At 43.5% G+C, this 115343-nt stretch carries 101 protein-coding genes and 2 pseudogenes (1 of these 103 running past the window's edge); 60 read left to right on the forward strand and 43 right to left on the reverse strand.

Annotation, left to right across the window (positions count from 1 at the left end; genetic code table 11):
- Together DLM75_RS17485 and DLM75_RS17490 are read left to right on the forward strand one after the other, a co-directional pair.
- Nucleotides 1–523: the 3' portion of a hypothetical protein gene (locus DLM75_RS17485; RefSeq protein WP_118969791.1), read on the forward strand. 113 nt of this gene lie to the left of the window's left edge; only the last 523 of its 636 coding nucleotides appear in the window; the start codon falls outside the window, past its left edge; its stop codon occupies nucleotides 521–523.
- A gap of 51 nt (nucleotides 524–574) precedes the next feature.
- A complete protein-coding gene (locus DLM75_RS17490) occupies nucleotides 575–811 on the forward strand; it encodes a CPBP family glutamic-type intramembrane protease (RefSeq protein WP_118969792.1) in 237 nt (78 codons plus the stop codon).
- A gap of 527 nt (nucleotides 812–1338) precedes the next feature.
- Here the strand turns inward: DLM75_RS17490 and DLM75_RS17495 are convergent.
- Nucleotides 1339–2940, reverse strand: a complete 1602-nt coding sequence (locus tag DLM75_RS17495) for a lactonase family protein (RefSeq protein ID WP_118969793.1) — start codon at nucleotides 2938–2940, stop codon at nucleotides 1339–1341.
- 546 nt (nucleotides 2941–3486) lie between these two features.
- On the opposite strand from DLM75_RS17495, the gene DLM75_RS17500 reads away from it, so the two are divergent.
- The 5 genes from DLM75_RS17500 to greA all read left to right on the forward strand — a co-directional run bounded on the left by DLM75_RS17500 (nucleotide 3487) and on the right by greA (nucleotide 10322).
- On the forward strand, nucleotides 3487–4527 hold the full coding sequence (locus tag DLM75_RS17500; RefSeq protein WP_118969921.1) for an LIC10775 family protein: 1041 nt from the start codon (nucleotides 3487–3489) through the stop codon (nucleotides 4525–4527).
- 4 nt (nucleotides 4528–4531) lie between these two features.
- A complete protein-coding gene (locus tag DLM75_RS17505; protein WP_118969794.1) occupies nucleotides 4532–5362 on the forward strand; it encodes a hypothetical protein in 831 nt (276 codons plus the stop codon).
- A 286-nt stretch (nucleotides 5363–5648) separates the two neighbouring features.
- Nucleotides 5649–6368, forward strand: coding sequence for a flagellar filament outer layer protein FlaA2 (gene flaA2 / locus DLM75_RS17510; RefSeq protein WP_100785978.1), 720 nt, complete (start codon nucleotides 5649–5651; stop codon nucleotides 6366–6368).
- Between the two features lie 22 nt (nucleotides 6369–6390).
- Nucleotides 6391–7332 (forward strand): flagellar filament outer layer protein FlaA1, encoded by a 942-nt coding sequence (flaA1, locus tag DLM75_RS17515; protein WP_118969922.1) that lies wholly within the window; start codon nucleotides 6391–6393, stop codon nucleotides 7330–7332.
- A gap of 212 nt (nucleotides 7333–7544) precedes the next feature.
- The gene (gene greA, locus DLM75_RS17520; protein ID WP_118969795.1) at nucleotides 7545–10322 is read left to right on the forward strand and encodes a transcription elongation factor GreA; all 2778 of its coding nucleotides are present in this window, start codon (nucleotides 7545–7547) and stop codon (nucleotides 10320–10322) included.
- 104 nt (nucleotides 10323–10426) lie between these two features.
- On the opposite strand, the gene DLM75_RS17525 is transcribed toward greA, so the two are convergent.
- The gene (locus DLM75_RS17525; protein ID WP_118969923.1) at nucleotides 10427–10678 is read right to left on the reverse strand and encodes a hypothetical protein; all 252 of its coding nucleotides are present in this window, start codon (nucleotides 10676–10678) and stop codon (nucleotides 10427–10429) included.
- 194 nt (nucleotides 10679–10872) lie between these two features.
- Here DLM75_RS17525 and DLM75_RS17530 point away from each other — a divergent pair, with 194 nt between their 5' ends.
- The 17 genes from DLM75_RS17530 (at nucleotide 10873) to DLM75_RS17615 (ending at nucleotide 23378) form a co-directional block, all read left to right on the forward strand.
- Nucleotides 10873–11235 (forward strand): MerR family transcriptional regulator, encoded by a 363-nt coding sequence (locus DLM75_RS17530; RefSeq protein ID WP_118969796.1) that lies wholly within the window; start codon nucleotides 10873–10875, stop codon nucleotides 11233–11235.
- Between the two features lie 463 nt (nucleotides 11236–11698).
- Nucleotides 11699–12223 carry a phage neck terminator protein gene (locus tag DLM75_RS17540; protein WP_118969798.1) on the forward strand — a complete coding sequence of 175 codons (525 nt, stop codon included), beginning with the start codon at nucleotides 11699–11701 and terminating at the stop codon, nucleotides 12221–12223.
- The gene (locus DLM75_RS17545; protein WP_118969799.1) at nucleotides 12220–13599 is read left to right on the forward strand and encodes a DUF3383 family protein; all 1380 of its coding nucleotides are present in this window, start codon (nucleotides 12220–12222) and stop codon (nucleotides 13597–13599) included. Before DLM75_RS17540 ends, DLM75_RS17545 begins: the two co-directional genes overlap by 4 nt.
- 11 nt (nucleotides 13600–13610) lie before the next feature.
- A complete protein-coding gene (locus tag DLM75_RS17550; protein WP_100785985.1) occupies nucleotides 13611–14021 on the forward strand; it encodes a phage structural protein in 411 nt (136 codons plus the stop codon).
- The gene (locus DLM75_RS17555) at nucleotides 14018–14407 is read left to right on the forward strand and encodes an LIC_12613 family protein (protein ID WP_118969800.1); all 390 of its coding nucleotides are present in this window, start codon (nucleotides 14018–14020) and stop codon (nucleotides 14405–14407) included. Before DLM75_RS17550 ends, DLM75_RS17555 begins: the two co-directional genes overlap by 4 nt.
- A 43-nt stretch (nucleotides 14408–14450) precedes the next feature.
- Nucleotides 14451–14669 carry a hypothetical protein gene (locus tag DLM75_RS17560; RefSeq protein WP_118969801.1) on the forward strand — a complete coding sequence of 73 codons (219 nt, stop codon included), beginning with the start codon at nucleotides 14451–14453 and terminating at the stop codon, nucleotides 14667–14669.
- 42 nt (nucleotides 14670–14711) lie between these two features.
- Nucleotides 14712–16523, forward strand: coding sequence for an LIC12611 family phage tail protein (locus DLM75_RS17565; RefSeq protein ID WP_118969802.1), 1812 nt, complete (start codon nucleotides 14712–14714; stop codon nucleotides 16521–16523).
- A complete protein-coding gene (locus tag DLM75_RS17570; RefSeq protein WP_118969803.1) occupies nucleotides 16523–17140 on the forward strand; it encodes a phage baseplate protein in 618 nt (205 codons plus the stop codon). Before DLM75_RS17565 ends, DLM75_RS17570 begins: the two co-directional genes overlap by 1 nt.
- Before the next feature lie 12 nt (nucleotides 17141–17152).
- A complete protein-coding gene (locus tag DLM75_RS17575) occupies nucleotides 17153–17491 on the forward strand; it encodes a phage baseplate plug family protein (RefSeq protein ID WP_118969804.1) in 339 nt (112 codons plus the stop codon).
- A complete protein-coding gene (locus DLM75_RS17580) occupies nucleotides 17488–18306 on the forward strand; it encodes a phage protein (protein ID WP_118969805.1) in 819 nt (272 codons plus the stop codon). Before DLM75_RS17575 ends, DLM75_RS17580 begins: the two co-directional genes overlap by 4 nt.
- Nucleotides 18303–18986 carry a Gp138 family membrane-puncturing spike protein gene (locus tag DLM75_RS17585; protein WP_118969806.1) on the forward strand — a complete coding sequence of 228 codons (684 nt, stop codon included), beginning with the start codon at nucleotides 18303–18305 and terminating at the stop codon, nucleotides 18984–18986. Before DLM75_RS17580 ends, DLM75_RS17585 begins: the two co-directional genes overlap by 4 nt.
- On the forward strand, nucleotides 18983–19324 hold the full coding sequence (locus tag DLM75_RS17590) for a contractile injection system sheath initiator (protein ID WP_118969807.1): 342 nt from the start codon (nucleotides 18983–18985) through the stop codon (nucleotides 19322–19324). The genes DLM75_RS17585 and DLM75_RS17590 overlap by 4 nt, the downstream gene beginning before the upstream one ends.
- Entirely contained in the window at nucleotides 19324–20538 is a 1215-nt protein-coding gene (locus DLM75_RS17595) for a baseplate J/gp47 family protein (RefSeq protein WP_118969808.1), read from the forward strand. Before DLM75_RS17590 ends, DLM75_RS17595 begins: the two co-directional genes overlap by 1 nt.
- Nucleotides 20535–21509, forward strand: coding sequence for a phage tail protein (locus DLM75_RS17600; protein WP_118969809.1), 975 nt, complete (start codon nucleotides 20535–20537; stop codon nucleotides 21507–21509). The genes DLM75_RS17595 and DLM75_RS17600 overlap by 4 nt, the downstream gene beginning before the upstream one ends.
- A complete protein-coding gene (locus DLM75_RS25045) occupies nucleotides 21506–21787 on the forward strand; it encodes an LA_1064 family peroxide-responsive upregulated protein (RefSeq protein WP_118969810.1) in 282 nt (93 codons plus the stop codon). The genes DLM75_RS17600 and DLM75_RS25045 overlap by 4 nt, the downstream gene beginning before the upstream one ends.
- 2 nt (nucleotides 21788–21789) lie before the next feature.
- A complete protein-coding gene (locus DLM75_RS17610) occupies nucleotides 21790–22662 on the forward strand; it encodes a hypothetical protein (RefSeq protein WP_118969811.1) in 873 nt (290 codons plus the stop codon).
- Entirely contained in the window at nucleotides 22659–23378 is a 720-nt protein-coding gene (locus DLM75_RS17615) for a DUF4376 domain-containing protein (RefSeq protein WP_118969812.1), read from the forward strand. The genes DLM75_RS17610 and DLM75_RS17615 overlap by 4 nt, the downstream gene beginning before the upstream one ends.
- 228 nt (nucleotides 23379–23606) lie before the next feature.
- On the opposite strand, the gene DLM75_RS17620 is transcribed toward DLM75_RS17615, so the two are convergent.
- The 13 genes from DLM75_RS17620 to DLM75_RS17680 all read right to left on the reverse strand — a co-directional run bounded on the left by DLM75_RS17620 (nucleotide 23607) and on the right by DLM75_RS17680 (nucleotide 37760).
- Nucleotides 23607–24476: an alpha/beta fold hydrolase gene (locus DLM75_RS17620; RefSeq protein WP_174715095.1), complete on the reverse strand. Its 870-nt coding sequence runs from the start codon at nucleotides 24474–24476 to the stop codon at nucleotides 23607–23609.
- A 27-nt stretch (nucleotides 24477–24503) separates the two neighbouring features.
- Nucleotides 24504–25805: an adenylate/guanylate cyclase domain-containing protein gene (locus DLM75_RS17625; protein WP_118969925.1), complete on the reverse strand. Its 1302-nt coding sequence runs from the start codon at nucleotides 25803–25805 to the stop codon at nucleotides 24504–24506.
- An 85-nt stretch (nucleotides 25806–25890) separates the two neighbouring features.
- Nucleotides 25891–27051: an ATP-grasp domain-containing protein gene (locus DLM75_RS17630; protein WP_241547970.1), complete on the reverse strand. Its 1161-nt coding sequence runs from the start codon at nucleotides 27049–27051 to the stop codon at nucleotides 25891–25893.
- A complete protein-coding gene (locus tag DLM75_RS17635) occupies nucleotides 26957–27496 on the reverse strand; it encodes a DinB family protein (protein WP_118969813.1) in 540 nt (179 codons plus the stop codon). The genes DLM75_RS17630 and DLM75_RS17635 overlap by 95 nt, the downstream gene beginning before the upstream one ends.
- A gap of 128 nt (nucleotides 27497–27624) precedes the next feature.
- Nucleotides 27625–28215 carry an energy transducer TonB gene (locus DLM75_RS17640; RefSeq protein ID WP_118969814.1) on the reverse strand — a complete coding sequence of 197 codons (591 nt, stop codon included), beginning with the start codon at nucleotides 28213–28215 and terminating at the stop codon, nucleotides 27625–27627.
- A 3-nt stretch (nucleotides 28216–28218) separates the two neighbouring features.
- Nucleotides 28219–28635: an ExbD/TolR family protein gene (locus DLM75_RS17645; protein ID WP_118969815.1), complete on the reverse strand. Its 417-nt coding sequence runs from the start codon at nucleotides 28633–28635 to the stop codon at nucleotides 28219–28221.
- A gap of 1 nt (nucleotide 28636) precedes the next feature.
- Nucleotides 28637–29056: an ExbD/TolR family protein gene (locus DLM75_RS17650; protein WP_118969816.1), complete on the reverse strand. Its 420-nt coding sequence runs from the start codon at nucleotides 29054–29056 to the stop codon at nucleotides 28637–28639.
- 26 nt (nucleotides 29057–29082) lie between these two features.
- The gene (locus tag DLM75_RS17655; RefSeq protein ID WP_118969817.1) at nucleotides 29083–29901 is read right to left on the reverse strand and encodes a MotA/TolQ/ExbB proton channel family protein; all 819 of its coding nucleotides are present in this window, start codon (nucleotides 29899–29901) and stop codon (nucleotides 29083–29085) included.
- A gap of 357 nt (nucleotides 29902–30258) precedes the next feature.
- The gene (locus DLM75_RS17660; RefSeq protein WP_118969818.1) at nucleotides 30259–33219 is read right to left on the reverse strand and encodes a TonB-dependent receptor; all 2961 of its coding nucleotides are present in this window, start codon (nucleotides 33217–33219) and stop codon (nucleotides 30259–30261) included.
- Complete coding sequence (locus DLM75_RS17665; RefSeq protein ID WP_118969819.1) at nucleotides 33216–33836, reverse strand: LA3241 family PerA/PerB upregulated protein; 621 nt, start codon at nucleotides 33834–33836, stop codon at nucleotides 33216–33218. Before DLM75_RS17665 ends, DLM75_RS17660 begins: the two co-directional genes overlap by 4 nt.
- Nucleotides 33837–33887: 51 nt before the next feature.
- On the reverse strand, nucleotides 33888–35276 hold the full coding sequence (lipL48, locus tag DLM75_RS17670; protein ID WP_118969820.1) for an oxidative stress response protein LipL48: 1389 nt from the start codon (nucleotides 35274–35276) through the stop codon (nucleotides 33888–33890).
- Nucleotides 35277–35431: 155 nt separating this feature from the next.
- Entirely contained in the window at nucleotides 35432–35746 is a 315-nt protein-coding gene (locus DLM75_RS17675; protein ID WP_118969821.1) for a hypothetical protein, read from the reverse strand.
- 343 nt (nucleotides 35747–36089) lie between these two features.
- The gene (locus DLM75_RS17680; RefSeq protein WP_118969822.1) at nucleotides 36090–37760 is read right to left on the reverse strand and encodes a putative bifunctional diguanylate cyclase/phosphodiesterase; all 1671 of its coding nucleotides are present in this window, start codon (nucleotides 37758–37760) and stop codon (nucleotides 36090–36092) included.
- 450 nt (nucleotides 37761–38210) lie between these two features.
- Here DLM75_RS17680 and DLM75_RS17690 point away from each other — a divergent pair, with 450 nt between their 5' ends.
- Both DLM75_RS17690 and DLM75_RS17695 read left to right on the forward strand, forming a co-directional pair.
- A complete protein-coding gene (locus DLM75_RS17690; RefSeq protein WP_118969824.1) occupies nucleotides 38211–38810 on the forward strand; it encodes a TetR/AcrR family transcriptional regulator in 600 nt (199 codons plus the stop codon).
- Nucleotides 38811–38852: 42 nt separating this feature from the next.
- Nucleotides 38853–39965, forward strand: coding sequence for an alkane 1-monooxygenase (locus tag DLM75_RS17695; RefSeq protein ID WP_118969825.1), 1113 nt, complete (start codon nucleotides 38853–38855; stop codon nucleotides 39963–39965).
- Nucleotides 39966–40030: 65 nt separating this feature from the next.
- On the opposite strand, the gene DLM75_RS17700 is transcribed toward DLM75_RS17695, so the two are convergent.
- The 4 genes from DLM75_RS17700 to DLM75_RS17720 all read right to left on the reverse strand — a co-directional run bounded on the left by DLM75_RS17700 (nucleotide 40031) and on the right by DLM75_RS17720 (nucleotide 45945).
- A complete protein-coding gene (locus DLM75_RS17700) occupies nucleotides 40031–41080 on the reverse strand; it encodes a hypothetical protein (protein WP_147456657.1) in 1050 nt (349 codons plus the stop codon).
- 485 nt (nucleotides 41081–41565) lie between these two features.
- The gene (gene pepN, locus DLM75_RS17710; protein WP_118969828.1) at nucleotides 41566–44091 is read right to left on the reverse strand and encodes an aminopeptidase N; all 2526 of its coding nucleotides are present in this window, start codon (nucleotides 44089–44091) and stop codon (nucleotides 41566–41568) included.
- A 15-nt stretch (nucleotides 44092–44106) separates the two neighbouring features.
- Nucleotides 44107–45363: an MFS transporter gene (locus DLM75_RS17715; protein ID WP_118969829.1), complete on the reverse strand. Its 1257-nt coding sequence runs from the start codon at nucleotides 45361–45363 to the stop codon at nucleotides 44107–44109.
- A 3-nt stretch (nucleotides 45364–45366) separates the two neighbouring features.
- Nucleotides 45367–45945, reverse strand: a complete 579-nt coding sequence (locus DLM75_RS17720) for an NUDIX hydrolase (protein ID WP_118969830.1) — start codon at nucleotides 45943–45945, stop codon at nucleotides 45367–45369.
- Between the two features lie 995 nt (nucleotides 45946–46940).
- On the opposite strand from DLM75_RS17720, the gene DLM75_RS17735 reads away from it, so the two are divergent.
- Genes DLM75_RS17735 through DLM75_RS17750 form a run of 4 tightly spaced genes read left to right on the forward strand, consistent with a single transcriptional unit; the run spans nucleotide 46941 to nucleotide 52225 of the window.
- The gene (locus DLM75_RS17735; RefSeq protein ID WP_118969833.1) at nucleotides 46941–48965 is read left to right on the forward strand and encodes an ATP-dependent helicase; all 2025 of its coding nucleotides are present in this window, start codon (nucleotides 46941–46943) and stop codon (nucleotides 48963–48965) included.
- A gap of 1 nt (nucleotide 48966) precedes the next feature.
- Nucleotides 48967–49614 carry a tetratricopeptide repeat protein gene (locus tag DLM75_RS17740; protein ID WP_118969834.1) on the forward strand — a complete coding sequence of 216 codons (648 nt, stop codon included), beginning with the start codon at nucleotides 48967–48969 and terminating at the stop codon, nucleotides 49612–49614.
- Nucleotides 49615–49670: 56 nt separating this feature from the next.
- On the forward strand, nucleotides 49671–51842 hold the full coding sequence (locus DLM75_RS17745) for an LIC_12586 family protein (RefSeq protein WP_118969927.1): 2172 nt from the start codon (nucleotides 49671–49673) through the stop codon (nucleotides 51840–51842).
- Nucleotides 51812–52225: a hypothetical protein gene (locus DLM75_RS17750; RefSeq protein ID WP_118969835.1), complete on the forward strand. Its 414-nt coding sequence runs from the start codon at nucleotides 51812–51814 to the stop codon at nucleotides 52223–52225. Before DLM75_RS17745 ends, DLM75_RS17750 begins: the two co-directional genes overlap by 31 nt.
- A gap of 201 nt (nucleotides 52226–52426) precedes the next feature.
- Here the strand turns inward: DLM75_RS17750 and DLM75_RS17755 are convergent.
- Nucleotides 52427–52747: pseudogene (locus tag DLM75_RS17755) on the reverse strand (ArsR/SmtB family transcription factor); the annotation flags it as partial.
- 50 nt (nucleotides 52748–52797) lie between these two features.
- Between DLM75_RS17755 and DLM75_RS17760 the strand changes: the two are divergent.
- Nucleotides 52798–53280: an SRPBCC domain-containing protein gene (locus DLM75_RS17760; protein WP_118969836.1), complete on the forward strand. Its 483-nt coding sequence runs from the start codon at nucleotides 52798–52800 to the stop codon at nucleotides 53278–53280.
- Between the two features lie 38 nt (nucleotides 53281–53318).
- Here the strand turns inward: DLM75_RS17760 and lpxB are convergent, their stop codons facing one another.
- The 9 genes from lpxB to DLM75_RS17805 form a co-directional block, all read right to left on the reverse strand.
- Nucleotides 53319–54584, reverse strand: a complete 1266-nt coding sequence (gene lpxB, locus DLM75_RS17765) for a lipid-A-disaccharide synthase (protein ID WP_118969837.1) — start codon at nucleotides 54582–54584, stop codon at nucleotides 53319–53321.
- Entirely contained in the window at nucleotides 54538–55386 is an 849-nt protein-coding gene (locus DLM75_RS17770; RefSeq protein WP_118969838.1) for an LpxI family protein, read from the reverse strand. The genes lpxB and DLM75_RS17770 overlap by 47 nt, the downstream gene beginning before the upstream one ends.
- A gap of 6 nt (nucleotides 55387–55392) precedes the next feature.
- Nucleotides 55393–55635: an FmdB family zinc ribbon protein gene (locus DLM75_RS17775; protein ID WP_118969839.1), complete on the reverse strand. Its 243-nt coding sequence runs from the start codon at nucleotides 55633–55635 to the stop codon at nucleotides 55393–55395.
- Between the two features lie 42 nt (nucleotides 55636–55677).
- Nucleotides 55678–57111: an SH3 domain-containing protein gene (locus DLM75_RS17780; RefSeq protein ID WP_118969840.1), complete on the reverse strand. Its 1434-nt coding sequence runs from the start codon at nucleotides 57109–57111 to the stop codon at nucleotides 55678–55680.
- A gap of 19 nt (nucleotides 57112–57130) precedes the next feature.
- A complete protein-coding gene (locus tag DLM75_RS17785) occupies nucleotides 57131–58708 on the reverse strand; it encodes a TolC family protein (protein WP_118969841.1) in 1578 nt (525 codons plus the stop codon).
- Nucleotides 58709–58753: 45 nt separating this feature from the next.
- Nucleotides 58754–59629, reverse strand: a complete 876-nt coding sequence (sucD, locus tag DLM75_RS17790) for a succinate--CoA ligase subunit alpha (protein WP_069606686.1) — start codon at nucleotides 59627–59629, stop codon at nucleotides 58754–58756.
- 12 nt (nucleotides 59630–59641) lie between these two features.
- On the reverse strand, nucleotides 59642–60814 hold the full coding sequence (gene sucC, locus DLM75_RS17795) for an ADP-forming succinate--CoA ligase subunit beta (protein ID WP_118969842.1): 1173 nt from the start codon (nucleotides 60812–60814) through the stop codon (nucleotides 59642–59644).
- A 628-nt stretch (nucleotides 60815–61442) separates the two neighbouring features.
- The gene (gene ruvA / locus DLM75_RS17800; RefSeq protein ID WP_118969929.1) at nucleotides 61443–62084 is read right to left on the reverse strand and encodes a Holliday junction branch migration protein RuvA; all 642 of its coding nucleotides are present in this window, start codon (nucleotides 62082–62084) and stop codon (nucleotides 61443–61445) included.
- Between the two features lie 478 nt (nucleotides 62085–62562).
- Nucleotides 62563–63609, reverse strand: a complete 1047-nt coding sequence (locus tag DLM75_RS17805) for an MBL fold metallo-hydrolase (protein ID WP_118969843.1) — start codon at nucleotides 63607–63609, stop codon at nucleotides 62563–62565.
- A gap of 325 nt (nucleotides 63610–63934) precedes the next feature.
- Here DLM75_RS17805 and DLM75_RS17810 point away from each other — a divergent pair, with 325 nt between their 5' ends.
- From DLM75_RS17810 to DLM75_RS17835, 6 genes are all read left to right on the forward strand, one after another.
- Nucleotides 63935–64201, forward strand: coding sequence for a hypothetical protein (locus DLM75_RS17810; protein WP_118969844.1), 267 nt, complete (start codon nucleotides 63935–63937; stop codon nucleotides 64199–64201).
- Between the two features lie 560 nt (nucleotides 64202–64761).
- Nucleotides 64762–65694, forward strand: a complete 933-nt coding sequence (locus tag DLM75_RS17815) for a fatty acid desaturase family protein (RefSeq protein WP_118969930.1) — start codon at nucleotides 64762–64764, stop codon at nucleotides 65692–65694.
- Between the two features lie 73 nt (nucleotides 65695–65767).
- Nucleotides 65768–66694: an aspartate carbamoyltransferase gene (gene pyrB, locus DLM75_RS17820; protein ID WP_118969845.1), complete on the forward strand. Its 927-nt coding sequence runs from the start codon at nucleotides 65768–65770 to the stop codon at nucleotides 66692–66694.
- Nucleotides 66695–66699: 5 nt separating this feature from the next.
- Nucleotides 66700–67065 carry a DUF2203 domain-containing protein gene (locus DLM75_RS17825; protein WP_118969931.1) on the forward strand — a complete coding sequence of 122 codons (366 nt, stop codon included), beginning with the start codon at nucleotides 66700–66702 and terminating at the stop codon, nucleotides 67063–67065.
- Complete coding sequence (locus DLM75_RS17830; protein ID WP_118969846.1) at nucleotides 67049–68275, forward strand: LL-diaminopimelate aminotransferase; 1227 nt, start codon at nucleotides 67049–67051, stop codon at nucleotides 68273–68275. The genes DLM75_RS17825 and DLM75_RS17830 overlap by 17 nt, the downstream gene beginning before the upstream one ends.
- A 380-nt stretch (nucleotides 68276–68655) precedes the next feature.
- Entirely contained in the window at nucleotides 68656–68964 is a 309-nt protein-coding gene (locus tag DLM75_RS17835) for a hypothetical protein (RefSeq protein WP_118969847.1), read from the forward strand.
- Nucleotides 68965–69333: 369 nt separating this feature from the next.
- Here DLM75_RS17835 and DLM75_RS17840 read toward each other — a convergent pair whose 3' ends face one another.
- Both DLM75_RS17840 and DLM75_RS17855 read right to left on the reverse strand, forming a co-directional pair.
- Nucleotides 69334–71610, reverse strand: coding sequence for a right-handed parallel beta-helix repeat-containing protein (locus DLM75_RS17840; RefSeq protein ID WP_147456658.1), 2277 nt, complete (start codon nucleotides 71608–71610; stop codon nucleotides 69334–69336).
- A 1350-nt stretch (nucleotides 71611–72960) separates the two neighbouring features.
- On the reverse strand, nucleotides 72961–73767 hold the full coding sequence (locus tag DLM75_RS17855; RefSeq protein ID WP_147456659.1) for a hypothetical protein: 807 nt from the start codon (nucleotides 73765–73767) through the stop codon (nucleotides 72961–72963).
- 1348 nt (nucleotides 73768–75115) lie between these two features.
- Here DLM75_RS17855 and DLM75_RS17865 point away from each other — a divergent pair.
- The 5 genes from DLM75_RS17865 to DLM75_RS17885 all read left to right on the forward strand — a co-directional run bounded on the left by DLM75_RS17865 (nucleotide 75116) and on the right by DLM75_RS17885 (nucleotide 79144).
- Complete coding sequence (locus tag DLM75_RS17865) at nucleotides 75116–76288, forward strand: CBS domain-containing protein (RefSeq protein ID WP_118969853.1); 1173 nt, start codon at nucleotides 75116–75118, stop codon at nucleotides 76286–76288.
- 145 nt (nucleotides 76289–76433) lie between these two features.
- Nucleotides 76434–77885 carry a transcription termination factor Rho gene (gene rho, locus DLM75_RS17870; RefSeq protein WP_118969854.1) on the forward strand — a complete coding sequence of 484 codons (1452 nt, stop codon included), beginning with the start codon at nucleotides 76434–76436 and terminating at the stop codon, nucleotides 77883–77885.
- Between the two features lie 20 nt (nucleotides 77886–77905).
- Nucleotides 77906–78109, forward strand: a complete 204-nt coding sequence (gene rpmE, locus DLM75_RS17875) for a 50S ribosomal protein L31 (RefSeq protein ID WP_100787719.1) — start codon at nucleotides 77906–77908, stop codon at nucleotides 78107–78109.
- 58 nt (nucleotides 78110–78167) lie between these two features.
- Nucleotides 78168–78959 (forward strand): pentapeptide repeat-containing protein, encoded by a 792-nt coding sequence (locus DLM75_RS17880; protein WP_118969855.1) that lies wholly within the window; start codon nucleotides 78168–78170, stop codon nucleotides 78957–78959.
- Nucleotides 78956–79144 carry a hypothetical protein gene (locus DLM75_RS17885; RefSeq protein WP_118969856.1) on the forward strand — a complete coding sequence of 63 codons (189 nt, stop codon included), beginning with the start codon at nucleotides 78956–78958 and terminating at the stop codon, nucleotides 79142–79144. The genes DLM75_RS17880 and DLM75_RS17885 overlap by 4 nt, the downstream gene beginning before the upstream one ends.
- A gap of 141 nt (nucleotides 79145–79285) precedes the next feature.
- Here DLM75_RS17885 and DLM75_RS17890 read toward each other — a convergent pair whose 3' ends face one another.
- The 4 genes from DLM75_RS17890 to ispG form a co-directional block, all read right to left on the reverse strand.
- The gene (locus tag DLM75_RS17890; RefSeq protein ID WP_118969857.1) at nucleotides 79286–80005 is read right to left on the reverse strand and encodes a hypothetical protein; all 720 of its coding nucleotides are present in this window, start codon (nucleotides 80003–80005) and stop codon (nucleotides 79286–79288) included.
- Between the two features lie 217 nt (nucleotides 80006–80222).
- Nucleotides 80223–81500 (reverse strand): FecR family protein, encoded by a 1278-nt coding sequence (locus DLM75_RS17900; RefSeq protein WP_118969859.1) that lies wholly within the window; start codon nucleotides 81498–81500, stop codon nucleotides 80223–80225.
- Nucleotides 81501–81502: 2 nt separating this feature from the next.
- On the reverse strand, nucleotides 81503–83302 hold the full coding sequence (locus DLM75_RS17905) for an adenylate/guanylate cyclase domain-containing protein (protein ID WP_118969860.1): 1800 nt from the start codon (nucleotides 83300–83302) through the stop codon (nucleotides 81503–81505).
- A gap of 494 nt (nucleotides 83303–83796) precedes the next feature.
- On the reverse strand, nucleotides 83797–85788 hold the full coding sequence (ispG, locus tag DLM75_RS17910) for a (E)-4-hydroxy-3-methylbut-2-enyl-diphosphate synthase (RefSeq protein WP_118969861.1): 1992 nt from the start codon (nucleotides 85786–85788) through the stop codon (nucleotides 83797–83799).
- Nucleotides 85789–85972: 184 nt separating this feature from the next.
- Here ispG and DLM75_RS17915 point away from each other — a divergent pair, with 184 nt between their 5' ends.
- The 5 genes from DLM75_RS17915 to DLM75_RS17930 all read left to right on the forward strand — a co-directional run bounded on the left by DLM75_RS17915 (nucleotide 85973) and on the right by DLM75_RS17930 (nucleotide 87935).
- Entirely contained in the window at nucleotides 85973–86281 is a 309-nt protein-coding gene (locus tag DLM75_RS17915; protein WP_167731779.1) for a hypothetical protein, read from the forward strand.
- An 86-nt stretch (nucleotides 86282–86367) separates the two neighbouring features.
- Nucleotides 86368–86577: a hypothetical protein gene (locus DLM75_RS24300; protein WP_158586488.1), complete on the forward strand. Its 210-nt coding sequence runs from the start codon at nucleotides 86368–86370 to the stop codon at nucleotides 86575–86577.
- Nucleotide 86578: 1 nt separating this feature from the next.
- On the forward strand, nucleotides 86579–86932 hold the full coding sequence (locus tag DLM75_RS17920; RefSeq protein WP_118969862.1) for a hypothetical protein: 354 nt from the start codon (nucleotides 86579–86581) through the stop codon (nucleotides 86930–86932).
- A gap of 154 nt (nucleotides 86933–87086) precedes the next feature.
- Nucleotides 87087–87470: a hypothetical protein gene (locus tag DLM75_RS17925; RefSeq protein WP_118969863.1), complete on the forward strand. Its 384-nt coding sequence runs from the start codon at nucleotides 87087–87089 to the stop codon at nucleotides 87468–87470.
- 168 nt (nucleotides 87471–87638) lie between these two features.
- Nucleotides 87639–87935, forward strand: coding sequence for a YciI family protein (locus DLM75_RS17930; RefSeq protein ID WP_147456660.1), 297 nt, complete (start codon nucleotides 87639–87641; stop codon nucleotides 87933–87935).
- 115 nt (nucleotides 87936–88050) lie between these two features.
- On the opposite strand, the gene DLM75_RS17935 is transcribed toward DLM75_RS17930, so the two are convergent.
- Nucleotides 88051–88455, reverse strand: coding sequence for a DUF1761 domain-containing protein (locus DLM75_RS17935; RefSeq protein WP_118969865.1), 405 nt, complete (start codon nucleotides 88453–88455; stop codon nucleotides 88051–88053).
- A gap of 749 nt (nucleotides 88456–89204) precedes the next feature.
- On the opposite strand from DLM75_RS17935, the gene DLM75_RS17945 reads away from it, so the two are divergent.
- The 5 genes from DLM75_RS17945 (at nucleotide 89205) to mdoH (ending at nucleotide 99670) form a co-directional block, all read left to right on the forward strand.
- A complete protein-coding gene (locus DLM75_RS17945; RefSeq protein ID WP_118969867.1) occupies nucleotides 89205–90506 on the forward strand; it encodes a hypothetical protein in 1302 nt (433 codons plus the stop codon).
- 364 nt (nucleotides 90507–90870) lie between these two features.
- Nucleotides 90871–95361 carry a glutamate synthase large subunit gene (gene gltB / locus DLM75_RS17950; RefSeq protein ID WP_118969868.1) on the forward strand — a complete coding sequence of 1497 codons (4491 nt, stop codon included), beginning with the start codon at nucleotides 90871–90873 and terminating at the stop codon, nucleotides 95359–95361.
- Nucleotides 95362–95512: 151 nt separating this feature from the next.
- Nucleotides 95513–97117 (forward strand): OpgD/OpgG family glucan biosynthesis protein, encoded by a 1605-nt coding sequence (locus DLM75_RS17955; RefSeq protein ID WP_118969869.1) that lies wholly within the window; start codon nucleotides 95513–95515, stop codon nucleotides 97115–97117.
- Nucleotides 97101–97532, forward strand: coding sequence for a hypothetical protein (locus DLM75_RS17960; RefSeq protein WP_118969870.1), 432 nt, complete (start codon nucleotides 97101–97103; stop codon nucleotides 97530–97532). Before DLM75_RS17955 ends, DLM75_RS17960 begins: the two co-directional genes overlap by 17 nt.
- Complete coding sequence (gene mdoH / locus DLM75_RS17965) at nucleotides 97529–99670, forward strand: glucans biosynthesis glucosyltransferase MdoH (RefSeq protein WP_118969871.1); 2142 nt, start codon at nucleotides 97529–97531, stop codon at nucleotides 99668–99670. The genes DLM75_RS17960 and mdoH overlap by 4 nt, the downstream gene beginning before the upstream one ends.
- 326 nt (nucleotides 99671–99996) lie before the next feature.
- Here mdoH and DLM75_RS17975 read toward each other — a convergent pair whose 3' ends face one another.
- The 5 genes and pseudogenes from DLM75_RS17975 to DLM75_RS17995 all read right to left on the reverse strand — a co-directional run bounded on the left by DLM75_RS17975 (nucleotide 99997) and on the right by DLM75_RS17995 (nucleotide 105352).
- A complete protein-coding gene (locus DLM75_RS17975; protein ID WP_118969873.1) occupies nucleotides 99997–101124 on the reverse strand; it encodes a glycosyltransferase family protein in 1128 nt (375 codons plus the stop codon).
- Entirely contained in the window at nucleotides 101121–101984 is an 864-nt protein-coding gene (locus DLM75_RS17980; RefSeq protein WP_118969874.1) for a TrmH family RNA methyltransferase, read from the reverse strand. The genes DLM75_RS17975 and DLM75_RS17980 overlap by 4 nt, the downstream gene beginning before the upstream one ends.
- Nucleotides 101951–102796, reverse strand: a pseudogene (locus tag DLM75_RS17985) (class I SAM-dependent methyltransferase); the annotation flags it as partial. The pseudogene DLM75_RS17985 and the gene DLM75_RS17980, both read right to left, overlap by 34 nt.
- Before the next feature lie 10 nt (nucleotides 102797–102806).
- Nucleotides 102807–104021: a class I SAM-dependent rRNA methyltransferase gene (locus tag DLM75_RS17990; protein ID WP_118969933.1), complete on the reverse strand. Its 1215-nt coding sequence runs from the start codon at nucleotides 104019–104021 to the stop codon at nucleotides 102807–102809.
- Nucleotides 104022–104062: 41 nt separating this feature from the next.
- Nucleotides 104063–105352 (reverse strand): citrate synthase, encoded by a 1290-nt coding sequence (locus DLM75_RS17995; RefSeq protein ID WP_118969876.1) that lies wholly within the window; start codon nucleotides 105350–105352, stop codon nucleotides 104063–104065.
- 309 nt (nucleotides 105353–105661) lie between these two features.
- Between DLM75_RS17995 and DLM75_RS18005 the strand changes: the two genes are divergently transcribed.
- A complete protein-coding gene (locus DLM75_RS18005) occupies nucleotides 105662–105838 on the forward strand; it encodes a DUF4160 domain-containing protein (protein ID WP_241547971.1) in 177 nt (58 codons plus the stop codon).
- A gap of 82 nt (nucleotides 105839–105920) precedes the next feature.
- The gene (locus DLM75_RS18010) at nucleotides 105921–106085 is read left to right on the forward strand and encodes a DUF2442 domain-containing protein (RefSeq protein ID WP_241547972.1); all 165 of its coding nucleotides are present in this window, start codon (nucleotides 105921–105923) and stop codon (nucleotides 106083–106085) included.
- Here DLM75_RS18010 and DLM75_RS18015 read toward each other — a convergent pair.
- On the reverse strand, nucleotides 106082–108334 hold the full coding sequence (locus tag DLM75_RS18015; protein ID WP_118969878.1) for a lytic transglycosylase domain-containing protein: 2253 nt from the start codon (nucleotides 108332–108334) through the stop codon (nucleotides 106082–106084). The two genes, DLM75_RS18010 and DLM75_RS18015, sit on opposite strands and share 4 nt — an antisense overlap.
- Nucleotides 108335–108392: 58 nt before the next feature.
- Here DLM75_RS18015 and DLM75_RS18020 point away from each other — a divergent pair, with 58 nt between their 5' ends.
- The 6 genes from DLM75_RS18020 (at nucleotide 108393) to DLM75_RS18050 (ending at nucleotide 113665) form a co-directional block, all read left to right on the forward strand.
- Nucleotides 108393–109697: a hypothetical protein gene (locus tag DLM75_RS18020; protein WP_118969879.1), complete on the forward strand. Its 1305-nt coding sequence runs from the start codon at nucleotides 108393–108395 to the stop codon at nucleotides 109695–109697.
- 639 nt (nucleotides 109698–110336) lie between these two features.
- A complete protein-coding gene (locus DLM75_RS18030; RefSeq protein ID WP_118969881.1) occupies nucleotides 110337–111107 on the forward strand; it encodes a hypothetical protein in 771 nt (256 codons plus the stop codon).
- Nucleotides 111108–111229: 122 nt separating this feature from the next.
- Complete coding sequence (locus tag DLM75_RS18035) at nucleotides 111230–111670, forward strand: bactofilin family protein (protein WP_069606727.1); 441 nt, start codon at nucleotides 111230–111232, stop codon at nucleotides 111668–111670.
- 58 nt (nucleotides 111671–111728) lie between these two features.
- A complete protein-coding gene (locus tag DLM75_RS18040) occupies nucleotides 111729–112700 on the forward strand; it encodes a PdxA family dehydrogenase (RefSeq protein WP_118969882.1) in 972 nt (323 codons plus the stop codon).
- Nucleotide 112701: 1 nt separating this feature from the next.
- On the forward strand, nucleotides 112702–113145 hold the full coding sequence (locus DLM75_RS18045) for a hypothetical protein (RefSeq protein WP_118969883.1): 444 nt from the start codon (nucleotides 112702–112704) through the stop codon (nucleotides 113143–113145).
- A 19-nt stretch (nucleotides 113146–113164) separates the two neighbouring features.
- Nucleotides 113165–113665 carry a tetratricopeptide repeat protein gene (locus DLM75_RS18050; RefSeq protein ID WP_118969884.1) on the forward strand — a complete coding sequence of 167 codons (501 nt, stop codon included), beginning with the start codon at nucleotides 113165–113167 and terminating at the stop codon, nucleotides 113663–113665.
- A 1163-nt stretch (nucleotides 113666–114828) separates the two neighbouring features.
- On the opposite strand, the gene DLM75_RS18065 is transcribed toward DLM75_RS18050, so the two are convergent.
- Nucleotides 114829–115131 carry a helix-turn-helix domain-containing protein gene (locus DLM75_RS18065; protein WP_118969934.1) on the reverse strand — a complete coding sequence of 101 codons (303 nt, stop codon included), beginning with the start codon at nucleotides 115129–115131 and terminating at the stop codon, nucleotides 114829–114831.
- Between the last annotated feature and the right edge of the window lie 212 nt (nucleotides 115132–115343).

The raw sequence follows: 115343 nt of genomic DNA on the forward strand, positions 1-115343 counted from the left end.
TCAGATTCGTCCTACGTTCACAAAAATGTGGAAAGGGACCTTTGCGATCTATACGTTTCATTTTTTCTTTTACGGACTTTCTTTGATCGCGGGTTTCGGATCTTATATCATCGCTTACAAGCGGGGAGACCTCTTACGAAAAAAAGAATTTCTTTGGCTCGTCTTTTCCGTTTGGACTACTTTGGTTTTTATCAGCTCGGTCCGTTTCGAAGACCTGGGATTGTTCGCTTTCTTACCCGAAGAAATCCGGTATCTTTCTCTTCTTTGTTTCAACTACGGAATCAATACCGCAATCTATTTGATTCTTCCCTTCGTTTACTATCTTCTCAAAAAACCGGAGGTGTCTCAGGGTTGGAATGCGAAAACGGAGTTGACGCCTTATTGGATTCTTTTGCTTTTGATGAGGCCCGTCGTTTTTTTGCTTCGAGTTCCCCGCTTTTTTAAAAGTATATCCTCGGTATTCCGATACGACCGCGTCTGTATTTCTAGGAATTTCCGCATATTGGACAATCGGTCTTTTTGAAATATTCTACCTAACGAATTTCGTAGCGCTTGAGCTGTTCTTCCGAGATTTATGATTGATCCTTTCGTGAAATATTTGGGAAAGGGTTCGATTCTTCCAATGGCGATCAAATTTTGTTTTTTGCATTTCAATAAGCCATTCGGAGAAGCGCTTGGTTCTTTTTTTGGAGGATGGATTCTAGAAATTTTCTCTTATCGAAGCGGTTCTATTTTGGGCGGAATCATCGTTCATCTGGGAGTGGCGGCTACAATGGAAGTTTTGGCCCATCTCGCAAGAGGGGCTTTCTGATTCGAAAAAAACTTTTTCCAAAGGAAAACTTTTTGCTCAAAATAGCATTTGAATTTTAGAATATTCTAAAATATCGGGAGTTTCCTTTGAATCGAAAATGTGGGAACTCACACTTTTTTGGTGGCAAGAATCGGTTTGCATTCTTACTGAATTCTCTATGAGACTTAATTGATAGGAGCTCACACGAGAATTCGAATTTTAGAATGGTTCTCCATGGATTCCTGAAGCAGTGATTTTCTAAAATGTGGGAACTCACACTTTTTTGGTGGCAAGAATCGGTTTACATTCTTACTGAATTCTCTCTGAGACTTAATTGATAGGAACTCACACGAGAATTCGAATTTTAGAATGGTTCTCCATAGATTCCTGAAGCAGTGATTTTCTAAAATGTGGGAACTCACACTTTTTTGGTGGCAAGAATCGGTTTGCATTCTTACTGAATTCTCTCTGAGACTAAATTTGTAGGAACTCACACTGAGAATGCGAATTTTAGAATATTCCATTATTCTTTAATATTCCAAAAAGAATCAGTAGATTTCGATCGCGTAACCGCCCGTAGCTCCGACCCCGGTGAATGCGGGAGTGTTGAAGCTTATATTTCCGCTGGCGTCGATGATCCTATACATATATACGATGTTTCCTGAAGATTCGGTCGAGTATGCGTATTTACCGCTTGGGTCCACGACGAAGTTTCTGGTGCTGAGACTTGGTGTGAGAGGACCTCCGACCGGGGTGAGAAGACCCGTTATCGGATCCCGCAAGCCGATGCTTACGTTAGTCGATGCGGACGCGTTGTTTGCGACGTAAGCGATTCTTCCCTTCGGATCAAAATGAATGCTCCACGGAGTTGTTCCCGTCGAAAACCCCCCCGCCAAACTCAGTAAACCGGTCGAATCCATACTAAAAATACTCACCGAATTACCGTTGGAATTGACCCAATAGAGAAATTTACCGGACGGATCCATATTGATTCCGACCGGATTGGAGCCTCCCGGTGTGATGGCGATCGGATTTAAAAGTCCGACGGAATCGATCGAATAACCATTGATATTCCCGCTTGCGAACAAAGGAACAAAAGCGTATTTACCCGTCGGGTCGATCGTAATGTCTCTCGGATCACCGATCGTAGAAATTTGTGCAATCGTGTTCGGAGTCAACGTGCCCGTGTTTGGATCGATCCTGTATTGGTAAATTTCGTTCGTAGGAGAGGCCGCAACCGCGAACGCAAAATTTCCGGAAGGATGAATTTTGAAACTTGTGGCGTTTGCCGCACCGATTCCATTGACGCTGGTTAAGTTACCGGTGGCAGGATCGATCGAATAATAATAAATCGAACCTGAGGATTCATTGGCGCAGTAGAGAAATTTTCCCGAAGGATGGATCGCGAGCGAGATCGCACCCGGCGCCGAAGGAATTGTTGCGGGACTGTTGTTGATCAGAACCCCCGTGGCCGGATCGATCGTAAACATCCAGATATCACCCGTCGTCGCATTCGTAACATAGGCCCAGAAGCCATTCGTATAAAAACCGTTCGTCGAAGAGTAGACGTTAGCCATACTTTCACCGGAAGAGTTCAGGATATCCGTAGTCATTCGTATCTTGTAATTGGATCCTCCTTTGAGAATCTTCTTCGGTATGATTTGGAAGGAAGGATTTGTCGATACATCGATGCTCCCTCCTTCACAGGAAACAAAATCATCCGAACTCATCTGAACGGAACCGGAACAAATGCCTCCGTCTGATTGCATCGTAAGACTACTTGTGTCGATCGATTCACTGAAAGAAAACAGAATGTTCGCTCCTCGTAAGACGGAGGAAGAGCCTTCAGGAGGATTTATATTCGTAACCCGCAGGTTCGCACTTACTTTTCTACCGAGCCCGCAGGTCGCTGTCTTGTCGTTCGTTGCGGCTTTGAGAAGAAAGACAAGATGAAAATCTTTATTAAAAGGATCGCATGTGTTTTGAAACGCAAGCGGATTACAATGGATTAGAAAGATAAAAAGAAAAGAACCGAATAGGAAGGAGAGAGCCGATTTTTTTTTCCTACCTTCCGAGTTTGTGCTTGCGATTTTCAATTTCTGAACGACTTCGGGCCTAACCTGATGACCCAAACAAACAAATCTTTTCATAGCTCAGACTTGAAGTTGAAAAGGACGCTGTCAAGAGCATCGAGAGTTTAAGAATGATTTAAAAAATTATAACTTATAAAAAGAGTCCTGAAAGAAAATTAGGAAATCCTAATTTGATTTTGATCGACTGTGCCTTTTGAGATTATTTTGGATTTTCAAAAGAGAAACGGTTTTTTACGGATCCGAAAAATAGAATGGAGAATTTTAGAAGATCGCACCTTTTTTTAAAAGGAAGCGCGAATCCCTGAAGTCCGATCGTATCAAAAAACGAAAGGAAGTTTGCAAAAAACAAGGATTAAGAATCTATTTTTGGAATTCAAAGAAGGCGCGTTTGTGAAACTTTTTGCGCATCCGAATTCTTTTTGATATCGAATTCCGAATAGGAAGAGCCGATCTTCATTCCTTGATAGGATACGCCGGAGAAACGAAATCCGATCTTATACGAAAGAAAAGAGGGATGAATTCGTTCGTTCCCTATAAGAAAGATGAGTGACTAAAAAGGAAAACAATGAATTGTAATCACTCGTGACGACGTTTTCTAAACCGATTCTATTGATTCTCTTTCTTTTGGGGAATCTCTCTTTGATTTCTCAAACAGATCCCTTGCTTCGCGGATCTTGGTTTGAAGATCAGGAAAAAAAGGAGGAAGTCCTTCACAATCGAGTGATGAAACTCTTTCGTCCGAATGCACATTTTGTCTGGAAGACGGACCTTCACGGAAGGAATTATCGATTTTATAAGGACGGCAAGGTGGAGTTTCTCCTCGATCGGGAGTACAAAGAAGTTTTTCCGGACGTTTCGGAACTCGACGTTCATAGAAGCGAAGCCGCTACGTTAGCCGAACACGGAGAACCGTATTCTGCAATTCGTTTATTAAAAGGGATCGGACTTTGTTATCGAATTCAATTCGGCAAACTCGTTCCGGAAGGATCTCAAACCGCGACGGAAGAATTGAGTCGATTGCTGAAACACATGGCTCACAAAAACAAAGAAGTCTCCGATCTCACGGATCCTTACGGCTGTTCCCGAAAGAATATTCTAAAAATGGAAAGTGCTCCGTATCGTTTTTCTTTGGAAACGACCGCGGAATGGAAACACTATTTTCCGGAACCGGAATCGACGGAGAGCGGAGAAGAGGAAGACCATATTTGGAAAGTGCGTCGTTTTTACAAAACCTTACCGAACGATCATAATCTTGGAGAATGGGATCGCGCCTATCAGTCTCAGTCGCAAAAATTTCTCGATTTCAAACCGGATCGGATTTTATTTACGATCGGATTGTCTTATCATCCAGTCGGTGCGGTATATACTTCCAAGAATTATTTCCAACTCTGGGATCTCAAACGAGGAATCAATCCTAGAACGATCAAAGAATCGAACTTTCGAAGAAAGAAAGAGGACGACGGTTACGTGACAAGATTCAACTGGTTTCATCAAGACGGAAGACAAGTTCCTATGGTGGTTTTGGAAAAATATTATCTCCGAGAGAATCGAGGGCTTTTGTTCTCGATATCCGGTCCGGAAAAACAGATGGATCAAGTTCGACAACTCTGGTCGCAATTGAATCAAAAGTTAACTGTAGAATAAGGTTATGATTTTCGCTTTGGTAAAATCCGGAGACCGACCACTTCCGGAACCTCCTTCTCAAAATTCTCCTTGGAAACTTCTTTTTGTGGGTCTTTGTCTCGTCGACGGAATGGCTCTTCTTTTTATTCCTCTTGGAATCTACGGATCCGTTTTAGTCACCGCCGCTCTTCTTCTTTTTCTCTTTCTCCCGCTCCTCTTTCTTGTAATCCGTCTGAGTTCCCGCTTTGGAAATTTATTGTATGTCGCATTATTTTTGAGTCTTCTTTCCGCGGGGGTGTCCTCGCTCTATATCAGCCAAAGTATTGGATTCTTCTTGGGAATTCCGATCGGAAAAAATACGAATTTGATCGCAAAAAACGAATTGGGGAACGATAGAATCCTCGTCTTCAAAGGAGTCAAAATTCTTACAGACTATGTCTCGTCGAGATCGGCGAAGGTAGGGAAGGGATCGACATCGTCTAATCCGGCGAAGACGATCTATTTCCATGTCGCGCCTCTCGTCGCAATGAACTGGAAAGAGGGGGATCCGATCTTTGTCTGGGTGGCGTGCGAAAGACTCGAACTTCCGACTTGTCAGTGGGGAAATTCCGTCTTTTTTTGGGGGGAAAATCTCAAAAATCATTCCTTTTACGGCTACTACAAACTCGCCGTTCAAGAGGCTGGAAAGATCTATAAGTTTCCGATCGAAGGCGAACCCACTATCTTTCGCCCGATTGCGAACCCGGAAAAAAAGCTGGTTCGAGCGGGACTTTACGGACTTTCCGGGCTTTTCTTCTTAAATTATTCTTGGTTTGTCTGTATTTTTCTGGGAAAATTCTTCCGAAAGGATAAATAGCTCGGAAAGAAAAAAATCTTCAATTCTCTAAAAAACTTTTTCGTTTGCTAATTTTGATCCTTTATCTTCCGATATTTATACAGAGACGGGTAGTAGAATCAGATTTTCCCTTTCTTCCGTGATTACCTTTGAAAGAATTCAAAGAATGGAATATAAAGGCGATTCGGATCCTCGTGATGCCTCGGTGCTTCATTTTCCTTTATGGATCGTGAAGCAGTTAAAAGAATCGGACCTAAGTCTCTAAACGATTTTTTATTTTTGTATTTTGTAACCAGGAGAAATTCTCATGAGGAAGAAGATCATCTTACTTGCCGGACTGCTCTGCATTCTTGCTGTACCAGGTGTCTATAGCCAGCAGACCGGAAACAATCAGGCTGGTGGAAACCAGCAAACAGGCGCGGCCCCGGACCCTCTTGAGAAACTCATTCTCGAGAATTTCGAAGAGGCTGAAGACTGGAGAGCGAAATCCACAACTCCTCTAGGAGAAACCAAGGTTCTCAAAATGGTTCAACGCGGTTTGATGAGAGACGTATTCGACGAGAATACGGTCCCTGATAACGGCGGAGATCAGATCGAAAAGAACCACATCCTCGGAATTAAAACCCATTATACCAATAGAGGTTTTGATAGAGTGGAAGTGTATCCTCCACACGAGTATGTCGTGAAAGGAAAAGCTCGTCAGCTTTCGATTTGGGCTCTCGGAAGAAAATTCCGTCACACTCTTTTCGCTAAACTGAGAGACTATAGAGGAAATACTCATAACGTTCGTCTGGGAAGATTGGATTATTTCGGTTGGAGAAAACTAACCGCCACGATTCCGGGTTACGTTCCTCAGAGCACGAGATTCGCTCTTCTTGATAAGAATCTTCACTTCGTTTCTTTGTTCGCGGTAAGCGACGTTCACGAAGTGGGCGGACAATTCTACTTTTATGTGGATGATTTGGAAATTCGCGCCGATAAATCTGATGCGAAGTATCCCGGATCTGAAATTAAAGATAACTGGTAATCTTCGAAGAAAGGAAGCAGGCATGGGAAGGTTCATGAACTCGTTCAAAATTACAACAGCTCTGGTAGCGATTCTGGGAGGAGTAATTCTCCTTGGACTCGTAAACGGACAACATATCGTTAAAAGCAAACGTGGTATTGATACCGCGACCGGGATCGACGTGAGTGGAATGGAACTTCGTTCCATCACCGTGGAGTCTTGGGATAATCCGGCTCCTTCTGCGGCATACGGTTGGGAAGTTTCCACGGATAAGGATACACAACAACCGCAAAACGGACAACAACAGTATCAACCTGCGGCTCAAAACGCGCAGTCTCTGAGAGAAGTGAAATTGCTTTCCGGAAAACCGGGAGACATCAAGAACGTAGATACGGGCACGGCAAAGGTTCTTGGGGTGAAATTCCAATTTACTTTTCCAGGAGAGAACGCGGTTACCGTTCGTCCTCCAAGAGTTCCGGAATACGAAGTGCTTCGTACGAAATCGTATCTGGATGCGAACAACCAGAGAAAAATTTCAAAAATCTACGGTGTGGAATTTCCCGGGGTCAGTAAAGCGATCTCTGTTTGGGTTTGTGGAAGAGGAAACGAATACAACCTCGAAGGTTGGATCGAAGACTGGAAAGGAGACACACATATCCTTCAGTTCGGCTCCCTTGACTTTATCGGATGGAGACCGCTTACGGTTTCTATTCCCCAAGGAGTTCCGCAAGATGTGAATTCTTATCCTCAGGTGAAGACGATCGTTTTCAAACAGTTTAAGATTCGTTCTCGTCCGGACACAAGCGGTGAAACCGTTTATCTTTTCTTTGACGAACTTCGTGTTCTTTCCGACGTCTTTGAAGTTCACTTCGACGGAGCTTCCATCGATTTCGACGACGAAGACTGCAAGAGCAAACACAAACTTGACAAGATGCTCAAGACAAAAGTCGACAAGGAATGCGGCGGCGCTAACGCGGCTAAGTAAGAATTTCATCGACGGGATGTTCTAAAATCCCGTTTTCCTCTCTCGGTAAGGCCTAAAACGAAGGCTTTACCGGGAAATCCCCCTCTCTTTAAATTCTGGTTTACGGATAAGCCAACTCAGCTATAATTGATAAATACAGGGCTGTCAGAGAGGAATTTTACCCCAAACGTCCCAATTTTCATCAAGCCGAGACTCAATCGGTGGAGTATCCTATGTCTAACGAAATATCAGCAACTACGGAATCCAGACCGGCCAGCGATCTGGATAAGCTGACATCTCTTTTCAACGAAGAAATCTATGTTCGCACGGATGCGAATTCAATTCCAGCTTCCAAGTTCAAGATTTTCGACGATCTCATCGAATTTTATAAGTCCGCCGGAAAAATAGACGAAGCAAAACAAAAAATAGAAGAGTATCTTGCCGAACACGAGGACAGTATTTCTGCGCGTTATCTGCTTGGAATTCTTTCCTTAGAAAGGGGAGAGATCAGCGATTCCGGTTTATTAAAAAATCTATTAGAATCCTTTAAAGTTGCGGGTAAATGGGCGATCATCGAGCACATTACCGATCAAATTCTAAAATACGGGGACCAAAGACTCGCTTTGAAATACAAAGCGGAAGCCCTGGAAAAATTAAAGAAGAATAAAGAACTCAAAGTCGTTCTTGAAAAACTTGCGAAACACGATCGTAAGAATCCTGAAATTCTTAAAAAATACGCGCTCTCGATCTTAGACGAAAACAAAGAAAGAGCGATCACTTATCTCAAACAAGCGATCGAAACTTTTGCAAAAACAAAAGATTATCCTCAATTGGAAGAGATCTGGCCGATCATCGTTACCAACAATCATGAAGACATTCAATTCTTTGAAAGAATCGAAAGAATCATGCTCGGTCACAGAGAAAGAACGAGACTTGTTGGATATCTTTATCCGATCGTAGAGCCGTACAAACAACTCGAAGACTGGGACAAGGTCATCTATCTTTTAAAGAAGATTTTAGAACACGAAGCGTCCTCCAATAAAGCGAGAAACGAACTCATCCGAGCCTACAAAGCGAAGTATGCGAATCATTCCCTCTTAGAAGACTTCCTCAAAATGTCCGAGATCGGAAACAACCGCAAGCCGATCAAGGTTTGTATCGCGAATTTCGAAAGAAACATCGTATTCGATACGAACAACTATGTTCTTCATAGAAACTGGGGAGTTGGAAAGATCACTTCGATTTCGCCTAACGGAGATTCCATCTTCGTAGATTTCAAGGATAAGAAGGATCACAAACTTTCCATTCAGATGGCGATCACGAGTTTAAAACCTCTGAAAAAGGATCACATCTGGGTGAAGTTCTACGAAAACAAAGAGGACATTGTCGATCTTTTTAAGAACAATATTCCCGACTTTTTCAAAGAACTCTTAACTTCTTTTGACAACCGCATGTTGACTGCGGACATCAAGTCGGAAGTTTCCGGAAAATTCTTACCTTTAGCGGAATGGTCTAAGTGGTGGAATAAAGCAAAGAACGTAATCAAAAAAGAACCGAACATCGGTTTTGATCCTAAGAAAAAAGACGAACTCGTCTACAGAGAGAAAGCGATTTCTCTTTCCGAAGAACTTTCCGAAAAATTCACTCACCAAGCCGACGTGAATAAGAAACTCGATATTGCTATGGAGGCCTTGGACAACCGCGAGGACGCAGAAGGCGCGATCGAGGCGTTCAATCACTTCTACTTCGAAGAAGAAGAGGCGGCGGATCCGGTTCGTAAGTTGGTAGCTTATTTGTATCTGCAAGCGGCTTCCGAAGAACTCGGGGACGAAGAGATTCCACGTCATTTGACCGAAGCAAAAATCGCGGAACTCATCAAATCGCTTCCGAACGCAACACTCGTTGAAATTTCTACGAAGATCGGAAACGTGGAGATCAAAAAAGGTTACGTAAACCTTCTTCGCAAACACGCGAAAAATTCGGACGAAATTCTTACCGGAATTCTTTTCGAAGTTCCGATCAAAGTGAACAAATACGTTTTCTCCATCTTGGAGGAAGAAGGGAAGTTCGATCTTCTCAATGCGTTTATCAAATCCGCGGCTACAAGAGCGAAAGAAGTTCCGGAAGTTTTTATCTGGATTGCAAAATCCATTCTTACCAAAGTGTGGGAAGGAGAATGGCTCGCGGCTTCGAAACAAGAAGAACGTCTGGATCTGATTCTTAGAGTGTTCCGTATGTTTAAACCGCTCGCGAAGATCGAAGACAAGGGAACCAAACTTAAGAATGCGTGTAAGGAAATCCTACACGGAAACGACGACGAAGTTCTCAAAGAAGCGATTCATGCGGGGGATTCTGAATATATCCGCAAACTTTTCGCTCTTTACAAGGAAGTTCCCTACTTTACCGATCTGGAAAAAGATCGCCTCTACGCGCTGATCATCGAGTTGAAACCCGACGTCGCTTGGGAAGAAGACGAGGATGAAGACGAAGAAGAAGACGATATTCTCAACAGAATTCCGGAAGGTGCGATTCTTGTTACAAGACGAGCGCTCAACCGTAAGAAAGACGAATTCGAACATTTACTCAACGTGGAAATGCCTGAAAACTCCAAAGATATCGGAGAAGCACAGGAACGAGGCGACTTGCGAGAGAACGCGGAATACAAGGCCGCCATGGAAAAACAAGTTCAATTGCAAGCCGCTATCAAAAGACTGGAAGCTGAGATCAAGAGCGCGATCATCTTGGATCTTACCAATGTTAAAACCGATAAGATCAATATCGGCGCTACCGTGAAGTTGAAAAACGAATCCACGGGAGAAATCGTTACTTACTCGATTCTCGGAGCTTGGGATGCGGATACTGAAAAACATATCATCAGTTACCAGTCTCCTTTGGCGAAATCGCTTCTGAATAAGAAGGTCGGTGATTCTGCAGTTCTGAACCTCACCGGAGCGGAAACCAAATTTACCGTTCTTGAGATCGGAAGATCGAACCTCAATCAAGAAGATTGATCGAAGATTCAATTTTTTGAATGTGAAAATCCCGGGTTGCCGTCGCAATTCGGGATTTTTTTTGTCCCCATTCACAAAACAAAATCCGATCGTGTTCGGAACACTTACGCGGATTTGAAATCGTATTGGTTCTTTTCTTTTTCCAACGTTGCATTCAGGATTTCGTTCGGAAGAAGATGTCTTTGGACATAAAGCGATAATTCTTCCGCGTTCAGTTTTTGAATCAACGCATCCGGAATTTTTTCCCAACAACGATCGAATGCGTGAATCGGATTTACTCCTTTTTCTTTGAGATGCCCTACTTGATCGCAGAGAAATCGAATTCTGATTCGATCCCGTTTTGTTGTGTTTGCCATTCTCTTTTTGCTCCTGAAGGAAGATCCGTTTTCTAATTCCAATCTTATAGGATACCCCGGACAAAATAAAACCGAATCGGTTTTTTTTGGTCCCTATTTTGAATCGATGATCGGTTCCTTTCGCATCAATAGGTTCAATTCTTTGAATATACGTTCTCGCTTGACAAAAACGAATTCATTCTTTCGTTAGGCACATGCCTCAGAAAAGAAACGATCAAGATCGAAATTTCGTTCCGGAAAGCGGAACTCGGATTGTGAGTGGATACGCTCAGGATGGGTCCCTTTATAAAACTTCGCTGAATCAAAATAGAAAATCGGAAAGAATTTATAAAGGACTTCCTTCCGATCCGGCGATACCTAAGGATCCAAACGACACGATGACTCCGAAAGAAGTTGCCGCTCTTTTAAAAAGGACCATCCGAAGAGTTGGAGATTATAGAAGGGAAGGTTTACTCGGTAAGTTTTGGAGACTACGAGACGGGAGGGTTTTGTATTCCCGAATCGGCGTAGAAGAATTTTTTCGGAATCATTTCGTGGAATCCGAAGAGGAGCTTTGAGTCTTCCTTTCGATCCGAATTTTGCAAATGCGACGAAGTTCTTTGAATGAAAAGTTTTTTTAGAAACGTTCCCGAGGTTATAAAATAAAAATCTCCTTCGTTTCCCTCTTTCCGTTTTTTTAATAGATACTACCTCGTTTCCCATGACGGAAGTTTCTTTATTTCAAGGATTGGGCACCATCTTTTACAAAGGATCTGATCCGATTGAAACTTTCCGGCCTTTGATTCTTCTCTTCCACCTCCAGTTCCTTTTTTTGTTTTGGACTCCTTTCTATCATCTCCATTCTTCTTATCCGAATTCGACCGCTATTTCGCATGCCGTATCTGGGACCGATAGGAAATTCGGTCGTTTTGTATTCCTTTCAGACGTAGATATTCGGATCCATTCGTTGTAGACTCATCGCTGTGATCGAAGTTCTTTTCTTTCGAAAGGGCTTTGTTTTCAAGGAAATATTCGTATATTATGAAGTTTGAAGATATAGAATCTGTAATCAACAAGATGATCTTGGAGGTTTTGAAACCGGAGCCTCCGATTCCAATGATTCTAGCCGATCAGATCGTTTCTTCTCCCGTGTATCCGTACGGTACCTACAAGGTTCTAGAGTTGACTCAGGATTCTTCCAAAAACGCTTCCAAATGGATTCAAAGAATCGATTCGGAAAGTTTTAAAGAGATCAGTCGTCGCAATCAAAAAACGATTATCAGCATTTCTTTTTTACATGATAGTTCCATCGCTACCTGCTGGGACTTCTGTGAGAGGGCGATGGATTGGTTCGATTCTTTGGAAGGATTGATCGAATGCGAAAAGTTCGGAGTCACTCCGGATGTGGTCTCCGTAAGCGTTCAAGACAAAACCGTTTTGACGGATGCTGGCGTTTACGATTACAAAGCCGGATTTGATCTCTTATTCAAATCGAGGAAATACAGTGAAAAACAAGGCGAATCAACTGCGAGCGCACCAACGGTTGAATTTCAGGAGGAAGCATGAGCGCACAAACAATCTCTAAAATAGAACCGATCAGTATCAATCTATTTCTTAGGAATACACCGGTTTCTCAAATGGGGTTTGGATTACCTTTGATTCTAGGAATCAAGGCTCCTACCTATTCTCTTCAGATCTCGAACAATTCGTCCGGGCTGATTTGGAAATCGACAACTCCGGGAGTCGTGTTTATTCAAGTGAAATACGTCGTTTCCGGTAACAATACCGCGCTCAGCGTAGTTCGAGGCGGCACCGGAACATCGAACGATCCTTATGTGATTGCGGTTAACGTTGCTACGGATGCTTCCGGCAATGCGACTTCCACCGCACATCAGATTAAACTTGCGGCCGAGGCAGTCGCAAATATCGGCGGCGCGAGTAAAATCGTGGAAATTTCGGAAGTTTCAGACTCCGGTTCGGGGATCGTTTCTTCCTTCGTTCAAACGCCGTTAGCCTATGAACGTTATATGGAGATCACTTCAGCCGATGATCTTTTGGACTTGGGTTTTACTTCCGTCGATAAGGAATATCTTCAAGCAGGGAACGCTTTTAGACAAACCCCAAGACCGAAAACGATTGCAGTTTTTCTTTTGACTTCTTGGTCGAATGCGGCTACCGAAATCTCAAATCTACGAGGATCCGGAAAGGATGCGTGGTTTAAGACGATCGCCACGACTCATGATAAGTCCGAAATACACGCATTAGGCGACTATCTCGCATCGATCGAGAAGATGTTTTTTGCATGCACGGACGATATTACCGCGATGACAGGAAGAAATTCCATCTGGGAATTCTATATGCTTCATAAGAATCCGAATTCTTTTCCTGAAGCGGCTTGGGTTGGAAATTCAGCACCTCGAAGAGTCGGTTCCTATAACTACGCCTATCTTCCGTTAGACGGAGTTGAAAATTCCGGTTATACGAATTCTCAAGTAAGCACCGTCTTTGCGGACAACGGTAACCTGATCGTAGATTTCGGCGGAAGACAAGTTCCTTATCCGGGAATTTCGACCGCTCAAGTTTACGCGGACGTAGTAGAGAACCGCGCCTGGTTGAAGGCTCGTTTGAAAGAGAACATCGCGAGTCTTTTTCTCAATTCGGACGTCGTTCCTTATACGATCCAAGGAATTCAGATGATCGAATCCAGAATGCGCGAAGTCTTCGTTCAAGCGGGAGTTCAAGGGATCATCGCGCCTGTCGAAACGGATGCGGATAAGTTAAGATCCGATCTCGGAGATTATCAGTATAAAATCCATTTACCAGAAACGATCGATGAAATTCCGACGAACGATCGAAACAATCGGATCCTACCGAACATCACCTTCTCATGCCGTTTGAGAGGAGCGATCAACGAAGTGGATATCGACGGCGAATTAACCTAAGGAGAAATGGAATGAATGGCATTTGGGATCCAAAGAAATTAAACGTGAACTGCAACGGACGCGACGTCTCCGGTATGAGTCAAGCGGACGGATTTTTCAAAATCGAACCCGTTACGAAAGAATACATCCTTTCTCAAGTGGGTATCAAAGGAGATTGGAATATCTCCGAGGTGTATGACGGAAGAGTAAAACTTACGATTACCCTCTTAGGAGATTCTCCGGAGAACGAATTCTTCTACGCGTTAGGTGAAGGAAGACTTCCTTGTGTGTTCACAGTAAAAGATAAGAGCGACGGAGGGATGCTGGGATTCTCCGCACAAGGGAGAGTTTGGGAAAGGCCGAATATTGAAAGAGGTAAAGAATATAAGGATCGTGCTTGGGTCTTTCTTCTTCCCGATTACAAAGGAGTGTTAACTGCATGATTAGCGAAAGTAATCAGGCCGATCCGAACAAACAGGAAGCCTTACACGGCAAGGTCCTCGTTGTCGAATCCGATTCTTCCTTGAATCCGAGTGAACCGATTTTGGAGAGCGTCGATGACGACGCAAAGGTGGCACAGATTCATTTCATCGACGGAAGAAGATATAAACTTCAACATCCGGGAAATAGAAAGGCTCTTCGATGGAGACAGGAGTCGATCTCATTAACCGAAGGACTCAATCAGGACAAACTTCTGGATAAATTCTTTAAGTTTTGCGTGAAAGGAGTTGGTCATAGCTTCGAGCCTACGTTAGACGCTATTGAGCCAAACCACGTGGAGGTGTGGCTGCATTTAGCGAATCGATTTCTTAAGTGGGAGCTGGAATAAAAGATTCCCCGAGTTCGGCGAGGCGCCGGTTGCGGAAGAATGGATGAAGTGGATCGACGAAGAAGTGGACCGTGAGCTCTTCTTCTGGAAACCCTTCATCCTCGGTGCGGCGCACTTCACGAGTATAGAACTCGAAAGTGCGTCCACCGTACTCTACATGAAGATGATGGAAGTCGTAGATCGAAGGAAGAAAAGAGAAGCCGAAGAAAAAGCGGAAGAGTTAAAATTCTTAGCAAGGCTGATTCAAGGTTCGAGTTTTTGAGAGTTAGAAAGAATAGAGAAGGTTGAGGAAAAGATTAAGCGCATGGCTACAAGAGAACTGAATATCACGATCAAGATCGGCGTAGATCCGGACGATCCATTTTCTGGCATCCGAAAAGAATTGGAAGATTTACGTTCTAAACTGAAAGAATTTTCCGATTCAACCAATCTTATTTCGAAATCTGGAATTCAAGCCTGGGAATCTTTAGGAAATTCCATGGCGGATTCGATCCGAGGAGTTTCCGGTCTTGCGCTTCTTTCCGAAAAACTTGGAAAGACGGAAGATTCCCTTCGGAAGTTGTATGCGAGCACGAAAGGAAATCCCCAACTTGAAAAAGAGTTTTTCAACGTCGCAAAAGCGGCCGGCTTTACGGAAAGAGACGTCGCAAAGTTAAATTTTCAATTGAACGCGACTTCCAAAGTCGCAACCATCGCTTCTGCTTCCCTAAAAGCGCTTTCTTCGATCGCGTCTTTCGCCTTTAAGACTGTGATCGGGCCTTCTTTCGAAGTCGGAATCGCATTAGAAAAGCAGAATGCAATTTTAAAAACGCTTTCGGGAAGCGAATATCCCAAACTTCAATCCTCGATCGAAAATACGGTCCGAAGTTCCAAAGGATTGACCACTCAAAGGGAACTTACGGAAGCCGCAAATCAAGCGGTCAAAGCCGGTCTTTCGGTCGATTTTATCTCCAAGAATCTTTCCGGATTGCAAAAATCTTCCCGAATCGCAGGGAACGATCTCTCTTCCTCCATGCAGGACGCTTACAATGCGATCAACGACGGCAATGGAGACTTTTTACAAAAGAATGGCGCCTTATTTTCTGATTATTCTAAGGAATTCAATCGGATCAATCAATCGGGTATTTCCGACGCAGAGAAACGGATCGCGAGAGAAAGACTTCTTTCTTCCGCATTGAGCGACAACAGTAAATTACAAAATTCTTATGGAGAGCACGCACGAACCTCTTCCGCGATCTTAGAAAGATTTAGCGGAATCATAGAAGGTCTGAAGGAAAAGATCGGTTCTCTGATCTTGGAGGCATTGAAACCTGTCCTGACGTTGTTCATAGATTTGTTCGAATACTTTACGGAAGGGGAAGAGGCGGCGGAAAGACTGGAAGTCGCAGGGATCATTTTAGGAAGTATTCTCACAGGAATCGTCGCAGGTTTGATAGCAGTAGGAGTGCAATCTCTGATCACTTCCGGAATCACTTTCTCTTCCTTAATTCCTGCTTTGGGCGGAATGGCCGTGGCAGGTTGGGCCGCGATTGCTCCATTCCTTCCGTTTATTGCGATCGGTCTCGCCGTCGCTATCGTTGTGGCCGGCCTCGCCTTGATTATTAGAGATCTCTTCAAATGGATGAAAGGTGGTAAATCCGTTATTGGAGATTTTCTAGGACCTTTCGATCTTGTTAAGAGCAAGTTTGATTCGTTAATTGAAACGGTGATATCCTTTAAAGATAGAATTATCCAATTCTTTACTGATCTCGGACCAAAGATTCGAAAAATCATTTCCGATCTGGTCCCGGCCGGTGTTCTCAAATTTTTAGGAATCGCACCGGACGTTAAGGAACCGCCGACAGAAGTTCAAGACGCGATTATCACCAAACATGGAAAGGTGATTCATTTTCACCCTGATGATAATTTGGTCGCAGTGAAAGATCTCGGTATCTTGGGCGGATCTAAGGCAGGTAACGGGAAGGGAATCTCCGTCAATATCGCTAACGTAACGTTAGGCTCCGGATCTACTCAAAAAGACGCTCAGATGTTCGGCGCGTATTTGGAAAAAGAACTCGAAAAGATCGCATTGAAGATCGGTCTTCAATCCGGACTTTCACCGGAAGGAGTTGCGTAATGGGAACGATAACAAGAAGAGATACAATCGCTCTCACAGATGGAGAAACCGAAGTCGAGATGAACGTTTCCTTTGACATTCAATATTCTTATCCAGCCGAAGTCACCGGGCATCCGATCGAGAGGGAAAAAGGGAAAACATCGATTACGGATTTCGTCATTCCCGGACAAAGAGCCGTTACGTTAAGCGCTCTTTTATCCTCTTCTACATCCGCCCTAACTCTTTCAAAAATGTCTGTCGATGAAAAGTTGGAAACTTTGATTCGTTGGCAGACCAGCGGAACCTTTTTGACTCTGTTGGGTTATAGAACCGGTGGAATTATCAATCGGATTCTATCCTTGCTTCCTTCCTTCTTTCGTTTTGTGGAACCGGACGATCCGGATCAAAGATATCTAGGAAGATCCACGGATGAGATTCCGAACCTACTGCTCGGTGACGTTACTTTTTCGGAATCGAAAGAGAATGGAGACGATGTCCCGGTGAGTCTTTCAATCGTTCCTATTTTTGTTGCGGAGGCGAAAACGAGAGAAGTAAAGGCAGTTCGGTCGGGTGGAAAAAAATCCAATCAGGAAGTAAACAGATCGGGTAGTCCGAATCCTGCGAAACTAAAGAGCTAAGGACATTAGAATATGCCAATATTTAAATATATTCCCGTGGATCCGGAATCGATTCCGATTCGAAATACATATCAAATCGGTTCGAAGGATTATGAATTCGAATTTGCATACAATCAGATCGGAGATTTAATCACGGTTATAATCAGAAATCAAGACGACCTCGTTCTGTTTTCTTCCTGTTTGATCTATGGAATTCCTCTGAATCATGTCGTAGTCGATGATTTCCCGGTTTCGATTTCACTCAAACCCTTTGACATTGATGATCTATACCGCGAAGAATTCATTCAGATTCCGGTCAATCGCCAGACTTTCGGATCGACGGTTCAGATTTATTTAGAAGGTGAAGAATGACTCCGAATCCAAAACTTTTCGGCAGAGTTGTATCTCTGGAAATTCTACCAAAAAGTGGAAACGCCAAGAAATTCACATATCCTCCTTTTGATATGGAATTTGAATCCGAGTTGAATTCGTTAAATTCAACGACGGTAACGATCTATAACGTAAACGAAGAAACGATGGCTTTGATCGGTGCAAAGACGCAAGGTTCAAGCTTTCAATATCCGAGTGTTTTTTTAAATGCAGGCTATAAAGATGAGAACGGCTTGGTCGCGTCTGGAAACGTCATTCTTCCTAAGTTTAAGCAAGATGGCACAAACAAAATCTTGGAATTTCAGATCAATGCGAACGCAGGAACATGGTCCCGCACATATATAATGAAAACGTATAGTAAACTTCCTGCAACGAGCGTAATTCTTGATATTTTGGAGAGAGGAAATATGAAACCAGGAAAGATCGCCCTCGGGGAAGATAGGGTTATCAACTTTAGCGCAAATGATTCGTTAGGTGAATGTATCAATCAGTTCTGTTCTTTAACGAAATCACAATATTGGATTCAAGACGGTTTGTTGCATATAGATTCCAAGCAACCGAAACAAAAACAAAGTTTAATTTTTTTGGACAGCACTTCCGGACTTATCGGAATCCCCGAGCAAGAGGAAAGGAAATGGAAGGTAACGAGTTTATTTCGACATAAATTCAAAAAGAACATGATAATCTCGATTCACGGAGGAAAGTTAAAGGGAGAATGCAGAATTATCGGCGGAAAGCACAAATTCTCCACCTTCCAATCCGAAAACTATTCTGAGTTGGAGGTAACACCTTTATGAATTTGGACGAAGTGATTCTTGCGTCGATGAAAAAGTCGCTATCCAAAATACAAGTGGGTTTGCCAGGGATTGTAGATTCTTTCAATTCAAATGAAATGACGGCTAACGTTAAGATTCCGTTCAAACAAAAAGACGGCTCGGGTGAGGAAAAAAATTTCCCGATGTTATCGAATATTCGAGTCGGTGCTCTTTGGTCGGGCGATTTTTACATGAAACCGGATTATAAACGAGGAGACACCGTTTGGATCTCATTCTCCACGCACGATATATCCGATGCGGTGAGGGGAGTCAGCTCCTTGGTCTCGGATTCCTTATTCGATCTTCAAAGTGCTTGTGTAGTATGCGGTTATAAAAGCGATTCGGATTTGCCCGCTGTTACGGCCAATCTACCTGGCCTCGTGATAGGGAACAAGGAAGGGAAGTCTTTCATTCAATTCGATGATGATACGATTAAGATTCAAGGAGGTTTGATCGATCTTTCGGAAGCGGCCGTTTTGGGGGACACACTTGCGCAGTTGATAAAAATGATCCTGGATGTTTTTATAAACAATGCCGCTTCCTTTACTACCAATTCCGTTCCGAGTTCTCCTTCCGGATTGGCGCCCACGGTGTTGGCTCAGTTGAATTTAAGAAAAGCTGAAGTGGATCAAATTCTTTCAAATAAGGTAAAAATAGGATGAAAGGTTTTAAAATCGAAAACGGAGATATTGCAAGAAAGGACGGACGCACGGTCGTATTGGAAGATCTGGAATACTATGCTCAAAGAATCAAACACGCGATTCGATTATCGCTCGGAGAGTGCGTTTATGAACCGCTTACTGGAATGGATTGGTTTACGATCTTTTCCACAAAGATATCTAGAGAAAGGGTTACCTTCGAAATCAAAAAAGTAATTTTAAAGGATCCAGAGACGATCTCGCTCGACCGAATAGAGGTGAAAGCCGACGATTTGAATCGGAGGATCTATATTCAATATTCTGCAAATACAAAGTTTGGTATTGTTTTGGGGGAAATATAATGTTAGGCGTTACGGAGCAAGGTTTTATTCGAAAAACAAGAGACCAGATTCTCTCAGAACTGGAAGAAAAATATAAAACGAATCTCGGTCAGGAAATAGACTTATCGATTTTAAGCGAGGACGGGATTCGGATGAGAATTCTCGCGGACGAACTCGATCTGATTCATCAATTGGCCGAGTCCGTTTTCTATTCCAACTTCGCACATACGGCAAGGGGAGTTTCCTTGGATCGAGTGTTAAACCCATTGGGCGCGGAACGCCAGCCGGCAAAAAGATCGATTGTCGCTTTAAAATTTTCAGGCGTAAATGGATCCGTCGTCGAAGTCGGAACGATTTGTCAAACCGGAAGCGGATATCAGTTTATTACCATAGAATCCGGAACGATCAGCGGTGGTTTCGTAGTTTTAAATGCGCAAGCTCTTAGATTGGAATACGGTCTGAACGGAAATGTTCCGGCTAACACGATTACTACGATTAATACCGGGATCGCAGGAGTCGATTCGGTTACAAATCTTGAACCTGCAAGAGGTGGTCGATCCATCGAGACGGATGTTGAATATTTGAATCGTTTTATGGAGGAAGGGGTCAACGGAGGATCATCCGCTACGAACGTTCAGGGAGTTCTGAATCAGATCGAGGCGGTATTAAGCGCGGTCGTTTATGAGAATCGTACGGATTTTACGGATCTCGACGGAAGGCCCCCTCATTCAATGGAAGCAGTAATCGAAGGTGGTAGTTCCGAAGAGATTGGCGAGGTGTTTTTACGAAACTGGCCCGGCGGTATCGAGTCATTCGGTTCTACGAGTACTTCCGTGATCGATAGTAAAGGTGTCGCGAGAACCTACTTCTTCAATCGCCCGACCGAAGTAGATATTTTCGTCAAGATTGATGTTGTTCGCGATCTAAGCCTTTGGGTTTCCGGAAGCGAATCCATCGTGAAGACGAATTGTATCAAGGTGATCGGCGGTGTGGATACGATAAACACGGTTTCGACCACTTACAAAGGGGACGGAACCGGCGCGGACGTATTTGCATGGAAGCTGATCGCGGCGCAAAGCGGACTGAGCGAATATGCCTCCACGAAGGTTCTTGGGATCAAGTCGATGTCCGCGAAAGTCGGTTTCTCCACCCCTGGAACGTTAGATGAACTTTCATTGAATAGCCGTCAGAGAGCAAAATTAGTAACCTCTAATATCCAGGTGAATTTTATATGACAACCCTTGATGACGTTCTGCAACGATATCCGTCTTCCCTGTTTACTCGGGATCCGGAATCTCAGATCGGCAAACGATGGACAGCGGATCTGGAATTGTTAAACGAAGCTCGCGTTGTTTTGGAATCGTTACGCGGTCTTACCGACTTTCGAGTTCAACAAGGAGCCGTTCTTGATCTCATCGGAAAAAATTTAAAACAACCCCGAGACGGGATGGATGATTTCAGATATCGAGTTTTTCTTTCGATCGCAAGACAAAAAAGAAAATCGAAAGGCGATATTCACTCCATGAATGAAATCGGGTCCCAGATTTTATCTGGAACCGGAACCTTATATGAAATTCAAGAACTCTGTTACGGAGGTGTTCCCGAATTTCTCGACGGTGCTTTGACTTTAAATGGGGAATTCCCACTCTCCGGCAACACGAAAAGACCGGCAACGATCCGAGTGGTCTTTTCCGGGTCCGTTGATTCGGTTGTGGTGGCTCCGGAGTTTAATCAAGCGATTTCGCAAATTCGGGCCGGAGGAGTCAATGCGATCATCAGTTATCGTTTTGAAACTTCTACGCTCTCCGGTCTTCTTTACGGTGCTTCTCTTCGAAGTAACGTACTGGATGGGAGTTGGACTTTATCCAATTCTACTTTATTATCGGATTCTAATGTACGAATATTTCCGTATGAAATAGCGTTTGGGATCGGCGGTTTGAACGCCGGTATTCCGAGAGTTCCACAGCCGAGCGATACTGGATTGCAGAACGAGGTTTTAAGAAAGCTCGTGGAAATACGGACGAATCCGGATGGAACCAGAAATTTTCAAGTAACCATCAAACAAGTGGAAGCCATTGGAGCATCCATCAATGAGTTGGCTCTCTTTGATGAAAACGGGGATTTGCTTTTCCTAAAGACCTTTCCTTCCAAACCGAAGGATAACTTGATCGTGTATGACTTTGTGATCAAAGAGGAATTCCTATGATCTATAATTTGGTTCGAGAAACGGGACTGGAAATCGCGGATCGGGGAAAGACACGGATCGAAATGATGCAGACCGCTTCCTTTAAATTTTGGGAGAGGCCCTTTTCTTTCTGTGAAAAGAAAAAGTTCGTGCAGAGAGGATCGGGACTGATTGCGGAATCTACTCGAGCTAGCGATTTAACACCGCAGAAAGATCGGATGAAACGGTTTTTAGGAATCGAACAACCTTTAAGGCTACATGAAAAATATATTCTATTTGAGCAAGATGTAAAGGAGTAAAGATGGCAGTATTTAATGCAACAAAAACGAGGACATGGTCCAAGAGCACGCCTGCGGATGGTGACTTATTCGACGACGAATTCGATCGCCAATACTCGAACGATCAGTATCTAAAAGATCGGATCGATCAGACCGATTTGAATCTTTTCGGGGCGCAGATTCCATTGGGCGGAATCATAGAGGACAATTTGGATCAGGCTTCATCGAGTCTATTCAAGGAAACGAATGCTCAGGCGATTTCCAGAACGACCTATTCGGCGCTCTGGAATTTAGTCCGAAGAAACGTGAGCGGAATCGTTCCTGCCAGCGATCGGATCAGTGTGACATCCCATGGTTTGATCGAGGGACAACTCGTCAAATTCGCTTTCACGGGCGGGGGAATTACCGCACTAACCAAATACTATGTAAGAAACCCGACCACAAACGATTTTCAAGTTTCAACGACTCCGACGGGGAGTATCCTCGATCTCACTTCTTCCCAGACGGGAGAGATGATTGTTAACGTTGAATATGGTTTTGGAGACGGTGCGACGACATACAACGTTCCGGATCGAAGAGGAATTTTTGCGAGGGGCGCGGGAGTTCACGGAACGCGGGCAAAGGCCATTGGCGGAAACTATGACGGGGGCGCGGTTGGTTTTGAAGGACAAGATCAAGGTCAAGGGCACATTCACTCTGCGTCTGTGATTCCAAATGGTGCCGCCGGTTTTGGGAATGGCGGCGCAAGTGGCTATGCTGGCGGAAGCCTCGGGCAGGTCGGGATTAGCGTCACAGTTGGTACTCCGACGGCTGACGGAACCAACGGTAGTCCGCGCACCGGAAACGAAACAACACCAGCCTATGTCGCAGTCAAATACAAAGTGAGGGTAGCATGAACTATATTATAGAAAAAGAAAGTAACAAAGTTCTATGGATCAACTCGGATCCTCAACAATTAAAAGGAAAAACCGTTTGGCAAGAATTTGATGAGACTCTTCATGAAGTAGTCTATGTGCTCCATTATAATCCTCAAGTCCAAGAGACCTTTCTTGCGCCGGTCGTCGACGGTATGGCTGTAGATTTTCAGCCGAAGTCGGTCTATGATAAAAAGACGGCTCGGGAAAGGATTCTCCAAGACTGGAATGACAAGATGGATTCTGTATTGGAAACGGAAGAGAAACCGATTTTGGACGAAGAGGGGAATGTCCTTCCTCATCAGTTTCATACGAATGCCGGTTGGAGATTGAATCTGGATCAAAAGAAAAAGGATTGTATCCAGCGAATCAATCAGATCTGTTCGGAAAAAATTTCGGGAGGCTTTTCTTCTTCGGCGCTCGGGTCAGTGCATCATTATGCGTTTGATCGAGACGATCAATTGAATCTCAATAGTTCGGTTTTAACGGAAGAAAGCCTTCCGATTCAATGTAAGGATGGCGCAAATCAAGAATCGTTTCAAATTCATACTCCAGATCAAGTTCGAAAGGTTTTGAAGGATGGTTGCCTCCATAAAGCAAGAATGCTCGAAAGAGCGAATCAATGGAAAGCGAAGATCGCGGAAATAGGATCGATTGAAGAACTTCAGGAGATGGATTTCGCTTCGGATTGGATCTAAATTTGGCTGTAGTTAGGGTGTGTATGGAGGAGTTCGCACCCTAACTCGTACGTAAATGTATTAGAATATTCTAAATATAGAATTGCTTCAATTTATTGCAATCGATCTTCGTTGTATGCAGGGTGCAAGGAAGTCGTAGAGGAAAACGTAAATTCGAATCAGAAAACTTCGAATTTACTTCGATCGGTTGTTAGAGTGGATTCTAAAATATACGCGATTTTTTTTGAATCAATCGAGAAATTCGAGCAGTAATTTTTGAATCAGTTCCTTCTGGGTCCAAGGGATAAAGTGATTCTCTTTCTCTAAAGGAATGGTTTTGAGAATCGTTTTTGAAAGTTGAGTTTGAAAATACTCCAAGTTTTGATAAGGAACAAGAGAATCCTCTTTTCCGTGGATCAGAATCGTTTTGCAGTGAATTTCTTTCCAATGAGGGATCAGGTCGAAGAGCTGTTTTTTTAAAGGAAGCATCTCCGAATTGCTCTGATTGATCTCTCTGGGAAGAATCCGTTTTATCCAATTCCAATCCGCGACACGATTGTACCACCGAACTTCCTCTGCGTCTCCGCTCAAAGCCGCCGCCAAAAGGAGGAGGCCGGCGATATTTAGATCGGGAAAGGAGGCGATTCTTGCGGCAATTGGTCCTCCGTAGGAGTGTCCTACTAGAATGATTTTTCCATTCTTTTCATTTCCAATGGTTCTTTGAAACTGAGAGATTGCCCGTCCCAGGATATATGCCTGCCTTTCAATGTCGGGCACGCTTTGATCTGGACTCGATTTTCCAAAACCGGGCCTGTCCACGGAAAGGATACAAAAAGAGGAGGTAAGAATCTTGTCTCCTAAATAGGAAGCATAATTCTGCCAGCCCCCGGGAGAACCGTGAATGAATATTATAATATTGTGATTCTTTAATTCACACTCGCTCGCAACTCCGTAGACTGTTACTCCATCCTCTAAAAAATGGAATTCCCGGATGCGGGCGCCTTCTTCTTTCAAACGTTGTAAACTCTCTTCCGGCTTTTTTTTGAGATCATCCGGTAATCTACAAGAGAATAGGAAATTGAAACATACGGAAAAAAGAAGAATCGTGCGAAAAGGAATCATTGCCATTTTATTTTTCGGAAATTTCTAAGAAACCGGAAATTCTCCTCTTTGTATTTGTCCGTAGAACCGTAAGAATGTTTGGTTGGGTTGAAAAGGATTTGCAATGTCGAAAAGTCCTTCCCGGATTCCTTTCACGAGATACATATCGATTTCACCTTTGTTCTTCGCTTTTATTTTTCCTCTATGTTCGCAGATAAAAAAATCTTTTATTTGTTCGTAGGTTTCGCTGGAAATATTCACCTCACCCGGAATTCCGGAACTTTCCATTCTGTTTGCCGTATTCACCGTGTCTCCCCAGATGTCGTAAGCAAACTTATCCGTTCCCACAACTCCCGCGACAACTGAGCCGGTGTGAATTCCAAGTCTGAGTTCCCAAAATGACAGATTCTTGCTTTCCCTTTCTTGTTTTTTTTGAAGCATAAATCTCTGAAATTCCAAACCGCAAAGGACGGCGTCTATCGCATGAGTTTTGTTTTTTAGAGGAAGACCTCCCGCGGCCATATAGGCGTCTCCGATCGTCTTTATTTTTTCCAGAGTATGAATCTTTACGATAGAATCGAACTGACGGAAAAAAAGATCCAATTCGCTTAACAATTCTTCGGGAGACATTGTTTCTGCGATCTGAGTAAAACCTGCCATATCTGTAAAGAGTACAGTAACGCTTTCATAACGAACCGGTGCGACGGAATCATTTCTTTTTAATTCTTCTGCAACGGCTTCCGGAAGAATATTTAGAAGTAAGGAGTCCGATTTCTTTCGCTCTATATTCAAGTTTCGTGTTAGAATGAAGATCAAAAGTCCCGTAAGGATTTGGACGAATAAATAGTTCCCTCCGGCGTCCAAATACCGTTCGGTTTCGTTCTGATAGGTCTTGATCCATTCTCTATTGTAGAATTCGGTCGCATAAAGAAAAGCGGTCGCCGCCGCGTAAACCAAATAAACGATCCATACATTATGATTTCTTAAAAGAATCGTCGCGATCACGAGTGCTGGGATAAAATAATAGTGATTTCCGCCGATCGATCCTCCGTTAAAAAACCACATGGAAGAAAGATAGACTAAGATCGTAAGATTGAACGGCCAGAATAGCGCGTAGTAGACGCTCTTGATTCGTGATACCAGATACATTCCCATCAGCAAGATTCCGGAAACGAAGTTTAGGAGAAAAATCACCATGAAGTTTTCCAAATAGAACGAGGAAAACGCTCCGAAAATATTGAGGGCGCCGTTTACAAACGCGACCGTATTGAACAGCCTATGTTCCAAAGAATTTTTCTTCGGATCCCCAAACATAAAATAAACGAACTTAAGGACTTGATCGGTCATGGTCGATAGCATAAATTCATCGCGGATGGAAATAAATCATTTATTTCCTTCGAGTTTGCAAAAACGTTCTCCTTTATTACAAGAATCAATCGGAACGATCATTGACTTTTCGATTTCCCGCGTAGAATCGAAAAAGTGCTTTGACGATTTTGTACAGGCTCGTTTTCGGAACTCCCAATTTTTTATTTTCGGATCCGATTTGGAAAAGAAGTTTCCATTGGTGGAAAAGAATCGAATACATTTGAACGATGGAAAATTCAGGATCGTAGAGATTTGTCGATTCGGAGGTGACTCCGTTCAATTCTACGATTCCGAATTCTTTTCCTAATTTCAATTCTTCATCCGATCGGTATCGAATATCGTATCTACCGAAGTAAAAGCCGGCAAAGGTCTGGGAAATTTGATCGATTTTTTCAATGAGGGCATCCGTGATTAGATCGCTTCCGTCCGAAAATAGAGTGCCTTGACAATGATTTCCAGCTTCCGCGAGCCTCATTCTTTCTCCTTTGGAAAGAATCCGGTTCCATTGTTTTTCATGTCTTTGCTGAAAAACTCCCGTTTGAAATCGAAATCGTGGGTGTTTTGAAATCAATTCTTTCAAGGAGGAATTTCCGTCACCTTCTATGATCGGAAACGTCTTTCTCGTTACGGAAAAGATATGCCCTTTTTTTTCATTCGGGAAACGGTAATAAAATACGCCGGCTTCCTTCGGGCCAGGGTGATATTCTTGGATAACGAGGTCTATATTTGTCTCGAGTAAATATCGTACCGCTTCGTCTTCTCGTTTGATGAGTTTTACGCCGGAGCCGCGTTGCCCTGCGTCCGGTTTTAGTATATAAGGATATTCAAATTTATTTATGAAAATTAAATTCTCCAGATTTTTAAGATCCGTTTCGGAATCGATTCTTATAATTTTATGAAATTTTAATATGTGATCGGATGAGATATTCTTAAGAATATCGTTCTTTGATTCTCCGACAAGTCCTCCTAAATCGATACCTGGATTGGCGGCGCAGATCGTACCAAAGCCCCAGTGGCGAATCGTCAAATATACAATATAAGGCACTAAAGGGATATAAAAGATCCAAGCCGGCCAAAACTCAGGCTTTGCGAATTTTCCGAATGAAACGTTCCAGGAAACGCTCTTCCTTTTAGGTCTGTTTTGATTCAGCTTCTTTATGTTTTGTTTTTTTCTCGAATTGAAGGGTTGAAAGGGCAACTCCAAATTCTTTCGGTAGAGAAACATTTTGTAAAAAACACTCCGCGTATATTTTGATGATCGCCATATGATGAATCGTATGGTCCTGGACGTATAAGAATTCTCGTTTCAGATTGCTGATCGTTTTTCCTTCAAGTCCGGACTCCGGATCCAAAAGAAAAGAAAGGTCGACACTTTTATTTTCTTCAATCGATTCGAGTTCGTTTAATAACTCAAAAATTTTATCCCGAGCCGCGAGCGGGGAGGTTTCGTAGAGAGGATTTCTTTTTCTTCGATCGTATGAAATTTCGGTTGTTTCCAAGCCGATAACCAAATTCTCCAAAACTTCCATACAGTGACGAACATGTTTTCCAATGCTCGAACCCTTGACTTGGGTGATTTCCATCGAATATTCCCTTTCATCGATAACGGAAAGTAGATCTGCCAGTTGATTGAAGGTATGAAAAATGTTTTTGAATTGAATGTGTAACATCGCAAAGTTCTTCGGAGCAAAAGACTCGAAGTTACAAAAGAAAAACGGTTTTTTCGAAATTGCAATGAGATAAAGAAAAAAGAAGAATAGGACAGAGTTGTTTCTCTGTCCCTTTGTGAGTGTCTCTTTTAGTAAAGACTAAATCGGACCGGTATTAGAACCTTAACAGTGATCGCTTTCCCTTCTAAGATGGAAGGAGAATATCTTTTTTTGTAAAATGCATCGATTGCAGACTCTTCCAAGCCGAATCCGAGCGGCTTTCCAACGGAGCGCACTCTCAAAACCTGCCCATTCTCTGCAATGATCACCTCCAAGGTGGTGGTGCCGGTAATTCCTGCCGATCTTGCCTCTGATGAATATTCAGGGGTGATATTAGGTGTTAGATCGACCGGTGCGGTTGCTCCCGATATGATCGCGTCTTGTGCACCCGCAATTCTTGGATCTTCCTTCTTCTTAACCGTATCGGTGACTTCGAATTCTCCATCATCAGCCGCCTCACCGACGTTAGGGTCCTGAATTACCAGATTGTCGACAAATGCAACTTCATCAACCAGTCTATCCAATCTATTGAACTCTATCGAAGGGGTGTACCAGAAAAAAAGAATCAAAATCTGAAGGACGAACGAGGTGGAAAGAAAGAATTCCATCCGATATCGATCGATGAATCTTCTGAGCTTCCCTTTTTTAATTTCGGTTAATATAGCGTTCTCTTGACCCATCGTTCAAAGACCTCCGCCTTGAGTCGTCTTTGTTACGAGCGAAACTTTCAGTGCGCCTGCTTCTTTTAATAATTCGAAGGCATTATCTAAATCCGAATAGGGAAGATCCTTGTCGGCATGAATTAGAACCTTAAGGTCGGGAGTGGTCGTAAGCTTTGCTCTTACGTTGTTGATTGCCTCGTTCATCGGCATTCTAACTTGATTGAAATAGACCGCTTTGTCCTTATCGGCACTCAGATATAAATTCGCAATCTTCTTGTTGAGTTGCTCGCCCCCAGGAACGTCCGGAAGCGCGATGGGCAAATCTGGGTCCGTATCTAAAACCGAAGTAACCATAAAGAAGACTAAGAGTAGAAAAGCAATATCGGCCATCGAGCTAACTGGGATGGAAGGTGGATTCTTTTTCTTTTTTAAGCTCATACTATTTCAGCCTTTTTACGGAGATCTGTTTGAATCCTCGGATCTGAACGGCGGATAACGCGTCGAGCATGTTTCCGTATTTCGTTTCTCCGGTCGTTTTTATTAATGCGACTTTATTCTCAATGTCCGGTATTTCCATCAGATTGAGTTGCTCGCGGAAATCTATGAGATTACGATAATCTTTTGTTCCGATGGATTTATTCTTCATCTTGATCAAATCGCCTGCGATGAGAATTTCATAGATATTGTCCCTAAGCACAAGAGTCGGATTTGAATTCTTTCTAGGAAGCTGAATATTCAGTCCTTCCTTGACAAAGAATACTGCAGTGACCATGAAGAACACAAGAAGTAGGAATGCAATGTCCGACATCGAAGATGCCGAAATTTCTTCCAATACGCGTTTCTTTTTGATGCGGATCATAATGATTCCTTCATTAAGAAAAGCAATTATGCTTTTTTCGAATTTCTTTTTAAGAATTCTTTGTAAATTCTATTGGCCGCTTCTTCGATTTCGGAAGTAAAACCGTCGATTCTGGACGTTAGATATTGATGGAAAGTCATCGCCGGAATTGCAACGATCAAACCGGCGGCAGTCGTGATTAGAGCCTCTTTGATACCGCCCGCAACCACTTTTGCGTTTACTTGATCGGCGTTTGCAATCGCATCGAATGCGTTGATCATCCCGGAAACGGTTCCTAAGAATCCGATCAGTGGTGCGATCGTAGAAACTGCGGCTAAGATAACGAGTCCTCTTTCAAGTACGGTGATTACTTCCGCCGCTTCCCGCTCCACACCTTTTGCGAAAATTTCTGCATCACCCGAAGAAACGTCGATTCCGCCCGCTATAACCTGAGTGATTTTATATTCTTTTCTTTCATCTAAAAATTTCTGTACTGCATCCAATCCTTTTGAATCCATTGCTTCGCCGAGGTCGATATTATAACCTTTCGGAAGAAGTTTGGCCGTTGCTAAAAAATAAAGTCTTTCGAATATAATTCCTAAAGCTATTATAGAGGAAAGGGCTAACGGATACATTGTCCAGCCGCCGAGAAGAAAAAGATCCACGAATCCCCAGCTTTTATCGGCCTTCGCAACGGGTGCGGCAGTCGGAGTCTCTGTGTTAGCTGGCTCAGAGGTTTCCGTTTTGGTTGGCTCTGATACCTTGTCTTGCGCAAATAAAACCGTAGTGGAAAGGGAAATAAGTCCCGATAAAATGAGTGCTGTTGTCACCCATTTGAATTCATTTTTTAGAAAAGAAAATTTCATCGATATCTCCGATTAAAATATTTCTGTAATATACTTTCAAATTGTTACTGAATGATTACAAAGAAGTTACGGATCTGAAACTTCCATGAGACTATGTCCGTTTTTTCTCTTACTGGGAGAGAAAGGGCTCTGATGGAACCGGATTCGTAGATTCTCTGTCACATTCGATTGTCGCTATATTTTCTTCTAAGAAGAAAAATAGAAATTTTGACCAGACCTTTGCCTTTACTCAATTATCCATTTTTATTTGGAAATTTGAGTAAAGGAAAATCGAAGGATTACTTTACAGCTTTGGTAATTAAAAAAGCCCGGATTCTTCTCATATTAGTTTTGAGAAAACGAATCCGGGTTTTTCGGTTAGAGTTTATACGTAGCGGAGAAAGAAATATCCAATCCTGTTCTATATTTTTGGAAAACGTATTCCTGTCCCGTCAGAGGATCTATCTGAGTTATCTTAAACTGACTGTTCATTACGTTTCGAACGGAAGATCTAAAATCCAAACGATCATTGTGCTTGTAAGTATATACAATATCCGAAGTTCCGGTCCCTTTTTGAATCGCGTTCGGAACTCCATCCGACCCAACGAGAGCGATTCTATCGCTGAAATAGTTATAATAGAATCCGATATTGTGCTTTTTACTTTTAGTAGTGAATACGTCGATTCTAAGGTTTGCAACGAAGTCGGACTGCCCTTGTAACGGACGGTTCAGCGTGGTAGGTGCATACGCCGCATACGTTGAGGTGGGGTCCACTTGTCCTGTCGCAATAAAACCGTAGATATTTGCGTCGATTACGTCCACTCTCGATTTGATAAAGAAGACGTTCGTTTCTACTCGTAACCACCATAACAATTCTTTGCGATAATCCAATTCGATCCCTCTGATCGTCGCTTGTTGAGCATTCGCATATTTATAAACCAAACTCGCACTTCCCGCAACCGGTAAGCCAATTAATTCGATCGGGTTGGAAAGATTCTTAAAGAAAGCACCGACGCCGATGTAGTCGGTATTTGTCAGGTAATATTCCCATCGAACGTCGTAGTTGTGTATGTAAGTTCTTTGAAGGCTTGCATTACCGAATATTCTATCCGCCTGAAAATACGCGGAAAATCCAAACGGAGATAACTCTCGCAAATCGGGTCTTGTGAGAGTTTGAGAATATCCGAGACGGAGATTCATATCCTTTGCAATTTCCCACGCCACGTTCGCAGAAGGGAGTTTATCTTTCGTTCTGAGTTCTCCGATTCCTAAGTTGTTAACGTCGCATATATTAGCTCTTACTAATAAAAGTCTCTCTTCCTCCGAATTCGTTTTACACCCGTAACTAGTATTGTTACCGCTCCAGCTGTTTTTGAGATCGTAAGTTTGAGTTTTCTGATAACTGTCTTCGTACCGGACTCCAAAAATGGTTTTTAACTTCGCCATAATCGGAATTTCAGCTTGAACGAAGGCCGCTTTCAAAGCTTGCGTCGCGTCATAGGCGTTGTTTCCGGAAGCTCGTTCAAAAATCTTTCTATTCCCGTTCGCGTAGGTGAGCGGGTTATAGATAATCTCTCCCGGAACCGGATAAATGTAATCTCTATCGCTTCCGCTAAAGTTCCTTTGTGCGAATTCCCTAAACTCGAAATGTTTGAAACGATCGAGATTGCTGACTCCGAATTTTAACTTACTCTGAAGTCCGTCCCACTGACTGAACGGAATTTCATACTTAAGCGATTGGCTTCGAACGGTGTCTGCAGTGGTCGAAAAATATCTTGTTCCGTCCGGGTTGTTTCCCAGCCTTCTAAATCCATTCGCTAAATCACTTCCTCCCTGAGACCAAGCTTGGTTCCTTGCATCCGGTTCGTCCCTTTCAGCAAGAGCGTAATTGAGATTCCATTCTACCTTGTGCGGCCTTGCGCTAAAAGTCCTTAATTCGTGTTCCCCGCCCAGGGTATTATTAAAGATCGTTCTACTCACATAACTCAAATTAGTTGATTTGAAATTAAAGTTGTCGATGTAATTCGTACCTTCCCCTTCTCGAACCGTTTTATCCGATTGTGCCGAATAAAGCGTCTTGATGAAGAATTGTTGTCCGATCTTGGGCTCGTAGGCTAAGTTGAGGTTGTTTCCCCACAGGACTTCCTCGGTATAGAGTTTTAAATTGTTCTGATTGAGAGGACGAAGCATATTATAATCTTTTAAATAAGTAGAAACGGGATTGCTCGCTTGAAACCGGGCATTTGACTCTTCCCGGTAATTATAGCTTCGGTTGTACGTTGTTCCTGCCAAAACTCCGAATCGTCCCCATTTTTCCGAACGGAAGGAATTACCTGCAGACACACTGAAGGATTTGTTGTACGGCGAATCCGTTTCATTCGGAGACCATTGTTGGTTAAAAGATAGAGCGCCGACTTTCATAAGATTGCTTGGAATTCCACCGAACCTGTCTCCTTCAACGAAAGGAACAACCTTTGGTAATCCACTGATGAGATCGGGAAGCTCTTGTTTTTTTGACACCAATCCGAAATCGTTATTCGTATCCCCTTGGTTGAAAGTCTTAAATTTGTGACCTGCTACCTGAGTATTTTTTCCGACACCTAAGGAAACCGAAAGTAAAAGATTGTCCGGATATTCTTTGGTTTCAATCTTAACGATACCGCCGGAAAATTCAGCGGAATCTTCCGCTGACGCGGTTTTGATGACTCGTATATTCTTGATAACACCTGCCGGAAATAAATCCAGAGGAACGATTCTTTTGTCTGGTTCCGGCGATGGAATGAAAGAGTCGTTGAGAATTGTATTGGAATATCTTTCTCCAAGTCCTCGAACGAAAATAAACTTACCACCCACAAGAGTAATTCCGGTGACTCTCCTGAGTACGTCACCGGCGGAAGAGTCTGGACTTTTTTTGATGGATTCTTCGCTTATCCCGTCTGATACGACGCCACTCTTTCTTTGAAGAGCTAATAAAGCAGATTCGGAATTTTCAAGGCCGCGTCCTTTGACTTCGACAGTATCCAATACTTGAGCACCCATCACGATGTTCATCGAGATTTGCGATCCGGTGGTGATTGTAACCTTCTTGAATTGTGTCGCAAAGCCGATCATTTGATATTCAACTGTATGTTCGCCGGGTGGAAGGTTTAATTCGTATTTTCCGTCGAAGTCGCTTCGAGTCGCCGCTTTGATCGATCGAACGATTACCACTGCTCCGAATACCGGATCTCCCGATTCTGAATCGACGACTTTTCCTTTGAGCTTCCCCGTTGCCTGTCCGAAAACCGGACTTGCTACGATTGAGAAGAAGAATAATAAACTGATTGTCTTGTTTTTCATGTTCCGTACGTACAAACTTTAAATTGATTTTTGTGTTCTATAATGAGTTTAATTTCATCGATCTCGATCGTTTTTTGATCCACTTGAACTTTGAATTCCCTTATCACGTATCCGTTGATATTTGCGAGTTTTCTTATATTGTAAGGTTTCGGAAGTGGCAGAATCTTTAGAAGTCCTTTGGATCCCCTTAGGTTTTGTCTAACTTTATCGATCCCGGCTTTTCTTCTGATTAGTAGAAGATACATTGAGTCTTCAATCTTAGAATTTGCGGTAATATTCTTCTGATCGATATTGTTCGGCAGATATATATTTCTAATCTCTTGTGGACTGCATGAGTATTTGAGTTGATCGTCGTCTTTATCAGGAAAATCCCTGATTTCATGGATCGCTTTCGATAGCGCTTCTTCGACTGATTTTGATGAGTTAGAGAATGTGTAAGAATTTTTTATTTCCGATCGAAGGAGGTCTCTGTCTTTTTGAATTTCTAATGCGATTTTAGGATCCATGATTTCCTTATCGAAATCCGGTCGTTGTCCGCTTTTTTTACATTCAAAATTCGAAGAGGATAAAAGAAAAATTAGGATAATATTTAGAGATTTGAATTTGATTTGGGACATTTTTTAGAATCACAAGAGGATTCTCGATTCAGAGAATCCTCTTTTTTTTACTTATCTTGCTCGATAAACTGTCCAACCGGAAGCCCAATTAGAACCGGATATCATCCCACCAAAGGTGGTGTTATCGGTAAAAAATGAGTCAGAAGATTGTGCAGTCAGTGCTGATCCAGCCGCGGCGGCCGCCTCGCCGGAAGGTTGGTAATCAGGTTTTGTTGCAAAAGCACAATTGTCAGTGTCACCTGAACCAAGAGAAACAACAGGAAGAGCGGTCAAGCCCGTAGTTGGAAGCGTGCAGGCCGCTGTGTTTCCGTTCGTCTTTGCCGCTTCAACTAAGATGTTTGCGAAGGTTGGTGCGGTCGCAGGACCACCGCCAGTAGCATTCAATACACAATCGAAGTTACCGGATTGGAATCCGTAAATCAATCCATTGCTGAATTTTCCTTGCAGACCTTCTCTCAATCTTGCGCCAAAGCCATTGGAAACGCTTTTTCCTAAAAGAGTGAAGTTAGAAAGTTTTACGTTAGTCGTGAGTTTCGCTGTTGCAGACGCGGTTCCCGAACTGTGTGTTCCGTCCATTTCAAATCCGTGAGGATCCGTTGAGGCGGTTCCGCCACAAGTAGTCGAATATTTGTGCGAGATAACGAACTGAACTTTTCCTGTAAAGGCTTCATCCAAATCCAAGTCATCATCCATTCCACCGGTCATAAGAAGATATTTTCCTGTCCAAGCTCCACCCCAAGCCTCAACGCCGTCATCCAAGTGTCTGTGGATTTGAACGTGATCCAAGCTGGTTCCATTTCCTACTACATACATGGAAAGACCGTTTAATTCATCGCCTGGTGCAACTTCGTTCCCTGCAAATTCAATGATCGTGTAAGTAAAACTTCCGGAAGTTCCGTTATCATTTGCCCCACTGTTATATTGAAGACCGGTTCCACCTTCGGTATTTTGAGCGGCCGCTCTGGAACCCACGCCGTCACCAACGATTAAGATTCCACCCCAATCACCTGGACCTCTGTTGCCGGAGGTTTTAGAGGAAGTAAAACAAACTGGAGCGGCAACGTCTCCTTTGGTTACGATTTTAGCTCCCTGTTCGATAATTAATGCTGAACCTGCGGTCCCGAATACGACTGCACCTCTTTCGAAAGTGAGTGTGGCACCGGTCTTTACTCGAACGATTCCATTCAAAGAAGTGGAAGAATAAGCCGCAAAATTTTGACTTGAAGTGATGTTTCCGGTAAGGGCCGTGTTTCCACCTTGGATCGAAGCGCCATCGCAAATGGCCGCTCCCGCGTTTTCGCCTGATGCCGCCGCAAGTAATGCGAGTGCAATCAAAGCAGTGTTATCTTTCTTGTCCTCTTTGCAATTAGCAAAAGAAGAAAGCAGTAGAGTAGCGCTAACAAATAATAGCGTAACCCTTTGTGAATAAGTCGATTTCATCCTATGACTCCTTGAGAATAAACCTTAAGAGGTTTGTAAGAAAAATACGCGCAAGGCGTTACACCCGAGTTACAAACTGATATAAATCCCGTAACGTTCATTCGATCATCTTCGGTAGATATTGAAATTTTATTTTTAGAGAGCATTTATATCCATTAAGGAAGAGCAAAGAAAAGGATTAATAAGAAACCTAAGGAACCAAAAGCAAATAAACGATCTCCCTTCGTTTCCTCTTTGGTTTCTTCATCTTTCGCCCAGGTGATGTCCTTTTTCTCGATAGAAACGACATCTTTTTTGAATCCGCGTTTTGTACCGTCCTCGTATTCAACGATAATGCCTTGGTCGTTTTCGGACGTTTTGACATTCTCTATCACTTCGTTCGTTTTAATATTTTTGACCGTATCTGCAAACATTGCCGTAGATGAGAAGAATGAGAAGAATATAAGGATGAAAGATGCTCTTGTAATCATTTTGTAATCATTTTCCTTCTGGAATGAGTACCGCATCTCATTCGTATAGTTTCATACAAGACGAAAATCAGAGGAATTGTTACAATCGTGTTAAAGATTTAGTTGTAAGGACGGTAGATTGAATTCATTTCATTTCGGTTTGGTTGTATGGAATATTAGTAAAAATTAAAGTTGTATCAACATTGAGATGAAATATGCGGACTTGATTATTCAAGAGAATGCGTCAAAAAAGGAGTTTTTCCTTTGTCCCCGTATTTTCTCTAATCAAAATTTCTGAATCTATGAGTATAAATTGAAGAATGTGGTAAGCACTGGTTAAATCGATCGATTTGACAGTTTATTCTTATTCTTTTTTGGATAAAAATTCCAAGTCCGTGATCGAAAGAGGCTTAGAAAATAAAAAGCCTTGGCCCATTTCGCATCCTTGTGCGGTTAGGAGTCGTCTTTGTTCCTCCGATTCGATTCCTTCGGCGACCGTGGTTAAACTTAGGCTTTCGGCGAGGGCAAGAATGGTTCGAACGATCGATTCACTCGAAGAATCGGTTGAAAGTCCTCTCACAAAGGATTGATCTATCTTTAAGGTGTGGATCGGATATTGACTCAAGGAACTTAAGGAAGAATAACCCGTACCAAAGTCGTCTAGGGAAAGTGTAATTCCGGATCGATGAAGAGAATTCAGAACGTCGAGAGTCAGGTTAGGATCTCCGGCGAGGGCGCTTTCGGTGATTTCCAATTCCAATTCTTGAGGATCTGTATTCGTTTCTTCTAATATTCTTAAAATGGTTTCCGTTAAGAATTTTTTTCGAAACTGAATCGGGGAAAGATTTACGGAAACTCGAAAAGCCGGATTGCCTCTTTTTTTCCAATCCTGAAGATCGTCGCAGGCTTTCCGAAGAACCAATTCTCCGAGAGGAATAATCAAGCCAGTTTCTTCAGCCAAGGGAATGAATTGAAGAGGGGAGACAAGTCCAAGATTTGGATGTTTCCAGCGAACGAGTGCTTCCATTCCCACAATCTGACCCGTTTTTAAATTCACTTTCGGTTGATAAACGACCAAAAATTGATCCTTGGAAAGAGCGTCTCTCAATTCTTTTTCGAGCGTGAGCTTCTCTTTGAGCTTGTCGTTCAATTCGGAAGTAAAAAAACCGAAGTCTCTATCTAACGCAAGGCTTCCTTGAAGAGCCGCTTCCGATTTCCAGAGCAATTGTTCCGCAGATATTCCATCGATCGGAAATAAGGAGATTCCCGCTTTCAGGTTTGGATAAATTTCCTCACCGGCGATAGGAATCGGCTGTTTGAAGTTTTCTAAAATTTCCGCGACTTTCGTTTCCGTTTCGCTTTCAACGTTTTTCGAAGCTGGAAAAAGAATTGAAAATTCACTTTCACCGGTTCTACCAAGAAGAATGGAGCCGTTCGAAAGATCGGAAAGACGTTTACTCACAAATCTTAGAAACATATCAGATGCATGATTGCCGAACGTATTCTTAATATCTTTCCACTTGTATATTCCGAAAGAAACGATCGCGAGACTTCCTGAGTTCGCGCTCTTGATTTCAGAATGAATTTTTTCCACGAAAGAATCCTTGTTTGGGAGGCTTGTGACCGGATCGTAATTGGAAAGATAATTGATGACTTCATCCAATTTACGAACCGTAAGGGTTGTGCCCGCCATTAAAGTTCCCGCTTCGTCCGTATAATCGATGGGAAGGTTTGGAAGAATTTTTTCGTTCAAGTATTTTTTAAGACAGAGAGACGTGAGTGTAACCGGAGCCAAAAGTTTATGAAGCGCGTACAGAGTCGCACCCGTTCCGGCGAGCGTCGCGATGAGAGCGAGGAGCAACGTCTGTATGATCATCCTCACGTCGTAACCGGTGTTGATCACGTAATAGGCGAGTAACGTAATCAAAGGCACGTGAGTTCCTAAAAAGGCGACTAATAAGATTTTGGAAGTATATGTTTTCAGCGGTTTGATTTTGGAGAGTGTTTCGTAAAGCCCAAGATTTTGTTCAGTCATTCTGAATTCCGTTTTGCTATTGAAGTTTGACTGCGGATTTTCATTTCATTCTTTTTTATTTGGACTTTTTACAAATTCGATTCTCGCAAATTTTGGCGAATCGCAGACCTCTTTGCGGATAAAAACAGTTTACGGTTCTTTCTTGAAAGGCGGGCTTTTTCCTTTGAATCTTTCCTTCGAAGATTTACAACCAAAGAAAATCGCAACGAGCGAATCTTGTCGATTTGGGCGCACACTTCCTTGTTTCCAAACATTCTGATTTGTAACTTTTTGCGATCGATTCAAGAGTTTTTCGAAAAAAACCTGCTAGAATGTCAGCCAGAGCTATGTTTTGATCCGTAAATTCCGAAAAAAGCAAAGTTCTTTCGTTTTTTTTCTTGTTTTCTTCCATTTTATTTTATATAATAACTGTTGTTCTATAAAAACGTTTGTTCGAAATTAGGAAAAATTGTGCCGAAAATTGTGGATCACGAAGTTTACCGGATTTCCATTCTTACCCGCTGTTTGGGTCTTTTTGCAAAGCGGGGTTATGCGATGGTAACGATGAGAGAGATTTCCAAGGAACTTCGAGTATCCACCGGATCATTGTATCATTATTTCCCGACGAAAGAGGTGTTATTCGAGGAAATGGCCAAGTGGGTGGTTCGGGAAGACGCCAAGCAGTTGGTAGATATCCGGGATCGAAACCGTGAAAAGTCGGTCTCGGAAAAACTCGAACTGCTCTTTGAATTTGTGAGGGAAAGGGAAGGGCATTTTCGCGATTTGATCCTGCTCGCCTGTGATCTTTACAGAAGAGAAGATTCGGAACCCGCGAAAGCGATCTTAAAAGATTGTTCTTCGATTTTTCGTAGCGCAATCGAAAGCCATCTCGATTTAAGAAATCCTGAAATGGAGAATCTATTCTTTAGCGTTCTGATCGGGACGATCTTTCAAAGAATGATGGATCAAGGAACGGTCGATTTTGAAAAAACATTCGAGATCGTTCGGGTCTTCGCTCCGTTTCTGACAGGCGGTTTGTTTATGGAATTTAAAAAGATCGGGAATGAATGAAGATCCATTCGAGCGATCAAAGATGATAGGGAGAGAAGTGATATGACCAATTTGAAACGTTACTCGTTCATTGTATGTTTTTTGGTTCCGGCTTTTGCGGTGCTGGGTTTTTATTTAGGCGGAGCGTATAATTTTCTTACCTTCGCGATCGTATTCGGCGTTCTTCCGATTCTGGATGTTCTGGTCGGAGCGGATCCGTCCAATCCGGTCGAAGAAGAGGTTCCGTCCTTACAAAATGAATTCTATTTTCGATTTCTGACTTATGTTTGGGCATGGGTTCAGATCGCTTTGGTGATTTGGGCGCTCTATGAGATTCAGACCAAAGAACTGACTGGATTGGAGTGGTTCGGATTCGTGCTCGCGATCGGAATCAATGCGGGAGGAATCGGAATCACGGTCGCTCATGAGCTGGGTCATAAGAGTAAGAAGATAGAACAATGGTATTCGAAATTCATTCTCATGACCGTCTGTTATATGCATTTTTTTATCGAGCACAACCGAGGACATCACGTAAACGTTTCGACACACGAGGATCCCGCGTCTTCCAGGAAAGGAGAATCCTTTTATAAATTTTATCCAAGAACCGTCTTCGGTTCTTATTTCTCAGCTTGGAAGTTGGAAGAAAAACGACTTTCCAAACTAGGAAAGTCTTCTTGGTCTCTGGAGAATGAGATGATTTCGTCGACGGTAATTCCACTTTTGTTTATAGGGATCGTGACAGCGGGACTGACTTTTTATACCGGTAGATTTTCCTGGGAAGTGCCGGCATTCTTTTTCGCTCAGAGTTTTATCGCATTCTCCCTTTTAGAGGTAGTGAATTATATAGAACACTACGGACTTCAGAGGAAAGAAATTGCACCTGGAAAGTTTGAGAAAGTTTTACCGATTCATTCGTGGAATCAGAATTTTGCGGTAAGTAACGCGTTTCTTTTTCAACTTCAGAGACACTCCGATCATCACGCGAACGCTGGAAGACGTTATTCGGCATTGAGACATTTCGAAGAAAGTCCGCAACTTCCTTACGGTTACGAAGTGATGGTTCTGGTTGCTTTGATTCCGCCTCTCTGGTATAAGATTATGGACTGGAGATTGGAAGATTGGAAGAAAAAATACTACGGGAATTCAAATTCAGAAACGGTTCGAAGCGCCGTCTAAAAAACATTCAAAAAGTATTCTATGTGAAGCCCGGGAGAGATTCCGGGCTTCACCACGTTCGATTCTTAATCTTTTCTTCTTAGTTCCATTTTTAATCCTAAAGGAACGTTCCGTGCGTCGGCGCCGAAGAGGATTTTCGGTATGCTTAAATCGGTGTTTGCCGGGTTTGTATCGAGTCCGTTACCGAGATCAAAGCTGACATTTATTTCATAATTCTGCCAAGCGTATTTTTTCTTCGATTCATCGCTTTCTCCGTCGAATGTGAACGTATAAGGTCCGTCGTACGGAACCAGAACTAAATTCAAATAGAATCTTCGTTTTGTTCCATGTTCCACGAGAGATAGTATAAAATTCGATTCCTCCGAAGTTAGGACACGGCTCGTGCTACCGATGGAAGGAAACGTATTTTCTTGATTCCATTGAATTTGAACATTTGCCGCGCCGGTGAGGATGTCGCTACGGACAAAGATCACACTCACGATGTTGTATGGAGAAGTGAATCCGCTGAACGTAGGCCATACTCTATGTTTTGGAATTCCTGACCATTCCGGATACTTAGTCAAAGGTTCGACTTCTTTGGTTGAGCCCCCTTCATTGTAGTAGTATTCTCCGTAGAATTCGTTGTTATATACGATTCCGGTATCGAACATCGCGATTTCAAAGGCGTCGATTTCAAAGTCTCTACCCGTTGTCATTCTTTGGCGACGGGAAGCCGGATACCATTCCGGGTTGATTTGTTCGCCTGCTTTGAGCACGATCTTCCTGGATTCTTCGTAGCCGCTCGGAGCAATGGCCCAGTGACTCCAATCGCGTCCGCTTCCAAAATTGCCTTCTTGATTCGTTTCGCCTGGACGATAATCGTAAGCAAAGATTTCCAGTTCTCCAAAATACACTCCTTGAAGACGTGAATTTGAAACTAAAAAATTGGAGGAGGCACCGGGAGCGGAAGTGAGCGAGCTTGCGGATACTTGAAGCAGTTTCGAATCCGTAAGGCGGGTCGATAATACGGGGGCATTGAGTTGATTTAAGAGTAGGAGGGCAAGATTGGTATTTTCATCTTTGCCGTCCTTTTTGCAATTTGAAAAGCTCAGGACGGTGATTGTGATGATCGTCATAAGACGGAAGACATTTCGTCTATTTGATTCTCGGTTTTGGACTCTTTGTGTTCTTTCCAACATTTGATTCTCCGTAGAAAGTTTTTATTTCCTAATTGCTTACGTTTGTTCCGTTAGTGCCTTGCCACGTTTTTTTCGGAATCGAGGGTTATTTTTGAAAAAAGAATCCACTGTTAAAGTGGTAGAATTGAGGGAGGGAGAAGGATTTTTCCGAAAAATTGACTTTTTCGAAATTTTTAAAATCTTCGATGATCGCTATTGCGCGCCCGCATATGCGTACAGAGCCGGGATTTCACTGCGACTTTCCGATTATCTCAAGGAAGTTTTTGTCAAGATGAGGTCTGTCTCGTTCTAAATCTTCGCAGGAACGCCGGCGACATTGAGACGCCGCCTAACAACGCGTTCCAAAAATAGAAAACGTCCCTTCGAAAAAATTCATTCTAAGAATTCTAATTCCTGAATATACTCTCGAAAGAATGCTTCGCTTATTGTTTGGAAAGAATTTTAACGGTTCTCTCCAAATCATCTCTGTGCTGTTTGAGGTCTTTTTTCAAAAGTGCCGGAATTTCTTTTTCCTCTTTTAGGAACCGATTTGTTCTATCTACAAGATCTTGATTCGGCTCCACGTTTGGAAATAAAATGTTTCCAAACGCGCTGGAGAAATGAGAATCTCTTTCCTTGTAAATCTTGATCACATGCTGAAAGTATTTCTCTTCGTAGATTTTTAGGATATCTTCCTGGTGGTCCCAGTAAAATCCCCGCATCCCGTAGCGGAGCATATCCGTTGAAAATTTCGTTTTCGGGTCGTTGAATTCTTTCCAAGCATCTTCTTTCGTGCCTGCATTCGGAAACGCCACCTTGGCTCCGTATGCCTTTTTGGTTCCGAGATCGGAAGTATCCGTCTTCAATTCCTTTTCAATGAGATCTAACGCGTCTTTGATACCGAACGCGGAAAGTCTGGTCAGAATGCTCCATCTTCTTTCTTGGTCGATTTTGATTCCCGGGATCTTTACGTTTCCGTCTAAGAGATCACGCAAATAATTCAACTGATTTTGGTTACGGGACGTCCCTTCCAGAATTCGATACCAGACTATTTTTTCCTCGTCCTTCGTCTCAGGATCTAAAATTCCTTTTTTCGCGAGTTCGTTGAGTTTTGTAGACCATTCTTCTCTGTTCTCTTTTTTTAGATAACTCGCGGCGATAGATGAGGCTTTCGTAAGAATATGACTGCTCCTAACGGAAAGGTCTTCCTCTTTGATTCCCTGCGAAAAGACAATTTCCAAAAAGTCCTTCGGTGAAATTTCCGCGTCACGCGTCATTTGCCACAGGGAACCCCAGAGAATTCTTCTTGAAAATCTATCCTTTAATTTGTTAAGCGAAGTCTTTAGTAAGACGATAGAATCCTTCGGAAGATAGGTTTTGGCATAAGCGTGGTCGTTCGTGTTTAGGACGACGATTTCGGAACTTCCTGAAACGTGTTTGTATGGTAGAATCGTTTCTTTGCCCTTCACTACGATTCTATCCTTCCAGACGGTCTCGAAAGAATCCCCTTTGAGAGAAAATATCGTTACTTCAAGGGCGTGAGTTCTGTATAAGCCGTTTTTTTCGGAAGGAAGTTGCCGAATCAAAAGATGATCCTCTTTCCATTCCGGGAGGAGCGTGTTTACGCCCGTTGTGTCGAGCCATTCTTTGCTCCAACCCCGGATGTCGATTCCGGATGTCTCGGACATTGTGTCTAAAAAATCGTTCTGAACCGTATTGGAATTCGCAAATTTTTGAAAGTATTTCCGCATCGCCTTTCGAAAGGATTCTTCTCCGATGTAATACATCAACTGGCGAAGGACCGAGGCGCCTTTTGAATAGGAGATTCCGTCGAAGTTGCTGATGGCGTCTAACGTATTTTCCGCAGTGCCCGCGATCGGATGAGTCGTGGATAACTGATCTTCTCTGTATGCCCATTCTTCTCTTACGTAAAAATGTTCGAGTGCGTCCGGGAAAAGTTTTCCTTGCGACATCGCGTAATAGGAGAGATAGTCCGCGAAACTTTCGTTTAACCAGAGATCATTCCACCATTTCATCGTTACAAGATTTCCGAACCACATATGAACCATTTCGTGGTAGATCGTATTGGCTCTTCCGAGATATTCGGAATAGATTCTCGGACTTCTGAATATGTAGTGCTCGGAAAAAGTGACCGCGCCGACGTTTTCCATCGCGCCCATATTGAATTCGGGAACGAAGATCTGATCGTATTTTCCGTACGGATAGGGAACTTCGAAATAGGATTCTAAGAATGCGAAGGATTCTTTTGTGATCGCAAAGATGTTCTCTGCGTCCATAAACTTCGAAAGAGATTTTCTACAAAGAATTCTGAGAGGAATGTTTTTGTATTTGTCTTCCCAGACTTCGTACGGCCCGACGATCAAGGCAAACAAGTACGTGGAAAATAAAGCGGTTTTTTGGAATTGAATTTCTATTCTTCCTTCTTTGATTTCTTCCTTGGAAGCAAGAGTGTTATGAATGTATTTCCAATCCTTCGGTCCGCTCAGAGAAAGTTCGTACGTTGCTTTGAGATCGGGTTGATCGAAGCAGGGAAACATTCGATGCGCTTCGAACGGTTCGAAATCCGTGTGAAGATATTCCGAACCGTCCGCAGGATCTTGAAATTGATGAAAGCCGGAGCCGCTATGATTGTATTCGTTCGTATATTTGATCTTAATTTCGTTTTTTCCGGACTTGAGAGAATCGCCGGGAAGATCGAGAGAAGAATCCGTCTTTGTATAGCCGGAGTATTCTTTTCCGTTTAACAAGAACACTTCGATCTTCTTTGTGACAAAATCGATCTTGAGTTTTCCTTTTCCTTTGCCCGTATAGAAGAATAGAATTTTTGTCTCTCCTTGATAGGTGGGAGATCCGGCTTTCAAATCCAAATGAATGGAGTAGCTTACTTGATTAACAAGGTTCGCTCTTTCAAGGGCTTCTGTTTGTGTGAGTATGTTGGGAGCATCCATTCTATTCTTCTTCCTTTACATGATATCTTTGAGTTCCATCTTCCGAAGTCGAGGAGCGATCGCTCCTACAAAACCGACCGTGAGAAGAGTGAGCGCGCCGCCTGCGACGATGGATCTGCGAATTCCCAACCATTCTGCGGTCACGCCGGATTCGAATTCTCCTATCTCGTTAGAGGAACCGATGAAGATATGATTCACGGCAGATACTCTTCCTCTCATATGATCCGGAGTGTGCATCTGCACGATGGTATGGCGGATCACGACGCTTACCATGTCAAAGGCGCCAGCGGCCATGAGACAAAGAAACGCAATTCTCCAATCCGTAGAAAAACCGAAAAGAACGATACAAATTCCGAAACCAAAAACACAGGAAAGAAGAATCCAGCCGGAATTTTTTTTCGGAGGTCTTGCCGCGATGAAGAAGGCGCACAAGACGGCGCCGACTCCTTGTGCGGAGCGGAGCATTCCGAAGATCTCCGGACTTTGACCTAAGATTTTTTCGGTAAACGATGGAAGAAGCGCGACAGCGCCTCCGAAGAGAACGGCAAAAAGATCCAGAGAAATCGCACCGAGAATGATCTGATGACTGGAAACAAATTTCCAACCGGAGCTAAGGCTCTCCCAAATCGTTTCTCCGATTTCAGGTTTTTCGGGGACCGGTTTGCTTTTTACAAGAAGCATCATCAAAAATCCGGAACTCATAAGGAGAAGATCTACCGAATAAGCGATGTAAAGACCGAGGACGATCAACATCCCTCCGGTGAGAGGACCGAGAACAAGAGAGGTCTGCCAAGCAATTCCACTCCAAGTCGCGGCGTTCGGAAAGGTTTCTTTATCCACGAGTTGTGTTTGAAATGCCGCGGTCGCTGGATTGAGAAATCCCCTTGCGATTCCCGAAAGAAAGATCACTCCATAGATCGGATAAACTCCGAAGTCTCGTAAAATCCATTCCATATTAGGAACTACTAATATAAGAAGAAGAAGGGAACAGATGGAAAGAAGTCCCAGAGCGGAAGAAACGATTCTTTTTCTTGGAAAGGAATCGATGATGAGACCGGAAAACAAAGCCATCGTGATCGAAGGAATCGCTTCGGTAAGGCCGATAAATCCAACGTGAAGATTACTTCCGGTGAGGTGATACATCTGCCAGCCGACGACGGTCGTTTGGATGCTGATCGAAAGAGTCACCATAAACTTACCGAGGAGAAAGGAACGGTAGTCGGCGACTTTGAGAGCTTGAAAGGGATCGTGTTTTTTTAGAGTTTGTGTCATCGTTTAGTTCTTAAGTGGATGTTTGATAAAATACATGCCCATTGCGGCGACCATCATCCCGTGATGAAGGATATTTTCAGAAATGAGATTCGGAATATTCTCAAGCGGTGTTTCAAAGATTTCGATTTGTTCGCTATCGTCCAGATCTTGGTCGTAAAGTTTATGAACGTTTTTCGCGACGAAAGTATGACACCAGTTGTTTAAGATCGCCGGATTGCCTGTTACCTTACCGAGGTATTCCCAATCTTCCGAGACGTAACCCGTTTCTTCCACGAGTTCTGCTTGAGCGGATTCCAAGAGCGTCGCCTTTTCCGCGATTCCTCCGGGGATTTCCAAACTGAAACGATGGATTCCGTGTCGATATTGATCGATGAGAAGAATCTTGTTTTCCGGTGTAAGCGCGATTACGTTCACCCAATCGAGAGATTCCAGATGAAAGAAGTCTTTTGAAACCTTCTGATCCGGAGAAGTGGTGTGCCAGGAAACAAGTTTGAAAATCGGAGTCTGTATCAAATCTTTTCGATTTGCTTTGGACCAGAGATGGGAGAAGGGATCATAGGATTCGGGGTGGAAGGGTTTCATTGGTTCCCACTTTTTTGGAATGCTTTGCGAGGTTGGAATTCCGAAATGGTTTCTTGTTCTGAGTTCGAACTTAAGAATAGAATGTTTTTCTGATGGACGGATCTCAACGGAAATTTCAAAAGAGCCCAGTGTCGGTTCACGAGAATGCGGGACATCACCGTGGATTGTCGAAGTTTCGACGATGTTGAGGAGGCGTTCGTTTTCTTTGATATCATTTCAGTTTATTGAGAGGGAAGAATTTGCCGAAATTTTTTGCCAAATCATTCTTAGAAAAGAGTGCACAGAGTCGGCAAAGTTCTCGTTTTCTCGACGCGGAAGAATGCTTACGTTTAATAATTCAAGAGGAAAATGGGAACGAGTCAGGAACGGATTTTTGTAGGAGTTCCTACGAAGAGAGGTGGAAAAATTTTTCATTGTATTATTAGAGATTTCTGATAAAGGAAATTCTCCCGAGTTTTCCCACCACCGCTCCCCTCCACCCAAGGTCAGGGTGGGGCGCGCGATCTTCACGGGAGAGCGTCGTAATTCCGACGGATTTTTCATCGGAAACAAACGGCCTCTTTAGAAGAATCCGATTCTTTCGCCTTTAAGGAAGTAGAACTCAGAAGAGGGCTCCCATGAGAAACACGAAAAGCCGGATTTTTGTAGGAGTTCCTACGAAAGAGGAGAAGAAACTTTTTACTTGCAAGATTACGTTTTTCTGATATAGAAAAATGTCCCGAGTTTTCCCACCTCCGCTCCCCTCCACCCAAATCCGGGTGGGGTCCGCGCGTTTTACGGAGGACGTCGGAATTCCGACAAGGCTTCCGTTGGTCTTGTTTTTCCGGTGAAAACGGTCTCATCTTCCCTCCATTCTTTTCGGAGCCTTCTTTTTCTCCAAGAGAGAAATCCCTCGAAAAGTGAGGGTCGGAACTCCGATTCTTTCGATCGTTTTTGCAATTCTCAGTGTACAGGATTGACAGAATCTTTCCCGCTCTAATTATGTCACATGTCCCATGAAGCTCAATCCTGAACAGGAAAAAGCCGTCCGCCACGTAGACGGCCCGATTCTTATATTTGCCGGTGCCGGATCCGGAAAAACCCGCGTTATCTCCAATCGAATCGCACATTTGATCGAGAACGCGGGAGTTTCCGCCGGAAAGATCGTTGCGCTCTCTTTTACCAATAAGAGCGCAAGAGAAATGGAAGAACGGGTTCGGAAGATGATTCCGAGACAGAAATTAAAAGGAATCGTTCTTTCCACCTTTCATTCCCTCGGCCTCAACATTCTCAAAAAACATATCGGACTGATCGGATACAAACATCCCTTTCTTCTCCTGAATCAAAACGATCAGGAAGGGTTCGTAACTACATTATTGATTGCTAATAAAGTCGAACTCAAAAAAACGAAGGTTTCCGAAATCCTCGGGAAAATTTCCCGAATCAAAAACTCGGGTCCAAGTTACAGGGAATATCTGGATTCTTCGCTTGTGGAATCGGATCAAATCGCGAATCTCATCTTTGATAGTTATCAGACCTCGCTCAAAGAACAAAATTCCTTGGACTTCGACGACCTCATTCTTCTACCAGGAGTTTTATTGAAGGAATTTCCGGAGGTCCGAGAAGAATATCATAAGAAGTTTCAATACTTCATGGTGGATGAGTTCCAGGATACCAACCAAACTCAGTATGTCTTTTTAAGGGCCCTCATGGGGGAGAATCGAAATCTCTGCGTGGTAGGGGACGATGATCAGTCGATTTATGCCTTCCGAGGATCCGATCTCAGTCTGATTCTCAATTTCGAACAGGATTTTCCGGAAAGCAACGTTGTGCGTCTTCTGGAGAATTATCGTTCAACACAGGTCATCATCCGCGGAGCGAATTCGCTTATCAAAAACAATCTTTCGAGAAGATCAAAGGAGCTTTTTTCCTCCATTCCGGGAGGTCGAAAGATCCGTTATATAGAAAGAATGGACGAAAAGGACGAAGCCGCCTATGTCGTCGACTGTATCCGAGAAGAGATCATCAAGGACGCAAGAGTAGGAAGCCAGATCGCGATTCTCTTCCGAACGAATTTTCAGACAAGACCTTTCGAGGAAGAACTCAGAAGCAGATCGATTCCTTATAAGCTCATCGGTGGATATAACTTCTTCGATCGTAAGGAAGTTCGGGATATGATTTCCTATATCCGCCTCATCGCAAACACAAGAGACGACGCATCTCTTCTCCGTGTTTTGAACTATCCGAAACGAGGCATCGGACCCGGAAGTATCTCTCTGATTCACGAAAAAGCGGGACATATGAAAGAATCCTTATATGAGATTCTTTTTCGAGTCTGCGAGTCTCCCGATTTTATTCCCGGATTACAAAAAAAAATCCAGTCTGAAATTTATAATTTCGTAAATCTTATCGAACGAACCAAAAAGAAATTCGCTACGATGCCGAAGATGTATCTCGCCTTTCGTGAATTCATCCAGGAAGTCGGAATCGAAAAAGAAATTCTTCTCGAAGAGAAGGATGAGAAGATCGCGAAAGCCCGAACCTTCAATCTTTCCGAACTCGTAAACATGATGTCCTATTTTGAGGAGAATCATGATTCTCCAGAAAAGCCGACCCTTTTTGATTTTATCAATCGTCTGAATCTTCTTATGGAGGACGAAACTCCCTCCGATGATGACAAGGAGGACAATCGGGTACAACTCCTCACAATTCATCAGTCAAAGGGGCTCGAATTCGATTCGGTTTATGTCCCAGGACTGGAAGAGGGAATTCTTCCTAACTCTCGAGTGCTAACGGAAGAATCTTCCGTAGACGAGGAAAGACGCCTTCTCTACGTGGCTATGACCCGCGCGAGGAAGCATTTATGCTTGACAGGGGCCGCAAATCGGCGCAAGTTTGGGGAGCAAATGGCTACCCAGGCCTCCCGGTTCTTGGCGGAAATCGATCCGGAGACTTTGGACTGGGTTTCCAACGAAGAATCCAGAGAGCAAGAAACGGCAGACTTCTTCGCTGAGCTGGAAAAATTGAAAACAGGATCGTAGAATGGCTTTAGATAAAAAAATACTGACTCTGGTAACAATACTTGTTTTTACCGCCTGTGCAAGCGGTCAGAAATCCGTGGATCCAGGCGTTTCGCAAGAATCGGCCGTCCGCGCGAAAATTCAGGGAATCGATTCCCAACTTTCCACCACGCCTTTGGACGAAAAGAAACGTTCTTCTCTCTTGATGGAAAAGGCAAAACTTCTCCTGCAGATTGAATCTTATAAAGAAGCATCGATCGTTTTAAAAGAGATCCAAAATTCGAAAGAAGGAAAGGGTCTGGAACACTTGGATCATTACTTAGGGACCGCTTATCTGGGAATCAACGACACGGAGAATGCGATCGTTCATTTCAGAAAATCGGAAACCGTGGATAAAAATTACGAATCCACAACTCGCAGAAAGATGTATGCGAAAGCTCTTTACCAAGAAGAAAAATACGGTCTTGCTCTTGGAATTTTAGGCCGCGCTTCCAGAGAAAAGGATTTTGAAAAAGACATTCTTTTCTATGAGACGGTTGCCAACAGCTTTATGAGAATCAAGGAATTCAAGAGATGCCAGATCGTTCTGGAAGAGGGTCTTCAGAAATTTCCGGAAAGTCCGGCTCTGAAAGAGATCCAGGAAAAACTTTCTCAGGTTCTTCCAAGATAATCCGTTCCTTACTCAATAGAACTTTTATAAACCGGGTTTGGCAAAAGGCGAAGTCCTTGGCTCCCGGTGACTTCCTTCGTTTTCTCGGTTCCTTCTTTGTTTTCTTAAGAGAAAATAGAAGAATCAAATTTATCCTCATCACATTCATTTTACTTTTGAGCATTCACGCGATTGTCGTCGAATCGGTTGGTTATTACGTGAGAACGCGTCTTTTGGATCTAAGAGGTCTCAAAGAACTCTCTCGCAATTTTATCAATCAGGAACTTGGGCGCGCCGTAACACTCGGAGTCGTCGAATACGACTTCCCAAACGCTGTCGTCTTCGAGGACTTTAGAATCTCCTCTGAAGAGGACTTCGCGCTCAATCATATTCTATTCAGAACGAACAAAATACAATTTCGTCTCGGCGGTTTGTGGAAAGGACAACCCTATATCAAAGGAATCGTGGTCAAAGATTCTTCCCTCAATCTCGATCTTCAGGACGCGATCGCAGGAGAATTGATCGGTTACGTGCAGAAGATAAACATTCCCGAAATTAGATTGATCAATACGACGATTACGATCTCCAAGGGCGGAGACGAAGTATTAAACGCGATCAAGGGGATCGATATCGTCATCACCAAACAACCCGAAGGCGTTATCGTAAAGGTAAGCGATTCCTTGTTTCCGTTACCTTATTCCCGTTTTATACAAGGAACCTTCGAGACTAAATTTAACTCCGAAGAATCCAAAAGTATATTCCGTTTTCAGAATGTGAAGGCTGAAAAGATCCGCGGGCTTTACTCTTTGTTCGGAAAAATTCTTCTGACCTCGGGAAAAATCTCCGGAGAATACGAAATTCTTCTCAACGGAAAAAAACTTTCCGTGACGGGTAAGAATCATTTTACGAACGTATCGGGTAAAATTCAGCAGGAGCTTCCTTTGGGGTTGAGAATACCCGATCTAAAAGACGCAGACCTCTTACACGAGATGGATCTTAAACTTGATGAGACGGGAGAAAAACAAATCCATACGTTTACAAAAGAAGAGAACGTGTTTCGAGTAACGTACGGAATCAATCCGAAAAAACTTTCCACTTGGGAAATCTTTGCCGATTGGAAGAATATTCAAGAACTTAAATCCGTCTTTCAACTTCCCGGAGATTTGGAGATTCTGGAAGGTCAACTGAACCTAAAAGGAAAATGGGAAGAAACCGGAAATTATAACGATTGGATCCGGAGCAACGTTTCTTTGAGTCTTCTGGGATTTCGCTGGAAGGATCCTTTTTTAGAGATTCGTTTTGATCAGGTGGTTGCGAACGTTCTTCCCGGAAATCTATTGGAGCTGAACGCGAAAGGGGATCTGTTCCAAGAAACTCTGGCAATGTCGATTCATGGAAAGACCGGTTGGAAAAAATCTCCGCGCGCGAACGGTGCGTTTTTCTATCCTTTTTACAACGATTGGAAATGGGATTTGGAGTTGGCTCGAATCTCGGTAAAAAACTTTCTTCCGATTTATCATTCGTGGAAGAATTGGATTCGGACGGATATTCGAACCAGGCAGGAAAAACTTATCCCAGAAATTCGATGGACCCGAACTCCATTTTACAAATATCTAATGGAGTTTTTTACGGCGACGATTCACTGGAAGCTCAAGTCTTTTCGTTTTAAGGAAAAGGATTTGGGAAGGGTTACGCTCGACGGAAAAATCGTTCCGTTCTTTTCCAGATTGGATTTGAAAGGATATCAAAACGACGTACCTTATTTGGAAGGATTCGCGAATTTCACCTTCGGTCAAGACAATCCGTATATGGATTTCAGAGTTAAGGCGACGGATATGCCCTGGGAAGAACCCGTGAGCGGTTTTTGCGGATCCTGGATCATTCCGGAATCGGTTACTTCGGACACTACGATTCGTCTTTTTGGAGACGATTTTCTCGCTCTACATAATTCTTTAAATGTTTTGCATAACGTGAGTTTCAATCGCTCCCGATTTCAGGACAAACGTTCACTTCCTTTGAATTTGAGAGAACCATTCGATTTCGGTTACGAGCTGAATCTTCTACCGACTTTATCGTACTATAGAAATATTTTTTGGAAGAATGAATCCGCTGATCTTACCGGTTACGGCGCAGTGGAACAAAATCGAATCCGAATCAGCGCGAACGGAAAACTCAACGAAGCTTTTATCAGTCGAAAATTTAGGGAGGAAGCAGGGGAATGCAAACTGGAATCAATCGGAGACAGATAATTCTAATTTCTTCCGGGCTCTTGCTCGCGATCCTTTTGTGCTTTGGAATTTATATTTCCTTTTTCGGATCGAACAATAAAGAATCGGGTCAAAAGTCTTCCGTCAAAGTCGATCTGATCGGAACGTGGAGAGTCGCTCCGATCCATCCCTTGGTCCAGATTCGTTTTTTGAGTGAAAAGGAAGCGGTTCTCTTGGAAGAAGAAAAAGAGACAAAATTGTTCCTTATGGAGGACGGTGAAGGGCTTCAACTCAGAAAAAGAGGAGAAGAAACACCGAGCGGTTATTTTCTTTTTCGGGAGCTCAAAACGAATACATGGCAGGGACTCTGGGGAGAAGATCTGGTCGTATTAAAAAGAATCTCTTCGGAAAACGCAACACGTTAGTCTTCGATTTACCCGAAAAACAGCCAGGAAGTTTACGTCTTTGTAAAATTCGTTCTCCGATTGGAGTCGTAGGTCGATGAGAGAGGTCCACCTTTTCTTTGGTTTACTTCTTTAGCGCAAGCTTCGATTCTTCTGACGAATTCTCCTCAAAGAATTTTTCGGAACGGATTTTCGAACTTTTTTCTCAGCTCTTTGCGGGGATGTTTCCAGCTCTTTTTTCCAGCTCGTCAATCTTTCCACCGAAGGCACGGCATACTTTCGAATCCACCGATTGTAGATCTCCTGTATGGGAACTGAGTCTAAATAATTCCACCGAATCCGTCCCTCTCTTTTTACGATGAGAAGCCCGGAGACCTCCAGAATTTTGAGATGTTGTAGAACCGTACATCGATCCAAAGGTTCGAAATGAGCGCAGATTTCCCCTGTGGTCATCGGAGATTCTTCTAAAAGATCCAAAATTTTTCTTCTTTTTGAATCAGCCAGAGCTTTAAAAACGGGATCTTGCTTGTCATTCGTAAACATGTTGTAATAATATAACATATTAAATAGCTTAATTAGCAAGAGGAATTTGTATGGAATTAAAATTTACGGTTCAGACCAAAGTGCAAAAACCGTTAAAGGAAGTATTTGAAGCCGTCTATGATCCGAAACACTTAAGCGGTTATTTTACGACCGGAGGAGCGAGCGGACCTTTAAAAGAAGAAACGGAGGTTGTATGGAAATTTGCGGATTTCCCATCGGAGGAAGGTACAACGGTCTCTGTAAGGGAAGTTGTGATGAATTCTAAAATTGTTCTGGAATGGGATGCTCACGAAGGAAGTTATGAAGGTACAAAAGATTTATTGAGCGTCGGCTTGTACAAAACCCGGGTGGAAATGATTTTCGAATCTTTGGGACAGAATTCAACTTTATTGAGAATCAGGGAATCCGGTTGGAGAGAATCACAAGCCGCCTTGGACGGTTCTTATATGAACTGCCAGGGTTGGATGAATATGAGCTGTTGTCTCAAAGCCTATTTAGAATACGGGATCAATTTGAGAAAAGGATTCTTTTGAGAGATCTATTCGATTCCTTGTAATCAATGCGACCTCGTTTATTTTCTCGGAATCCCTTTGATGAGTTTTGTGATTTCTCTCGCGGCGTGTCGGGAAGAATTTTCACTGCCAAGAGATTCTTTCACCTTTCGGATTTCTTCGATCGCCTTGTTTCGATATTTTTTGTTTTCAAGAAGATCGATCGATTCCGCAACGATATGAACCGGAGTACATTCTGCTTGTACCAATTCTCTGCAAATTTCTTTTCCGGATAATATATTTACGAGCCCGATATTGGGAGTTCGGATGAAGAAGGACCCGATCGCATAGGTGAACATACTCACTTTATAGAGAATCACCATCGGTTTTTCGAAGTAGGCGACTTCCAATGTTGCAGTCCCCGAAGTTACGAGGACCAAATCCGATGCTTCGATCGCTCTTAGGGATCGGTCAAAAAGATATTCGATTTTTAAGTGGGAATACTTTGTCTTTGCGAGTTCGATCTGTTCGAGAATATACAATTCTTCTTTTTGATTGATATTGGGGAGTAAGAAGCGGACTTTCTTTTTTTCCGATTCGTAGTGCTCCGAAAGTTGTCCGGCGGTTTCCAAAAGATCGTTTAAGATTCTTCTAATTTCTCCGCTTCTTGATCCGGGCATCAATGTGACGGTCGCGTGAAGATGAATCTTTTCTTCCGGTTCTTCGATCGGAGCTTCTTTTCGTATCTTTTCCCGGAGACGAACCGCGAGAGGATGCCCCACGAACTCGCAAGGAACTCCATAACGATCGTAGATTTCTTTTTCGAAAGGGAATAGAACGAGCATAAGGTCGACCGTTTCACGGATTCCGTAGATTCGATTGAACTTCCAAGCCCAGAGTTGTGGAGAAACATAAAAGATGACGGTGATTCCTAATTTTTTTAATTCCTTCGCGAGTCGAAGATTGAAGCCGGGGTAATCGATGAGAATCGCGTGCGTGCAATTTCTTTCCACTGCCGCGTCGAGAAGTCTTCCGATCAGAGCTTTTAAAAACCTGTATTTAAAAAGGATCGCTGAGAATCCTATGATGGAAAGTTCTTCCATGGATTCTATGGAATGAAAACCTTCCTCGATCATTCTTTCTCCGCCGACTCCGAACGTTTCCAGTTCCGGAAAATTCTTTTTGAGTTCTCGGATCAATTCTCCACCCAAGAGATCGCCCGAATGTTCTCCGGCGAGCATTAGAATTTTCGGATCTTCTCTTTTGAGAGTCGCGCTTTCGCGTTTGGGCGCGGGATGGCTACTTGATTTTTTTGGTTGTAGAGTTGATTTTCGTAAGGTTGCCACTGCCGATACTCAAGATGTGAATTTTCAGTTTTTCTGCAAGGTTTATAAATTCTTTCGGATGAACAATGATTGTCTCTCCGGTTCTTAGGGCAAGAGTTCCACAGTTGTTCTCGTGCATGGTTTTTAATGTTTCTTCGCCCACGGTGGGAAGGTCAAAACGATCGTCTTGTCGAGGTTTCGAACTTTTGCAAACGATTGCCTTTCCTTTTTTTGCGAAGGAGCCGCCTCTGGAAATCGCGAGGTCCGTTCCTTCCACCGCTTCCACTGCAAGAACCGATTTGTCGAGAACGACGACGGTTTGACCGATATCGAGTCCCGCCATCTTTTCTGCGTATTCCATTCCGAAGGCGACGTCTTCCAATTCTTTTTTGCTGAGGGCTTTTTTGGTGAATCTTCCTTCGGGAAGAAAAAGAGATTTAAGATACGTCTTCTGAGAAATGATCGTGATCTTTTCTTTTGCGAACTCTTCAGAGACGGTTTTAAAGATAGAATAATCGTGTTTGTTGACCATTCTCGCGAGAAGACTGATCGCCTTAAGATCGAATTTTAGATTCTTAAAGATGATTTCTTTTTTTACCTTCCCCAGAAGAAGGAGACGATCTATATTATGTTGTTTGCATATCTTCATCAAGGTTCCGATCTTGACGATATGAATCGGGAGATTCCGGTCGGAGTATTCTCCGACTTGGAATTCGGATTCTATGATGGACAGCAGAAGAGGATCCTCGCCGGCGGAGAGGGCCTCTTTCATTCCGATATGCGGAAGTTCTCCTCCACCGGCAAGAATTCCTAATCTTCCCACTAAAACTTAGTCCGAAGAGGAAGTGGAAGAGGTCGTCGATCCGGAAGATTCTCCAGAACCGCTTTTTTTATAATCGGTTACGTAAAATCCGGTGCCTTTAAATATGATCCCGGATCCGTTGGAGATCATTCTTTCGACCTCACCTTCTTTACCACAAAGTGGACAATCGCGGATCGGATCATCCTTCATGGAATGGAATTTTTCGAACGTTTGTCCGCAGGCTTTACATTTGTAGTCATATGTCGGCATTTTGATTCTCTCTATTAGAATTTTCTAATTTATGATTTCTCGTCACGGAATAAATTTGAACTGAAAAACGCTCACGCTCGAATCTCCGTTTTCCCTCGCCATCGGAAGACAAAGTCTCCAACGAATTCCGGAGCTCGCGTCGATCGACTCCAAAGAATCGATTCCCGAAAGAACCTTTTTTTCGGAAAGCGTCAAACCGGTATTAAAGCCCGAACCGGTGCTATGTATATTTAGACGAAATCTCTTTTTAGAAAAATTATCCCCCGTAATGTATCGATTTCGGTTGATGGAAATACTTTCCTTATCGATTGAAATTTCAAAGGCCTTGTTTAAATCTCCGGGAGTTCCCGCAAACAAAGTAAAAACGGGAATACTTTCGTCTCCGCCTAAAAAGGAAACGTAGAATTCCAAATCACGGAACGGCTCTTCCACACCTCGGCAGATAAAATCGTATTTATTTTTGGAAGAATGGATGACGATTCCGATATCGCCGTCCAACGCGATTTTTTCGGTTGTATGGTATTCTCCCTGAAATCCGAAAGGAGGAGAGGATTCTTTCCAGGTTTCGAAATCCCAAACTGGAGCTCGATCCATCGCACGAAAGGATTCTTCCATTGTTTGAGCGATCGTAAGATCGGGGGAAATCGTTTTTAAGAATCCGGAAAAGATCCAGCCTACGGCGCCGTTTCTGAGGTCCAAAACTTGGTTCCAGTTTCCTCTTTTACCTGCGATCGTTTCGGTGCGGGAATCACGATCCAAAATGAAAACGGTTTCTCCACCCTTGAACTGAAACGCGATCGGGTTTTCGGTTCCCGGTCCGGTTCTTACGTTCAGATTCTTCCCTTCGATTTCCGCCTTACTCGCGCTAAATGGAGAATCCTCTCTTCCCGAAAAGTATTCGAGAAGTTTGGAAAGTTTTGTTCTTCCAGTCTCATCCAATTCTCTCGCGGAGCCGGAAGCGAGGGATTTCAGAAGCGCTTGGTTGTATTCGTTGTAGAGCGGAAGAGGGTTGGAAGAAATCAGTTTTGTGAGATGGCGGGAAAGAATATCGGAAGTTTCGTATTCCGCGCCGAGAGTCAATTTTTTGCAAAGGGCTCTGGTTTTGAGAAAGGATCCATCCGGAAGATAGGAAAAGAATCTGTCTTCGAATGTGAAGATCGTTCTTCCGGAAACGTCTCGTTTGGTAAATTTGAGCCCCGATTTTTCGGAGAATTTCTGCACGAGCTTTTCTTTTTTTTCCGCGGGAAGGATTAGCAAAGAAGAATTGAATTCAGCCAATGCCATGGACGCAAAGGAATAGTCTTCCAAATCCGGGTCCTTCTTTTTTAGGACTTCTAAGACGACGTCTTCCCAATTCCCTTTGGAGAAATTCTTATAAACGGAATCTGTTTTCCGAGTCAGAAACTTCCAGGTAAGAAAAACGACAAGGATGGAAACAAAAACAAGGCCGAGGAAAACAAAAAAGCTCTTTCTCAAGTCCTACCCCGGCTTTGGATCAATCTAAGTTTGGAATCAGCTTATCGCGATCCACTTGAAAACGCTCGAGAAGCGAATTTTTCGCGAGATAATAACGTAAGAGATCGATGTTGAAGTTCACCCTTGCTTGTGTTAGGCGAAGTTCATCTTGCACGTGTGTATCCAAGGCGTTTTTTACGGAAACCGCATCCGCTCTTCCTTGACGAAAGCTTCTTAGAACTCCGTTGTAATAGTTCCCACTTTCTCTTTCTGTGATGATATTATTCTTATAAATTCTGTGACTCGCTTCCAAGGCTTCGATTCTTGTTTTTACGTCGTCTCTGACTTCGTTTTTCAAGTCTTCTTCTTTCAGAGTCGCCTGACGCATGGAAATATTCGCGTCTCTTACACCCGCATAGATTCCTTTATCAGCCAAAGGATAGACGAAGTTCATTTGTCCGGTCCATTCTTTATATTTTGCGGTCGTGATACCGTGATTGTTATCGGTGTAGTTTTCTTGCGGGGAAACGATGTTCTGAGACTGACTCGCGCCTGTTCCTGAAATTGTAAGAGTGGGAAGTCTGTCGTTATTCGCATTTTTCAGTGCGGCTTCCGCGATCTCTTTTTGTTTGAGAGCGTTTAAAAAGTCAGCTCTGTGTTTGTAAGCATATTCTAAATCTTTTGAATAATCCGGTTTTTCAGCGAGATCTTCTAAAAGATTTGTTTCTTCCGAAAGAGAGGTTCCTTCCGGAATTTTCAAGGAACGAACGAGTTTTCTTTTTGCTTCTTCTTTTTGAACGATTGCCGTTTCCAGCTGATTCTCCGCTTGCGCTAAGAGTGCGTTCCACTGGTTGACTTCGAAACTTTCGGAAAGTCCGAGTCCTTGTTTGCGGACGGTAAGATTGCGAATGTTTTTTGTGTTCTCTACGAGTTGTTTGTAGGTTTTGACTGCTTGGGTTTTGATCGAGTAGTCCCAGAAGTCCACGAGAGAATCTACGATTACTCCCGAAATTTGTTGCGAAACCTGATTCTTTGCGATTTCCGCTTGGGATTCTAAGATTTTAACCTCGTTTCTTCCCTTGTAACCGAAAGAGTTTTTGAGAAGATCCTGGCTGATCGTCGCTCTTACAAATCCTGTATAAAGGGGAGGAATTCCCAAAGAAGAAAATCCTGCAGGAGTTGTGGATGCGTTTTCAAATGCGTTCGAGTCAAATCTTCTGGTTCCTGCTTCCACTTTGAAATAGGTTCCGGTCGTTTGAAGCGTCTTTTCGATCCCACCTTTGATGGTATCGTCCGAGATCTTTGTTCCTGAGAGCAGGTTTGCTTGGTTGAAAGGAAGAATCGACTGACTGGATTTTCCGTCGGCTACCAATCTCCAAGAATACTTCGAATCGTTTTTGAGAAAATTCGTATCGGACTTCGCCAATTCGTAGCGAAGGTTTTGTAAGCTATAATTGCTTTCTAAAGCCCTCTTGACGGTTTCTTCCGTAGAAAGTTTGAGCGTCTCATCGGCAGAGAGGGAGAAGGTTTGAAGAAGAACGAAACTTCCCAGAAGAATTCTTCCCAGATTCTTTGTTTGTAGAATCCTTTGTTTTGAATTTTGTACTTTTTGATCCATTTCGTTACTCCTTCTGTTTTGGAACCCTTGTAAGATAGACCCTGGTTATCCCAGAGCCTTCTTCATTTTTTCTCCAACTTCTGCAATGGATTGGCAAACGTGGATTCCCGCTTCTTGCATCGCTTTCATTTTGGAAGAAGCCGTTCCCAGCCCTCCGCTGATGATCGCACCCGCGTGTCCCATTCTTTTGCCCGGAGGAGCCGTTTGACCAGCAATAAAGCCGACAACCGGTTTTTTTACGTAATTCTTGATGTATTCGGCCGCTTCTTCTTCGGATGTTCCGCCGATTTCACCGATCATTACGATTCCTTTTGTTTCAGGGTCTTCGTTTAAAAGTTTGATCGCTTCCGTATGGTTCATACCGGGAACTGGGTCTCCCCCGATTCCGATACAAGTGGACTGACCTAAACCTTGTTTTGTGATCTGAGCCACGGATTCGTAAGTCAAGGTTCCGGAACGGGAAACGATTCCCACAGAACCAGGGCTGTGAATAAAACCTGGCATAATTCCCAGTTTTTGTTTCGCACGTGGTGTGATCACTCCGGGACAGTTCGGTCCCACGAGTCTGGTTTTAGAATTTCTAAGAACACTATAAACCTTGAGCATGTCGTGGGTCGGAATTCCTTCCGTGATACAGATCACGAGAGGAAGTTCTGCGAGAATTCCTTCGATGATCGCATCCGCCGCAAAAGCGGGAGGAACAAAAATCACAGCCGCGTTTACGCCTTCGTTTTTTACGGAGTCGTGGATCGTGTTAAAAACGGGGACTTTGTCTTCCCATTTCGATCCGCCCTTTCCCGGCGTTACTCCGGCAACCACTTTGGTTCCGTAAGCTAACATCTGAGTTGCGTGGAAAGAACCTTCCTTACCGGTGATTCCTTGAACTACAACCTTTGTATTTTCATCAACTAATACTGCCATGTGTGTTCTCTCTTATTGAATCAGTTTGGCAATGGTGCTTGCCGCTTCACGGAGGTCGTCGACTCCGGTAATTTTGAGTCCGCTCTTATTGAGGACTTCTCTTCCGAGTTCCGAGTTGGTTCCTTGAAGACGAACCACGAGAGGAACTTTGAGATCCACAGCCTTTGCGGCTTCGATGATTCCTTCGGCGACCATGTCGCAACGAACGATTCCACCGAAGATGTTTACGAAAATTCCCTTTACGTTCGGGTCACCGAGGATGATTTTGAATCCGTTGGTAACGGTGGTCTTGCTCGCTCCACCTCCCACGTCGAGAAAGTTTGCGGGTTCAGCGCCGGCGATCTTAACGATGTCCATCGTCGCCATTGCGAGTCCGGCTCCGTTGACCATACAACCGATGTTTCCGTCTAACTTCACGTAGTTGAGGTTGAACTCGGAAGCTTGCACTTCGAGAGGATCCTCTTCCGTTACGTCGCGATAAGCCGCGTTGTCCGGATGACGATAGAGTGCGTTTTCATCCAGATCCATCTTGCAGTCGCCCGCAACGATTTCATTCTGCTTGGTAAGAATGAGAGGATTGATTTCTAAAAGAGATGCGTCTTCTTTGATATAGGCTTCGTAGATCGCGAAGAGAAGACTTTGGAATGACTTGTGAGATTCGATCGGAAGTCCGAGTTCGAAGGCAAGTTGTCTTGCTTGATTCACTTGAAGTCCGATTCCCGGATCCACTGCGAGTTTGAGGATTTTTTCCGGATGTGTTTCGGCAACTTCTTCAATTTCCATCCCACCTTCCGTAGAAGCCATGATGATGGTTTTACGAATAGAACGATCGAGGAGAATACTCAGATAGTATTCCTTTGCGATGTCGATTCCTTGCTCCAGATATACTTTTAGGACTTTTTTTCCTTCGGGTCCGGTTTGAGGAGTGATGAGTTGCATTCCGAGGATCTTGTCGATTGCGGCTAATGCATCGTCTTTTGTTTTGGTGACCTTAACTCCACCGCCTTTTCCGCGTCCACCTGCGTGGATTTGCGCTTTTACAACTACTACGGAACCTTCGGTTGCGTAGGTAACTTCGTCGTGGGCTTTGGATCCGTTTTCTTTACTATCGATAACGACCCCAAAAGGTACGTTGGCTTTATGCCTTCTCAGGATTTCTTTTGCCTGATACTCGTGAATTTTCATGAATTAACCTTCATTGAACTTAGTTCAGTGCTTTTAGTAGGAGGAACAGTTTTCTCTAAATTTATAATGTTTTCGGCGGGAACTTTGGTGTCAGTAAAAAATTCAGGAGAATCCGCGTTTGCAGGTCGGGATTCCGGGTTTCTGGGTCTTCCTTTGATTTTTACGGATGAAAAGAGGTCCCGTTCTTTTGGGCAAGAATCTGAAATGTGTGAGTTCCTACTTTTGTGAGTTCTTGAAGTGATATTTCGTTTTGGAGTGGCTTGTTTGGGTTTTCTTTGGAATTGGTTCGTGAAACGAAATTTCGTTGGAACTCCAATCGAGAGTCTCGTCTTTGAAAAAGGACGTTTCCATTTCGGGGAATGTAGGAACTCCACCAGAAGAACGATGCTTAAAAAATGATCCGAGGATTTCTCTCGAGAAAAGAATCCGATTTTTCCTATGAGAGATCTGATTGGATGAAAATGTAGGAACTCCTATCGACGAATGAAATCGTTCGCTTTTGAAATGGAGGTTGGGTTCTTCAAAGTCCTAGTAAAAGTAGGAACTCACACAAAAATGGAATTCTTTTTCCTGAAAACTGTTCCCCTTTGCATCTTCCGAAATTCCAAAAAAGTAGGAACTCACACTTTCAGAGTCCTTTTAGAATTTCTCGGATGATTTCCCCCGGGTCGATCTCCGGAGAATTCTTCAATATCTTTTCCACTTCTTTGGTTGCGGCCTTTTCTTCAAAACCGAGTTGAATGAGACCTAAGATCGCGATTTCCTTTCTCCGAGATGCGGCGGCTTCTTCCGGAGACGAAGTGGGAGAAACCACGGAAAGGGAAGTCCCTTTTGCGGGAGTTCCGGAGAGAAAGAGCTCCAACTTTTTCAGATTTTGTTTCACCTCGAAAAAAATCTTCTCCGAGGTTTTTCCTTTCACCTTGGGAATTTTCTCGAGTTCTTTGGCTTCGCCGGATTGAGCGATTCGATAGAGATCTTCCGCGGAGAAGAATGATAAAATTTTGAGAGCGGTCAATTCTCCAATTCCTTGAAGGCCTTTCATCACTTTGAAGAATTCTTTATCTTGTTCCGTCAAGAATCCGAAAAGTCTTTGTCCTCTTTCATTCATCGCGTGAAAGATATGGAGATGGATTTCCTTTGCGGAGGGAAGGCTCTTGAGTTCGAGATAGGTTTTGAAGGAGATCGTAATTTCATAGGTAACTCCGCCCGTCTCGAGATGAGCGAATCCGACTTCCAATTTTTTAAGAGTTCCTTTCAGACCTGAGATCATATCCTCCCATCCGCTCACGAGAAGTCTGATCGTAAAGATAAATTTTCTCTCCCGGTGAAACGTTAGCCCTTAGGTGAAAGAGGACGGAAAAGCTCGAGCCACTTTTACAACAGAGTCAAAAATTTTCGAATTCTTCTACCTTTCGTCATTTTCAAAGCGTAGATAAAACTTGAGATTGGAATTCCGATTTTAGGAATGGCGCGCTTATTTCTAAATCGATACGATCAAAATATAAGAGAATCTTTATGTTCTTGAGGATCGGTTTGTCTTGCCGGATTTTACTTCAAACGGACTTTCAGTCCGTTTTTACGTTTTTTTTTCGAAATGATTTCCTTTGTCGGAGCAAAGGATTGGACATTTCTTTACAACGAAGCTTGTCTTCTTTCGAGTGCTTACTCTATTCTTTGCCTGAGAAAAAAAGTAGGAACTCACACAAATTCACTTTTTCAGAAATACCCTTCCGGAAAAATTCTCCTGATCACAAATCGACGATCTCTCCGATCGTCCAGACTTTCAGGGGAGTCGCGTCTTTGGTTTCCACTTGTAATTTTTTGAGAAAGAGCGGTGCCTCCGAGGGAAGATCGTCTCCAAGTGCAAACGTTCCCCAGTGAATGGGAAGAAGCATCGAAGATTGGAGAATCTTACTCGCATCCAAGGCTTCTTTCGGTCCGATATGAGCCGGTTCCATAAACCATCTGGGTTTGAAGGCGCCGATCGGAAGAACGGTAGCGTTGAAGCCTTGAGGAAATTTTTTTCCGATTTCGGCGAAGTGTTTTGAAAAACCGGTGTCACCGCCGAAGTAGATTCGAATATTCTCAAATTCGAATGCGTAACTTCCCCAGTGATATTGATTCGTATCGGTAAGACCCATTCTACTCCAGTGTTTCGCAGGAAGAAAATGAATCTTGGTTCCCGCGTATTCGGAAACGGACCACCATTCCTGGATCACCGTATTCTCAAAGGCTTCTTCCTTTGCGAATTCTCCCATACCGGAAGGAAGATGAATGGTAACTTCCGGGAATAGTTTTTGAATCTTCTTTATGGAATCAATATCAAGATGATCTCTGTGCGCGTGACTGACCGCGACCACATCCACACCGGGAAAATTTTCCGGTTGAATCGGAAGGTCCGTAAGTCGCTTAACAAAAGGAGGAATTCCGGTGAAAATCGGGTCCGTTAGAATGTGCATTCTCTTTCCGTGGAAATTGGCGGCGATCCAAACCGTAGCGTGACCGAGCCAAATGATTCTCACCTTTCCTTCCGGCGCCAAAAAATCCTCTTTGTTTCTTGGGAGCACGTTCGGAATCTTTCCGACATCACCTTCCACTGCGAGAGGGTCGTTCGGTCCCAGTAGCTTCCAACGAAGCACCGAGAAAAAACTTTTCCCTAGTCTTTCATCCTCTTCGAGATTGTGGTATTTCCCGTCATGAAAGTGCGAAGAACGGACTCTTTCCGGATCTACGGGAAAACAAGACTGAAGGAAAAATAGAATGTTTAAGAAGAGAAAAAGAGGTTTTATATACATTGGTTTTACAATTCGAAACCCGAGTGTTTCACCAGGTTCCGGATTCGCTAAAGTTCCTTTGATTCTTCATACGAAAAAGGAAAAAACAAACCTCAAATGACAAAAAATCAGGCTCGGGAACTCGGTTCAAATGAAGAATCCAGAAAACTCTTTCGAAAATAATTTTTTCACCTTGATTCGAAGCGGTTCGGATCCTTAGTTCCAAAAAAGAGATCGTTCATTCCCCAAGCGGATCTATTTCTCTTTTTCTATTTTCTTTCCTCTTTCGAGTCATAGTCTCTGATCTTAGAGGGATCACCTTTCCCTCTTTCAAAGGAGAACTCTCGTGAAACTCATCACACTTTTTCAACTCTCGCTCGCGACCTTTGCTCTTGCCTTTCTTTCCTGTTCGAACCTCGGTTTAGATCAGGACAAAGAGAAAAAAGACCAAGACAAGAAAAAATGCAACAGCGCCGTTGCGGCTTATGTAGGTTGCACAGCTTCCAATCCCACTATGGGCGCCTGCGATTCCCTTTATCTCGGTGTCCTTGGGATCTGCGGTAGTTCGGGCGGTTCAGGTGGATCCGGCGGCGGTGGCGGCGGGGGATATTGATCCGTATTTTATAAATTCATAATTTAAAATATTTGAATCTATAGTTTATTGAATTTGGTCGAACCCGGACGATCGTTCGGGTTTCTTTTTAAACCCTTTTTCTTGAAGAATGGAAAACGTTCCGATTCAGGAAAAAGGTAACTTTCTTCTATTGAAATCCGGGACGCTTCTTCGAGACTCTTTTCTCCGCTGTAATCCGAAAAGACGATCACGAATCAACAACATCCAAATCGGGAATTTTGAAGGTGCTCCTTCACGGTATTTGTTCCTTGCAGAAAGTTTGATTTTCTGATAGAGAAACGTTCCTGAAATTTTTCTCCTTCCTCTTCGCCAAAAAACTCGGGTGGGCGCGTGCGAAGTTTACGGAAGAAGTGTTCTCGTTACGTCGAATTCTCCAGTCGAGTCGATTCCTCTTTGCATAAGTTCGGCATCGAAGAAAAGATCCGCCTTTTGTTTTCTCCGGCCCTTCGTTACGGAGATCCGATCTGGAAACGTAATTTTCAATTGTAGGATTTTTGTCGTCCTCCGAAAAAGGAAAAACGAGTTTTCGGATTCAAAGAATGACAAGCGCACCGCAAAGAGATCTTCCGGAAAAGAAAAATAGAATCATCGCCTTTTTGTTAAGCGTATTCTTCTTATGTCTTTTTTTTTGGAACACGATCGGGCTATTTCGATTTCCTTGGATCATCTGGATTTTACTCTTTTTCTCTAAGATTTTTTCTTATACTCTCTGGGCGCTCATCCATGAATGTGTTCACGGAAATTTTTCGAACTCTCGCAACGAAAGTCATCTCGCGGGGAGAATTCTTTGTATTCTTTTCGGAACTCCTTATCAAGTCGCAAAGACCGCGCATCTTATGCATCATAAATTCAATCGCCAGGAAGGGGAAAGAATCGAATTTATAGAAAAGAACGGGGTTCCGGTTCTGATTCAAAAATTCTTCTATTACTTAAAGCTTTTCCAAGGAACGTATTTCTTAGAAGTTTTCGGCGGCTTTTTTCTTTCCTTACCTCTTTCTTTTTCGATTCCACTCGCAGAAAAATACGTTTCCGGTCTTCCCGTGCAGAAGGCATTTTTCAAACAGATTCAAAAACCGGAAATCGTTCGCGAATTGCGAATCGATTCTTTTGCGATTCTTTGTCTCTTTGGATTTGCTTTTCTTTTTTCAGGTTCTTTCTTTTGGTTTTTAGGAGGGATGTTGATACTCAGAGGTTTTATCGTTTCCGTTCTGGATCACTCGTATCACTACGGGAAAGAAATCGACGACTCCAATTCTTCTTACAACCTAAACGTTCCAAAAGTGATTTCTCTTCTTTTTCTCAATTTTAACTTTCATCGAATTCATCATCTTTTTCCGGGTTGTCCTTGGAATCGTCTTCCAAATCAGTTTGTTAAGACGGAGGATCGAATGGATCTTTCTCTTTTTCGACAAACGTTGCGCCAGTTTCACGGTCTCTTACCACTTCCGAATCGGAATTCCAACACTCGTTAAGAAAGTTCAAATTTGCGATCATCGCTCTTCAATTTGATTGTCAAAAGGGGCATTTTTTCCATTCTGTCGCTTAATGTCCTATAATCATAAGAATGTCTTGGATACCGAGCAGTTCTCCAAAGCCGATCTGGATTTTCTCATCGGAAAAACGAGAGATATGGAACGCCTTGTGGAACAAAACAAGGCCTTCGGAATCCTTACTGGGAAACTGTTGGCTTCTCTCTTTTTCGAAGCTTCCACGAGAACACGTCTTTCTTTTGAAGCCGCGATGGAACGTCTCGGAGGAAGAGTGATCTCCACGGTAGGCTTTCAATTCTCTTCCATCTCGAAAGGTGAGACGTTGTACGACACCATGAAGATGATCGAGGCATACGCCGACATCGCGGTCATTCGTCATCCAGTGGAAGGTTCTTCTCGAATCGCCGCCGGCGCGGTAAAAATTCCGGTCATCAATGCAGGTGACGGAGCTGGGCAACATCCGACTCAAGCTCTTCTGGATCTTTATACGATCATTTCCGAAAAAGGAACGTTAGACGGTCTTACCGTCGCTTTTATCGGAGATCTGAAATACGGAAGAACCATTCATTCGCTTATCAATTTACTCAGACATTATAAGGTTCATCTCTATCTCATCTCACCGCCCGAACTGGCGCTTCCGGAATCGTATAAAAAAGGTCTGGAGGGTTTTTCGATCACTTGGGAAGAGACAACCGATATCAAAGCGGTTTGGGATTGCGACGTCGCGTACGTCACTCGCATCCAAGAGGAAAGATTTCCGGATCACAAGGAATACGAAAGACTCAAGGACCTTTTTAAGGTGAACAAAGAATTGATCCTTGCTTCCAAAAAAGAGACAACGATCTTACACCCGCTTCCTCGTGTGAACGAACTTTCCACGGACGTGGACGATCTTCCGAACGCGGCCTACTTCAGGCAGGCGAGATACGGAGTCGTGAGCAGAATGACTCTTCTTTGTCTTTCCTTAGGACAGGATTTCTAAAATTCTTGGAACGTAAAATCTGGACATACGAAGAGGCGCGTATCATTCTACCCACGGTTCGAGAGATTACGGAAGAATACTATTCTTATGTTTCAGGACTGACGACGGAGCTTCGGGAAAAAATTCTTCCCGAGAATGAAATGGAACAAAAGGAAGAATCCGTTCGGAATTCTATCTTCGAATGGTCTTCCAAAGTTCAGGAATACGGAATCGAAGTCAAAGGCCTCTGGCTCATAGACTTCGATCACGGAAACGGATATTATTGCTGGCACCTCGGTGAAGAGGATCTTCTTTTCGAACACGGTTACGAAGAAGGTTTTGCCGGAAGAAAATTAATCGAAAGGGAAAACGAAGATGGCGAACATCAATGAGAATTATTTAAAATTGAAAGCGGGTTATTTATTTCCCGAAATTTCCAAACGGGTAAAGGCTTATTCGGAAAAAAATCCTTCCGCGAAAATCATCCGTTTAGGAATCGGAGACGTAACGCTTCCGATCGTTCCTTCCGTTGTGGATGCGATGGTCGCGGCTTCCAAAGAAATGGGAACTGCAGGCGGTTTTCACGGCTACGGCCCGGAACAAGGATATTCCTTTTTGCTAAAGTCCATTGCGGACAACGATTATGGAAGTTTGGGAATCAAGATCGACGAAAGCGAGATCTTTGTTTCGGACGGTTCGAAATGCGATTGTGGGAATATTCAAGAAATCTTTTCTACGGACGCGAAGATCGCTGTCGCCGATCCCGTTTATCCCGTTTATGTGGACACAAACGTGATGGCCGGAAGAACCGGTGAGATCGGCGCCGATGGAAGGTATTCCAATTTGATCTATATGCCCGCGACGAAGGAAAACGGTTTTCAACCGGAGATTCCGAAAGAAAAAGCGGACATCGTTTATCTTTGTTATCCGAACAACCCGACCGGAACCGTGACCACAAAAGAAGCTCTGAAAGCTTGGGTGGATTATGCGAAGAAAAATAATTCCATCATTCTTTACGATTCGGCTTATGAAGCGTTTATCAGCGAACCCGGCGTTCCTCGTTCCATCTACGAAGTCGAAGGTGCGAAGGAAGTTGCGATCGAGTTTCGTTCCTTTTCTAAAACGGCGGGTTTTACGGGACTTCGTTGCGCGTATATCGTGATTCCGAAAGAACTCAAAGGAAGAACGAAGTCCGGAGAAGAAGTGAGCATCAATTCTCTTTGGAGTAGAAGACATACGACGAAGTTCAACGGTGTTTCGTACGTGACGCAGAAAGGCGCGGAAGCTTGTTATTCTCCTCAAGGAAAAAAAGAAATTCAAGAATCCATCACATACTATATGTCCAACGCGGCGAAAATTCGAGAAGGTCTAAAAAAAGCAGGATACGAAGTTTTCGGTGGAGTCAACGCTCCTTATATTTGGCTGAAGACGAGCGACAATCTTTCTTCTTGGGATTTTTTCGATCGTCTTTTAGAGAAAGCGCAAGTGGTCGGGACTCCCGGTTCCGGCTTTGGTCCCGCGGGGGAAGGTTATTTTCGTCTCAGTGCCTTTGGAAAAAAAGAGGACGTAGAAGAAGCGATCAAAAGAATTTCCGCTCTCTAAGGAATACATTACGGCCAAACAAACCAAAACTTTCGTGGATTCTTTCTAACGGAATCGATTTGGTTTGTTTGCTTTCCTCTCTTTTTGTTCGGTCGAACTTTTAAATTCTCCTTCGAATAATCTTAAATTTAAGAACCTCTCTTCTTTCGAACGTTTTTGTTTTCTGAGGAAAGGAAAGTCTCAAACGAGACCGAACGGCATTTCCGATTATCATTTTTGATACGCGAAATTTTGTTTTCCTCTCAAATAATCAGTGAAGAAGAATTCAGAATTTTTAATAATAATTCTTTTCTGATAAGAGCACTCCAAAATTCTGTTTTTCTAAAGCGGTAAAGTTAGACGAAATATAGCCGCTTTAAGAACTATAAGGAGTATTCTCAATGAGAAAAAATATTTTTATCTGCGTCTCTATTCTTCTTTTCGTAGGTTGTTCTATGAATACACGAACTCTAAAAAAGACGGAAACGGAAGCGGTGATCCAAGGAATCGGAATGACCGAATTCGAAGCAAGGGAAGCGGCTTTAAAAGAGATTCAAGGAATTTTCCCAGAATATAAAGAGTCGAAACCGATGGAATGCAAACAAGAGTATTACGTCTCGGGTAGAACCATGGGATCAGGCGCGAATCAACAATACTCTGCATCGGGCAGTACATACTATAGTTGTATTGTATATGCCGCAAAAAAGTAGTCGAAACCGAATTGGTTCCGCATCACTTAAATACTAATATCGAATTTCTGGTCTAACGCGTAAACCCTGGGTAGGGAATTCTACTCCAGGGTTTCTTTGACACTTCTTGGTTCGTAGTCCATCGTTAGCATCCGGAGCATAAGAACCCAAACTTCGTGAGTTGGAATTAAAAATCGAATCCCTCTACAAGCTCATTCCGAAAGAAGATCGAAATGGATCGTACGGTCTGAAAACGTATCCTTTAAATACGATAGAAAGAGGATTGTGATTCTTCATTCGAAGTTCAGATCAATCGTATGTTTACTTCTCCTGTTGAATCTTCCCTTTCTACGGTTAAATGAAACATTCTGAAAATGGAATGGATTTGCATTAAGGTACACAATTTCCGTTGTATTCAAATGCCCCTATGGAATATCCGAAAGAACCCGCTGGCACCGGTGCTGGAAGTGCGTTCGAAGTTCGGAGAGAACCGGTGATATCCTTTCTGTAGAATTGGGCGATTGCAGGTGGATATGCCGGATCGACCCCGCCGTAAACGGAGTTACATTTCGAATTTGAATTCAATAACAATACGTCCAGGTTTCCGCTTGGATTTGGAAATATCGGATCGTGTGCAAAATTCAATTGAGTATTATTCGTTAGAGGTGTTAGACATAGAAATGAATCTCGTAGAGGACTCGGCTCGATACCACAAACCCTGAACTGTCCGCCTGGAGAAGAAGCCACTGCGGGATTACATCCGAAAAAATTATTTCCTCGTAAATCCGAAGTGTTATTTACGTTATTCACATCGTAGTTTAGACAAACTCTATTCGTTGCCAAAGGATTTGTAAGAATCTGATTGTTTACGATGTTTAAGTTTAATACTCCGGTACTTTGGTGATGGATTCCGAAAGACCGAGTTGTTCCACTACCACCATACATCGTATTGTGGAACACATAAAAGTTCGGAGAATTGATCGATAGTGCTTCGATCGCCTTCGAAGTGACTGCGTTAATCGCCGGTGTTCCGTTGACGTGAAAGGAATTGATGATATTATTCGCGATCACTAAGCTCTGGGTAGTGTTGTCAGCCATGTTATTAATCGCGATTCCGATCGACGAATCAATTCCGTCGTTTAGGTTGCGGTGTGATCCTCCGCTGATCGAGTTGTTTAGAACAAATCCTTGTGTGTCGTTGAACAATCGAAGCCCGACTGACATGGAATTCCCGCTTCCGCCTAAGATATAATTTCCAGTGATAAAGAAAGAATTTCGAACATTCGAAGCATAGATGCCCGATCTAGTTTGCATCAAGCCGTAAGGCGCGCTGGACGCCGTACCGAGAATCTTGTTTTGATCGATTCTAAACGTCGAAGCTCCCGTAGAAATATTATTCAACCATATACCGGTCGAAACCGCATTATTCGGATTTGTAATGATCGTAAAACCTTGAATGACCAGATCCGCAGTCAGAGTTAAACTTCCGCCAGCGATCGCCGCACACGACGTGAGGTCGCTTCCCCCACAAGCGCCGATGCCAAGGTTGTCTTGGATCGTTGTTTGATAAGCGACAATATCACGAGATTGAAAATCTAAACTGAATCCTCCTAAGAGCTGAAGTTGATCCTTTAGAATGATCCTATCGGAAAGAACAGAAATCGGATAAGTGCCTTGGGCTACGAGAATGAAACAAGGCGAAAGAGTATTACACTGGGAAACCGCATACTGAATGCTATTGCACGATGTGGCGACCGAACCGCAAGAACCTACGTTGGCGCCGAGTCCGTTCACATATTTGATTTGATTCGTGACGGCATAACTCGTCGGTCGTGGAAGATTGAATGGACGATTGGTTCCGGCTTCCGTACATCCAGAAAGTTGAATGCACTGCCTGATGCCGCTGTTCCAGTTTAAATTAGGACGGATTGTCAGAGTGTTTGCGGTGTAGCTTGCGACCGTCGGAGCGAGAGCGGACGCACTCATATCTCCAAAACAAGGAGCGGGAGGCGCCGAGAAATTACAGCTCATCGGAGTTACCGGCTTAGAGAACGTTAGAATGACGTTGTCAAGAGGGCCGATTGCGGTTTGATCGATAGGTAGAGAGTCGATTAAGCTCAAACAATTCACGTTGAGAGTCACCGATGAACCGTTTATCGATCCTGTAGCGGGAGGAATGGTCTCCATCACACAAGTGTGTTTGTTCGGACTGGAAAGAATTGTCGCAGAATAAGAACCTAGATCCGGCACTTGACCGGAAAAAGAAAATGTTCCGTCGTTCGTTAAATTTAAAGTATCGACGGCTCCATTTCGAACCGAAAGTGTTCCGGTCGCCGTCGTAGCGATGCCGTAAACATTCAGATTGAGATTAAAAAATTTCGTACCACAGCGTACTTCAACGAGGTTGGAATCAGGACTTAAGATGCCGGTAGGATTTGTGATCTGACACGTTTGACTCGGAGTGACGACGGGTTGTGAAAGAACGGAAACGGAAAATTCGGAGTATTTGGGCTTCTTCTTTGAAAATTCGAAGTCTCCGTTTCCAGTAATCGAAAGAACTTCGGAATCTTGATTTGTAATCGTGAAGAAGCCGCCGTTCGCCAAACCCTGAACTCGAATCTTAAGGTTGAGAGGAGTTTGTGCATTCGTTAGAAAATTGGAAAACACAGCGGCATCAATAAAAGAACTTCCTTCCGGCTTCGGGACGCAGGTGAAAAAGAAAGAGAAGCTGATTAACAAAAGGAAGAACAGGTTGAAGGTATATCTGAATTTATAATATTTATTCATCGATTTATAAGAAAGTATCCGTAAAAAACAACAAACCGCGGGCTTCTATTTTATTTCTTTTTTGAAAGCTCGATTCACAACTTATAGGATGAGAAGCCCAAAAGAATGGAAGAGCCTTCCGGTCTGAGTTTTGAAACAATGATGGTCGGTTTTTTTGGTAAAAGAGGTACTCGTGAGAGGGAAGAAAAAGGAGTAGATCGACAAATTCTGATCGAACCTAGATTGGAGCATCTTCTCAAAATAAAATTTTCAGAAGAGTTAGGAGAGAAAATAGAAAAAGAGAACGGGTTCCAAGAAGTTTTTCCGTTAAAAATGAACTTCGTGATCTTCATTCCGGCAAGTCCTTCGTATGATATTCTTCTGTTCCACCATTCTTGGAAAAAAAGAATTTTCGGATATCGAGAACGTAAGATCCGATTTTCCTGCAAGAGCGAACAAATGGTTCCGCTATCTTTGCAAAGGTTTTTCTTTTTTCTGCGCAGTGTCCGATCGGAGTCGGAGCAGAGACAGTGCCTTTGCACGGATCTGCCGGAGGAAAAGAAAGGATTTCCTTTGAAGAATTTCCAAACGAATTCGAGGCAATTACGAGAATCTTAACTGATTGTGAGGTTTCCGGTGAGAAAAAAATATATCGATCGGGAAAGACCGAATCAGGATCTAACTTTTCTTGAATATAATTTCGAACGTTAACGCCATCCGATTGTCGCTCTCAGAACTTTTACAAGAGGAAGAAAGAAACACGAGTAACCTGCTAAAGGAAAAAAAAGGTGGAAAGCGAATTCATTCTCAAGAAGAGGCTGATTTTAGAATCTTTCTTTTTCAGGAAAGGAGTATTCGAATTTTCCTAAAAATCTGGTGGAGTTGCCGATGATTTCTTTTGAAAATTCTGGATTCCTCTCCGTATTCACTCGTTTGCGATCTACTTTCTTTGTTGTAGAATCGTATAAAATGAGTGCAGGTTGGTTTTTATATCGAATTTGAATTTTGAAAAAATCCAATTCGTAAAAAAATATTCTGAAACGATAATATGATTCTTTCTCTGAAAGTATGAAATTTCGGAATGAGTTCGCCTTAGAGCCAGAAGTAGACCATCTGCTGATCTCAGGAATGAAAAATAAATGTCCTTAGAATCTTCTAACGTGTTTTGAGAATTTGTTGCGTTCAGTATCTTGGTCCAAGGAGACGAACTTGAATTTTGCGAATCGAGTTCATCCACTATTGGAGAGGCGTTTAAGGAACCGTAATCTTCTTCGTTACGAAGCTATCGGAGGAACCGCTTGCCGAATTCAAAAAAGTATAAGAGGCAATGTTGACACACGCGTCCGTATAAGCCTGTGTGTCGAAAGACTTCTTCATCGTAGAATACGTGTTAGCCGATATGGGGACCGGAGGTTCTTCTAAACCCAATTCGACGAAAGTCAATGGAATGGGCCCCGTATTTCCCTTGGAATTTTCCGTGGTGAAATCCAGGTAAAGATAATCCTGAACGGACGTTGTGGTATATTTCGCGACGAACTCCATTGAATTTCCGTTCATCGTAACTTCAATACAGTGTTGTGCGCAATTTCCTATCGTAGTAGGGGCCGCAATCGCTCCACTACATGGTCCGGCTGGCGGTGTCGGAGCGATGGAATTAATTTTCTTCGTGGATTTTCCGAAAGAATTGGACGTTACGACAATAATTTGATAGAAGGCAGAGGTTTCCGGAGAAGTCCAAATAAATCGATCGGGAAAGAAATCGCTTGGATCGACCGCTTTGATATAATTTCTTACTGTCGTTCCATCTGCATCAAGCTCGATAAAATTCGGTCTCCCTATATAAGCCTTAATGGAATAGGGCTTGGTCGGAGTCTGCTGAAAAGAGAAAGAAATTTCCACTTTTTGGGAGTCCTCTGGAAAGCCCGTTTGATAGACCGTATTGACTTTTAATTCATTTAAGGTCGGTGGAATGGTGGCGAAAAAAGACTGGCTTGCAACGAAAGGAGCCGTTAAGTCTTTGTTTTCCGCGCCAGAGTTGCAATTCTGAAAAAAGAGCAAGGGAATGATCGAGATTAAAACTCCTTTGGAAAGTATATTTACCCGTTTTCTAATGAATTGAATCGAATTAGAATGGTATACTATTCTAATGCTATTATAGAATTGATCGTGAAAATGGTTTTTTTCAAAGTGATTCTCGATTGTTATCCCCTTTGAATCAGGGAACAACGTTTTTTTTGCGCCGAATGGCTTTGCCCACCAATTCCGTGTTTTAGATACAATGAGCTTTCTTTTTGTCAAAGAGAAATGTTTTTTATAAAATATTAGTTTATAAAAGTACATTAATATATCCTAAAGTAATAATCTATGTATAAACAAATGTACTTATTTGGATCATGACAAATGGAATGTTTGATGAGATCGCCACGTTTTCTCTCGCTCTGGCTATCTGCTCCTAAGCTCTTATTGTGAGATTATTTTTCAGGAAAGGCTTTATTTCCAATTTTTAATGCTAACTCGATTTTCAAAAAGTAGGAACTCACACTCTGTTCGGTTTTAGAGCCTTGTTCAACTTTCCCTACGGGTTCTTGAAAGATTCGCCTTCTGGAAGGTCAGTACTGACTCTTTTTTGGGGAGTTGTACTCCTTTCAAAGTAAAAACTCAGAGTTTTGTGTGATCGGAGAAAGCTTCCATAGGATTGGATCCAAAAAGTAGGAACTCCCGCAGTTTGTTGTTCTCGCGATCGCTCACGAAGCAATTTCAAAAAGTAGGAACTCCCGCAGTTTGTTGTTCTCGCGATCGCTCGCGAAGCAGTCTCCAAAAAGTAGGAACTCCCGCAGTTCATCTTTCTCGCGATCGCTCGCGAAGCAGTCTCAAAAAAGTAGGAACTCCCGCAGTTCATCTTTCTCGCGATCGCTCGTGAAGCGGTTTCAAAAAAGTAGGAACTCCCGCAGTTCATCTTTCTCGCGATCGCTCGTGAAGCGGTTTCAAAAAGTAGGAACTCCCGCAGTTCATTTTTCTCGCGATCGCTCGCGAAGCAGTTTAAAAAAAGTAGGAACTCCTGCAGTTCGTCTTTCTCGCGATTGCTCACGAAGCTGATTTCCAAAAAGTAGGAACTCACACGGATCAACGCTCTTACGGGGGATTGCCTTTTAGATTCGTCTTCTTAGGATAAACTTTCGATTCTGAAAGCGAACGCGCTTTCAGTGAAAAAAGTGAAACGTAGGAACTCACACAAACCGGGTTCTTACTAAAGACCAGGTGTTCCGACGAACTTGAATGAGTCGGCGGTCTCTCCATCTTTTCCGGAAACCCCGTTTCTTGCCGAAAAAAGAGAAGAATTTTCTTCCCATCCGAAAAATAAGAGTATTCTGACGCCGATTCGGCATTTGATCATTTTACATCTTTCATGAAAATAGAAGCCCTCTACAGATACTTTCTCATGACTCCGGCGACGCATCTTCCCGTGATCGATGAGGAAGGAAATCTGATCGGACTCTTATCCCGCAAATTGATTCAGATGGAAATGGCGGACCTGAGTTCTTCCGACCGGGAATATGCACAACTTCCGGATTCTTTTTTAGAAACGGAAATGCCCGAATCATTCTTCCAGTATTTTCAGAGACAAAAATCGATTCCTGTCCTTTCCAAAACCGGGGAAAAAAAGGAAGAATGGGATAAGGTCCAGGTCATGGCCGGACTTGGAAAACTCGTCGCTCCCAAGCGCACGGAAGAGCCTGCAACCGAAGAAAAAAAACAGGCTCTGGAACAAAGTTCCCGTTCTTGGTTTATGGAATTGATTCTCCAGAATTTTCCGGACGGACTTTTGGCGACCGATCTCGAAGGAAGTTCTATCTTTTACAACGAAACCTTTGAACAGACGATTCTTACAAAAAAATACTTTCGAGATTCGATTCTCCAGGCGGAGAGGCTTCTCAAGGAAATGAGTAAGAATCTTCTTGCGAATTACTTAAAGACCAACGAACTTCGTCTCGAAGGAAATTCTCCCTTTTCTCTTCAGACTTACGTAAACGAGCTCGAATGCAACGTTCGGATCATCGTCCTCAAACAAGGCTCGAAGATCGTAGGATATCTCTATCACTTCGTTTCTCCTCGTTCCGGGTTGGGACAACAGGATGAGAATGGATTGGAATTCCCATCCGTGAGCGACGCATTTCTCCAGAAACTTCCTCTCGAAACGATGCTCAAGGAAGTGGAGAGCGCTTTTATCTTTCATTCTTTGAAGCGAAATCAGGACAATATTTCGCATACCGCGCTCGAGTTAGGAGTTCCTAGAACCACTCTTCAGAATCGGATCAAGTTTTTGGAAATGCAGAGCCGTTATTCGCTTTCCAGGGAGAATCCGATTCCCCGTAAGAAAGCGAGTCTTTCACAGGAAGTCGAAATCACACCCGTAGAGAAAAACTCTAAGAATACGGAAACTTCTCTTGGAACAAAACATTCTTCTTCCTCCAAGAAAAAACCGAAGAATGTTTCGAAATCTTCCGTTCTTCCGAAGAAAACATCTTCTTCGAAGTCGGCTTCTTCTAAAACGCCGGCAAAAAAAAGAAAGCATCGTTGAATAATTTCGTTGACAACGTTCCCTTCCATCCTTTATCTCAAGAGTAGAGCCGGTCTTAGCAGATCTCTCATTCCACCCTGTATTCTCAAAAATAAAATCTCAAAAAGGCGAATCCTTCCCCTTTTTTAAACTCAAGTAGCTCCTTATGGCAACAGCAAGACGAGACAATAAAAACAGACACCACCACCAAAATAATAACCACAACCAAAACGATTCCGAAACCACCGAATCCGTTGAAGAAGAAATCACGGGACAAGAATCCCAAGAATTTGAATCTTCAGACAACGCGGATCATCGTGCTCGGAAACGCAAAAGAGGCGGTTATGACGGTCCCACTCCTTCTCCGATCGATCTCGTAGAACTCAAGAAAAAAGCAATCGGTGACTTGATCGAAGTCGCAAAGGGGTTGGGCGTTGAAAATACGGGTGGGCTTAAAAAGCAGAACTTAATCTTCGCCATTCTTCAAGCACAAGCCGAAAGAGACGGACAAGTGCACGCCGCGGGCGTCATGGAAAAACTTCCGGACGGTTACGGCTTTTTACGTTCTCCCGATTATAACTATGTTCCGGGTCCGGATGATATCTACGTTTCTCCTTCTCAGATCAAACTCTTTGGGTTGAGAACGGGAGATACGGTAGAAGGTCAGATCCGTCCTCCGAAAGAATCCGAGCGATTCTTCGCGATGCTCCGTGTGGAAACCGTAAACGGTTATACTCCGGATGTCGCAGGCAAACGTGCTCTTTTTGACAACTTAACTCCTCTTTATCCGAACGAAAGACTCAAGATGGAATACGATCCATCCATGTTGGATACGAGAATTCTCGATCTCATGTGTCCGATCGGAAAAGGACAAAGAGCTCTCATCGTAGCGCCTCCGAGAACCGGTAAGACGATTTTGATGCAGAATATCGCAAACGCGATCACATCCAATCATCCGGAATGTACTCTGATCGTTCTTCTCATCGACGAACGTCCGGAAGAAGTGACCGATATGGCTCGTCACGTCCGGGGAGAAGTGGTTTCTTCCACGTTCGACGAACCGGCTCAGAGACACGTTCAAGTCGCCGAGATGGTCATCGAAAAAGCGAAACGTCTCGTAGAACACGGTAAAGACGTCGTCATTCTTCTGGATTCGATTACAAGATTGGCGAGAGCCTATAACCAAGTGATTCCGACTTCCGGTAAAATTCTTTCGGGTGGGGTGGATTCAAACGCGCTTCACAAACCGAAACGATTCTTCGGAGCCGCGAGAAACATCGAAGAGGGTGGTTCTCTTACCATCATCGCGACCGCATTGATCGACACCGGATCCAAGATGGACGAGGTGATCTTTGAAGAATTCAAAGGGACCGGTAACATGGAAATCCACCTGGATCGGAAACTCTCCGACAAACGGATTTTCCCGGCCATCGACATCAACAAGTCCGGAACTCGTAAGGAAGAACTCCTGATCGCAAGGGACGTTCTTCAGAAAGTGTTTGTTCTGAGAAAAGTACTTTCTCCTATGAGCATCACGGAAAGCATGGAATTATTGCTGGAGAAAATGAGGCTTTCGAAGACAAATGATGCCTTTTTAGCCAGCATGAACACCCAGTAACCGCTAAAAAAAGGGAAACTATGAAAACTGGAATTCATCCAAACTATAGAGTAGCTAAAATCAGCTGTGCGTCCTGTGGAACCGTCTACGAAACGAGAACTTCCATCGGCGATATCAACATTGAAATTTGCTCCGCTTGCCACCCGTTCTTTACCGGAAAATCCAAACTCGTGGATACGACCGGTCGGGTTGATAAGTTCAAGAAAAAATACAAGATGCAATAAGAGTTTTCACTCTCGCTATCTTTTTTATGCCGTCTAAACACCGGGCAGGAGAAATTTCATGAGCGTAATGGACTTTGCACGGTACAAACAAATCAACGACGACCGCGTCAACTATCGTGAGATGGAGGATGCGACCGTAGTTTCTAATTACAGAAACGTTGGTTGCGGGGACGGCTACCGCATTTATCTCAAAATCGACTCCTCCGATCATATCACCGACGCAAGTTATACAACGACCGGTTGCGGTTTTGGAATCGTCGCGCTCGCGATGGCGACGGAATACGCAAAAGGGAAAACCGTAGATCAAATCAAATCCGTAACTCCTTCCGATATCGAGCAGATGTTTGAATTTCCGGAAAGAAGAAAGAATTATCCCGAGTCTGCGGTCGCCGCACTTTTACAAGCAGTGAAAGATTATGAAAGCGGAGAAGGGGTTCCGAAAGAAAAACGAATCACCGCTTCGAAGGCACTCGAAATTCTAAAAGAAAAGGGTTCTCTGAAAGGAGAAGATCTTTCGAGCATTATATTAGAAAAACAGAATTTTGACGGGGTCGATTTTTCAGGCGCCAATTTGGGTCACGCATTCTTACAAAATTCTTCCTTTGTAGGTGCGAATTTCGAAGGGGCAAAACTCAGAGGTTCTTTTTTGAACAACGCCGATCTGAGAAACTCGAACTTCAGAGGAGCCGATCTTCGTTGGGCGAAACTCGCGGGTGCAAACGTGGAAGGCGCCGACTTTACCGATGCGATCTACGATATCGGAACTCGCTTGGATCAAAAACAAATTCATCTATTCAGTGTTATGAAAAAAGAAGGGAAAGATCTTTATCTCAACAAAGAGGCGGAATGAAACCGGGCGACAAAGTTAAAATCACCAAACGTACCTTTCTCCACAACGGAATTTTTGTTCATACCAATTCGATCGTAGAAGTCATTTCTTTTGAAAACGACAAACTCGTAGTCCTCTTTCACGATAAAGAAGGTTTTACTCACAATATCGAATCTCTCACGCCTGCGGACGTCGTTCCCGTTTAAGAATTTTTCGATCTAAATCCTCTTTTTAAGATTTCCTTTCGAATCGCTTTCGCAAGGGTTTCTTTGTTTTTCGTTCGCAGGATTTCATCTTCTTCTCGGCAATGAACCCTCCTTTGAGAGGTTGGCGGCTCGACTTTGCGATCAGCTCGCTACTTTGATTTTAGATTCTTCCCTGGTATAAAAATAAAACGTTTCCCAATGTTTCGTCAGTAAGATAAATAAGATCACATTGAATAATATCAGCAATCCGTAAATTCCATAGGCGATTGGGTAAATCAACTCGGTGCTTTCATTCATAAAAATCCAGAACGTCTTTTGTGCGAGATTGCAAAGAAAAAAGAATGTGATCAACAATCGATTCTTCTGCTGAGTGAAGAATGAAACGAATTTTTTGAAGAGATCTTTGTGATCTCTCGAACCGATTGTTAGGAGAAGAAACAGAAAATAGGTTACCTGAAAAAAAGTCGAAAGAATGACTAAAGGAGGTTTATTGAAATCCTGCTTTGCAAATAATCCATAGCTATATCCGATTAAAAGTACGATGATGAACGGAATGATATATAGAATGTATTTTAGATGAAATTTGACTAGGAGAAAAAGAAAACTTCGAAACGGAGTTGCCACTCCTTGAATCGAAGGTGTGAGAATTATATGAGAAAGTTTCAATAAAGCGTATATGGGGTAGATCGCCAGGAGCAAGGAGATGAACGAAATCAGGAAAGATAAGATTCCGAACGACACAAGTATGCTTTTGTTTTGAAAGACGATGGATTGAAAAATAAAAGCACCGATAACCCCCCAAAAATGAGGGTTTTTGACGACCTCGAAAACGAGTTTTTTGATTATCTTTAAGCTTTCCATATTCTATTATCCTAATTTATAGTTTTTGAGAGTAAATTTCGAGGAGCGAATGTAAGCAAGTTTTGATTTTTTGGAGGGAATTGAGTGTGTTTTGGAACGACTCGTATTCTTTTTCAAGAGAAGACCGGGAAAAATTCTCAAAAACCAAATCTTCGTTCTAGGTTTCGTTCCGCGATCTTTCCCGACGACTGCGAATTCGCTCTCCAAGGCGCGAGAGTTACATTCTTAGGAATTCTCTTTGTTCCTTGTCTTCCCGTTCCCTTCTGCGCTTCTCTTTTTCCTGTCTCTGGATTTCTTCCGGAGTCAATTCGCGAGGAGGTTTCGGTTTTTTTACTTCTTGGTTGGTTGAAGCGCCGGATTTATTGGAATCGGATTTTGATTCCGTCCTTGATGTTTCCGTTTTGTTTTTGGGGGCGCTTGGATCCGATTTTTCTTGGATCTTGTTTTGTTCGTATTTTTGTTTTCCGAGATAATCTCCCGGATCGTAGCCGGTTCTGGAAGGACCACTTCCGTTGTTTTGAGAATTGCCTTTTGAATTCTTATTATCTGCCTGAGAGTTTTCCGATCCGGTCTTTTCCAGTTTCAAGCCCGACTTTGTGTTGAGTCCCGTTTGTCCATTCCCCGCAGGATTTCCGGAGTTGTTTCCGGTGTTTGAATCGCCGTTGGACCCGGCAGTTTTTCTATAATTCGGATTCCCATTATCATACTTTCCATAATTGGGATCTTGTGTCGGATCGGAATACTTGGACGAAGAAGAATTCGGATTGGAAGAAGAACCGGAGGAAGATGTCGTTCCGGAATTGTTAAGCGAAGAATTACTCGAACCAGTGTTTCCCGCCGAAGAACTGGAAGACGCCGAAGCGGATTGAATACTTTCCGTGGTTTGTACGGTTGCCGCAACGGGAAATAATTTCTCGAATCCTTCCAAGGACTTTTTCGGATATAAAAGAACCGGATTGCTTGGATCTGCCTTGATACTTCCGGAAAGAATCGCGTATTCCAAATTCTTCTGATTCTTTTTCTTTTCTACGTTTACGATTCCTTCCACAAGTTTTAAAACTCCGTCCCCGGAACGAATCCCGACCGAAGAAGGATTGTCTTTGTTTTCCGGTCTTCTCGTTACTTGGAGACCGCCGACTGAAATTTCGAGATTGGCGCGATTGTCGAGATAGTCTATGAAGATCATCGAATTTTCGGCGATGAGGATTTCGGTTCCATCCAAAAGTTTTAGCTTCGCCTGGGAGCCTTCCGTTGTCAAAATCGTATCTCTGTTTTGAATCGAATTACCGATTTCAATATCTTTCCAAACGACTTCGGAATCGAACTTTCTCTGGATCGTATTGGATTTGAAAAGGATCGTCCCTATGACTTTCTGATTTCCCTTGTATCCATACTGAGTATAATCATATAGGAATATACCGGTGAATAAGATTATATTGAAGACAAGAAGAGCCAGGATGGCTCGATCGCCTGAAAGAAATCTTTCTTTCGTCATTCTTATTTTGACCCGCCCGGTTTGAATTCCATTCCGATTTGTTTTCTCAGTTCCTTCAAATTCTTAGGGCAATTCTTATCCTTAGAATGACCTAATACTGCGTAGATGGTTTGAAGTGATTTTTTTCCTTTTACCTTGATCGGCTTTAACTTTTCTACAGTAAAAATTCCCTTCACCTTTTCGTAAGAATTTCCCGTAATCAGAATGTCGGCGCCGAAAACTTTTGTAAGCGATTCCACTCTGGATGCGAGGTTGACCGTATCTCCGATGACGGTGTATTCCAAACGATCTTCGGAACCGATTTGTCCCGCGATGACTTCTCCGGTGTTGATTCCGATTCCAATGAAAATTTTCGGCTTCTTATCGGTTCCCCGATTCTTATTGAATTGAACCAAACTTTTGCGCATATCAAGTGCGGCTTGGATCGCTTTTTCCGTATCGAATTCCGTGTGTCCCAATTCTCCCCATACGGCCATGATCGCGTCGCCTATGTATTTGTTCACGCTTCCGCCGTTTGCGTTGATACATTTTACCATCGCGGTGAAGTATTGGTTTAAGAATTCGACGACGAGTTCCGGTTCGATCTTCTCGGAGAGGGAAGTAAAATTTCGGATATCGGAAAAAAGAATCACACATTCTCTTTTGTCTCCTCCGAGTTTCACCTCTCCCTTAAGGACCATCTCCGCGATGTCCTTGTTTACGAATTTTCCGAAAGCGTCTTTCATCTTGTCTCGATCGGAAAGACCCTTTCCCATCTCCACGAACGAAGTCGTTAGTTTTCCGATTTCGTCTCCGGATTCCGCTTCGAGAGTGAGTTGAAAATTTCCCTTTTCGATTTCTTTGGACGCGTCGACGAGTTTAAGAATCGGTCTTGTCAATCTTCTGGAATAAAAGAACACGAATAAAATCGAAACGTTTACGACGACAAACATCAGATAGAGATTTCTCTTTTGAATGTTGTATACTTCTTCGAACGCTTTTTTCTCGGATGTACTGGAAATCACTCCAAGTCCGGCGTATCCGATTCTTCTAAAAGAACCCAAGTAGTATTGATTGTCTTTTCCCTTATAACGGGTTTGTCCGTTGCTGATGGAACTTTCCAAAAGATTTTTAACGATCGGATCATCGGCAAAACTGGTCGGTTGAAGAATCAGTTTCGGATCGGAGTGAGCGATGAGTTTTCCGTCCGCTCCTACGAGGAAGAATTGGGTGATTCCGGACGTTTTGAAAGAATCCAAGATGGAATCCATCTTTACGAGAGAAACGATCACCGCGGAATTGACTCCGTCTCCCAACGCAACGGAAAGAAATAGAACTGGCTTATGGAAATCGGGAGATACGTTGTATACGACCGGTTTTCCGATCTGGGCTTTCTTTTGTCCGTTGAGATATTTTCGAACGATCTTGTCTGCATCTTCTCCGGAAATTTTATATTCCTTCAGAGCGCTTTCGCTCGCGATTCTTTTGACCCCGTTGTAGTCTCCGTTTTCTTTTCTAAAAATCTTTAGGTAGAAGATATCGTCTTCGCTTTCCAGAATATTGTTCGATTCTTCGGATCCGGCGACGGATCTCGCGAGGAGCAGGGAACGTTTTGTGAGAGAGGAAACATCCGATCTCACTTTCTGACTGATAACGTCCGTTAGTTTTAAATTGTTTTCTTTGATTCGAACTTCGTTGTCCGATTTGAAAAAGTAGGTCGCAAGAGCGATGATCACTCCTAAGGAAACCAAGATGATGAACGAAATGATCACCATCAGTTTTTGACGGATGTTCCAATTGTATAGATTGAGAAATGAATTCATAACGTTTCCGTTTGCGTTTTACTTGTTAATAAATTGAGTCTATCTGATTCAGCCAAACTTATAAAACAACACTATTTTAGGGATTCTCTTAAAATGATCGGATTTTGGACTTTCAGAATCGAGTAAATAACTACTTGTGACTAAGATTTGCGTCTTATAAAAAAATGCGCAAGAAAAGATGGGAGATTTTTTACAAGAGCATCTCGAACTTTTTTGTGTCCCGCACTAGGAAGGGACGATGTTAAATTCTCTTTTCTCCCAATTTTTTTCCTATTTTTTTTAGAGCTAAATTCGTTCCGATTCTTGGGCTTGTCCCGATTTTCGAAATCGTTCCTCCGATCAAAATCGGAATAGTCCGCTCATGCACGGAAATAACTTTTTTCAATTTTGGGACAAATTTTGCCAGGGAATGAACGGCCGATTTTCGGGAACGTCAGTCGCGATTGGCAATTTCGCTTTCGAGCCCAGCGAATTGCCGTTGTCGAATCGTTTTTTTAGGAAGCGGATTCTTGCCAGAGTCCGTTGTTCTTGATGAGCTCTACGAGCTTTTCGTCCGCTATTTCGCTCGGGACGTTTTTCATCACGATTTCCTTTCCTCGGTAGAGATGCACTTTTCCCGGGCCCGCACCGACGTAACCAAAATCCGCGTCGGCCATTTCCCCCGGACCGTTTACGATACAACCCATGACCGCGATTTTTACACCCTTGAGGTGCCCCGTCCTTGCCTTGATTCTCGCCGTGGTCTCTTGAAGATCGAAGAGGGTTCTACCGCAGGATGGACAGGAAATGTATTCCGTCTTTGTTAAACGAAGTCGGGTTCCCTGCAAAAGATCGTAGGAAAGTTGAAAGATTTCCTCTATGTCTTCCTCGTTGGAGGTTTGGATTCGAATCAGATCTCCGATCCCGTCTATCAAAAGGCCGCCGATTCCAATCGCAGAACCGTAAAGCGCCGAGTCCGCGTCCGCAAACGTTCCATGAAGAAGAATCGGAAATTCGAAATGGCTCAGGATCGTTCCGAGCTTTCGATAGTCGTAGAGAATTTCTTTGGTTTCCAAGGAGAATAAAACGTTTTGGATCCCCATTTCGGCTAACGTTTCCGGAAGTCCTTTTAAGGATTCGATCCTTTCTCCGTTCGTATGAATTTCGGTGTATAAGCCGGCGCTTTGTCTGTCTTTCAAAAAGGAGAGCATCTTTTCTCCGTCCTGAAACTGTAAGAACGGATCGAAGACGACCTTCGGAAAACGTTTCAATTCCATCTGAAATTTTTCGTTGAGCGAAATATTTTTCCCCAGAAGAATTCCGACCGGAATGGAAAGCGCTTGCGCGGCTTCCGCAATTTCCTCCAGCTGATTCGGTTCGGGAGAATCGACGACGATACTTTCCGGCTCCAGTGAAAGAGATTTTCCGTATTGATAGAGTTTGGCGACGTTTGCCAAAAAAGAATTTGTGTCTCGAAAGGGAAGAATGGTCTCGACTCGAACCGGATGGTTGTCCCCGGCTTCGAACGTTCCGATTCGTATCGGACTGCTATAAAATCTTTGATACGAAAATGGATTGCGAAATTCGGAATATCCGTTCGTCTTTTTTTGGTCCTGCGCGATTCTTCCGTTGAACCGATCTGCGAGTAGTTTCGCGACGGGGATTTCCAAAACGGGATCTTCGGTCAAAGAAACTCGAATCGTATCACCGAGTCCGTCTTCCAGAAGAGAACCGATCCCGATCGCGGATTTGATTCTTCCGTCCTTTCCGTCCCCGGCCTCGGTCACGCCGAGATGAAGAGGGTAGTCCATTCTGAGTTCTCCGAACCGGGAAGCGAGCATTCGGTAGGCCTGGACCATCACTTGTGGATTCGAGGCTTTCATACTCACAATAATATCATAATAATTTAAATTTTCAGCGATTCTTATAAACTCGATCGCCGATTCCACCATTCCTTGCGGAGTATCTCCGTATCGGTTCATAATTCGATCGGAAAGAGATCCGTGATTGGTTCCGATTCGCATCGCCACCCCGAGTTCCTTACAACGAAGAACGAGCGGTGAAAAAATTTCGGAGATTCTTTCCAACTCTTCGTCGTATTGCGAATCCGTATAATCTCGGACCGCGAACTTCTTCTTATCCGCGAAGTTTCCGGGATTGATTCTTACCTTTTCCACATACTCCACCGCTTTCATCGCGACGCTCGGTGTGAAGTGTATATCCGCCACAAGTGGAACCTTGCTTCCGACTTTTTTAAGTTCGTTTCGAATGTTTATGAGATTGTCCGCGTCCGCCTGGGAAGGAACGGTAAGTCTCACGATCTCACAACCGGCGCGCTCGAGTTCGAGAATCTGTTTCACGGAACCCTGCGTGTCCGTCGTATCGCTGTTTATCATCGATTGGATTCGAATCGGATTTTCACCCCCGACTCCCACGTCTCCGATTTTTACTTCTCTCGTTTTTCTTCTCTGATAAGCGAATGGTGTATGATTGTATCTAAAGTTCATTGCCGTTTAGAATTCCAGACTTTCGACCGGTTTCCCTCTCTATAAGACAGTCTTCCCGGGATTTCCCCGCTCGTCATTCTCGATTTTTTTGTAAGAAGGGGGGCTCTATTTTTTACGTACGGATTTGATTTGGACCTGGCGGGCTCCGATATATACAAACACAAGCCCTGGAAATAAATTGATTATGGATTTTCCTTCTTTGCAACCCAACGAGACTTATAGAATTCGGGTCACCGTTGCGATCTATCGCGGCAATATTTTGTCTTATAAAAACGACGTCATCATTCCTTCCGAATATTCTCGGAGAACCGAAGCGAGGGCTCATATTCAAAGAGAACTCGGAGAGAGACTTCTTCATTCCAACTTCTTCCGTTCTCCCAGACCGGATTACGATTTGGTGCGTTATACGGAAGAGGCGACCTGCAACACATTCTTACGTTATCGAATTCTTTCTCTAAAATCGGGAGAGAGTTTGGTTAAAGAAAGAATCTGAATTCGTATTAAAAAATCTCTTCCTTTTCGTTTTTCGCTGAACTCCGTCTCTTGATCCGGATTTTCTTCAAAAGAAATCGGCATCGTTTGTTGAAAGAATTCGGAGGGAAGAATGAAAGCCGTTTTCCGAAAACATATGGATCCTCGCAGGCACTTCGATTCTTTTTTCAAAAATACGAATCCAGATCGCCGTATCCATGTTTGGCGGTCGATCCTCTTCTTGTTCCTTCTTGGATCGTTCTCGGCGGGTGTTTGGGGGACGGAACTCCGATACGCGGAGATGGTGTTCAAATGTAGAATGGAAAAACCTCGTTGTTCTTCTCGAGACATTTGTGTTATCGAAGTCTACGCTCATCCAAAAAACGATTCCTATCTAAACCCGTTTGTGACCTTGTATCAAGGAGAGGAAAAGAATATAAAGGATTCTGAATTTACCTTTGACACGAAGATCGCTCTTCCCGCGACATACGAAGTGAAAGGAGAAAAGAAAATCATCCGTGTTGATTCTCCCGAATTTCCACTGAAATTCTTTTTGGAAATTCTTACCAATGCCGAAAAGCCGGAGTCAGCTTCGGTCGGACTTCTTCGGGAAAACAAAACGGACGAGGATCCGATCCGTTATTACTGCCGTCAGTTGAAAGCTGGATATTGATTTCAAATCCGATACTTAAGAATCGAAATCCGTATTTTTTTCTTCGGTGCGTCTTTGAATGAAAGGGAAGTTTGTTCCTTTGATTTGCAGAATTCGGATGGACGCAGTTTTCCTTTGCAGGAAATTTATTTCCGAAATGAGGAGGTGTATCCATATGTTTCGAAAAATCATTCTTCCCGTTTTAGCGGCCGCGCTTTGGATCGTAACATCCGAATTCTTCCGAAATGAAATTTTGTTCAAATCGTATTGGGTTTTGCACTATGAAAGTAAGGGTTTACGATTCCCTTCGGAACCGATCAACGGAGCCGTTTGGGTCCTCTGGTCGCTTTTTCTCGCAGAGGTTCTTTATATTCTCTCTCGGAAGTTTACTCTTACACAGACGTTTTTGATCGGTTGGTTCGTCGGTTTTGTTCTGATGTGGATCGTCGTTTGGAACCTGGGAATGTTGCCTTTGTCGCTATTGGTCTACGCGGTTCCCTTGAGTCTTTTGGAAGTCTTTATCGGATCGCTTCTCATTCACAGACTCTCTAAGATCTAACAAGCTTTAGACGATGCACCTTCTAAAAAATGGATTTCGATCATTCGTTTGTGTCTTATTTCGGGAACGAATCGATTTTTTTTCTCCAAATGGCCGACCTCTCAGCAAGAATCTCTTGATTCTTTGAAATTCGATTCTTATCTTAAGTCCGGATCATTCGGAGGCTCAATGAAGAAATATTTATTCTTGTCTATCGGCTTTGAACAACCCACGCAAGAAATCATGAAAGCATGGGGAACTTGGTTTGCTTTGATCAAAGATAGAATTGCCGACGCAGGCGGACATTTTTCAAAAGGAAGAGAGATCACGCGCAATGGAACGATTCAATTGCCTTTGGACTTAAACGCGATCACCGGATATCTTATCGTCCATGCGGAAAGTATGGAAGAGGCGGAAGAAATTGCGCGTAAATGCCCGATCATTACCAGTTTAAAAGTTTTCGAGATTAGCTCTTCCGGAGGTTAATCGGGATCGCCCGTTTCAGAAAATGATCATTCAAGGATCCTGCGTTCGGAAACCGGAACGCAGGATTCGAATTCTATAATGCACTTTTCTTTCCGAGTTTTGAAGGAATTGATTTCTAAGAATCCGGATTTTTATACACCAATCCGAGAAAGAATCCCGCGACCGTAAACTGGATGAGGTGAAAGACTGCCTGTATCGCGAACCAAAGAGAAATCGAATTTATTTCAATCTTTGCCGCATTCGCTAAAGTGGTTATCGAGTATAAGAAAACTCCCAGAATGAGGCTGAACTGAATTCCTCTACGGATCGAATTCCCTTTTGTATTGTAGAAAGGAAAAAGATACGCTAAGACGATTCCTTGAATGAGCATGGATCCAAATCCTAAAGGGATGATCGGGTCTTTACGATTGTAGATACCGAAGGAATCATATAACTCGTGGAAAAATAAAAAATGCCAGGACGCGCCGAGTAGGAACGTTGGAATCAAATAACCTAATACGGCAAGCGTAAACTTTTTCATAAAACTATCCCTCGAAATGTTGAAAGATTCTAACACGGATTTGGCGAATGGAAGCGAATTATTTTTAAAAAGTATTTGTTTTCCGAAACGGTAAGAGAGAAACGATTACGACTTCCGTAAACGCAACTCTTTCGAGAATTCGCAAGAAGAAAGAGAGCTACGGAAGTCTGCGCTGGATTTCCGATCCCCCTTCCTGTCGGTTTTCGATCGAGGAATATCGAACCGTCCTGGTACGATTCGAAAGGGCTTTGGAAACGGATAGCGATTTCGTCACTTAGAACGAAAGCCGAAGAATTCCATCCGATCGGGAAGAACGCGGTTTAGAAATCGGCGTTTTCGCTTCTTTTCGAATCGGGAAATATATTTTTTCCTGGGATATTCGTCTCTTGATCGGCAACCGTTTCCCACCCATTGATAGAAAAAAACGTTTTTCCATCACGTTTCGATCGTTCAATTTTCTCCCCCACGGATTCAGTGAAGAAGCCGAGTTTCGTACTTCTTTTCTTTTCTGTTTGCCGAATTTTTCGAGAAGGTCGGGGCGGACCGAGTTTTGTCGGTTTCTGCGATTCTTTCTTTGTGCGTGAGTTTCCTTGAATTCGAGACGGCTTATCTTTCGAAATGTCTTGAATTCCTGAAAACGAAGGGAAAACTGGCGAAGGTTTGCCAAAGACCGCCCTTTGAAAAGGTTTGAATCAATCGATCCGAAAGAAGAATCGAAAAAGTCTTAGGCTCCGGAAATTAAGAATCGTATGTCAGGAACTGAAAAGAAAATCATAGAACAGAATTCCCACGGTGAATACGAGCTCACCGCGTACGGAGAATTCTTAAGTTATTTTCATACTCATATCCAGTTGTTCAACGGCCTGATCTCCGGAAAAAAAATCTCTCCGACGGAGCAGGAAGCTCTCAAACAAAAAGTCCGTTCTTATATCGTAAATAACATTCAAAAAACGGAACAGTTTTTCGATCACCTTCCGAAGTTCGCGGAATATCTCGGCGTTTCCCAAGCCGAACTTTCGGCCTTCATGAATAAGAATTTCATGAACACACATAACGGGATCAAAAATAAACTCATAGAACAGGAAAAGTCTAACACCGGTAAGCCGAGAAAGAAAAAATACGCGCGTATCTCCGAAGAGATCGTCGAAACTTTCGGAACCTTGGTGCCTCCCGGAAAACGTTTTATCGGAATGGAAGGTTACGTGGTTCTTCGGGACGACGCGACCGGGAAGGACGTCGAACCTTCGGCTTCTTCTTTTGGTGAGGCTCCGAAGGCGGATGCGCCGGGAGCTCCGAAACGACCGGTCGCTCCTCCACCACCTCTGAAGAAAGGACCCGAAACCTTGATTCTCACGGAGATCGTAGAAAAGTTCGGTTCCGAGTTTTCGGGCAAACCTTTAGTTCTTCAAAAAGAAGAATTGGATGAGGACGATTCTCCGGCTCCTGTTTCCGTTTCGGGCGGAGACGATTTGTTAAGCGACGTGGACGATCTTCAGTTTGGCGGTTTCGAAGAACCTTCCTTTGTGGAAGAGGAACCGGCGCAACCTTCCGAACCTCCGGTGATCATTCCGTTTTCCAAATATATGGAAAGTATAAACCGTGTCCGACAGTTTCAAAAGGACGGACAAGCCGACGCCTATAAGAAGTGGGTGATGACCCTTCCTCCCGAGCTGAGTTCTCTCGTTCAACTTCATACGTATGTTTTGAAAGAAATGAAAAACGAACCCGTGGATTGGAATTCGATTCTTGCTTCCCTCTCTTCTCGAAGCGGACTCAAAGAATCCAGACTCTGGAAAGTTTTAGAACTCACTCGCACCTTTGCCGATCTCAGAGCAGGTCTCGAAAGAGCGTTTGTGGCTTCGCGCACCGCCGGACCCGGAATGGAAGAACTCGTAAAAAAAGCCTGGCCACATATCCTAAAACTTTTCGAAGAATATCCGGATACGACTTCTCTTCGTCAAAAGATGGATCAACTCTTTACGAGAATCCCGGATGCGACTCAGAGAAAAAAACTCACAGACCTTTTTCTTCCGATCGTTCAGAAACTCTAAAAACTTTTTTGTTCTTCTTCTTTCCGGCTTCTTGATTCCGATCAACGAACTCCTTGTACTGTCTGCTTAAAGTTCGAGCAGTTTGTACTTAAGCGAAGAATTCTTTTTCATTCTTTCAAATGATTTCGGTCTAAGGATTGGATATCGGATTTTTTAGATCTGGTTTGTCTTGTGGATTGGTGTGAACATCGCTTGGAAACGGGAGGAATTTTATTTCAAACCTATCTTTTAAAAGAATGTTTTCAATTTACGCAACTCTCAATTTACTGGCTTGTAACTGGGGAATTTTGCTGAAATTTCAGCCATAGGCGTGCCCGACGCTTGTTTGTAACCAGGGAATTAGGATCACGAGGGATTTCGGCAGATGAATGAAGTAAAAGAACAACTAAAACTCCAAAATTATCTAGAGGAAAACGGCCTTTATGAAAAGTCGTTCGAACATGATAACTGTGGGGTAGGATTTGTTGCCTCCTTTCAAGGAGAGAGCAGTCACAGAATCGTATCCATGGGCCTGAAGGCCGTAGCCTGTTTGACACACAGAGGGGCGGTGGACGCCGATATGGTGACCGGCGACGGAGCCGGAATCATGATCCAGATTCCTAAGAAGTTGTTTGCGACATACATCGAAGACATGGGTCATCGTAGACCCGAAGAAGACTCCATCGGAGTCGGAATGATCTTTTTGCCGAGAGAGGATATCGATAAACAGGATATGTGCCGCAGTCTCGTCGAGTCCGCGCTCATGGAGTTTAACTTTAAACTTTATGCATGGAGATACGTTCCCGTAAATCCGGAAGTTCTCGGACCGAAGGCGAATCAATCCAGACCTCAGATCGAACAAGTTCTCATCGGAAAACCGGAAGGGATGTCCGCGGACGACTTCGAAACGAAATTATTCTTAATTCAAAAGAAACTGATGAGAGACGCGGATCGTCTTTCCCTCGCGGGAGATTTGTATATCTGTTCTCTTTCTTCCGAAAGAATTGTCTTCAAAGGACTTTTTAACGGAAATCAGGTTTCTCAGTTCTACGAAGATCTCAACTCGGAAGATATGATTTCTCCGTATTGTATCTTTCACCAGCGATATTCCACAAACACGTTTCCTTCTTGGGCTCTCGCTCAACCTTTTCGAATTTTAGCTCACAACGGCGAGATCAATACGATCGTTGGGAATAGAATTTGGATGCTCGCACGCGAAGAAGAACTCGAATGCAAAAAATGGGGAGAATATCAAAAAGAAATTCACCCGATCATTCGCCCTCACATGAGCGACTCCGCGAGTTTGGACAACGCGATGGAAGCGATCGTTCGTTCGGGAAAGGACGTTCTTCAGGCGAAAGCGATGCTCGTTCCGAACGCGTGGTCTAAAAACCTCACGATGTCCGAAGAGCTCAAAAGCTTTTACGAATATAATAATACTTTAATAGAGCCTTGGGACGGTCCCGCCGCACTCGCGTTCGCGGAAGGCGATTGGATCGGAGGGGCTCTGGATAGAAACGGTCTTCGTCCGGCTCGTTACGTGATCACCGAAGACGGACTTTTGATCATGGGATCCGAAGCCGGTCTTGTTCAGGTGGACGAGGAAATCATCACGAAAAAGGGACGTCTCGGTCCCGGCGAGATGATCGGGATCAATCTCAAAGAGAAAAAACTCTATCACAACGAAGACATCAACTCTCTTTTCGAAAAACGTTACGACTACAGAGAATGGTCCAAAGAGAACGTAACGTATCTCAATCAGGATCTGGATTCTTCCATGAAGGATACGATCACCTACAAAGGCGACGATCTTAAAAGAAGACAGGTGTTGTTTGCGTATTCTCCGTTTAAACAAAAATCGGTGATCAAACCGCAGGCAAGTCTGGGAAAAGAAGCGATCAGTTCGATGGGAGACGATACCCCTCTGTCGATTCTGATGCTTTCCAGAATCGGACTTTATACCTATTTCCGTCAGAGATTTGCGCAGGTGACCAATCCTCCGATCGACTACATCCGTGAAAAAGGCGTGACCTCTCTTTACACTCGTCTTGTGAAAAAAATGAACCTGTTCGGAGACGAAAAACCTCAGAACTGTTTGGTTCTTTCTCATCCGTATCTTACGAACTTGGATCTGAAACGAATCCGCGAGATGGACGGAAAACCGTACAAAATTCTCACGTTAGACGCCACCTTTGAAGCACATGTGGAATCGAATACGGCTTTTAATTATTTGGAAAAAGCCCTGGATGCACTTTTGGAATCCGCTCTCCAAGCGGCGAAGTCCGGCACCAACATCCTCGTTCTTTCCGACAAAAAACTTTCGAAAGAAAGGGCTCCGATTCCGATGGAATTGGCGGTGGCCGCGGTTCACAACCATTTGATCCGCAACAAAACCCGTTCCGCGGTTTCGATTCTTGTGGAAACGGGATCTGCATTCGAAATTCATAATGTGGCCGTATTACTCGGTTACGGAGCTTCCGGCGTAAACAGTTATCTGATCTGGGATACGTTATACGACATTTGGGAAAAGGGAGAATTCGATTCCGAAGACGGACAACGTCCGGAGTTTCATACGATCTGCGGAAACTATCGTTACGGTGTGGACGACGGACTTCTGAAGATCATGTCTAAGATGGGAATTTCGATTCTTTCCTCTTACGTGGGCGGTCAGGTTTTCGAAGCCATCGGTCTTTCCAGAACTCTCGTTTCGAAATACTTTCCGGGAACGTATTCCAGAATTTCGGGAATCGGTCTGGGCGGAATCGAACAGAATATTCTTAGAAACCACGAACAAGCATTTTACAAAGAACTCAATCCGGAAGATTTTATCTCCGAAAAAGACGATCAACCGCACCGTTGGTCTCCGAGAGTCGTTAAGTTTTTGAGAAAGGCCGCGGTCGACAACGACTACGAAGCGTTCAAAGAAGCGACCAAGATTCTCAAAGAAAGTGATCCGATCAATATACGAGACCTTTTCGATTTCGTAGCGAGAAAACCGATCCCGATCGAAGAAGTGGAAACCGTCACCGAGATTCAAAAACGATTCTTAACTCCGGGAATGTCTCACGGTGCGCTTTCCATCGAAGCGCATACCGATCTTGCGATCGCCATGAACCGGTTAGGCGCTAAATCTTCTTCCGGGGAAGGTGGAGAACATCCTTCTCGTTACGTCGTGAATGAAAACGGAGATCTCGCGAATTCTTCCATCAAGCAGATCGCTTCGGGAAGATTTGGTGTTACGTCCGAGTATTTGAATTCTGCGACCGAGATCGAAATCAAAATCGCACAAGGTGCAAAACCGGGCGAGGGTGGTCAGCTTCCGGGTAAGAAGAATAACGAGGAGATCGCGACCAACCGTCATACTCCGATGGGAATCGATTTGATTTCTCCTCCGCCTCACCACGATATCTATTCGATCGAGGATTTATCTCAGCTCATCTACGACTTGAAGATGGCCAATCACAAGGCACAAGTTTCCGTAAAACTCGTTTCCGAAGCGGGTGTGGGAACGATCGCGGCCGGAGTTGCCAAAGCAAACGCGGACGTGATTTTGATCTCCGGTCACGTGGGTGGAACGGGAGCGGCTCCGATCACTTCGATCAAGTATGCGGGTTCTCCTTGGGAGCTCGGTCTTTCCGAAACACATCAAGTTTTAGTAATGAACGGACTCAGAGACCGCGTCGTCCTTAGAACAGACGGTGGGATCGTTTCCGGAAGAGACGTGATCATTGCCGCTTGTTTGGGAGCGGAAGAATACGGAGTGGGAACAGCGTCACTTGTCGCTCTTGGTTGTATCATGGCGAGAAAATGCCACTTGAACAACTGTCCTACCGGTATCGCAACTCAGGACATCAAGTTCCGTGCGAAATACAAAGGATCTCCGGATCAGCTCGTGAACCTGTTTACTTGTTTGGCTCTGGAAGTCAGAGAGTATCTTGCAGAACTCGGATTCCGTTCCATCGACGAAGTTATCGGAAGAACGGACCTCTTAAAACAAATCACACGTTATGATAGAGATCGTTTGGATTCACTCGATCTCAATCCGATTTTGGTGCGTCTGCCTCTGTTTTACGATCCTGCAAAACAGAAAAAAGACAGATCCGTTCGCAAAGAACCGATCGGAGAAGTTTTGGACGATCGTATCATCAAAGACGCGGAGAAAGCGTTGGAAGGAAAATCTTCGATGGCTCTTTCCTATGTCGTGCGTAATACGAACAGAACCGTAGGAGCAAAGATCTCCGGTTTGATCGCGAGAAAATACGGATCGAAAGGACTTCCCGGAAAACTGGAAATCATTCTTGAAGGAACCGCAGGACAATCTTTGGGGGCTTGGCTCGTCAAGGGTGTTCAGATCACTCTTTCCGGAGACGCGAACGACTACGTCGGTAAGGGTCTTTGCGGCGGAGTGATCGTTGTTAAAAAACATCGCAAGTCCAAACTCAAAGCGTATGACAATACGATTCTTGGAAACACCTGTCTCTACGGTGCGACCTCCGGAAAACTTTTCTGCTCGGGAAGAGCGGGAGAACGTTTTGGAGTTCGTAACTCCGGAGCGGAAGCCGTGGTCGGCGGAGCGGGGGATCACTTCCTGGAATACATGACCAGCGGAACCATCGTCTGCCTCGGAAGCGTAGGGAAGAATATGGGAGCGGGTATGACGGGTGGAAGCGCCTATTTCTTCCAGAAGGGGTGGGACATCCAACCTCTTTTGAACAAGGAATACGTGAAGACCGTGGATCTGGAACAAGGCGATTATGAAATCATCAAAAATCTGATCGGCGAACATTCCAAACTCACCGGATCCGATCTTTCCGAAGGAATTCTGAAAGATTTTGAAGGGAACAAAGGTTATTTCGTGAAGGTAGTTCCGAAATAACGAACGTAAGAAAAGAATCCTTTCGGAAGAAGGTCTTAACATACGTTAGCCGACCGTCCGAAAGGTTTTTTTCCTTTTTTAGAATAGAATCTTCTCATTGAAGAATTTTCTAAGAAGTCCGTAAGCCGGGTTTCTTGTCTGGAAAAATACAATGTTAAGAATACACATCGCACTCGCCTTTTTTGCCACGATCCTTCTTTTTGCGGTCGTAAATCGGCAACAGAAAAAGGAAATCAATCCGATCGACTTTAAATTTCCGGAAGCGGAAGACGCGGTTTTGGACCCGGTTTCTGGAATCAAAATTCCGGTTACTCGATTCTCCTTTGCCGACCTAAAAAAGAAGGCGAGGAGTATGGCGCACGGACGTTATGTGAAACCGCCGTTCGTTTCGACTCATTTCTTGCAGGGCCTGAGCTGGGAACAATATAAGAATATTCGATTTAAACCGGAATCTTCGCTTTGGAAAAAAGAAGGGAATCCGTTTCAGATACAATTCTTTCATCCGGGACATCTTTACAATACGAACGTGGCGCTCCATGAAGTGCGATCCGATTTTGCGAGGGAAATTCCGTACGACGAGAGTTTCTTTGATCTTTCCAAATTGAAAATTGCGGGAGAGATTCCGCCTAACCTAGGTTATTCGGGTTTTAAAATCCATTATCCTCTCAACACCGAGGAACACACCGACGAGTTTACGGTCTTTCAAGGTGCGAGCTATTATAGAATGGTTTCCAAAAAACAAGTCTATGGTCTTTCCGCGCGCGGGATCGCGATCAATACCGGAATGCCTTACCCCGAAGATTTTCCCGGCTTTACTCATTTCTGGATCGTTCATCCGGACAAAACGGATTCCACCATCTTCGTGTATGCGCTGTTAGACGGTAAAACGGCGACCGGGGCTTATGAATTTCAGATCAGCCCTGGAAAAGTCTCCTCGGTTCACGTGAACGCGGAAGTCACCTTACGAACCAAAGTCGATCGTTTCGGGATCGCACCACTGACTTCGATGTATTGGTATTCCGAAACAAAAGGAATTCCGGAGGGACAGGCTTATCCGGAGTCTCACGATTCGGACGGGCTTATGATTGAATCCGGAAAGGGAGAATGGATTTGGAGACCGTTGGATAATCCAAGAAGATCCACAATTTACAGTTTCCTGGATGAAAATCCGAGAGCCTTCGGATTGATTCAAAGAGATCGGAACTTTGCTTCTTATCAAGACAATACGATGAAGTATCATCTGCGTCCTTCCGCTTGGGTGGAACCGGATGGAAACTGGGGTAAGGGAAGCGTTCAACTCTTATTAAATCCGACGATTCAAGACTCGGACGACAACGTAGGCGCTTTTTGGGTTCCGGCCAACGTTCCACAACCTTTGGAACCGTATGAATTCAGTTACACCATACGCTGGTTAAACGAAGATCCGCTTCCGGATTCGCTCGCAAAAACCGTTTCCACGAGAATCGCTCCCGTTCCCGGAGAATCCGATATGCGCGTCTTTTACGTCGATTTTTCCAATGACAAGTTGAAGGAATTGGACGCCTCGACTTATCTTCAGGCTTCGATCGATACGGGAGAAAATGCTGAGTTAGCGGATTATAATATTCAAAAAATTGAAGAGACGGGAGTTTGGAGGCTTACTTTTAGGGTCGTCCAGAAGAACAAAAACAAACCCGCCGAGCTCAAAGCGGTATTGAAAAAAAATCAGGAAGACCTGAGCGAAATCTGGACGTTCACTCTTGAATCCACGATCTGAGAATCGACCCAAATTCTCCAAAAATACGGAAGCCTTGTCGAGGGTTTATACGAAGGTAGAATTGTATTGTCTCGCCTCGGGTATTACGGATCCGATCGAACTGCACACAAAGCTCGGAATATTTCTTAGCCTTTTGGAAAGTCAAAGAACAAGTTTGGAAAAAAAAGACGACACCTCGTTTGAAACGGAGGCGATGAAACTCTTCTTGGATTCCGGAATTCTTGGATCTCAAAAAAATAAATCTCTTCAGCTTCCCGAGTTGGAACCATCTCGGATGATTCCGAATCCGGTCGACTTTGGACCGTTAGGCGTTCTTGCCGAACCGAAGGAAAAATTGGAGCCGATCCCTGTGATTCTTTCAGTCGTCTTTTGGGGCGGAGTGTATGCATTCTTACTCTACGGGCTTTTACGGTGAGACAGAACGAAAGAGAAACCGCAGGATTTCTGATCGATTCCAAAACTCTCAGTTACAGACGTTTGAGTTTTGGAGGTCTCGTTTTTTTCTTTGTCATTATCGGAGTCTTTTTAGAAGTTCAATTTCTTTCCTTTCAATCCATCAGTCCTTTTGAATGGGCGACGCTCATTCTATTTTGCGTTTTGTTTCCGATCATTTCCTTCGGGGCCGCTACGGCTCTGATCGGCTTTGTTCAAAGACTAAGAGGAGGCGATCCGCTTCGCATTTCTAGAATATTAGAAGAATATGATGTTTTAGAAGACGAAAATCCGCCGGTTGCGATTGTAATGCCGATTCACTGCGAAGATGTTTCCCGTATTTTTGCCGGCGTCGAATTGATGCTAAAGGATATCGCGGAAAACGGCCTTTCACCTACGGTTGATTTTTTTATTCTCTCCGATACATCGGATCCGAACCTCTGGGCTCAAGAGGAAAAAGCCTTTTCAATTTTGAGCCAGAAGATCGAAAACAAGGATCGGATCTATTATCGAAAACGAAGACTTAACCTAAACAAAAAATCCGGAAACATCGCAGACTTCTGTAGAAGATGGGGCAAACGATACAAATACATGATCATCCTGGACGCCGATAGTATCGTCACCGGGGAATGTATGAAAAATCTAATCCGTCTCATGGAAAAAATTCCGGATGCGGGCATCATTCAAACCGTTCCCGAAGTGATTCGTGCACGTTCCATCTTTCAAAGATTATCCGCATTCGCCGCGTGGATGGGCAATCCGGTATTCGGAGCCGGTTCCTATTTTTGGCAACTCCGGTCCGGTCCTTTCTGGGGACACAATGCGATCATTCGACTTCAACCGTTTATGAAATACTGCGGCCTACCCGGTTTACCGGGAGAAAGCGCGATCGGCGGAAAGATCCTGAGCCACGATACGATCGAGGCGGCTTTGTTTCGAAAGGCTGGGTATAGCGTTTGGTTTGCGAGCGATCTAAAAGGTTCTTATGAAGAAGCGCCGCCTAACGTGCTGGAGGCGCTCAAGCGAGACAATCGTTGGTGCCAGGGAAACCTTCAACATTTCTGGTTTTTATTCGGAGGAAAGTTTCGTTTTTCGAGTCGTCTTCAAATTCTACTCGGAATCTTTTCCTATTTTAGTTCTCCTCTCTGGGCCTTACTATTGCTTTCTTCCTCTTTTACTACGATCGAAGACGTGGATTTTTTTCGTTTAGCCCTATTGCCGGAAGACTGGATTGCGTTTCGAGATGATCTTTATCTTCCCGTCGCCTACACTTTACAAGGATATACGCTCCTCATTCTTTTTCTTCCTCGGATCGTATCATTTTTGGAAGTCGTAATGTTTCGAAGAAAGGAATGGAGGGGATCCGTTTATTCTTGGGTCTTTTCCTTTTTTATCGAATTCTTCCATTCCGTATTGATGGCTCCGGTTTATATGGTACAATACTCGCGGTTTATTCTTCTTACATTCTTAAATCGTAAAATAGAATGGGGTCCTCAGAATCGAAACGCATCTTCCGGTCCGGATCTACAGTCGCTCGCTTATACGGTTTTACCTGCTTCCTTTTACGGTATCGGAATCGGATCTTGGATGTTTCTGACGTATCCTATTTTATTTTTTTGGTTTTTACCTTTGCTCGCCGGTTGGATCTTCGCGTATCCGATCGCACTTCTGACTTCTTATATTCCGAAAGAAAAAAAAGGAAGCTCGCTCCTCTCCAATCCGCCGGAAATTTCAGAAAAAAAATTATTAACTCGCTTGAATCGGTTGGAGCAAAGTTATTCCGAGAACTTAGGTCCTGTCGAAAAGAATCACGGGATTTTTTGGACGATCGTGGATCCTTCTCTAAACGGATTTCACCTTTCTAGGTTGAGAAAAAGAAAAAAAGAAACTCCGGGAAGAAAGCAGTATTTGAAAAATCTAAGGGATCGATTGAAAAAAGAGGGGCCTTCTCATTTTTCGAATCAAGAGCTGTTGCGATTGCTCTGGGATTTTGAATCCGTTTCCGAGCTTCATCTTTGGTTTTGGACTGAGAATATAAGTCAAGATGATTCTTGGTGGAAGACTTCTTACGCCATCTATAGAAAAGAAATTTTGTTAAACGAAGTGGACAAATCCGTTTGAATCGTTTTTATCTTCTGTTAACCTTGTCATCTCTTTCGATCAGTTTTTCACCGTTGTTTTCGGGTGAGTTCGAAGGGATTTATACGGTCGGGAATCGGGAATGTAGGGTAACACCGATCAGGATGGCTTTCGAGGTGATTTGTAAACCGTCGAATAAAAGGAAGATCTTTTTTTACCAGGGAGAGGATAAGGAAAAAAGAATATTCAGAACCGATGATGGAGACTCGTCCGATTTTTTTGTCTTTGACGATTTGTCCTTCCAATCCGGAGTGTTTATCGGAAACGACGGAATCAGACGGAAAGTGAAAAAAAGGAATTCTTTTAGGTCAGATCAATTTTAAAAAAACGCTTACTGCGTGTTGAACGTCTTCCCTTCCATCCCTTTCAAAAACGGGGGAGCCCGATCCATTCCAATTTTTTGCGTTTTCGATCGCCTTTTCGAAACGAAAGGAAAACAGTTCCGCATTCGAAAGATAAGCTGAAGAAATTTCTTCTCTGAGAGCGCGATGGAGATAAGGAACTTCAGGGAAGTTGCCGCGATCGGTGTAGAGTATCGGGGTTTTGGCATAAACACTTTCGCTCAGAATCCCGTAACCCGGTTTTGTGATTACGAAGTCGCAGGCTGTCAGAAGATCCGGATAGTGGACATTCGCAAAGTTTAAAATTCCTTTCTTTTGTTTGTCCGGGATTTGTGAAAGATCGAAATCGGTTCCACCCGAGATCACGATTCGGTAATGATCGGAATCGAATTCTTTCCATTGAAATTGATCCGTTTTGACTCCATATGCTCCGAAAGAAAAGAGAAGATTGATTTTATCATTCGGCAGTTTGAAAAATTCTTTTGCATTCGTTTTATCAAGGTTCGGTCTTCGCCCCACGAGGCCGATATTTTTTTGCTCGGGAAGGGAAGGTGCGGGACAAGAAAAGGGAAGAAGAAGTCCGAACGTCGCAAGATAATACTCTTCGAAGAGGATCGCCGCCGTTTGAGAGAAGATCGGCGATTCTTTTTGATATCCTCCGTAGATAAAATCCCAAGTGAAGTTCCCGATAAACAAGGACGGGATTTTGATCTTGTCTGCGATCACAAACGGAAGAGAAGCGGAATCCGAAACGATTAAATCGGTTTCAAAGTCGAGACATGCCTCGATTTCGGAAATCTGGAGATAGGATTTTCTGGAATTGAATTCTTCGATTGCGTGTTCCGTTCCTCGGATATCGATCGAAAGAGAATCCTTTTGTATCATTCCCACGTCTAGGGATTTTTTTCTCGTAGAAAGTCGTTTTAAAAAAATGGAATCTTCTTCGCTGATCGAAAGAGTATTTAAGAATTCTTCCCTCGCCGTTACAAGTTCGATTTGTAAGTCCGGAAAGCGACGTAGTAGATGGAGAATGATTTCCATCGATCTGCTGATATGTCCGAATCCGTGAGAACTAACGTAATAGGTTATCTTCATTTGGAAACCCCTTGTCGAATCACCTCGTACATTACGATTCCTGCAGACATCGCAAGATTGAGTGAATCCGCTTCTCCGAACATCGGAAGGGAGATATACTCGTCGGAATGACTTCTTGCGAAAGGAGAAAGTCCATATTGTTCGGATCCGAAGACCAAGGCGATCTTTCCCTTAAGATCGGACTCGAAGTAGAGTTTTTTTGCTTCCGGTGTTACGGCTAACGTTCTATATTTATTTTCTTTGAGAATGGAATAGATCGCCTCCGTTTCCCCTAAATAGACTTCGAGGGTAAATAGAGCGCCGGTGGAAGCACGAATGACGTTCGGATTAAAAAGATCCAGTCTCGGGTCAGCTACAACAACCGTGTGAAAACCCGCGCCTTCAGCGGTCCGTAGGATCGTTCCGAGGTTTCCGGGTTTTTCCACGCCTTCGATGACGAGGATCGGTTTTCCGTTTTTGAGTTGAATCGATTCATTTGGGAACGTTTCAATTCCCGTCGGAAAGAAGTGAGCGGTTGCTATCAGTCCGTCCGGCCGATCTCTGTAGGAGATTTTTTCGAATATTTTTTTCGGAACCTTGATGGATTTAACACCGATTTCACGAATGAGGTCGTATTCGTTTTCTCCTAAAAAGCATTCGGGAGAATAGAGTACGTTTTGAAATTTCACCTTTCCGGATTTGAATGCCCGCGAAATTTCTCTGTAACCTTCAATAAAAAAAAGTCCGCTCGCTTCTCGATGTTTTTTTTCCTTTAGATTGGAGATGTTCTTGAGTTTCTCGTTTGAAAAACTCGTGATCTCCAAAAAAGAAATGCCTTGTTCCTGATTCAAAGCGAGAGTCTCTCCGATGTGTAGATACAATTTGAACCGGAAGGATAGAGTTTTCCGCTCTGTTCCGGAATGGAAAGTTCTCCAAGAAAAAACTTACCGTTGTTCTTGATTCTTCCTTGCAAAATTCTTTGTAAAGCAAGGGGACTAAAACCGGTGGAATGACACGTGAGAACGATAAAGTCCGGTTTGGATCCGCAGAGTTCCATAAGAAGATCCATAAGTTCGGGAAGATCTTTTTCGATCTTAAACACTTCTCCGCTCGCTCCTCTTCCGAAGGTGGGCGGATCGAGGATAAATCCTCGATAGTCTTTGCCTCGTTTGATTTCTCGTTTTAAGAATTTCAAAACGTCTTCCACCATCCAACGGATTTTTTTATCCGCGAGTCCGGATGCGGTCGCATTCTCGCGTGCCCAATCTACCATACCTTTCGAAGCGTCCAGGTGACATGCGGAAGCGCCTCCGTCCAGAACGGCGAGAGTGGACAGTCCGGAATAAGCGAAAAGATTGAGAACCTCTTCCTCTTTTTTGAGTTGAGAGGAAAGTTTTTGGATCTTTTTCCAATTTTCCAATTGTTCCGCGAAAATTCCCAAATGACCGAATGGAGTGAATTTTATTTTAATAGAATATTCTAATATTTGAACGAAGAATTCCTCTTCTACTTTTTTGTTCCAGTTCCATGCTCCTCCACCTTTGTCGGATCGGACGTATTCTCCGTGAACGTTTTTCCAAAGAGCCGGTTTGGATTCGGGCCATGCCGATACGGGGGAAGGACGAATGATCGTATAAGGACCGATCTGTTCGAGTTTACGAAAGTTCCCAGAGTCGATGAGAGAATAGGTTCCGTCGAGGCTTTCAGCTTGTTTTACAATTTTCATATATATGTACCTTAAAATAATTTCCTTCGGGAAACTGAATTCTTACCGGATGATCGTCTTCCGGTTTTAAACTCTCGAATCTCTCGTACTTCCAACCTTGGAAACGAAGAATGTTCTTCGCGAGAGATTCCAATTCTTCCGATCGGATTCTTCCGGAACAAGAACAAAGAATGATCGTTCCCGATTCTTCGAGTGAGGAGAGGGAGCTTCCAAAAAGATGCGCGTATGTCTTGAGTGCGTTCTTTTTCGATTTTGCGTCCGGAGTCAGATTCGGAGGATCGATTACGATGAGCCCGAATTTTTGATTCTTCAATACGTCTTCCAATTCTCTAAAAAGATTTTTTTGAACGAATCTATGTTTGCAACTACTTCCATCTTTTTTCAGGCTCAAAACTCTTTGGAAAGAATCCAGGGCTTCCTTGGAACCGTCGACCGATGTCACCGATCGAGCTCCCGCCGTATCCATACAAATCGACGTGAGCCCCGTATGCGAGAATAGATGAAGACAGTCTTTCCCTTTGGAGATTTCTTTTTTTTCCAAGAGGAATTTCCTCAGATTGCGAAGATCCAAAAAAATTCCTCCCTTTTGTCCGGGAAGCTCCACGGGGAACTTTACGTTTTGTAAAGTGATCGTTTCCCGGATCGATACGGAGTCACCGCCTTTTCCTTGTTTGGCGCCTCTCCAGATTCTTTCCGAGATCTTTTTTTCTTCTCCCGTTTTCTCGGGAGGATCGAGAAGAATCTTCGAAGGCAAGGGTTCGGCTAATTTAGAATTCTTGCATAGAGCGTAGAGATTCCAGACGATCCACCTTCCATAAACAAGAAGAGATGAAGAATAGATTCGGACCACCCAGGTTCCTCCGATTCGATCCACGGTCATTCCGGGGAAGAGGTCGTTTTCCCCGTGAAGGATTCGATACGCGTTCGTGGTCTTTCGGACTTCTTTTCGTTTTTGGATAGAGGAGATTAGGTTCTCACGAATTTTTTCTTTGGAGAACTCGGGTAGGTTTTGTATGACTCGAATTCGTATCAGTCCGTTCTTGGAATAGATTCCGGTTGCGATCGGTTGATTTCCCGTAGAAAAAAGCGTAAGCCATTCTCCGTTTGCAAACGGAGTCACCGCGGTTGATAGATTTCCGCTGAAGATCCAAGGATGTTTTCGTTTTACGGAGAGTTCGCTCTTCCGGTTCAGTTGGTATCTACGGAACCGGAAGTGGGAAGGTAAGGAAGGGTTCAGGCTTTTTTCTTGGCCTCTTTGTAAGAAGTCTCGGTAGCGCCGACATAGATTTGTCTTGGACGACCGATCTTCATATCCGGAGACTCGATCATTTCTTTCCACTGAGCGATCCAACCGGGGAGACGACCCATCGCAAACATTACGGTGAACATGTTCACAGGAATTCCTAACGCACGATAGATGATTCCGGAATAGAAGTCCACGTTTGGATACAGTTTTCTTTCCACGAAATACGGATCGTGAAGGGCGGCTTCTTCGAGTTCTTTAGCAATGTCTAATAAAGGATCTTGGATTCCGAGACGTTTGAGGACGGAGTCGCACGCTTTTTTGATGATCTTTGCACGAGGATCAAAATTCTTATAAACTCTATGACCGAATCCGGAAAGACGGAAGGAATCGTTTTTGTCCTTTGCTTTCTCCACGATTTTTTTCACTGGAAGGCCGCTCGCTTGGATCTCTTGGAGCATCTCCAATACTTCTTGGTTTGCTCCACCGTGTCTTGGTCCCCAGAGGGCGCAGATGCCCGCTGAGACGGCGCCGTAGAGATTTGCAAGAGAGGATCCCACCAAACGCACCGTAGACGTAGAACAGTTTTGTTCGTGGTCGGCGTGTAAGATAAGAAGAAGGTTAAGCGCTTTTACGATTTCAGGATCGATTTTGTATTCTTCACTCGGAACGGAAAACATCATGTTCATGAAGTTCCCGCAATAGTCCAGACTGTTCAAAGGATGAATCGTAGGTTGGCCGATCGACTTCTTAAACGCAAAGGCCGCGATCGTCGGGAATTTTGCGAGAAGACGGATCATGGAAATATGTCTGTGTTCCGCGTTTTCAGGATCGTACGAATCTTGGTAGTAAGTAGAAAGAGATCCGATCATGGAAGACATGATCGCCATAGGGTGACCGTCTTTCGGAAATCCGTTATAGAGACGTTTGAGATCCTCGTGGATCAGAGTGTGCATGGTGAGTTCTTCGTTCCACGTTTTGAGCTCCGCATCCGAAGGAAGTTTACCGTAGATCAAAAGATAAGCGACTTCCGTGAACGTGGAATTTTCCGCGAGTTGTTCGATCGGGATTCCTCTGTATCTTAGAATTCCGAGTTCTCCGTCGAGGAAGGTGACTGCGCTTGTACAAGCACCGGTATTGAGATAACCGTTGTCCAGTGTGACATACCCTGTTTGTTGACGGAGTTTTGATATATCGACCGCTTTTTCGTTTTCGCTACCTACGATGATTGGGAGTTCGTATTCTTTCCCGTCTATCTTCAGAATTGCTACCTCAGCCATGTTCCTCTCCTGGAAAAATATAAAATTATCATTCCGGCTCTATAAACGAGTCCGGTTGTTCAAGTGCGTTAAAATCGATTCAGATTCCTATCCTATTCTTTCTACCAGAGAGACAATCCAAAAAATCAAAACGAATAGGAACTTGATCGGAAGATTTCGTTTTCATTTTAGAAATTCTTAATACTAATCATATGATTAGCATTCTGCTTGCAAGAAATTTGATAAACTAAAGAGTCAAGTTGTGCCTAAGGTATTCGAAATCTACGGTTCCAAATTTTTCTTTTTTGCGAATCAAGTAAATTCAAGAGAGTGTTACACATTCATATCCGCAAAGGGGAACAAGTTGCAAAATTTTGGATCGAACCTCAAGTCCTGTCAGTCGAAAACAACGCAATTCGTTCTCAAGAATTGAATTGGATCCACGAAGAAATAGAAATGAATCAAGGAATTATACAAGGAAAATGGAATGATTTTTTCAATTCATGACGCAGAAGGCGCAGGGAGTTTGGTTTGAGGGAGATACTCTTTGAATCGCTCTTTATGACGGCAGAAAACTTTCGACTCCCTTTTGGCATTTTTTCCCCGTCTTCTTCCTGTGACTCCGGAACAAGGATCCAAAGTGATCCTCAGCGGTGGAGGAATCGGTCTTCCCTGGGATGAGATCGATGAAAATAGCAGCGTAAGCATACTGCATCTTGGAATCGGAGATCAGACCAAACGATCTTCGCATTAGAGATTCTTATACCTTCTCAGGTTTTGATAGTTGTAATAGTTGGAAGAAACGATTCTACAATAGTCGCGGGGTTCTTTGACCGGAAGCTCTTCCAGGAAATGATTGAAATCGCCGTGGTAGTGATTGCGTTTCCATTTCCGGAGATTCCCCGGTCCACCGTTGTAAGCGATGGAAGCCCATTGTAAACTGTTCTCGTTCGAAGCAACTAAGTAACGAAGAAAACGAGCTCCCATCTCGATCGATACTTCCGGATCAAAAAGAGAATAAGAATTCAGATTCATTCTTTTTGCGAGCTCTCGTCCGGTCGGTCCCATGATTTGCATCAGTCCTCTCGCATTCGAAACGGAGATCGCGTTCTCCTTAAAAAAAGATTCCTGGCGCATGATCGCGTAGACGATGTCTTCGTCGATTCCCACATTTTTGGAAATGCTAGCGACCAAACCTCTGTGTGGCCTCGGATAGATTCTTGCGGCGAGTTTGGACGGAAGAAGAATTACGTCGTCGCTGAGCTTTTCCTTTTTCATCAAGGCTCTTGTGTGAAAGACCGTGAGATAGTAGGTTCCGGTTTGTTCTCCGAGTGCCGCGAGAATTTCTTCCTTTTCCGTTTCTCCGATCCCCTGTTGCAGTTTGTATCTTTGGACGAGTGTGAGCGCGTGCCCCATCTCTCCGACTTCCAGATATTCCTTTGCCGATTGCAGATAACGGTTTCCGCGAATCTTTGAATGTGCGGAATCGATTCTTACGTTTAATTGGAACGCGGAAGGTTGCATCGCAAAGTCGAGATCCCTTCCCAAAATTTTTCCGGAAAGATCCGGAATCCCAGCAGTGAGAGAAAGGTATTCAAAAAGACTGTCTCGGTTTCGAGTCGGATTGTTCGGAAGAGGAAGGCTTGCGATCTCTTCTTGAAATTCTTCCCGAATCACTCTTGTGTAATACGATCCCGGGATATGTCTGTAATACGTTTTCAGCCAAGATAGAAGCTCTTCGTTTCTTCCCGTTTTTTTGAGGAGACGAAGATACCAATAGACAAGTCTTCCTTTTACGGGAAGATCCGGAATTTTTCGAAGAGCGTCCTGCCAATAGGCGTCTCCTAAAAACTGTTCGTGGTTTCCCGTGAGAAGATCAATGAGTTCGTCTTGTCGTATTAAATTCGTGGGACTTTTTTCGAGAGAGTCGATTAGATTTCTGAAATAGAGGTCCTTGTGTCCTTGTTTTTTATAAGCGCGAGCGTAGCTATAAAGAACCTCATCGTTTTTCTCCGCACCGGAGTCGTTTAACAATTCCAAACCTTTTCCGGGGAGGCTTTGGTTGGTAAGTTCTCTCGACATGGAAGCGGTGAAGTCGTGATGGGTTCGTGCGTGATTTGGATTCTTTCTAAAAAAACCGGGAAGGGATTCGGGTTCGACGGCTACGATGGCTCTTGCCGTGTTTCGAAAGGGTTCGGCTTTGGAAAAGGAAACACGTTCCAGATCCTTGTAAGATAGAAGTTGTTTTTTTTCCGAGTTGTTTAGGAAGGGAAGAAAGAGGGCCGCGTGTTCCGGAGTCTGAGAAAGATAAAAATGAGTTCCTTTCCAGACTTGCAAATCCTCGAAAATGAATTTTTTGATCGAGGATACGATGGACGGATCTTCCAGAATCAGATAAAAGATGGATTCCGCTTTTTCCGTGTTCCCCGATTTGTAGAGAGATTTCGCATAACGGTACAAGATCATCGGTGAAAAAATCTCTGCCTGTTCCCTGTCGCTGAACGTTTTTGCGAAGTCGAGACATTCTTGGATCATTCCTGCTTCGTAGTAGATTCTGAAAATTTCGGAGATTGCGTTTTGAGAGAGGGGATCGTTTTCTCTGGGAAATTTTTTTAGAAGTCCGACGAGTTCCTCTTTGCCGAGAATCTTTCGACTAACAGATTCTTCATAGAGTTTCCAGAGGGAAAGTCTTGTGATCACGGAAGAAGAAGGCATCGGCGAAGAGATGATCTCGAGAAGATCCTGTCTACCCGGAGTGGAAACCATTCTTCCTTTGAGAAGGGAGACGAGATAGGCGAACTTTTTCTCGTGACTTCCGTCAGGATGTTCTTCGTGATAACGGACCAGGGAGTAGACCTCGGATTCGGTTCCGGGGACACGATCTCGGAAAATACGGTGTATTTTTTGAAGACTGTAGGACTTGATCAGATATTTGAGATCATCGTTTGCGAGAAGACTGCCGAAAATGAAGAGGAGTAGGCTGATCAGTGCGAATTTTTTCATTCGTTGTTGCTCTATTACCTTTTCGGCCTAAGGATTCAATCGCAAGAAGGAAATTCCAATGCAGACCCTGGAAAAAGACAAAACTACCGGAGCGTGGCCGGAAATTACGATCTCTTCCTTTACGGAAAAAATTCTTCCGAGAAAAAAAGGACCCGAGGGACCGGCTCCGAGGAATCCCGAAATCCTAAGGCTTAAGTCCAAAATTTTAGAATATTTTTCCGGCGCTCTGAACAAGGTTCATTCTCCATTTTCCAATTTAAGAATCGATCTATTCGGGGAATTTCGTTTTCACGCGGACGCGAGTTCTCCTTTTGAAGAGGAAGGTCTTTCCGAGAGGGAAAAGAATCTTCTGAAAATCTTCTTCGAAGAATTGTATGAGAGGGCGATCGAAGATCATCAATCGGATCCAGAAATCTTTCAAGTTTTAGAATCGTATCTTCTCCACGAACAAGAGTTAGACGAATATTTAGAGTTGACCCACGTTTTCGACGAGGATCTTCCGTTTATCGTGGAAGCGAGGCAGGTCCTCGCATTGATGGGAAAAATTGAATATTCAGATTCTCTAAAGAAGGAAGGGGATTCCCGTTTTCAAAAATATGGTTTTCGTTGGAAGTTCGGCGGTTTGGAATTGGAGGACCGAGAGACGATCTACGACCTCGTTGTAACCGGAGAGGAGCCCGGACTTTTGGGTCTTGCCTGGGTTTTGTACAAACACGAGACTTCCGGTTTTAGAACCGTCTTCCCGATCGAAAGAAGAATTCTTTCGGTCATCGAGACCTTTACTTCCGAAGAGAAGGAATCCTTTTTCAAAGCGTATTCTTCCCGTCACGGTTATCTCGAAAATTATTTCGTCTTAAAGCAATTCCGTCCAAGAGAATATAGAAAGGCATGGCTCGAAGGAGAGAAGAAGAAAAACGGGAGATCCGTTTTGTTGGGTTCCTTGCAGGACAATATTCTCGCGGGTCAGGATGATTCTTTGGAGAAACGTTATGCGCTCTTGAAGGAGAATCATCTCGTTTATACTTTGTCTCCTTTTGAACTTTTGATTCTTCTGAATTCTACGGAGTCTTCGAACGTGGAACACGAGATCGCGGGTGTGAAGGAGAAACTTCCGGATTCTTATCTTACGAAACGCGCTCAGCTCGTCCTTCGTTTTTTCAAGAAGAATTATGAAGAATTCCTGAATACGATCGAGCAGTGCGGTCGTTTCCGTTTTTCTCCGGAGATGATCTATCTTCACGGAATCGCTCTGGTGGAGACCGGGAAGGCGGAAGAAGGGATCGGACTTTTGGAAAGTCTTTTGTATCGTTTTCCGGATTCGGATTATCTGCGTCTGGTTTTGGAACGTTATAAGAAGAATTGAAAGAAAAGTAGGAACTCCTTCGTTTTCGAGGCTTTACAGTGAGAGCTTTGAAAAGTAGGAACTCCTTCGTTTTCGAGGCTTTACGGTGAGACTTTTGAAAAGTAGGAACTCCTTCGTTTTCGAGGCTTTACAGTGAGAGCTTTGAAAAGTAGGAACTCCTTCGTTTTCGGAATTTTACAGTGTGACTTTGAAAAGTAGGAACTCCTTCGTTTTCGGAGTTTTACAGTGAGACTTTGAAACGTAGGAACTCCTTCGTTTTCGGAGTTTTACAGTGAGAGTTTTGAAAAGTAGGAACTCCTTCGTTTTCGGAGTTTTACGGTGAGAGCTTTGAAAAGTAGGAACTCTCACAAAAAAACTTCCACTGGCGCGGCTGTTGTTCCGACAGAAAATTTCTCTAAAAAATTCTTCTTGAAGACGGACATGAAGTCCGCATCGCATAAAATACGGGAAAATTTTTCTTTTCAAAAAGAAAGAACAAGTCCCAAAATTGAAGACGACGGAAGAAGTGTGGGAACTCCTTGACAAAAGTCGAACGGACCGATAAAACTTGGAAAATTCTTCCCAAAAGTCCCGAGCATTGACAAAAACGGAGTAGAGGAACTCTTCCCGAAAAAAACGAAGTCCGATCGAGAGAAACAAATGGCAATCAGTCACGAACAGATTCTTGAACTCCAGAAATACCAGAAGATGATCCATCAGTTGGAAAAGATCGCCAAAGGATCTAAGAACGACGAACAACGTTATCGTGTTTCTCGGGATCTCGACAAATATAGAACCAAGATGAAGGACATTTCTCCCGATGGAATTCCGGACAACCTCGACGTCGCCGCGGAACAGATCAAACGATTCAAAGAGAATCCCCACGAGGTCGGTCATATTCTTTCAAAATATCCGGTGATGAAAATTTCCCCCAATTCGAACGACGCGGAAGTCAATCAGATCGGAACCTGGATCAACGTCATGGATCGGGAATACCTTCCGGTCCTCAACGAAACCCACGTAAGATTCGACTTTTCCCATACGAACGAAAAGGACGGGGTCGTAAAGTATATGGAGAATATTCGGAGAAACATCAAGGTCCTTACGGAAACGATAGAAGAATTCCACTCCGCGGAGAAACAGGAATTCCGAGAACAGCTCAGTCGGATGAAGAACAAACAAACTCGGATCTTCATCGCGGAAGCCTTCGAGATGTTCCAAAAATTCAACGAATTCTTAAACAAGGTGATGAAGGAAGCAAAGGAAGTGGGTGGAGTTATCATGAACATCGAAGATTCGATCCACTTCAATCCGAGATTCGAAAGGGCCACGGAGTTGGAAGGAAAGAGCATCATGGACGCTCTCAAGGAATTTCAGGATTTTACCTCCGAAGCCTTGGAAAGGATCAACGTTCCCAATATCCGGAATTGATTCCTTGGCCATTCCGGCAATTTTCAAGCCGGAAGCCTGAAAAATTCTTTTCCCTCTGATGGGATCTGCATATTTAGTGAATTTAACTCCCTCCGGAAACCACATACAGGAAAGACAGGCGCATGGCACTCGTTAAAAATTCATCCGAAGTTACTAACTCCACCATCGGAGAAAATTCCTACTTCAGCGGAAAATTCTTTATCAACGGATCTCTCAAGATCGACGGAAAATTCGAAGGTAAATCTTTGCAGGCAGAACAGCTCTACATCGGTGTTACCGGAAAGGTAAAAACCAATATCACAGCCGCCAGCGTTATCATAGAAGGAATCGTAATCGGAAACATCACGGCAAGAAACCGAGTGATGCTCCTTCCGACTTCCAAAATTTTGGGAGATATCAGAACTCCGGAATTGATCATTCAGAACGGAGTGATTCTGGAAGGACGTTGTATGATCTCCAACGACCTCAAACATTCCGCAAAAGATCTGATCGACCTCGAATATTCCAAAGACGCTCTGAGCGTGGAAAAAATCTTCGGGAAACAATCCGGCGCGAAAGAATAATGAATCCAACTTTTGATACGAGGCTTCTTCTCGTATCAAAAGGAATTCTCTTAACAAAGTGAACCGGATCCTGATTACAGAAGGCGATCCCTGCGGAATCAGTCCGGAACTTTTCCTCACTACCTTTTCTTATCTCAAAAAAATCTCCAAGACAAGACCGGTTCTCTACTTTCACTGCGGACGTTATCCTCTTCCGAAAGATTTCATTCCCGTATCCACTTCTTCTCAAGTTGAGGAAAGAGGGCTTTATTCTATCGTTCCGGATTCTCTTTCCAAAAAAGAAACCGCTTCCTTTACACCGGGAAAACCTTCCGTTCTTTCCGGAAGGTCGGCTCTTGCTTCTCTTTCCTCTGCAATCGAATTTCAGAAAGAAGGAGGAGGGGATTTGATCACACTTCCTCTCAGCAAAGAATGGGTGATCGCGTCGGGAGCTTCTACGTTTCGAGGTCATACGGAATTTCTCGCGGATGCGTATCAAAAAAAAACGTATATGCTCATGTCTGGAAACGATTTGCAGGTCCTTCCTCTTACGACTCACGTTCCTCTGGTAACGGTTCCGGAACATCTTCGAAGAATCGATCTTCCTTGTCTGGCGGACGCGATTCTTACTTGTGATCGAATCGATCGAAAAAAACCTGTCGCCTTTCTCGGGCTCAACCCACACGCGGGCGAAGGAGGAAAGGTGGGGAAAGAAGAATCTGAAATTTTGGAACCGATGATCCAATTCTTAAAAAAGAAAGGTTTGAAAGTGGAAGGTCCTCTCTCCGCCGATTCTATGTTTGGTGAAGAAGGAAGAAAAAAATACGGACTTCATCTCGCGTGTTATCACGATCAAGGTTTGATTCCTTTTAAGATGTGGGAAGGGAAGAAGGGTGTGAATGTTACATTGGGTCTTTCTTTTCTTCGGGTTTCTCCGGATCACGGAACCGCGTTTGACATCGCCGGGAAAGGGCTTGCAGATTCAACCAGCTTTGTAGAATGTCTGCACCGGGTTCTGGGAAATCCGGATTCTATTACGGAAACGAGGTAACATGCCGGGACTTTTAGAACAGATCGTATTTCCCATCTTCCTCTTCTGGTTCTGCGGACTTACTCTTGTGCTCTTTCGTTCCGACTTTGAATTCGTCTGGAAGATCATCTTCGTTTTTATTTTTATTTTTTACTTCTTCCAATACTTTCCGGAATTAAAGACGAGCTACGAGCGTCTCACGGCGAGTTATCCCGTCGAAATTCTTTCCTGGATTTACGGGATGGGAAGAGGAACCTATTTTTTTCTTCTCTTTCTCTGGCCCGTGGCTCTGATTAGAATTTTTTATTCCGCTTCTCCGCAGGTGAGTAAATCTTTGGCGAAGGCGCTTGTAAGTGTGACTCTGATTTACTGGGGCGGTTTTATTCTTTATAATAACTTTTCTCCCGAAGTGGATGCATTTTTAAACGGAACGTTTCTAAAATTCTTGAAGTTTTCTTCCAAATAAGGAAGGTCTAAGAGGTAGAATGAATCCAATCTACTTACAATCGTTCGGAGAATCGGAAGAAGCAAAGAAACATTTTTTGAAGGCCTATGATTATCAAACCAAAGGCAATCTGAAATTAGCTTCCTTGCATTATCGAAAGTCTATTTCTGCTAAACCGACTGCGGAAGCATGGACTTTTTTAGGATGGTCTTATTCCCTTGCCGGAAAATTGGATCGCGCCATCGAATTTTGTAAGAAAGCGATCGAGACCGATTCCAGTCTTGGGAATCCTTTCAACGATATAGGCGTTTATCTTCTTCAACAAAAACGGTATGAAGAAGCGCTTCCTTGGTTTGAGAAAGCGAAGTTCGCTCCTCGATACGAGGTCCCGGTTTATCCTTATTTCAACGCAGGTTCTTGTCTGGAAATTTTAGGTCACATTGAACTGGCTCGTCTCGAATACGAAAAAGCAGTTCAGATTCAGCCGAATTATCCTCCGGCTAATCTCGCTCTCAAGAGAATCTACGTTCGCTACAACTAGAACAAAAGAAGAAGTTTCCTTTTGATTCGTCGCAATGCAGGATTTTGTTTTCTTTTTTTGTGAAAGGGAAATTCCAGAGGGCATTTTTAGAATCGGAGCCATCTTTTTGTTTTGATCTCTCCAGAAGGAAGAATCTGGCCCTTCCGTTTTCCAAACTGGTTCTGAAGTGGATCCGAAAGGTTTTAGAAGTTCGATCGTTTGAATTTTCGCTTTGAAATCCAAGTAGGAACTCACACGTTTTTTTGCGGAAAGCATGGATTTCGGAAGTTTCTTCCGGGAATCGGCCTGAGCTCTCAGAGATCAAGGTTTGAATTTCGCATTTCAAAATTGGAAAAGATGTTTGTTTTAAATCTAATGTTGGAACTCCATCCTGCAAGAATCAGAGAAGGGGTTGCTCTTGAAGAATACGAATTTCGACGGTTCTTTCGATTTTTTTTCCAAGGAAACGATCGATGAGGGAATGCGCTCTTCCTTCTTTGATCTTAGTTGAGAAATCAAAGTAGGATCTCACACATTTCCGTTCAAAGCAAAATGAGAATTCAATTCGCGAAAGGCGATTCCAGAAAAAAGCCCTTTTCGATTCACAAAAATCCGAATGGAAGGATGAAGGAGAATATTTCTTTATAAGGGTTGTGTGGGAACTCTCACAAATACGGGATTTTAGCTAATCAAATAGGAGTTGGAAACGTTCGTTTGTTTCGCTAAAAAAAACAACGCGGAACTCCATCCGTTCGAGGGAAGTCCGTCCGTTGATGGGAAATGTAGGAACTCTCACATTTCCGGAAATCGATGAGCTAAAATCCCGAAGGTCGCTTTATAAAACAATGTTGGAACTCCTTCGCTCGAGGAACGCTCGTCCGTTGATGGGAAAAGTAGGAACTCACACGTTTTCTGAAAATAGGGACAAAAATCTCGAAGGTTGTTTCATAAAACAATGTTGGAACTCCCTCGCTCGAGGGAAGTTCGTCCGTTGATGAGAAGTAGGAACTCACACGTTTTCTGAAATCGATGAGCTAAAATCCCGAAGTTTGCTTTATAAAACAATGTTGGAACTCCATCGTTCGAGGAACGCTCGTCCGTTGATGAAAAAAGTAGGAACTCCTTCGTTTCCAAGAAACCCAATTCTTTATGACTGTGGGATCAAGCGAGGAGCATGCAAAGAACTAACTCAATTTTTTCTTCCGTTTTCCGCTAGCCGCGCGGAGGGTTTTGGTTTTTTTCTCTGGCATATCCGCTCTTTCTTCGAAGTGAAAATAGAAGTCGAAAGGTTTCTTCAAAAGATTGAAGATTCTCCAGAACTCGATCACATCGAGTCTCCGTTCACCGGATTCGATTTTGGAAATATAGGATTGAGGTTCACCTAAAAGATTCGCGATGTCAATCTGCGTCAGGCCGGCGGCTTTGCGCGCGGCGACCAGATTCTTGCAAAAAATTTTAGCTTCTTTTGAATGCAGAGACTTGAACAAAACAGGTCCCATTCTACATCCTGAAATGGAATATACCAAAATCGGATATTTTATAAAACGCAAAGACATCAGTTTCGAAATTCTTTAGATTTTTGGATTCCAAATCCCCTCTCTATCAAAAAATTAGGATTTCAAATCTTGAATTCTATAACTTGAAAATCAAGTTTTAAATAGAAGAGCAAATTCGAAACTGAATTCTAAATTAGATTTTT

Source organism: Leptospira stimsonii, assembly GCF_003545885.1.
Taxonomy (GTDB): Bacteria; Spirochaetota; Leptospiria; order Leptospirales; family Leptospiraceae; genus Leptospira; species Leptospira stimsonii.

Excerpts from the sequence above, each read along its gene's own strand:
- DLM75_RS17945 (WP_118969867.1), top strand. The coding sequence starts at position 89,205 with ATGTCAGGAACTGAAAAGAAAATCATAGAACAGAATTCCCACGGTGAA.
- DLM75_RS17750 (WP_118969835.1), top strand. The coding sequence starts at position 51,812 with ATGCAAACTGGAATCAATCGGAGACAGATAATTCTAATTTCTTCCGGG.
- DLM75_RS17545 (WP_118969799.1), top strand. The coding sequence starts at position 12,220 with ATGAGCGCACAAACAATCTCTAAAATAGAACCGATCAGTATCAATCTA.
- DLM75_RS17715 (WP_118969829.1), bottom strand. The coding sequence starts at position 45,363 with ATGACACAAACTCTAAAAAAACACGATCCCTTTCAAGCTCTCAAAGTC.
- DLM75_RS17695 (WP_118969825.1), top strand. The coding sequence starts at position 38,853 with ATGACCAATTTGAAACGTTACTCGTTCATTGTATGTTTTTTGGTTCCG.
- DLM75_RS17550 (WP_100785985.1), top strand. The coding sequence starts at position 13,611 with ATGAATGGCATTTGGGATCCAAAGAAATTAAACGTGAACTGCAACGGA.
- DLM75_RS17925 (WP_118969863.1), top strand. The coding sequence starts at position 87,087 with ATGTTTCGAAAAATCATTCTTCCCGTTTTAGCGGCCGCGCTTTGGATC.
- DLM75_RS18050 (WP_118969884.1), top strand. The coding sequence starts at position 113,165 with ATGAATCCAATCTACTTACAATCGTTCGGAGAATCGGAAGAAGCAAAG.
- ruvA (WP_118969929.1), bottom strand. The coding sequence starts at position 62,084 with ATGATCTCAGGTCTGAAAGGAACTCTTAAAAAATTGGAAGTCGGATTC.
- rho (WP_118969854.1), top strand. The coding sequence starts at position 76,434 with ATGGCAACAGCAAGACGAGACAATAAAAACAGACACCACCACCAAAAT.
- pyrB (WP_118969845.1), top strand. The coding sequence starts at position 65,768 with ATGTCCTATAATCATAAGAATGTCTTGGATACCGAGCAGTTCTCCAAA.
- greA (WP_118969795.1), top strand. The coding sequence starts at position 7,545 with ATGTCTAACGAAATATCAGCAACTACGGAATCCAGACCGGCCAGCGAT.
- DLM75_RS17760 (WP_118969836.1), top strand. The coding sequence starts at position 52,798 with ATGGAATTAAAATTTACGGTTCAGACCAAAGTGCAAAAACCGTTAAAG.
- DLM75_RS17815 (WP_118969930.1), top strand. The coding sequence starts at position 64,762 with ATGACAAGCGCACCGCAAAGAGATCTTCCGGAAAAGAAAAATAGAATC.
- DLM75_RS17905 (WP_118969860.1), bottom strand. The coding sequence starts at position 83,302 with ATGAATTCATTTCTCAATCTATACAATTGGAACATCCGTCAAAAACTG.
- DLM75_RS17560 (WP_118969801.1), top strand. The coding sequence starts at position 14,451 with ATGAAGTGGATCGACGAAGAAGTGGACCGTGAGCTCTTCTTCTGGAAA.
- flaA2 (WP_100785978.1), top strand. The coding sequence starts at position 5,649 with ATGAGGAAGAAGATCATCTTACTTGCCGGACTGCTCTGCATTCTTGCT.
- DLM75_RS17835 (WP_118969847.1), top strand. The coding sequence starts at position 68,656 with ATGAGAAAAAATATTTTTATCTGCGTCTCTATTCTTCTTTTCGTAGGT.
- DLM75_RS17880 (WP_118969855.1), top strand. The coding sequence starts at position 78,168 with ATGAGCGTAATGGACTTTGCACGGTACAAACAAATCAACGACGACCGC.
- DLM75_RS17555 (WP_118969800.1), top strand. The coding sequence starts at position 14,018 with ATGATTAGCGAAAGTAATCAGGCCGATCCGAACAAACAGGAAGCCTTA.
- lipL48 (WP_118969820.1), bottom strand. The coding sequence starts at position 35,276 with ATGAAATCGACTTATTCACAAAGGGTTACGCTATTATTTGTTAGCGCT.
- DLM75_RS17865 (WP_118969853.1), top strand. The coding sequence starts at position 75,116 with ATGAAAATAGAAGCCCTCTACAGATACTTTCTCATGACTCCGGCGACG.
- sucD (WP_069606686.1), bottom strand. The coding sequence starts at position 59,629 with ATGGCAGTATTAGTTGATGAAAATACAAAGGTTGTAGTTCAAGGAATC.
- DLM75_RS17580 (WP_118969805.1), top strand. The coding sequence starts at position 17,488 with ATGACTCCGAATCCAAAACTTTTCGGCAGAGTTGTATCTCTGGAAATT.
- DLM75_RS18045 (WP_118969883.1), top strand. The coding sequence starts at position 112,702 with ATGCCGGGACTTTTAGAACAGATCGTATTTCCCATCTTCCTCTTCTGG.
- DLM75_RS17740 (WP_118969834.1), top strand. The coding sequence starts at position 48,967 with ATGGCTTTAGATAAAAAAATACTGACTCTGGTAACAATACTTGTTTTT.
- gltB (WP_118969868.1), top strand. The coding sequence starts at position 90,871 with ATGAATGAAGTAAAAGAACAACTAAAACTCCAAAATTATCTAGAGGAA.
- DLM75_RS17630 (WP_241547970.1), bottom strand. The coding sequence starts at position 27,051 with ATGTTTCTCTACCGAAAGAATTTGGAGTTGCCCTTTCAACCCTTCAAT.
- DLM75_RS17655 (WP_118969817.1), bottom strand. The coding sequence starts at position 29,901 with ATGAAATTTTCTTTTCTAAAAAATGAATTCAAATGGGTGACAACAGCA.
- DLM75_RS17720 (WP_118969830.1), bottom strand. The coding sequence starts at position 45,945 with ATGAAACCCTTCCACCCCGAATCCTATGATCCCTTCTCCCATCTCTGG.
- DLM75_RS18015 (WP_118969878.1), bottom strand. The coding sequence starts at position 108,334 with ATGAAAAAATTCGCACTGATCAGCCTACTCCTCTTCATTTTCGGCAGT.
- DLM75_RS17610 (WP_118969811.1), top strand. The coding sequence starts at position 21,790 with ATGGCAGTATTTAATGCAACAAAAACGAGGACATGGTCCAAGAGCACG.
- DLM75_RS18035 (WP_069606727.1), top strand. The coding sequence starts at position 111,230 with ATGGCACTCGTTAAAAATTCATCCGAAGTTACTAACTCCACCATCGGA.
- rpmE (WP_100787719.1), top strand. The coding sequence starts at position 77,906 with ATGAAAACTGGAATTCATCCAAACTATAGAGTAGCTAAAATCAGCTGT.
- DLM75_RS17565 (WP_118969802.1), top strand. The coding sequence starts at position 14,712 with ATGGCTACAAGAGAACTGAATATCACGATCAAGATCGGCGTAGATCCG.
- DLM75_RS17830 (WP_118969846.1), top strand. The coding sequence starts at position 67,049 with ATGGCGAACATCAATGAGAATTATTTAAAATTGAAAGCGGGTTATTTA.
- ispG (WP_118969861.1), bottom strand. The coding sequence starts at position 85,788 with ATGAACTTTAGATACAATCATACACCATTCGCTTATCAGAGAAGAAAA.
- DLM75_RS17700 (WP_147456657.1), bottom strand. The coding sequence starts at position 41,080 with ATGACGATCATCACAATCACCGTCCTGAGCTTTTCAAATTGCAAAAAG.
- DLM75_RS17635 (WP_118969813.1), bottom strand. The coding sequence starts at position 27,496 with ATGTTACACATTCAATTCAAAAACATTTTTCATACCTTCAATCAACTG.
- DLM75_RS17585 (WP_118969806.1), top strand. The coding sequence starts at position 18,303 with ATGAATTTGGACGAAGTGATTCTTGCGTCGATGAAAAAGTCGCTATCC.
- DLM75_RS18020 (WP_118969879.1), top strand. The coding sequence starts at position 108,393 with ATGCAGACCCTGGAAAAAGACAAAACTACCGGAGCGTGGCCGGAAATT.
- DLM75_RS18030 (WP_118969881.1), top strand. The coding sequence starts at position 110,337 with ATGGCAATCAGTCACGAACAGATTCTTGAACTCCAGAAATACCAGAAG.
- DLM75_RS17955 (WP_118969869.1), top strand. The coding sequence starts at position 95,513 with ATGTTAAGAATACACATCGCACTCGCCTTTTTTGCCACGATCCTTCTT.
- DLM75_RS17660 (WP_118969818.1), bottom strand. The coding sequence starts at position 33,219 with ATGAAAAACAAGACAATCAGTTTATTATTCTTCTTCTCAATCGTAGCA.
- DLM75_RS17995 (WP_118969876.1), bottom strand. The coding sequence starts at position 105,352 with ATGGCTGAGGTAGCAATTCTGAAGATAGACGGGAAAGAATACGAACTC.
- DLM75_RS17930 (WP_147456660.1), top strand. The coding sequence starts at position 87,639 with ATGAAGAAATATTTATTCTTGTCTATCGGCTTTGAACAACCCACGCAA.
- pepN (WP_118969828.1), bottom strand. The coding sequence starts at position 44,091 with ATGGATGCTCCCAACATACTCACACAAACAGAAGCCCTTGAAAGAGCG.
- DLM75_RS17490 (WP_118969792.1), top strand. The coding sequence starts at position 575 with ATGATTGATCCTTTCGTGAAATATTTGGGAAAGGGTTCGATTCTTCCA.
- DLM75_RS17915 (WP_167731779.1), top strand. The coding sequence starts at position 85,973 with ATGGATTTTCCTTCTTTGCAACCCAACGAGACTTATAGAATTCGGGTC.
- DLM75_RS17805 (WP_118969843.1), bottom strand. The coding sequence starts at position 63,609 with ATGTATATAAAACCTCTTTTTCTCTTCTTAAACATTCTATTTTTCCTT.
- DLM75_RS17615 (WP_118969812.1), top strand. The coding sequence starts at position 22,659 with ATGAACTATATTATAGAAAAAGAAAGTAACAAAGTTCTATGGATCAAC.
- DLM75_RS17600 (WP_118969809.1), top strand. The coding sequence starts at position 20,535 with ATGACAACCCTTGATGACGTTCTGCAACGATATCCGTCTTCCCTGTTT.
- DLM75_RS17530 (WP_118969796.1), top strand. The coding sequence starts at position 10,873 with ATGCCTCAGAAAAGAAACGATCAAGATCGAAATTTCGTTCCGGAAAGC.
- DLM75_RS17665 (WP_118969819.1), bottom strand. The coding sequence starts at position 33,836 with ATGTCCCAAATCAAATTCAAATCTCTAAATATTATCCTAATTTTTCTT.
- flaA1 (WP_118969922.1), top strand. The coding sequence starts at position 6,391 with ATGGGAAGGTTCATGAACTCGTTCAAAATTACAACAGCTCTGGTAGCG.
- DLM75_RS17590 (WP_118969807.1), top strand. The coding sequence starts at position 18,983 with ATGAAAGGTTTTAAAATCGAAAACGGAGATATTGCAAGAAAGGACGGA.
- DLM75_RS17920 (WP_118969862.1), top strand. The coding sequence starts at position 86,579 with ATGGAAAAACCTCGTTGTTCTTCTCGAGACATTTGTGTTATCGAAGTC.
- DLM75_RS25045 (WP_118969810.1), top strand. The coding sequence starts at position 21,506 with ATGATCTATAATTTGGTTCGAGAAACGGGACTGGAAATCGCGGATCGG.
- DLM75_RS17935 (WP_118969865.1), bottom strand. The coding sequence starts at position 88,455 with ATGAAAAAGTTTACGCTTGCCGTATTAGGTTATTTGATTCCAACGTTC.
- DLM75_RS17640 (WP_118969814.1), bottom strand. The coding sequence starts at position 28,215 with ATGGGTCAAGAGAACGCTATATTAACCGAAATTAAAAAAGGGAAGCTC.
- DLM75_RS17775 (WP_118969839.1), bottom strand. The coding sequence starts at position 55,635 with ATGCCGACATATGACTACAAATGTAAAGCCTGCGGACAAACGTTCGAA.
- DLM75_RS17680 (WP_118969822.1), bottom strand. The coding sequence starts at position 37,760 with ATGACTGAACAAAATCTTGGGCTTTACGAAACACTCTCCAAAATCAAA.
- DLM75_RS17735 (WP_118969833.1), top strand. The coding sequence starts at position 46,941 with ATGAAGCTCAATCCTGAACAGGAAAAAGCCGTCCGCCACGTAGACGGC.
- DLM75_RS17505 (WP_118969794.1), top strand. The coding sequence starts at position 4,532 with ATGATTTTCGCTTTGGTAAAATCCGGAGACCGACCACTTCCGGAACCT.
- DLM75_RS17595 (WP_118969808.1), top strand. The coding sequence starts at position 19,324 with ATGTTAGGCGTTACGGAGCAAGGTTTTATTCGAAAAACAAGAGACCAG.
- DLM75_RS17625 (WP_118969925.1), bottom strand. The coding sequence starts at position 25,805 with ATGACCGATCAAGTCCTTAAGTTCGTTTATTTTATGTTTGGGGATCCG.
- DLM75_RS17540 (WP_118969798.1), top strand. The coding sequence starts at position 11,699 with ATGAAGTTTGAAGATATAGAATCTGTAATCAACAAGATGATCTTGGAG.
- DLM75_RS17675 (WP_118969821.1), bottom strand. The coding sequence starts at position 35,746 with ATGATTACAAGAGCATCTTTCATCCTTATATTCTTCTCATTCTTCTCA.
- sucC (WP_118969842.1), bottom strand. The coding sequence starts at position 60,814 with ATGAAAATTCACGAGTATCAGGCAAAAGAAATCCTGAGAAGGCATAAA.
- DLM75_RS17495 (WP_118969793.1), bottom strand. The coding sequence starts at position 2,940 with ATGAAAAGATTTGTTTGTTTGGGTCATCAGGTTAGGCCCGAAGTCGTT.
- DLM75_RS17885 (WP_118969856.1), top strand. The coding sequence starts at position 78,956 with ATGAAACCGGGCGACAAAGTTAAAATCACCAAACGTACCTTTCTCCAC.
- DLM75_RS17900 (WP_118969859.1), bottom strand. The coding sequence starts at position 81,500 with ATGACGAAAGAAAGATTTCTTTCAGGCGATCGAGCCATCCTGGCTCTT.
- DLM75_RS17645 (WP_118969815.1), bottom strand. The coding sequence starts at position 28,635 with ATGAGCTTAAAAAAGAAAAAGAATCCACCTTCCATCCCAGTTAGCTCG.
- DLM75_RS17650 (WP_118969816.1), bottom strand. The coding sequence starts at position 29,056 with ATGATCCGCATCAAAAAGAAACGCGTATTGGAAGAAATTTCGGCATCT.
- DLM75_RS17890 (WP_118969857.1), bottom strand. The coding sequence starts at position 80,005 with ATGGAAAGCTTAAAGATAATCAAAAAACTCGTTTTCGAGGTCGTCAAA.
- DLM75_RS17975 (WP_118969873.1), bottom strand. The coding sequence starts at position 101,124 with ATGAAGATAACCTATTACGTTAGTTCTCACGGATTCGGACATATCAGC.
- DLM75_RS17570 (WP_118969803.1), top strand. The coding sequence starts at position 16,523 with ATGGGAACGATAACAAGAAGAGATACAATCGCTCTCACAGATGGAGAA.
- DLM75_RS17525 (WP_118969923.1), bottom strand. The coding sequence starts at position 10,678 with ATGGCAAACACAACAAAACGGGATCGAATCAGAATTCGATTTCTCTGC.
- DLM75_RS17785 (WP_118969841.1), bottom strand. The coding sequence starts at position 58,708 with ATGGATCAAAAAGTACAAAATTCAAAACAAAGGATTCTACAAACAAAG.
- DLM75_RS17575 (WP_118969804.1), top strand. The coding sequence starts at position 17,153 with ATGCCAATATTTAAATATATTCCCGTGGATCCGGAATCGATTCCGATT.